General features: G+C 46.8%; 117 protein-coding genes, 3 tRNA genes and 1 pseudogene (2 of these 121 running past the window's edge). 62 read left to right on the plus strand and 59 right to left on the minus strand.

Features of this window, described 5'->3' with window-relative positions; translation table 11 throughout:
• From WC647_03640 to WC647_03655, 4 genes are all read right to left on the minus strand, one after another.
• Nucleotides 1-2,858 carry the 5' portion of an SUMF1/EgtB/PvdO family nonheme iron enzyme gene (locus tag WC647_03640; GenBank protein MFA6221385.1) on the minus strand. It extends 115 nt beyond the left edge of the window, so only the first 2,858 of its 2,973 coding nucleotides appear in the window; the start codon lies at nt 2,856-2,858; the stop codon falls past the left edge of the window.
• A gap of 124 nt (nt 2,859-2,982) precedes the next feature.
• Entirely contained in the window at nt 2,983-3,828 is an 846-nt protein-coding gene (locus WC647_03645; protein MFA6221386.1) for a peptidyl-prolyl cis-trans isomerase, read from the minus strand.
• A gap of 174 nt (nt 3,829-4,002) precedes the next feature.
• Complete coding sequence (locus tag WC647_03650; GenBank protein MFA6221387.1) at nt 4,003-4,233, minus strand: zinc ribbon domain-containing protein; 231 nt, start codon at nt 4,231-4,233, stop codon at nt 4,003-4,005.
• A gap of 36 nt (nt 4,234-4,269) precedes the next feature.
• Nucleotides 4,270-4,638: a hypothetical protein gene (locus WC647_03655; protein MFA6221388.1), complete on the minus strand. Its 369-nt coding sequence runs from the start codon at nt 4,636-4,638 to the stop codon at nt 4,270-4,272.
• 209 nt (nt 4,639-4,847) lie between these two features.
• On the opposite strand from WC647_03655, the gene WC647_03660 reads away from it, so the two are divergent.
• Together WC647_03660 and WC647_03665 are read left to right on the plus strand one after the other, a co-directional pair.
• A complete protein-coding gene (locus tag WC647_03660; GenBank protein ID MFA6221389.1) occupies nt 4,848-5,780 on the plus strand; it encodes a carbohydrate kinase family protein in 933 nt (310 codons plus the stop codon).
• A gap of 29 nt (nt 5,781-5,809) precedes the next feature.
• Nucleotides 5,810-6,124, plus strand: coding sequence for a hypothetical protein (locus WC647_03665; protein MFA6221390.1), 315 nt, complete (start codon nt 5,810-5,812; stop codon nt 6,122-6,124).
• Nucleotides 6,125-6,245: 121 nt separating this feature from the next.
• Here the strand turns inward: WC647_03665 and WC647_03670 are convergent.
• Nucleotides 6,246-6,745: pseudogene (locus tag WC647_03670) on the minus strand (DDE-type integrase/transposase/recombinase).
• Nucleotides 6,746-7,024: 279 nt separating this feature from the next.
• Here WC647_03670 and WC647_03675 point away from each other — a divergent pair.
• Nucleotides 7,025-9,682: a cyclic nucleotide-binding domain-containing protein gene (locus WC647_03675; GenBank protein ID MFA6221391.1), complete on the plus strand. Its 2,658-nt coding sequence runs from the start codon at nt 7,025-7,027 to the stop codon at nt 9,680-9,682.
• A gap of 17 nt (nt 9,683-9,699) precedes the next feature.
• Here WC647_03675 and WC647_03680 read toward each other — a convergent pair whose 3' ends face one another.
• The 17 genes from WC647_03680 to WC647_03760 form a co-directional block, all read right to left on the minus strand.
• Nucleotides 9,700-10,626, minus strand: coding sequence for a 3-keto-5-aminohexanoate cleavage protein (locus WC647_03680; protein ID MFA6221392.1), 927 nt, complete (start codon nt 10,624-10,626; stop codon nt 9,700-9,702).
• A gap of 127 nt (nt 10,627-10,753) precedes the next feature.
• A complete protein-coding gene (locus WC647_03685) occupies nt 10,754-11,566 on the minus strand; it encodes an N-acyl homoserine lactonase family protein (GenBank protein MFA6221393.1) in 813 nt (270 codons plus the stop codon).
• A gap of 130 nt (nt 11,567-11,696) precedes the next feature.
• The gene (locus WC647_03690; GenBank protein MFA6221394.1) at nt 11,697-12,692 is read right to left on the minus strand and encodes a branched-chain amino acid ABC transporter permease; all 996 of its coding nucleotides are present in this window, start codon (nt 12,690-12,692) and stop codon (nt 11,697-11,699) included.
• Nucleotides 12,693-12,699: 7 nt separating this feature from the next.
• Nucleotides 12,700-13,575 carry a branched-chain amino acid ABC transporter permease gene (locus WC647_03695; protein ID MFA6221395.1) on the minus strand — a complete coding sequence of 292 codons (876 nt, stop codon included), beginning with the start codon at nt 13,573-13,575 and terminating at the stop codon, nt 12,700-12,702.
• A gap of 47 nt (nt 13,576-13,622) precedes the next feature.
• Entirely contained in the window at nt 13,623-14,825 is a 1,203-nt protein-coding gene (locus WC647_03700) for an amino acid ABC transporter substrate-binding protein (GenBank protein ID MFA6221396.1), read from the minus strand.
• Between the two features lie 67 nt (nt 14,826-14,892).
• Nucleotides 14,893-15,597 (minus strand): ABC transporter ATP-binding protein, encoded by a 705-nt coding sequence (locus WC647_03705; GenBank protein MFA6221397.1) that lies wholly within the window; start codon nt 15,595-15,597, stop codon nt 14,893-14,895.
• Complete coding sequence (locus WC647_03710) at nt 15,584-16,315, minus strand: ABC transporter ATP-binding protein (protein MFA6221398.1); 732 nt, start codon at nt 16,313-16,315, stop codon at nt 15,584-15,586. Before WC647_03710 ends, WC647_03705 begins: the two co-directional genes overlap by 14 nt.
• 94 nt (nt 16,316-16,409) lie before the next feature.
• The gene (locus WC647_03715) at nt 16,410-17,195 is read right to left on the minus strand and encodes a cyclase family protein (GenBank protein MFA6221399.1); all 786 of its coding nucleotides are present in this window, start codon (nt 17,193-17,195) and stop codon (nt 16,410-16,412) included.
• Nucleotides 17,173-17,811, minus strand: a complete 639-nt coding sequence (locus WC647_03720; GenBank protein ID MFA6221400.1) for a TetR/AcrR family transcriptional regulator — start codon at nt 17,809-17,811, stop codon at nt 17,173-17,175. The genes WC647_03715 and WC647_03720 overlap by 23 nt, the downstream gene beginning before the upstream one ends.
• Nucleotides 17,812-18,062: 251 nt before the next feature.
• Complete coding sequence (locus WC647_03725) at nt 18,063-19,733, minus strand: tRNA-dihydrouridine synthase (protein MFA6221401.1); 1,671 nt, start codon at nt 19,731-19,733, stop codon at nt 18,063-18,065.
• Between the two features lie 23 nt (nt 19,734-19,756).
• Entirely contained in the window at nt 19,757-20,398 is a 642-nt protein-coding gene (locus WC647_03730; protein MFA6221402.1) for a LysM peptidoglycan-binding domain-containing M23 family metallopeptidase, read from the minus strand.
• Nucleotides 20,399-20,683: 285 nt separating this feature from the next.
• On the minus strand, nt 20,684-21,340 hold the full coding sequence (locus tag WC647_03735) for a protein-L-isoaspartate(D-aspartate) O-methyltransferase (GenBank protein ID MFA6221403.1): 657 nt from the start codon (nt 21,338-21,340) through the stop codon (nt 20,684-20,686).
• A gap of 28 nt (nt 21,341-21,368) precedes the next feature.
• Complete coding sequence (locus WC647_03740; GenBank protein ID MFA6221404.1) at nt 21,369-21,872, minus strand: hypothetical protein; 504 nt, start codon at nt 21,870-21,872, stop codon at nt 21,369-21,371.
• Between the two features lie 178 nt (nt 21,873-22,050).
• Nucleotides 22,051-22,797, minus strand: a complete 747-nt coding sequence (locus WC647_03745; GenBank protein ID MFA6221405.1) for a M23 family metallopeptidase — start codon at nt 22,795-22,797, stop codon at nt 22,051-22,053.
• A gap of 136 nt (nt 22,798-22,933) precedes the next feature.
• A complete protein-coding gene (locus tag WC647_03750) occupies nt 22,934-23,296 on the minus strand; it encodes a hypothetical protein (GenBank protein ID MFA6221406.1) in 363 nt (120 codons plus the stop codon).
• A 189-nt stretch (nt 23,297-23,485) separates the two neighbouring features.
• On the minus strand, nt 23,486-24,274 hold the full coding sequence (locus WC647_03755; protein ID MFA6221407.1) for a hypothetical protein: 789 nt from the start codon (nt 24,272-24,274) through the stop codon (nt 23,486-23,488).
• 54 nt (nt 24,275-24,328) lie between these two features.
• Nucleotides 24,329-25,183: a 3-hydroxybutyryl-CoA dehydrogenase gene (locus tag WC647_03760; GenBank protein ID MFA6221408.1), complete on the minus strand. Its 855-nt coding sequence runs from the start codon at nt 25,181-25,183 to the stop codon at nt 24,329-24,331.
• A gap of 62 nt (nt 25,184-25,245) precedes the next feature.
• Here WC647_03760 and WC647_03765 point away from each other — a divergent pair.
• Nucleotides 25,246-25,322, plus strand: a tRNA-Arg gene (locus WC647_03765).
• Nucleotides 25,323-25,612: 290 nt separating this feature from the next.
• Here WC647_03765 and WC647_03770 read toward each other — a convergent pair.
• From WC647_03770 to lsrF, 4 genes are all read right to left on the minus strand, one after another.
• Nucleotides 25,613-27,106, minus strand: a complete 1,494-nt coding sequence (locus tag WC647_03770) for an L-lactate permease (GenBank protein MFA6221409.1) — start codon at nt 27,104-27,106, stop codon at nt 25,613-25,615.
• 80 nt (nt 27,107-27,186) lie between these two features.
• On the minus strand, nt 27,187-28,374 hold the full coding sequence (locus tag WC647_03775; GenBank protein ID MFA6221410.1) for a Xaa-Pro peptidase family protein: 1,188 nt from the start codon (nt 28,372-28,374) through the stop codon (nt 27,187-27,189).
• A gap of 84 nt (nt 28,375-28,458) precedes the next feature.
• The gene (locus WC647_03780) at nt 28,459-29,484 is read right to left on the minus strand and encodes a zinc-dependent dehydrogenase (GenBank protein ID MFA6221411.1); all 1,026 of its coding nucleotides are present in this window, start codon (nt 29,482-29,484) and stop codon (nt 28,459-28,461) included.
• Between the two features lie 115 nt (nt 29,485-29,599).
• Nucleotides 29,600-30,475: a 3-hydroxy-5-phosphonooxypentane-2,4-dione thiolase gene (gene lsrF / locus WC647_03785; GenBank protein ID MFA6221412.1), complete on the minus strand. Its 876-nt coding sequence runs from the start codon at nt 30,473-30,475 to the stop codon at nt 29,600-29,602.
• Nucleotides 30,476-30,662: 187 nt separating this feature from the next.
• Between lsrF and WC647_03790 the strand changes: the two genes are divergently transcribed.
• The 4 genes from WC647_03790 (at nt 30,663) to WC647_03805 (ending at nt 33,702) form a co-directional block, all read left to right on the plus strand.
• Complete coding sequence (locus WC647_03790) at nt 30,663-31,361, plus strand: hypothetical protein (protein MFA6221413.1); 699 nt, start codon at nt 30,663-30,665, stop codon at nt 31,359-31,361.
• Nucleotides 31,362-31,676: 315 nt separating this feature from the next.
• Complete coding sequence (locus WC647_03795; GenBank protein MFA6221414.1) at nt 31,677-32,000, plus strand: RNA-binding protein; 324 nt, start codon at nt 31,677-31,679, stop codon at nt 31,998-32,000.
• A 363-nt stretch (nt 32,001-32,363) separates the two neighbouring features.
• Complete coding sequence (locus WC647_03800) at nt 32,364-32,957, plus strand: ankyrin repeat domain-containing protein (protein ID MFA6221415.1); 594 nt, start codon at nt 32,364-32,366, stop codon at nt 32,955-32,957.
• A 73-nt stretch (nt 32,958-33,030) separates the two neighbouring features.
• Nucleotides 33,031-33,702, plus strand: a complete 672-nt coding sequence (locus WC647_03805; GenBank protein MFA6221416.1) for an ankyrin repeat domain-containing protein — start codon at nt 33,031-33,033, stop codon at nt 33,700-33,702.
• 18 nt (nt 33,703-33,720) lie between these two features.
• Here the strand turns inward: WC647_03805 and WC647_03810 are convergent, their stop codons facing one another.
• Entirely contained in the window at nt 33,721-35,031 is a 1,311-nt protein-coding gene (locus WC647_03810; GenBank protein MFA6221417.1) for a phenylacetate--CoA ligase, read from the minus strand.
• Between the two features lie 204 nt (nt 35,032-35,235).
• On the opposite strand from WC647_03810, the gene WC647_03815 reads away from it, so the two are divergent.
• The 8 genes from WC647_03815 to WC647_03850 all read left to right on the plus strand — a co-directional run bounded on the left by WC647_03815 (nt 35,236) and on the right by WC647_03850 (nt 41,594).
• The gene (locus tag WC647_03815) at nt 35,236-36,579 is read left to right on the plus strand and encodes a metallophosphoesterase (GenBank protein MFA6221418.1); all 1,344 of its coding nucleotides are present in this window, start codon (nt 35,236-35,238) and stop codon (nt 36,577-36,579) included.
• A gap of 19 nt (nt 36,580-36,598) precedes the next feature.
• Nucleotides 36,599-36,868: a hypothetical protein gene (locus WC647_03820; GenBank protein ID MFA6221419.1), complete on the plus strand. Its 270-nt coding sequence runs from the start codon at nt 36,599-36,601 to the stop codon at nt 36,866-36,868.
• A 161-nt stretch (nt 36,869-37,029) separates the two neighbouring features.
• The gene (gene rsmD / locus WC647_03825) at nt 37,030-37,620 is read left to right on the plus strand and encodes a 16S rRNA (guanine(966)-N(2))-methyltransferase RsmD (GenBank protein MFA6221420.1); all 591 of its coding nucleotides are present in this window, start codon (nt 37,030-37,032) and stop codon (nt 37,618-37,620) included.
• Between the two features lie 4 nt (nt 37,621-37,624).
• Complete coding sequence (gene coaD / locus WC647_03830) at nt 37,625-38,149, plus strand: pantetheine-phosphate adenylyltransferase (GenBank protein ID MFA6221421.1); 525 nt, start codon at nt 37,625-37,627, stop codon at nt 38,147-38,149.
• A gap of 1 nt (nt 38,150) precedes the next feature.
• Nucleotides 38,151-39,347, plus strand: a complete 1,197-nt coding sequence (locus tag WC647_03835) for a pyridoxal phosphate-dependent aminotransferase (protein MFA6221422.1) — start codon at nt 38,151-38,153, stop codon at nt 39,345-39,347.
• Nucleotides 39,337-40,110: a 5'/3'-nucleotidase SurE gene (gene surE, locus WC647_03840; GenBank protein ID MFA6221423.1), complete on the plus strand. Its 774-nt coding sequence runs from the start codon at nt 39,337-39,339 to the stop codon at nt 40,108-40,110. Before WC647_03835 ends, surE begins: the two co-directional genes overlap by 11 nt.
• Complete coding sequence (rnc, locus tag WC647_03845) at nt 40,089-40,820, plus strand: ribonuclease III (GenBank protein ID MFA6221424.1); 732 nt, start codon at nt 40,089-40,091, stop codon at nt 40,818-40,820. The genes surE and rnc overlap by 22 nt, the downstream gene beginning before the upstream one ends.
• Before the next feature lie 45 nt (nt 40,821-40,865).
• Nucleotides 40,866-41,594 carry a superoxide dismutase gene (locus WC647_03850; GenBank protein ID MFA6221425.1) on the plus strand — a complete coding sequence of 243 codons (729 nt, stop codon included), beginning with the start codon at nt 40,866-40,868 and terminating at the stop codon, nt 41,592-41,594.
• 95 nt (nt 41,595-41,689) lie between these two features.
• Here WC647_03850 and WC647_03855 read toward each other — a convergent pair whose 3' ends face one another.
• From WC647_03855 to dnaJ, 5 genes are all read right to left on the minus strand, one after another.
• Nucleotides 41,690-42,034 carry a ferredoxin-thioredoxin reductase catalytic domain-containing protein gene (locus tag WC647_03855; GenBank protein MFA6221426.1) on the minus strand — a complete coding sequence of 115 codons (345 nt, stop codon included), beginning with the start codon at nt 42,032-42,034 and terminating at the stop codon, nt 41,690-41,692.
• Between the two features lie 36 nt (nt 42,035-42,070).
• Complete coding sequence (locus WC647_03860) at nt 42,071-42,892, minus strand: HAD-IIA family hydrolase (protein MFA6221427.1); 822 nt, start codon at nt 42,890-42,892, stop codon at nt 42,071-42,073.
• Nucleotides 42,889-44,559 (minus strand): tetratricopeptide repeat protein, encoded by a 1,671-nt coding sequence (locus WC647_03865; GenBank protein ID MFA6221428.1) that lies wholly within the window; start codon nt 44,557-44,559, stop codon nt 42,889-42,891. The genes WC647_03860 and WC647_03865 overlap by 4 nt, the downstream gene beginning before the upstream one ends.
• A 66-nt stretch (nt 44,560-44,625) precedes the next feature.
• On the minus strand, nt 44,626-44,931 hold the full coding sequence (locus WC647_03870) for a chaperone modulator CbpM (protein ID MFA6221429.1): 306 nt from the start codon (nt 44,929-44,931) through the stop codon (nt 44,626-44,628).
• 93 nt (nt 44,932-45,024) lie between these two features.
• On the minus strand, nt 45,025-46,182 hold the full coding sequence (gene dnaJ / locus WC647_03875; GenBank protein MFA6221430.1) for a molecular chaperone DnaJ: 1,158 nt from the start codon (nt 46,180-46,182) through the stop codon (nt 45,025-45,027).
• A gap of 149 nt (nt 46,183-46,331) precedes the next feature.
• On the opposite strand from dnaJ, the gene WC647_03880 reads away from it, so the two are divergent.
• Nucleotides 46,332-47,183 (plus strand): amidohydrolase family protein, encoded by an 852-nt coding sequence (locus WC647_03880; protein MFA6221431.1) that lies wholly within the window; start codon nt 46,332-46,334, stop codon nt 47,181-47,183.
• 59 nt (nt 47,184-47,242) lie between these two features.
• Here the strand turns inward: WC647_03880 and WC647_03885 are convergent, their stop codons facing one another.
• Nucleotides 47,243-48,037: an SAM-dependent chlorinase/fluorinase gene (locus WC647_03885; GenBank protein MFA6221432.1), complete on the minus strand. Its 795-nt coding sequence runs from the start codon at nt 48,035-48,037 to the stop codon at nt 47,243-47,245.
• Between the two features lie 184 nt (nt 48,038-48,221).
• Between WC647_03885 and WC647_03890 the strand changes: the two genes are divergently transcribed.
• The 3 genes from WC647_03890 to WC647_03900 all read left to right on the plus strand — a co-directional run bounded on the left by WC647_03890 (nt 48,222) and on the right by WC647_03900 (nt 52,106).
• Nucleotides 48,222-49,028 carry a ComF family protein gene (locus WC647_03890; protein MFA6221433.1) on the plus strand — a complete coding sequence of 269 codons (807 nt, stop codon included), beginning with the start codon at nt 48,222-48,224 and terminating at the stop codon, nt 49,026-49,028.
• 71 nt (nt 49,029-49,099) lie between these two features.
• On the plus strand, nt 49,100-50,557 hold the full coding sequence (locus tag WC647_03895; GenBank protein MFA6221434.1) for a 4-hydroxyphenylacetate 3-hydroxylase N-terminal domain-containing protein: 1,458 nt from the start codon (nt 49,100-49,102) through the stop codon (nt 50,555-50,557).
• A gap of 439 nt (nt 50,558-50,996) precedes the next feature.
• The gene (locus tag WC647_03900; protein MFA6221435.1) at nt 50,997-52,106 is read left to right on the plus strand and encodes an alkene reductase; all 1,110 of its coding nucleotides are present in this window, start codon (nt 50,997-50,999) and stop codon (nt 52,104-52,106) included.
• Nucleotides 52,107-52,119: 13 nt separating this feature from the next.
• Here the strand turns inward: WC647_03900 and WC647_03905 are convergent, their stop codons facing one another.
• From WC647_03905 to WC647_03915, 3 genes are all read right to left on the minus strand, one after another.
• Nucleotides 52,120-52,404 (minus strand): DUF6868 family protein, encoded by a 285-nt coding sequence (locus tag WC647_03905; protein MFA6221436.1) that lies wholly within the window; start codon nt 52,402-52,404, stop codon nt 52,120-52,122.
• Nucleotides 52,405-52,546: 142 nt separating this feature from the next.
• A complete protein-coding gene (locus WC647_03910) occupies nt 52,547-53,293 on the minus strand; it encodes an ABC transporter permease (GenBank protein MFA6221437.1) in 747 nt (248 codons plus the stop codon).
• Nucleotides 53,290-54,087, minus strand: a complete 798-nt coding sequence (locus tag WC647_03915) for an ATP-binding cassette domain-containing protein (protein MFA6221438.1) — start codon at nt 54,085-54,087, stop codon at nt 53,290-53,292. Before WC647_03915 ends, WC647_03910 begins: the two co-directional genes overlap by 4 nt.
• Nucleotides 54,088-54,721: 634 nt before the next feature.
• Between WC647_03915 and WC647_03920 the strand changes: the two genes are divergently transcribed.
• Complete coding sequence (locus WC647_03920; GenBank protein MFA6221439.1) at nt 54,722-54,976, plus strand: hypothetical protein; 255 nt, start codon at nt 54,722-54,724, stop codon at nt 54,974-54,976.
• A gap of 214 nt (nt 54,977-55,190) precedes the next feature.
• On the plus strand, nt 55,191-55,592 hold the full coding sequence (locus tag WC647_03925) for a transposase (GenBank protein MFA6221440.1): 402 nt from the start codon (nt 55,191-55,193) through the stop codon (nt 55,590-55,592).
• 373 nt (nt 55,593-55,965) lie between these two features.
• Here WC647_03925 and WC647_03930 read toward each other — a convergent pair whose 3' ends face one another.
• The gene (locus tag WC647_03930; GenBank protein ID MFA6221441.1) at nt 55,966-57,303 is read right to left on the minus strand and encodes a DUF262 domain-containing protein; all 1,338 of its coding nucleotides are present in this window, start codon (nt 57,301-57,303) and stop codon (nt 55,966-55,968) included.
• 1,036 nt (nt 57,304-58,339) lie between these two features.
• On the opposite strand from WC647_03930, the gene WC647_03935 reads away from it, so the two are divergent.
• The 8 genes from WC647_03935 (at nt 58,340) to WC647_03970 (ending at nt 61,385) form a co-directional block, all read left to right on the plus strand.
• Entirely contained in the window at nt 58,340-59,041 is a 702-nt protein-coding gene (locus WC647_03935) for a recombinase family protein (protein ID MFA6221442.1), read from the plus strand.
• Complete coding sequence (locus WC647_03940) at nt 59,038-59,196, plus strand: hypothetical protein (GenBank protein MFA6221443.1); 159 nt, start codon at nt 59,038-59,040, stop codon at nt 59,194-59,196. The genes WC647_03935 and WC647_03940 overlap by 4 nt, the downstream gene beginning before the upstream one ends.
• A gap of 109 nt (nt 59,197-59,305) precedes the next feature.
• Entirely contained in the window at nt 59,306-59,641 is a 336-nt protein-coding gene (locus WC647_03945; protein MFA6221444.1) for a hypothetical protein, read from the plus strand.
• Nucleotides 59,631-60,068 (plus strand): hypothetical protein, encoded by a 438-nt coding sequence (locus WC647_03950; GenBank protein ID MFA6221445.1) that lies wholly within the window; start codon nt 59,631-59,633, stop codon nt 60,066-60,068. The genes WC647_03945 and WC647_03950 overlap by 11 nt, the downstream gene beginning before the upstream one ends.
• Entirely contained in the window at nt 60,065-60,397 is a 333-nt protein-coding gene (locus WC647_03955; protein ID MFA6221446.1) for a hypothetical protein, read from the plus strand. Before WC647_03950 ends, WC647_03955 begins: the two co-directional genes overlap by 4 nt.
• A gap of 47 nt (nt 60,398-60,444) precedes the next feature.
• Entirely contained in the window at nt 60,445-60,918 is a 474-nt protein-coding gene (locus tag WC647_03960) for a hypothetical protein (GenBank protein MFA6221447.1), read from the plus strand.
• Nucleotides 60,919-60,973: 55 nt separating this feature from the next.
• On the plus strand, nt 60,974-61,180 hold the full coding sequence (locus WC647_03965) for a hypothetical protein (GenBank protein ID MFA6221448.1): 207 nt from the start codon (nt 60,974-60,976) through the stop codon (nt 61,178-61,180).
• A 7-nt stretch (nt 61,181-61,187) separates the two neighbouring features.
• Nucleotides 61,188-61,385, plus strand: coding sequence for a hypothetical protein (locus WC647_03970; GenBank protein MFA6221449.1), 198 nt, complete (start codon nt 61,188-61,190; stop codon nt 61,383-61,385).
• Nucleotides 61,386-61,469: 84 nt separating this feature from the next.
• Here WC647_03970 and WC647_03975 read toward each other — a convergent pair whose 3' ends face one another.
• Genes WC647_03975 through WC647_03985 form a run of 3 tightly spaced genes read right to left on the minus strand, consistent with a single transcriptional unit; the run spans nt 61,470 to nt 62,859 of the window.
• The gene (locus tag WC647_03975; protein ID MFA6221450.1) at nt 61,470-61,949 is read right to left on the minus strand and encodes a protein-export chaperone SecB; all 480 of its coding nucleotides are present in this window, start codon (nt 61,947-61,949) and stop codon (nt 61,470-61,472) included.
• A 12-nt stretch (nt 61,950-61,961) separates the two neighbouring features.
• Nucleotides 61,962-62,318 (minus strand): hypothetical protein, encoded by a 357-nt coding sequence (locus tag WC647_03980; protein ID MFA6221451.1) that lies wholly within the window; start codon nt 62,316-62,318, stop codon nt 61,962-61,964.
• A 13-nt stretch (nt 62,319-62,331) separates the two neighbouring features.
• Nucleotides 62,332-62,859 carry a hypothetical protein gene (locus tag WC647_03985; GenBank protein ID MFA6221452.1) on the minus strand — a complete coding sequence of 176 codons (528 nt, stop codon included), beginning with the start codon at nt 62,857-62,859 and terminating at the stop codon, nt 62,332-62,334.
• Nucleotides 62,860-63,299: 440 nt separating this feature from the next.
• On the opposite strand from WC647_03985, the gene WC647_03990 reads away from it, so the two are divergent.
• From WC647_03990 to WC647_04060, 15 genes are all read left to right on the plus strand, one after another.
• On the plus strand, nt 63,300-63,524 hold the full coding sequence (locus WC647_03990; protein MFA6221453.1) for a hypothetical protein: 225 nt from the start codon (nt 63,300-63,302) through the stop codon (nt 63,522-63,524).
• Between the two features lie 10 nt (nt 63,525-63,534).
• The gene (locus WC647_03995; protein ID MFA6221454.1) at nt 63,535-64,767 is read left to right on the plus strand and encodes a hypothetical protein; all 1,233 of its coding nucleotides are present in this window, start codon (nt 63,535-63,537) and stop codon (nt 64,765-64,767) included.
• Nucleotides 64,767-65,165, plus strand: coding sequence for a hypothetical protein (locus WC647_04000; protein MFA6221455.1), 399 nt, complete (start codon nt 64,767-64,769; stop codon nt 65,163-65,165). Before WC647_03995 ends, WC647_04000 begins: the two co-directional genes overlap by 1 nt.
• Nucleotides 65,158-65,478 carry a hypothetical protein gene (locus tag WC647_04005; GenBank protein ID MFA6221456.1) on the plus strand — a complete coding sequence of 107 codons (321 nt, stop codon included), beginning with the start codon at nt 65,158-65,160 and terminating at the stop codon, nt 65,476-65,478. The genes WC647_04000 and WC647_04005 overlap by 8 nt, the downstream gene beginning before the upstream one ends.
• A gap of 134 nt (nt 65,479-65,612) precedes the next feature.
• On the plus strand, nt 65,613-65,990 hold the full coding sequence (locus WC647_04010; protein MFA6221457.1) for a hypothetical protein: 378 nt from the start codon (nt 65,613-65,615) through the stop codon (nt 65,988-65,990).
• Between the two features lie 529 nt (nt 65,991-66,519).
• On the plus strand, nt 66,520-66,984 hold the full coding sequence (locus WC647_04015) for a hypothetical protein (GenBank protein MFA6221458.1): 465 nt from the start codon (nt 66,520-66,522) through the stop codon (nt 66,982-66,984).
• Nucleotides 66,985-67,080: 96 nt separating this feature from the next.
• Nucleotides 67,081-67,332 carry a helix-turn-helix transcriptional regulator gene (locus WC647_04020; GenBank protein MFA6221459.1) on the plus strand — a complete coding sequence of 84 codons (252 nt, stop codon included), beginning with the start codon at nt 67,081-67,083 and terminating at the stop codon, nt 67,330-67,332.
• Nucleotides 67,333-67,491: 159 nt separating this feature from the next.
• Complete coding sequence (locus tag WC647_04025) at nt 67,492-67,962, plus strand: ERCC4 domain-containing protein (GenBank protein ID MFA6221460.1); 471 nt, start codon at nt 67,492-67,494, stop codon at nt 67,960-67,962.
• A gap of 32 nt (nt 67,963-67,994) precedes the next feature.
• Entirely contained in the window at nt 67,995-68,390 is a 396-nt protein-coding gene (locus tag WC647_04030) for a hypothetical protein (protein ID MFA6221461.1), read from the plus strand.
• Between the two features lie 83 nt (nt 68,391-68,473).
• On the plus strand, nt 68,474-68,872 hold the full coding sequence (locus WC647_04035) for a hypothetical protein (protein ID MFA6221462.1): 399 nt from the start codon (nt 68,474-68,476) through the stop codon (nt 68,870-68,872).
• Nucleotides 68,873-68,904: 32 nt separating this feature from the next.
• Nucleotides 68,905-69,132: a hypothetical protein gene (locus tag WC647_04040; GenBank protein ID MFA6221463.1), complete on the plus strand. Its 228-nt coding sequence runs from the start codon at nt 68,905-68,907 to the stop codon at nt 69,130-69,132.
• Nucleotides 69,133-69,161: 29 nt separating this feature from the next.
• Nucleotides 69,162-69,566, plus strand: coding sequence for a hypothetical protein (locus tag WC647_04045; GenBank protein ID MFA6221464.1), 405 nt, complete (start codon nt 69,162-69,164; stop codon nt 69,564-69,566).
• A complete protein-coding gene (locus WC647_04050) occupies nt 69,563-70,270 on the plus strand; it encodes a phage Gp37/Gp68 family protein (protein MFA6221465.1) in 708 nt (235 codons plus the stop codon). The genes WC647_04045 and WC647_04050 overlap by 4 nt, the downstream gene beginning before the upstream one ends.
• A gap of 205 nt (nt 70,271-70,475) precedes the next feature.
• The gene (locus WC647_04055; GenBank protein ID MFA6221466.1) at nt 70,476-73,166 is read left to right on the plus strand and encodes a toprim domain-containing protein; all 2,691 of its coding nucleotides are present in this window, start codon (nt 70,476-70,478) and stop codon (nt 73,164-73,166) included.
• Between the two features lie 83 nt (nt 73,167-73,249).
• Entirely contained in the window at nt 73,250-74,356 is a 1,107-nt protein-coding gene (locus WC647_04060; protein ID MFA6221467.1) for a site-specific integrase, read from the plus strand.
• Between the two features lie 272 nt (nt 74,357-74,628).
• Here the strand turns inward: WC647_04060 and WC647_04065 are convergent.
• From WC647_04065 to corA, 15 genes are all read right to left on the minus strand, one after another.
• A tRNA-Gly gene (locus tag WC647_04065) sits at nt 74,629-74,703 on the minus strand.
• Between the two features lie 76 nt (nt 74,704-74,779).
• Nucleotides 74,780-75,256 carry an MOSC domain-containing protein gene (locus tag WC647_04070; protein MFA6221468.1) on the minus strand — a complete coding sequence of 159 codons (477 nt, stop codon included), beginning with the start codon at nt 75,254-75,256 and terminating at the stop codon, nt 74,780-74,782.
• Nucleotides 75,256-77,340 (minus strand): elongation factor G, encoded by a 2,085-nt coding sequence (fusA, locus tag WC647_04075; GenBank protein ID MFA6221469.1) that lies wholly within the window; start codon nt 77,338-77,340, stop codon nt 75,256-75,258. The genes WC647_04070 and fusA overlap by 1 nt, the downstream gene beginning before the upstream one ends.
• A gap of 174 nt (nt 77,341-77,514) precedes the next feature.
• On the minus strand, nt 77,515-78,609 hold the full coding sequence (locus WC647_04080; GenBank protein MFA6221470.1) for a glycosyltransferase family 9 protein: 1,095 nt from the start codon (nt 78,607-78,609) through the stop codon (nt 77,515-77,517).
• Nucleotides 78,593-79,648, minus strand: coding sequence for a tetraacyldisaccharide 4'-kinase (gene lpxK, locus WC647_04085; protein MFA6221471.1), 1,056 nt, complete (start codon nt 79,646-79,648; stop codon nt 78,593-78,595). The genes WC647_04080 and lpxK overlap by 17 nt, the downstream gene beginning before the upstream one ends.
• A 9-nt stretch (nt 79,649-79,657) precedes the next feature.
• Entirely contained in the window at nt 79,658-81,397 is a 1,740-nt protein-coding gene (gene msbA, locus WC647_04090) for a lipid A export permease/ATP-binding protein MsbA (protein ID MFA6221472.1), read from the minus strand.
• 116 nt (nt 81,398-81,513) lie between these two features.
• Nucleotides 81,514-82,344, minus strand: a complete 831-nt coding sequence (gene lpxI, locus WC647_04095; protein MFA6221473.1) for a UDP-2,3-diacylglucosamine diphosphatase LpxI — start codon at nt 82,342-82,344, stop codon at nt 81,514-81,516.
• Complete coding sequence (lpxA, locus tag WC647_04100) at nt 82,344-83,147, minus strand: acyl-ACP--UDP-N-acetylglucosamine O-acyltransferase (GenBank protein ID MFA6221474.1); 804 nt, start codon at nt 83,145-83,147, stop codon at nt 82,344-82,346. Before lpxA ends, lpxI begins: the two co-directional genes overlap by 1 nt.
• The gene (gene lpxD, locus WC647_04105; GenBank protein MFA6221475.1) at nt 83,144-84,193 is read right to left on the minus strand and encodes a UDP-3-O-(3-hydroxymyristoyl)glucosamine N-acyltransferase; all 1,050 of its coding nucleotides are present in this window, start codon (nt 84,191-84,193) and stop codon (nt 83,144-83,146) included. The genes lpxA and lpxD overlap by 4 nt, the downstream gene beginning before the upstream one ends.
• A gap of 17 nt (nt 84,194-84,210) precedes the next feature.
• Nucleotides 84,211-84,804: an OmpH family outer membrane protein gene (locus WC647_04110; GenBank protein ID MFA6221476.1), complete on the minus strand. Its 594-nt coding sequence runs from the start codon at nt 84,802-84,804 to the stop codon at nt 84,211-84,213.
• Nucleotides 84,805-84,898: 94 nt separating this feature from the next.
• The gene (gene bamA, locus WC647_04115) at nt 84,899-87,568 is read right to left on the minus strand and encodes an outer membrane protein assembly factor BamA (GenBank protein MFA6221477.1); all 2,670 of its coding nucleotides are present in this window, start codon (nt 87,566-87,568) and stop codon (nt 84,899-84,901) included.
• The gene (locus tag WC647_04120; GenBank protein ID MFA6221478.1) at nt 87,565-88,251 is read right to left on the minus strand and encodes an ABC transporter ATP-binding protein; all 687 of its coding nucleotides are present in this window, start codon (nt 88,249-88,251) and stop codon (nt 87,565-87,567) included. Before WC647_04120 ends, bamA begins: the two co-directional genes overlap by 4 nt.
• The gene (locus tag WC647_04125) at nt 88,244-89,479 is read right to left on the minus strand and encodes a lipoprotein-releasing ABC transporter permease subunit (protein MFA6221479.1); all 1,236 of its coding nucleotides are present in this window, start codon (nt 89,477-89,479) and stop codon (nt 88,244-88,246) included. The genes WC647_04120 and WC647_04125 overlap by 8 nt, the downstream gene beginning before the upstream one ends.
• Nucleotides 89,476-90,987, minus strand: coding sequence for a lysine--tRNA ligase (lysS, locus tag WC647_04130; protein ID MFA6221480.1), 1,512 nt, complete (start codon nt 90,985-90,987; stop codon nt 89,476-89,478). The genes WC647_04125 and lysS overlap by 4 nt, the downstream gene beginning before the upstream one ends.
• Before the next feature lie 227 nt (nt 90,988-91,214).
• Nucleotides 91,215-92,291: a magnesium/cobalt transporter CorA gene (gene corA, locus WC647_04135; GenBank protein MFA6221481.1), complete on the minus strand. Its 1,077-nt coding sequence runs from the start codon at nt 92,289-92,291 to the stop codon at nt 91,215-91,217.
• A gap of 217 nt (nt 92,292-92,508) precedes the next feature.
• Between corA and WC647_04140 the strand changes: the two genes are divergently transcribed.
• The 3 genes from WC647_04140 (at nt 92,509) to purF (ending at nt 96,328) form a co-directional block, all read left to right on the plus strand.
• Nucleotides 92,509-93,627 carry a DUF362 domain-containing protein gene (locus WC647_04140; protein MFA6221482.1) on the plus strand — a complete coding sequence of 373 codons (1,119 nt, stop codon included), beginning with the start codon at nt 92,509-92,511 and terminating at the stop codon, nt 93,625-93,627.
• 217 nt (nt 93,628-93,844) lie between these two features.
• The gene (locus WC647_04145) at nt 93,845-94,651 is read left to right on the plus strand and encodes a hypothetical protein (GenBank protein ID MFA6221483.1); all 807 of its coding nucleotides are present in this window, start codon (nt 93,845-93,847) and stop codon (nt 94,649-94,651) included.
• Between the two features lie 252 nt (nt 94,652-94,903).
• Nucleotides 94,904-96,328 carry an amidophosphoribosyltransferase gene (purF, locus tag WC647_04150; GenBank protein MFA6221484.1) on the plus strand — a complete coding sequence of 475 codons (1,425 nt, stop codon included), beginning with the start codon at nt 94,904-94,906 and terminating at the stop codon, nt 96,326-96,328.
• A gap of 14 nt (nt 96,329-96,342) precedes the next feature.
• Here purF and ispD read toward each other — a convergent pair whose 3' ends face one another.
• The gene (gene ispD / locus WC647_04155; protein ID MFA6221485.1) at nt 96,343-97,017 is read right to left on the minus strand and encodes a 2-C-methyl-D-erythritol 4-phosphate cytidylyltransferase; all 675 of its coding nucleotides are present in this window, start codon (nt 97,015-97,017) and stop codon (nt 96,343-96,345) included.
• Between the two features lie 237 nt (nt 97,018-97,254).
• Between ispD and WC647_04160 the strand changes: the two genes are divergently transcribed.
• From WC647_04160 to WC647_04210, 11 genes are all read left to right on the plus strand, one after another.
• Nucleotides 97,255-97,548 carry a hypothetical protein gene (locus WC647_04160; protein ID MFA6221486.1) on the plus strand — a complete coding sequence of 98 codons (294 nt, stop codon included), beginning with the start codon at nt 97,255-97,257 and terminating at the stop codon, nt 97,546-97,548.
• Between the two features lie 42 nt (nt 97,549-97,590).
• Complete coding sequence (locus tag WC647_04165) at nt 97,591-98,115, plus strand: phospholipase D family protein (GenBank protein ID MFA6221487.1); 525 nt, start codon at nt 97,591-97,593, stop codon at nt 98,113-98,115.
• A gap of 84 nt (nt 98,116-98,199) precedes the next feature.
• Nucleotides 98,200-100,443, plus strand: a complete 2,244-nt coding sequence (gene priA / locus WC647_04170) for a primosomal protein N' (protein MFA6221488.1) — start codon at nt 98,200-98,202, stop codon at nt 100,441-100,443.
• A gap of 184 nt (nt 100,444-100,627) precedes the next feature.
• Nucleotides 100,628-101,095, plus strand: a complete 468-nt coding sequence (locus WC647_04175) for a thioredoxin domain-containing protein (GenBank protein MFA6221489.1) — start codon at nt 100,628-100,630, stop codon at nt 101,093-101,095.
• Between the two features lie 315 nt (nt 101,096-101,410).
• On the plus strand, nt 101,411-102,643 hold the full coding sequence (locus WC647_04180; GenBank protein ID MFA6221490.1) for a hypothetical protein: 1,233 nt from the start codon (nt 101,411-101,413) through the stop codon (nt 102,641-102,643).
• Nucleotides 102,644-102,649: 6 nt separating this feature from the next.
• The gene (locus WC647_04185) at nt 102,650-103,441 is read left to right on the plus strand and encodes a tetratricopeptide repeat protein (GenBank protein MFA6221491.1); all 792 of its coding nucleotides are present in this window, start codon (nt 102,650-102,652) and stop codon (nt 103,439-103,441) included.
• A 404-nt stretch (nt 103,442-103,845) separates the two neighbouring features.
• Complete coding sequence (locus WC647_04190; GenBank protein ID MFA6221492.1) at nt 103,846-104,625, plus strand: electron transfer flavoprotein subunit beta/FixA family protein; 780 nt, start codon at nt 103,846-103,848, stop codon at nt 104,623-104,625.
• A gap of 52 nt (nt 104,626-104,677) precedes the next feature.
• The gene (locus WC647_04195) at nt 104,678-105,658 is read left to right on the plus strand and encodes an electron transfer flavoprotein subunit alpha/FixB family protein (protein MFA6221493.1); all 981 of its coding nucleotides are present in this window, start codon (nt 104,678-104,680) and stop codon (nt 105,656-105,658) included.
• 175 nt (nt 105,659-105,833) lie between these two features.
• On the plus strand, nt 105,834-106,796 hold the full coding sequence (locus WC647_04200) for a hypothetical protein (GenBank protein ID MFA6221494.1): 963 nt from the start codon (nt 105,834-105,836) through the stop codon (nt 106,794-106,796).
• A 209-nt stretch (nt 106,797-107,005) separates the two neighbouring features.
• Nucleotides 107,006-107,608, plus strand: coding sequence for a rhodanese-like domain-containing protein (locus tag WC647_04205; GenBank protein MFA6221495.1), 603 nt, complete (start codon nt 107,006-107,008; stop codon nt 107,606-107,608).
• Complete coding sequence (locus tag WC647_04210) at nt 107,609-108,388, plus strand: rhodanese-like domain-containing protein (protein ID MFA6221496.1); 780 nt, start codon at nt 107,609-107,611, stop codon at nt 108,386-108,388.
• Between the two features lie 27 nt (nt 108,389-108,415).
• On the opposite strand, the gene WC647_04215 is transcribed toward WC647_04210, so the two are convergent.
• On the minus strand, nt 108,416-109,693 hold the full coding sequence (locus WC647_04215; protein MFA6221497.1) for a competence/damage-inducible protein A: 1,278 nt from the start codon (nt 109,691-109,693) through the stop codon (nt 108,416-108,418).
• An 83-nt stretch (nt 109,694-109,776) separates the two neighbouring features.
• Nucleotides 109,777-112,443, minus strand: coding sequence for a DNA polymerase I (gene polA / locus WC647_04220; protein ID MFA6221498.1), 2,667 nt, complete (start codon nt 112,441-112,443; stop codon nt 109,777-109,779).
• 176 nt (nt 112,444-112,619) lie between these two features.
• Between polA and WC647_04225 the strand changes: the two genes are divergently transcribed.
• Both WC647_04225 and WC647_04230 read left to right on the plus strand, forming a co-directional pair.
• Complete coding sequence (locus tag WC647_04225; GenBank protein MFA6221499.1) at nt 112,620-112,805, plus strand: 4Fe-4S binding protein; 186 nt, start codon at nt 112,620-112,622, stop codon at nt 112,803-112,805.
• A 182-nt stretch (nt 112,806-112,987) separates the two neighbouring features.
• Nucleotides 112,988-113,062 (plus strand) — tRNA-Ala (locus WC647_04230).
• A gap of 522 nt (nt 113,063-113,584) precedes the next feature.
• Here the strand turns inward: WC647_04230 and WC647_04235 are convergent.
• Nucleotides 113,585-113,818, minus strand: coding sequence for a hypothetical protein (locus tag WC647_04235; protein MFA6221500.1), 234 nt, complete (start codon nt 113,816-113,818; stop codon nt 113,585-113,587).
• Between the two features lie 111 nt (nt 113,819-113,929).
• Here WC647_04235 and WC647_04240 point away from each other — a divergent pair, with 111 nt between their 5' ends.
• Nucleotides 113,930-115,343 carry the beginning of an SIR2 family protein gene (locus WC647_04240; protein ID MFA6221501.1) on the plus strand. Its footprint extends 2,501 nt past the window's final position, so 1,414 of the gene's 3,915 nt are visible here — the first part of the coding sequence; the start codon lies at nt 113,930-113,932; its stop codon lies beyond the right edge, outside the window.

The raw sequence follows: 115,343 nt of genomic DNA on the forward strand, positions 1-115,343 counted from the left end.
CCTAGGGATCCTGGTGGAACATGAACAGAATATTCATAGCCATCCCTGACAAACTTTATCACTGGCTTCCTACGCTCTTTCCTCGTCCGGGCAGTTAGACTTATCAGCTTTTCCGAGCTAAGTCCGACGACTCCGTCATATTCAACGATTACGTCTCCTTTTGTCAGGCCGAATCGCTTAGCGTCCGACTTGGGACTAAATTCTATTATCAAGACGCCGTGCGTCAACGGTTCATCGTCTTGAGCGACCGATGTTTTATCAGCACTACCGGAACGTTTAACACTAAGTTCTTCTTCCTTTGCGATAGCCTTTGCGACATCACGTTGAACAGGGCTGGGAACCCACTCCTGGGTCAAGAAATTCTCACTGAAATGAAACGGTCGTTGAGGAGAATCGGTGTCGATCACTACGCGAAAGCCCCCATTATAGAGCGCCAGGTCAGGCCTAGCCCATCCCCGGAAAGCGCATCTCAGACTCACTGCCCCTGAGGTCCAGTCACCACCCCGCATTATGCGGTTTTCACCATGACCCGGGCCTTCCGGGTCAATTTCAGGACTAAACCGATAGTAGTCCTCCCCATAGAAATCTCTCACCCACTGCAGGACATTTCCGGACATATCATAAAGACCGAAACCATTTGGCTCGTAGCTTCCGACTGGAGCCACATTCTTGTACCCATCGTCAATATCTCGGTCTCTCCATTCGAAATCCGTATTCTTGTCGGCATAGTTAGCCCTTCTGCCATCAGGCAGTTGATCTCCCCAAGAAAACTGAGTCATGGGAAGACCTCCGCGCGCCGCGTATTCCCATTGGGCTTCTGTCGGTAATTTGTAAGGCGATCGTTCTTTGGCTGATAACCACTCGCAAAATGCCACAGCGTCATTGTATGAAATCATGGTTACCGGCTGATCGGGTTCCACCGTCCAACCTGGATTTCGCCAGGAACTTCCATCCTTTTTGCTAAAACGATTGTTCTTGACGTCAAAAACCTCGCCGCCTTTGTCCTCTTCCGCGTCGGTAATGTAACCCGTGTCATTCACAAAGGCCTGAAACTGCCCTACTGTCACAGAAGTAGCTGACATAAAAAAAGGTCTGGAGATCCTGATCTTGTGAAAAGGGTATTCATTCTCGAGCGAGATCGGCTGGCCTCTAACCAAAACGTTCATGGCCCAGGCTATGTCAGCTTCCGAACTACCCATGACGAAAGATCCTTCAGGAATTCTCACCATCTTCATGCCTAGGAAATTTCTGAAAGACTCAAATGACTTATCCTTCGTCTGGTCGATGAATGATTTTAAGGTGTTTTTCACAAAACCCGACACATCCTCTACCGCGCCATTTTTCACAGGCTGAACGTCCGGAATCTTGTCTACCAGGCTTGACGCCTTCAGGCGCTTTCCATCCCTCACTAAATCCTTAACACGATTAAAGAGTGCGTTAGCCTGTTCATCAGACATCCCCGTATTTGCCTTTGCTTCTGAGCCCACGGCCCGGAGGGCTTTATCCGTCGAGTCCGGGATTGTTACTACTCGAAAACCACTAACATCAACGCAAAGTCTTGGGTCAACCCCAAAACGAAAGGCATTTCTGGCTTCACAGGCGTCAAAAGCCCAGCTTCCACCTCTAGCGACCCTAGTCTTTCCGGTCTTAGGTCCCTGAGGATCTGCTGTGCCTCCTGCCCCTGTTTTCTTATATTCTTTGGGATCAAAATAGTCGCTGCATAATTCCCACGCATTTCCGGCCATGTCATAAAGCCCAAATCCATTGGGGGCATAGCTTCCGACAGGAGCGAGAAAACCGTACGAATCATTCACTGTTCGATCGGCCCAGGCGACTTCGCAGTTCCTATCAGCGAAATTAAGTTTCTGTCCATCGGGATAATCATTTCCCCAAGAGAACTTCTCTCCATTCTTGCCTCCTCTGGCCGCGAATTCCCACTGGGCCTCAGTAGGCAATCCAAACTTTTTGCCTTCTTTTCCGCTAAGCCATTTACAGAAAGCTTCCGCGTCAACATGACAAATCATGACCACCGGATAATCGTCGTAAATCCGGAATCCGGGGTTTTTCCAGGAAAGACCGCTCTTTTTGGCCCAACGCTTTTCTTCGCTGTTATATCCCCATCCCCAACCCTGTGTCTCCGCAACTGTGTGATACCCCGTTTCAGCTACAAACTGCTTGAATTGCCCTACCGTCACTTCATATTTTCCTATAAGAAACGGTCTGGAGATCTCGACCGTATGTTCCGGGGTTTCAGGCTCGACCAGATTCTCAGGAACATTCCATTCAGCTCTGACGCGCCTTACTTCGGACGGCGAATTCCCCATGGTGAATCCCCCGGAAGACACAGGAACAAGTCTCATCCCTATAGAATTAACAATTTCGGACCCGATCGCTCCCGGAGAAGCGGTTCTGAGTTCAGCGAGGTTTTTTGTTTTCTGAAGTTTGTCCGTTATGGCTTGAACGGTTTCTTTGTCGGTTAGGTCCGCGATCCTCAAAGCCCTGCTTAAGGGCATGGAAGATAATTCCCATTCCCCTCGTTGAATGCGGCGCCGGACAAGACCCAACTCGGAGCCTAAGAGTTGGGAATTGTCTATCCGCTGGGATAAAATCCTCTGGGGATCTCGTTTCTGCTCCGTTCCGTTGTTATTGGATCCGAGAGAATTCTGTGACGCAGGCCTATGAAGGCCCTCAAAGTATCCTGAAACAGCCTCATAAAGCTTCCCAGGGCTTACTTCCAATTTCTTGGACCCTTGGTTCCAGGAAATTTCATTCGTGGAATCCGAGGCGGCCAAATACGCTCCAGGATCGCCAACGACGGAAACAATTATCAGCAGTTGAAGAAACAGTAAAAATGACACGCGGATTCCCCCCGACAGTAATGTCGAAAAAGACTTGCTCACGGATTTTTGAAACCTGGCAAAATCTGTCATTCAGCGATTAAGATATGGGACTGACAAGCTACAGACCTTCATGGGGCGTTCTCTACTTTATCACCACCGGAATCTGCTTTTTCAGTTCTTCCGTTATCTTCTTGTGCAGTTCGGCGTTTCTCTCATTTTCCAGCCTACTCTTGATCATACTTCGAACCTGCACAAAACTAGGTGGCTCCGGTTGTCGACGATCATCAACTTTGAGTATATGCCAACCAAATTGTGACTTGACTGGTCCCCCGATTTCTCCTTTGGGAATCTTGAAAAGGACGTGTTCAAAGGATTTCTCAAATGACCCCTTCGGCAGCCAGTCCTTGCCATCCATTAATTCGAGTTTTCCACCCTTCTGGGCTGCAGGATCTATCGATTTTTTCTTGGCTAGCTCGGCAAAATCGGCCCCCTTTTTTAGTTCTTCCATAATCTTGTTGGCTTCAGCCTCGGTCTTGACAAGAATATGGCGGGCCTGAATTTCCTCGGGGGGGGTAAATTCGCTAATGTGACTCTTGTAATAGGCCTTGAGTTCATCCTCTGAGATAGGCGGCTGCTTCGCCTGCATACGCCTGAAGTATTCCCTGGCCAGGTACTGAGTCTGTTCATAAAGGAGTCTGGTTCTAATTGCAGGCTCCTTGTCTATACCACTGTCCTTTGCAGCCTGGGAAAAGAGTTCAAAATTTACGACCTCATCCAGTATTTTCTTCCGACCGTCCGGCGTTAAAAACGGGGCTCTGTTTTCTTCCGGTATGGTGGCGATTATGTTATCCAACATTTCACGGGTTATCTTCTGATTCCCAACCGTAGCCAGGACATCCCCTCCTCTTTCATCCATTACCGGTTGCGCCTCGACTACTCCTTGTGCAAAACACATTATGAGAGCCAGTATCGAAAAAAACTTTAGCATGTTCTAACCTCACGAACATAAGAGACAAAATATAAGCGGAGTAACCACTCAGCCTTATAGACCGTGATCAAACCGCTCAACCTCTTTAATCATACTAGAAGAAGCACAAAATAAAATCAAGAATGTCGACACTAAAGGCCACATCCAGTCTCACCGAGACTTATCCACGGGCTATCAGGATGAGCTGACCGAAATTCCCATCGGACTGGAGCACGAGTCACAAGTATCGCAAGACGAGCACGAAAGCCTTGTGAACAAACTTGAATCTACCTTGAACGCTTGGCCCTTTTCTTTAATGGCGGACGAATTGCAAACAGGGCACTGTTTCGGCGCATCTTTTGTATCAACAAAAATCTTTGAGAATTCCTTGCCACAACTATCACATTTGTAACTTAATATTGGCATATTGGACCTCCTGAGTAATATCAGCGGTGAGTTGTTTTATTGATGATCCTTTTCACAATTCAAGGGCTCCGATACTTTACACTGTTCCTGACTCATCATCGCCTGCTGAATCTCCACTTCAAACCTTGCGGCCAATTTTAGTCTTTTTTTCCACTTAGGGTCCAGATCGTCTAATTCGAATCCAGCGGCGAAATTCAAAAGATCTTCCTTGGAAGGCTTACCCATTTTCTCCCATAAAGCCACATTTATGAACTCCCAAAGTTTGAGTCCATCATGCGCGGCCATTTCCTCCGCCATTACCATTAGATATGGATTCATGGTTAGTTTCAAAGATATTATGGCTTCAGGCCATTCTTTTGATTCTTGCGTCTTCGTTAACGAGCAGGTCGACATCGTAGACTCCATATTTCACTCTCCTAAATAAATCTTGTCTAAGTAGATTCCACCAATTCGATTTTGATTCATCATACCAGTCGATACGTTACCAATTGGCTCCAATTTTCACTAAAATCGCGTTTTCCGAGCTGGCCCGACCTTGACACATATAGACTCATCGCGTAACCTCTTTATCTAAAGCCCATGAAAATTTAGGGGTTCTTGTCTAGAGGTACACGATGAATATTTTGGTTTTAGGGTCATTGGCTTACGATCGGATCATGGATTTTCCGGACAAATTTTCGAATCATATTTTGCCGGACAAAATTCATATTCTTAACGTATGTTTCATGGTTAACGGACTGAGAGAGCTTTTTGGCGGAACAGCGGGAAACATAGCCTACAATTTGTCACTCCTGGGAGAAAGGCCCATTATAATGGCCAGCGCAGGAAAGGATTTTGATTCATACGAAAAGTGGCTTAGCGAGCTTTCTCTTCCTCTACACGCGGTAAGAAGGATAACCCACGAATTTACCGCTGGAGCTTACATTACCACCGACCTGTCTGACAATCAGATTACCGGGTTTAATCCCGGAGCCATGAAAGAACCATGCTCCCAAAATATTGACGGATATGACCCAAACGATACTCTCGCTATAGTCGCTCCTGGGAATATCGAAGATATGACTACCTATCCGGAGATGTTTCGTCAAAAAAACATTCCGTATATTTTTGACCCCGGCCAATCAATCCCGGCTCTGGGTCCAGAAAAAATACTCAGCGGTCTGACAGGCTCAAGAATGTTTATTTCAAACGATTATGAGCTTGAAATGGTGACCAGATCTACGGGGCTAAGCAAGAGAGACATTCTGGAAAAAACAGGCGCAATAATTACGACACTGGGCGAAAATGGAGCGCTGGTCGCTACTGCGCAAGGGGAAACAAAGATCCAGGCCGCAACCCCAATTAAGGTGAGTGATCCTACCGGCGCTGGTGACGCGTTTAGAGCGGGATTGATTAAGGGCATTGTAATGGGAAAACCCATCGTCGAAGCGGCTCAGATGGGCTCTGTGTCAGCCAGTTTCGGCGTTGAATGTCAGGGTACCCAATGTCATAGATTTTCGATTGAGGAATTCTGGAATCGATACGGGTCTACTTTTGGAAATTCATAACTACATGGCATGATTGAGGCGGGCGCTAAGTGACACCATCTGAAACCCTGGAAAAAATTAGACGGAAATTCGATAGATTGGGAATCAGTCTTCAGGACTTGACAGTAGAGGTCAAAGGAGTTCCTTATCGGATTTCATTGGATTCAGACAGCTTTGTCGTATACAGGGTCAATCATTGCAGGGGCCATAAACATCATGTGCCCGGCTGGCCAGTTTGTCTCGTCACAAGAGAAGCTATTTTTCAGGAATGCTCCGACGAAGCATTGGGAGTTGACCATTGTTCTTGCAGCGTAAGCATAGAACAGTGGATGGAAATTGTGCAAAGGAATTGTACAAAATTGTAAACCGCCTATTCTGATATCCATATATTTCTTATTGACTGGCGCTAAAACAGAAAAGCAAGGGGTGCGGTGGTCTTGGTTCTTTAGACAACTGCACGAGATTTATAAGTGGGAAGCTGCTTGTTCATGCCACTACCAGCGATGGTGAGGTACTGAAGTAGACCTCATCCGGGGTCCTTCCGTCAAGTCCTTGGCGCCTTCTCCTGTAGTTGTAAAAGTCAAAGTACGCCTTTAGTCCTACACGAGCTTCCCCCAAGGAGTCGTAGGCTTTGAGATATACTTTTTCATACTTGACGCTTTTCCAGAGACGCTCCACGAAAACGTTGTCCACCCAACGACCTTTTCCGTCCATACTGATTCGGATCCCTCTGGAAATCAGAGCCCCGGTAAACTCCTCTGACGTGAATTGACTACCTGGGTCCGTGTTAAAATTTCGGGAGTCCCGTAAACTGCCAAGGCTTCTTCAAGCGCCTCAAGAAAGAATGAGACATCCATTGTATTAATCAGCCTCCAGGCTAATACCCGGCGACTCGACCAGTTCATGATCGCAACCAGAAAACAGAAGCCCTTCGCCATTGGTATATACATTATGTCCGTCGCCCACATCTGGTTCCATCTGGTGATTAAATTGGCACCCTATTTTTGCGCAACATCCAGGTTTTTCTTAACATTTTAAACCATCAGTTATTAAAAGCTCCCTACAATTTGTCGGGATCACGTTCCTGTTATCGGAACATGACGATATTGGGCGACAATAAGATCGGCTCTCAGGCAAAATTTCTGACGTGCCCTCAGCAATAGTTTATAATTGTAAGGTTTACGCTTTTTGTTTATAACGAGTTAAACCTCTTTTCCCAAAATTTGATTCTGGCAGAGCCAACGTCACATGTATTTGCAGGGCAAATGAACAAATTCCTAGAAAAATACCTTAAAATTTATCCGCACGAGGCTCCTAAGTTCGTGTGGATATCGGGAATATTCTTCGCCATCTTCCTCGGCTTCGCATTTTTCCGCAACTACGTAGACGCTTCATTTTTAAAGAGGTATGGGCCCCAGTATATTCCTTACATGTTAGTCATCAACGCGTTGCTGACTTTTGTTGTTTTTGCTCTCGCCAATCGTCTCAACCGGCTTTTCCTCGATCACACCATTCTGGCCTGGCTCCTCAATTCATGCGGCGTAGCTGTTATCATCCTTTTCTTCATGGTCAAGGCTGATATCACTATTGCTTACCCTATCCTCTATCAGATTCTGAATCTTCTCGATTCTATTCTCCTTGTATATCTCTGGAATGTCGCAGGAGATCTCTTTGACGCTAGGCAAGGCAAACGACTATTTCCATACGTCACCGCTGCGCAGGTTCTAGCGAGCACCTTAGGGAGTTTTGGCACCAAACCATTCACTGCTTTTGTTGGGGAAGACCCTACACTAATTCTTTTTGGGGTCATGTCTCTCTGTGTCGGTGTCTATTTGATAGCTACGGGAGGCAAGTTTCTCGGTAACCTAAAACCAAAAACTTCATCGCAAAAAGCCCAGACCAAGAAAATCACCGAGGTTCCCGGCCTGATAGTTCGCTACCCCATAGTTCGGTATCTGATTATCACTGGACTGATTCCCAACATATTGTTGCCAATATTTTCCTATCAGTTCAGCGTCATAGCCAACCACACATTCGCGTCAGAACAAACTCTCATCACGTTCCTTAGCGTCTTTCGAGGACTTACTACATCTGTTTCATTCATACTGTTGTTTTTTATGGGCCGCGTCTATCAGTCCATGGGCCTTACAAACGCCTCGCTGGTTCAACCAATCAATTTTGCCGCCCTGTTTGGATCACTGATGTTTTTCTTTAATATATACGTGGCGGCTTACGGTCAATTCACTTCTCTGCTCATACAAAGAGCGGTCGCCGGACCAATAAACAAGGTATTCTTTAATGTAATACCTTCTGAACTGGCGTCCTGGGCTAGGACATTTATACGGGGAACAGTACTGAAAGTCGGCATGCTTGCGGGCTCACTGAGCATGATCATACTAAAGCCGGTAATGGACGCTGAACAGTTTTCGATCATCGCGTTCATATTGGCGGTCTACTGGTTTTATGAGACTCTGCTTTTCCGCAAACATTACAAGAAGACGCTCAAGCAGGTTATAGTTGAAAAGGAAATCGACTTTGATCAGATCGAGTCGGTGCGAGCCATGGATAGCGGCACAGCTACCGTACAATTTGGGCCATTATCTGTAGAAGAGCGACCCGCCAGACTGGAAGGGGACATCTTTCAAACCACAGCCCCCGTAATTGATCCGGATACCGCTTTACGACTTCTTTATGATGAAAGCTCAGGGACAAGGGCGGAAGCGGCTCTTTCTTTCCTATGTTCTCTTGATGTCCGGGCTGTAGGCAGGCTCGTGGAATTGCTGGACGACATGGAGGAGGAGCCCAGAAAGGCCGCAATCGAGGCCCTAATGGGATATAAAGGAGAAATCCTGCCATTTCTGGAAATTTCACTGCTTAACGCTCCAATCAGGACCAAGCAGGGAATCCTTGAAGTCATTCGTCTATGCGGTCTCAAGAACTTTGAAATGCTTCCGTTTCTGGGGCAGGAGCTTGCACTCGCGTATTCGAATCTGGTCGCCATCCATGTCCTGAATGCAATGCCGGATTCTGAAAGCGTAGGTATGCTGAAAGAATACCTTGAAGAGCTTAATGACGAGACACTCAGCCTTATTTTTTACGCTCTCTGGGTTTATCACGCGGACATGAGACTAATGTATCAGGCTCTTCAGTCGGAGACTGCGTCCATAGCGGTTGAACTGGTTGAAAATTCGATCGAACGTGAGATAGTCCCGTACCTCATACCTTTAATTGAGGATATACCGCTATACGAAAAAATCGAACGTGGGAGAAAGTTGTTCCCTCTAATAAGGAATGAAAGTCCTGAGAGAATTCTTACCTTTCTTGCAAATTCAGATGACGCCCTCACCAAGATACTCGCTCTATACGTAATAGGTGAATGCAAACCGGAGAAGCTGTTCATCCCGGCTATAGAATCCCTTAGGAACGACATCAATGCGGATGTCCGACAGGTTGTAGATTTCGCTTTGCAGAAAGTAAACAAAGAGGTGGCTGAGATGCCGGACGTTATCCAAAGAATAAATCAGTTGAAGCAGTTCAGCATTTTTGACGGTATGGGGGTCAGGGAGCTTCACGCGATAGCGTCCGTCGTAAATGTAGAACGCTTTGATTCTGGTGATATAATGATCAGGGAAAATGACGAAAACTCGTCCATTTACATGGTGGTATCGGGGAAAATTGGTATTTACAACAATTACGGAAAACCTGAACAGGTTGAGAAAGTCATTTTGGGTCCCGGGTCTTTCATTGGTGAGCTAAGTCTTTTCACGAAACAAACGGCTAGCGCCACATGCGTAGCCGTTGAGCCTACAGAGTCATATGTCCTGAGACACAGTCAATTTCAGGGAATCATGCGAATTTACCCGCAGATCGGAATTAATCTGTGTCAGTTCTTTACACTCAAATTGAGACAGATGTCGTATTGAGAGTTATCACACAGCTCTCAGTAATTTACATTTTCACGGCCCTTGAGGTTAAGGATGCGTCTAGCGTCGGTCGGCGTAGCAATATCCCTGTGTAGTAAGTCAGCGATCTTAATGACTTTTTCAACCAATTCAGCGTTGCTCTTCGCTAGAACACCTTTCTTTATGTAAATATTATCTTCTAGACCCACCCTGACATGACCACCCATATGAATGGCCATCGTGGAAAGATTTATCTCGGAAGCCCCTACTCCTATCACAGACCATGTAAAATTGTCTTTGCCAAACAAAACCTTAGCCTTCGTGACCAGATACGTCAGATCTTCCGCTGTTCCCCTTATGGCGCCTAGAACACCCATTACGAACTGCAGGTGCATTGGCGGCTCCATCATCTTTTCACTTACCAGGTGGTCCAAATTGTAAAGGTGCCCGACATCGTATATTTCAAGCTCGGGCTTCGTGTTGTTCTCTGTGGTAACCTGACACAAGTATTCGAAATCCTTAAATGTGTTCTTGAAAATAAAATCTTTACTCATTTCAAGATATTGCTTTTCCCACGGGTATTTGAACTCTTTGACAGCCTTGAGAGCCGTATGTAAGGCGAAATTTATAGATCCCATGTTAAATGAACACATTTCAGGCTTGAAAAGTGGGACGGAAGCCGCTCTTTCTGCTACGGTCATGAGAACCGAACCGCCAGTAGTAATGCAGATTACAACATCGCTCTTTTCTTTGATTCTCGTGAGAATTTCCCTGAAATGTTCGGGAGCTGATGAAGGGAACCCATCTTCAGGACGCCGCGCGTGTATGTGAACGATAGCTGCGCCTGCCTTGGCAGCCTCAATCGCTGACTCAGCAATTTGTTGGGGGGTCAAAGGAAGATAAGGGGTAAGGGATGGCACAGTCGCCGCTCCGGTAATCGCCGCGGTAATAATAAGTTTTTCCATATATTGCGCTCCACAAAAATAATTTGGTCTAACACCCGCTTTCGGGATGGATTCAATTCTCGCTCAAATCTCTAGCGCTCGGGATTCCATTTTCAACAAAGTCATCCGTAGCGCTATTCAGAAACAATCAACCAAAAACCCTGCCTATCAATGAAGGTTCATGACCTGGCAACAGGAACTCTGGACTCGTCAAGGCAGCCTTAATACGATAAATGGATCTAAACCAAGAATAATGATCGTAAACGAGACATGATGGAACCGCAGGACCCCAGTTTTTGGGCGCAGGTGTGATCGGAAGAGTCGAACCGTCCATCAGAATCATTCTGCTCATACTGGGGAATGCTATGGGAAGAATGTGAACAGTGTCACCAGCAAGGTTATAGACGCCCTCGGATGTATTCACCAGAACGCACTGGCTGCCGGCCGTATGACCCGGAGTTTGAATCAACTTTATGCCGTCAAAAAGTTCGGTGTCTCCAACAACCTTGACACAATCAAGTCTCTCAAGCTCAGGAATAAGACTCTGGTCATAATCACCCCTAATCCTCATAGAGGGCAGAGGATCCAGGAGTTCCTTCCACTCAGCCTCTTGGAATACATGTGAAGCGTTAGGGAAAAGATGACAGTTGCCAGCGTGGTCATTATGAAGGTGAGTATAGATAACGGTTTCTATTTGACCCGGTTCTATCCCGACGCGAGCCAAAGCCCCTATAACATGGTCCTGACCTCCCATTGCCGGACTACCCGCCCAAGCCTTTCCATCGACTATGTATTTCGAGTTAATCCCGTTATCGACCAACAAACGTTTTCTGCCATCAGTCATGTAAAAGCCAAGATACGGGACAGTTAGCGGGAGCCCTACATCTAATCCGGTGGTCAACTGATCTTTCTTGACTTCAATGGTCCCGAAAAGCAATGTCTTGATCTTCCAGTTGGACATATCCTTAACTTCCTCCGTATTCGGGACAAAGCGTTGTGCCCGCTAATTTAAGTTATGACTAAACCATGAAGTAACCCCAAAACGTTCGAAATGCCGCTAAACAACTTCAATTCCTGGAACCATTTAAAGATCAAGGGAGATTCAACTCATTGACCGATTTTGATTTTATCCGTAATTTTTCAAGCCAGTCCTTCAAAAACTCCAACACGCCGTTTGGCATAAAAATTATCACCACAATAAACAGGCAACCGTAAATTATTCTGGCAAATTCTGCCTTAACAAAGGTCGAAAGCCCTTCATTTACAAATGTAAGAATGGTTGCGCCGACCAGTGGTCCAACCCAGAACGAGCCACCACCAAATAACGCCATTAGGACGACAAGGATCGAAACATTGACGTCAAAAACAATATCCGGATGAATGTAGGTAAGGTAACAAGCGTAAAGTCCGCCCGCCACGCCCGGGAAAAAAGCCGATATCCCAAAAGCCATGACTTTTAGTTTGGGAGTGTTAATAGCCATGGTCTGGGCAACTTCTTCGTCTTCTTTTATCGCTCTAAGCCCAGCTCCGAATTTGGACTTCTCAATCCTCCGAGCCACAAGGAGACTTACAATAGTCAACACCAACATAAGTTCGTAAAAGATGGACCTGCTGACTTCAATAGGCAAAGCAAGGCTCTTCAGCCACAGACCATCAGCTCCGCCTAAAAAATCAAGGTTTCGTACCGTCAGTTCTGTAACAAAGGCGAAGCAAAGCGTAATTACGGCAAAATAAGGGCCTCTGAGCCTCAAGCAAGGAAAACCGATGATGACAGCGACGACTGTCGCCACAACCCCTGCCGGGATAGAGGCGACTATCGTGAGAGCAGGACTCAGGTCAAGCCCTTGCCCTAATACAGCGGTAGCGTATGCGCCTATTCCGAAAAAAGCCACGTGACCAAACGACAAATATCCTGTGTAACCGCCTAGAATATTCCAGGAAGTCGCCAATGTAATATAGAGAAAAACATTGAACGCGAAAGAAATAAAATATACCGGGGGAGCGAAACAAGGAAAAGAAGCTATTAATAGAATAAGCCCCGAGACTAGTAAAAGAAGTCTTTTCGAACCTACGGGGGCTTCTTTCATTTGGATCTCAAACCTCACTCTGAAAAAGGCCCTGAGGTTTAAAGATGAGGATTAGCATCAGGAGACCAAAAGTTAGAAGATTGACCCATTGATAGGGAAGAAACGCCATTGACAGGCCCGTGATAATCCCTATCAACAGACCAGCAAAAGCCGCGCCGAGAATGTTCCCTACTCCACCGACAATTACGACCAGGAACAGATAAATCAGCCAAAGATTGTGGGAATGGGGCTCAAAGGAATATAGCATAGCCATCCCTACCCCACCTGCGCCTGATGACGCTACGGCGATACCAAAAGTGATCATGCTGATCCTTTTCAGGTTGATCCCGCACAACTGAGAGGCCTCGGGCTGTTGCCAGGCAGCTCTGACTGCTTTTCCCGTAAGAGTTTTCTTGAGGAAAAACTGGATCGCCGTCACACCGACCACAGCCATACCAAATCCGACGAGCCGCGGATATTGAAAATACAAGGGACCGATTGAGAAAACCTTGTTGGTATAGGAAGTAGTGAGTAATCTCGGGTCCGCTCCCCACACCAACAGTATAAGGTTCTCAATTATTATGGCGATGCCAAACGTAAGGATCATTGACGACACAATGACGGCTTTGGCCCTTGATATCGGATCAATCAAAAACCGATACACAAGCAGAGCGACACCGAACAGAGCAGGTATAGTAATAAACATGGATGCGACGGGATCAATCCCCAAGGCAGTGAAAAGTGAGTATGAAACAAACGCGGCCAACAATCCAAACGTCGCGTGTGAAACGTTAATGACGTTCATAACGCCCCATGTCAGGGAAAAACCTATCCCGAGAAGAGCGTAAACCGCGCCCATCATGATCCCACTAATCAGAGACTGGAGAGTCAACACAAGGTTCATGAATCAATTCCCCACGATCCCGTCGCTAGAAATCGCAATTCCTGCCCCTATTTCCATGCAGGCTTAGGATATACGGGTTTCGCTGTTCTAACTTCCGGCGGCCATACCAATTCTGCTTTGCCATTGATTACCTGAGTGCAAAAATTGATGGGGTCAGGCAGCCCTTTGGTGTCAAATTTCATCGGACCGGCTATGGTGTTGACCTTATTGGCTTTCAGCCAATCACGGATCTTGGTCTGCTCAAGAGTCTTGGCTCCTTCCACAGCCTGCGCCAATGTTTCCATCCACGCATATCCAAATCCAAAATAAAGAGGATATCCGTCGATCTGATATTCCTTTTTTACAAATTCATTGAGTTTTTCGTTTCCGGGGAAATTTAATTTATTATGCAGTGACGTACCGGAAAAAACGTAATCACCGTCAGAACCGAGTTCCTTGCTCCACGCTGGCAAGACTGATCCTATACCCTGTACTATGGCTTTAGGATTGTATTCCATGGCTTTGGCCGCTCTAACGGTCATGACTCCATCCGGGAAAACTCCGTTTGAGAAAAGCAGATCACAATCCATCTGTTTGGCCTTTACAATTAGCGGTGTGGCGTCAGGCAGAGGCAGGTTGTATTTTTCATCTACGACGATCTTGATTCCCAGTTTGTTGGTCCATTTGGTTATTGACTCCATCAAAGCAGCGCCAATCGGATTATTCATGGTGTAAACGGCGGCTTTCTTCGGTCGTTGATCTGCCGGTACCGTTTCCAACCATTGGAAAAAGCCTTCGTACCACCATTCCCCCATCAGAGGCGGTCCGCCGAAAGAATACGAATAGCCCTGTTCAAAACTTTTCATATGTCCGCCCATCGAGACATAGACAAACTTGTGTTTTTCAGCCACAGGCATGACAGCTCTCGCAGCGGTTCCAGGATAACCGCCAAAAAGCAGATCGACTTTATCGACTGTGATGGCCTTTTCGGCAAATGTGACAGCTTTGTTAACATTCGACTCATCGTCGTATATCTTGAACTCTACGGGACGACCTAACAATCCCCCTTTCTCGTTGATCTCTTTGGCCCAAAATTTCATGCCTCGTTCTATCCATTGTCCGGTCTCGGCATATTGGCCAGTGAGAGGCAGTGATCCGCCTATCAGTATCGGTTTCTCAGCGGCATCAGAAACAGAGAAGGCCATGAGTAACATCAGGACGGTTCCCAGCAGCTTTCCCACTACCTTGATTAAACGTCTTGAATCCAGCATTTTGTCCTCCCTTCAATTTTCACGGATTTGTTTGACTAAACCCCAATTATCAGTCCGCCTGGGATGCTCAAATTCCCAGGTATGACTCTTTCACTCTAGAGTCCCCCGCTATCTGAGCCGCCGGGCCGTACAGCAAAACCCTACCGTTCTCTAAAAGATAAGCCGTACTCGATATGGACAATGTCTTGAGCGCCTCCTGGGAAACAACCAGAAATGTCAGGCCTTCCATATTCAACTCGGAGATAATCCTGAAAATCTCATTGGTCACGATCGGAGCCAACCCAAGGGAAGGCTCATCCAGCATTAGGAGCTTCGGAAGGCTCATGAGCGCTCTTCCTATAGCCACCATTTGCTGTTCACCGCCCGAGAGGCTTCCGGCATGCTGCTTCTTGCGCTCTTCAAGTCTCGGAAAAAGATCAAAAACCTTACGCATGGTTTGTAATGCCTGCTTGCGCGGATTTGGAAGAAAGGCTCCTATCTGAAGATTCTCTTCCACAGTCATTCTCGGAAATAGTTTGCGACCCTCTGGGACCTGAATAACCCCAAGAGCGGCTACCTCGTCAGGAGAGAGGCTCGATATGAGGCTATTCTCCCAGGAAATAATCCCGGCTGACAATGGCCGAAGGCCAGAGACCGCATTCAGCAGAGTAGTCTTTCCGGCTCCGTTGGAGCCAATGAGCGCCGTAATCTTACCCTCTTCAATATCGAGAGAGACATCGGATAAAGCAGTGAGATCTTGATATTTAACCGTTATTTGATCAATTTTTAACATAGTTTTCGCCGAGGTAGGCCCGAATCACCTCTGGATTGTTGGCGACGGACTCCGGTGAACCATCAGCTATTTTTACCCCGTGCCGTAGAGCAATTACTCTGTCGCATGTGGTCATGATGGCTTTCATGACATGTTCAACCATGAAAACGGTTATTCCAAATTCGTCCCGGATCCTGAAGGTCAGCTCGATTGCTCCCTCGATCTCTTTTGGATTCATCCCCGCAAACACTTCATCGAGAAGCAGCACCTTTGGTTTTGAACCAAGGGATCGAGCTATTTCCAACCTCTTACGTCCCTCCAACCCAAGTTGTCCCGGTAGTTTGTCGGATCTCGGAGACAAACCGGTGAATTCCAGAATGTCCATGGCTATGTCTTGAGCCTTCTCAACCCGACGAACGTTGGATCTGCCATATAGCACAGCGGTTGTGACATTCTCCAAAAGGGTAAGATCCATTAACGGCCTTACAATCTGAAAGGTTCGCCCTATGCCCTTAGCGGCGATTTTGTAGGGGGGCAAACCAGAAATTCTGGACCCTTCGAAAGATATGTGGCCCCTATCAGGTTTGAACAGGCCCGATATAAGGTTGAAGAGCGTGGTTTTTCCAGACCCATTGGGGCCTATCATCCCGACTATTTCGCCTGAGAATAATTCAAAATCAAGATTCGTGAGAGCCTTTACCCCACCAAAGTATTTATCTATTCCTGTTCCCTTTAGCATAGGATTCACAAACCTCGATTAATATTCCTGGCGCATGTGATACTTTGAAATCACGTGGATTCCTTGTGGTGTCGGGTCATATTCAAAACGAAACTCAGTCTTCATCCACAATAGCTACAGGACGCGTCCAGCCTGCGCTGGCTCCTTTAATTTTCACTGGAAAACAACAAACGGTAAATCCGGTAGATCGTCCAATTGATGAAAGATTGGCCAACTTCTCCATGTGGCAATAACCGATTTCTATTCCCGAGAAATGGGCTTCCCAGATAACTTTTGGATCTCCGGTCTCTTTGAATTCTTTGGCGAGATACGGTAGGGGCCTGTCCCAACTCCAGGCGTCAATGCCAACAACCCTTACCCCTTTTTCAGTCAAATAAAGAGTGCTGTCTCTATCCATGCCCGCGCCCGCCAGAAGGTATTCCGGTGTTCCCCATTTCTGGTCGGCCCCAGTTTGAATCAACACTATGTCAAGTGGTTTGATTTGATAATCGATCCTATTCAGCTCATTCTTGACATCTGTTTCGGTGATTCTGTCCCCATCAGCTTTATGCCTGAAATCCAACAGAACCCCGTCGTTGAAACACCAGTCCAAAGGGACCTCGTCTATCGTAAGCGCCTTCTTGCCCTTGTCCATGGTGGGATGATAATGAAAGGGAGCATCAAGATGTGTGCCACTATGGGTGGTCAGAGTCAGAAATTCCATGGCCCAGCCCATCCCCTCAGGTAATTGATCTTTCCTAAGTCCAGGAAAAAATTCGGTCATCTGATCTGCGCCTTGAGCGTGATCCACATAGTCGATACGAGGTATCATAAGTGGTGGATCAGAAGGCAAACCAGCTTCTATAGAAACACTCAAATCAACCAGACGCCTGTGAGCCATCAGTTTCCTTTCCAGTCAGAACACCCTGGAGAAATATTCGGGCGCATTCTTCACTCAGGGCATCTACAGTGACAAATTCCATTCTCTTCATGACATTCTTGTAAATGGCCAAGTTTGAAATCATGGCCTGGTAACAGAATATGATAGTCCGGGGATCCATTTTCCTGAATACGCCTTCATCAACCCGATTGGCGACATATTCGGCCAATCGACTAATCATTAGGGCGTCTTTGGCGTGAAAATGTTTTTGATGGAAACTATCTTCTCTGAGTCTCGCATACATCAGGATTTTAAAAATTTCCCGATCTTCGCGGTTCACAGTGTGTTTAAGTATGTGATAAGCAAAAGCCTTAAACACAGCAAAATCGTCCTTGCGCTCCATCGGCCCGGTAAGATCCCGATCCATGGGATGAGATCGATAGGCAGTTTCAGCTATAGCTTCGTAGATGTTTCTTTTGGACCCAAATAGCTGAATAACGCGCGGTCGACTAATACCCACCATTGCGGCTATGTCGTCCAAAGTCACTTCAGCGAACCCGCCTCGGGCAAAAAGGGATCTTGCGGCGGCGAGGACTTGGATCTTGCGGTCTTCCGACGAAAGTTTTTTCTGTCTCATGGTTCTAAATGCTAGGTCCTTTCGATATTTCGTGTCAATGATTATTATAACTGACACGTTAGTTAGGTATAAGTTTACTTTGTCAGTATGCTCATACTGACATTAATCCTGTCAACAATCAAAAACCATTGATCACGACCAAAAAAGTGATCAATGGAGAAACTTACCAGCTTATGTTATCGTAAGTAATTAATTTTAAGTAACAGAAATAGGTACAATGAAACGTTTGTTCCAATTGATTTTACAGGCTATTAATTAAAAGAAAAGACGGGACCATCAACACAGGATCTGAGGCCTTGCTCGGTTCCACAACTGCCGCAAAGGCCTATTCCACACTTCATTACATCCTCTCTAGCTATATATATATTCTTTTTGTCTATAAATCTCGAAAAAAGTTCTCCCGCTTTTTTCATCATCATCGTTGGACCGCATATATAAGCCTTTAGATCAGGTGGAAACTCAGTCAGCGAGTTAAAGTAGCTCTCAATAACTGTTAATATAGCTCCCACCTCACAGGGCCCGTCGACCGCCACTTCAACATTCGCCCCAAACAATTTGGCCTCATCCAAAAACCATTGGGCAGCGGGATGCGAAAAACCCATGAAGGTTTTGTAAACGTTTTGTGACCATTTGTTCGCAGCCATCAAAATCGGAGCAACTCCCGTGCCGCCACCAACGACAACAATCCGTTCGCCATTTGAAGGAGACTTGAAGCCAATCCCATATGGTCCGCGAAGACAAATTGAATCCCCTTCACGGAGAGTTGAGAGCCCGTTAGTGAATGGGCCTACAGTTCTAACCAAGTAAACAGGCCTAACGTCGCTCATCGGGGAAAACGGTTTCTCCCCTAAACCGGGGATCCTGAGAAAGAAAAATTGTCCGGGATCGCAATTCGGGCCTTCTTCCAATTCCAGCCTAAACATGTCCAAAGAAATAGGTTTACAACTTGTTACCTTTGTTTTCACATATCTGGTATGTACCGCACAGGATATCCCTTTTCGACTTCGTCTGTTAATTTGTCCGACGTCTACGGGACCAGAGAGCCATTGAAAAAATTTCCTCACCTGGGGCGTCGTCATGCCCGCTAATCCCGATCCCACAGCGAAATAAGTCGCTCCAGCCTTGCGATAAGCCTCAACATCCTCAGGTGAGTTTATACCGCCCGAAGCTATTATAGGTAGTTTGACAATACCAGAGACTTCTCGAACTATCTTTAGGCCTATTGGCCTGATGGAGGCCCCCGAAATGCCACCTACTATGTTGGAAAGAACAGGATCTCCATCATTATCTACGGCGGTTCCCGGCCCCACCGTGTTTATTAGGGACAGGCCCGCAGCCCCGGCTCCAGCGCATAGCTTAGCCATATCCACTATATTCTCAAGGTTGGGAGAAAGTTTTGGAATTATGGGTTTATTCAAACATTGACAAAGCTTTCTAACGACGCTTTCTACCATGACCGGATCCGACCCTACACTTTGCCCTGCCGACTTAACATGAGGACAAGACAAATTAAGTTCAAAAGCGTCAGCTATTTCATCGAGAATTAGCGCGCATTCAAGAAACTCGTCAGGGTCACTGCCCATAATCGAAACTAGCAGAGGTTTTCGACCATAAAGCGGAAGTAAAGGTTTCATGGCGTCGGCGAAGTTTGCGGCTCCGGGGTTGGCAAGCCCCACCGCGTTGACAAAACATCCCGGATAATATTCATGAATTATCGGCTCACGGTATCCGTCACGAGGTACCATACTGAGGGTTTTGGTAGTCAGGAATCCAATTTCCGGAATTTCCCGAGCTATCCTGGATATTACAGTGGGGCCGGTCGTTAAAACTCCGGAGGGGATTGTAAACCTTGTAAGAGTCTTGAATAGACCTTGGGATGTATCTGATTTGTCACTGGAAGGTAGTGTTGACATGGGTTTCATAGTTTGTGGCGCTTTTCTTGCCCCTATTGCAGCTTTGAATTCAATAATTTCAGAGGATTAACTGGTTTGGCGTGCAGTCTGACTTCAAAATAAAGCGTGGGTTTTTCGGCTTTGCCTGAGCCGGCAAGTGAGCCTATTGTCTGATTCCTGGAAACTTTTTCCCCTGCTGATACTTTCGTCTTATGGAGGTGAGCATAAACAGAAACCAGCCTTTCAGAATGATCTATCAGAACGACTTTCCCCAGTCCTGGAATTTCTCCAACATGACCTACTCTTCCAGCTTCCGAGGCCCTTACATCAAGATTCTTTCCAGCTTCTAAAGTTATTCCATTACGATGCAACTGGTCACCCGATCCAAACTGCTGGATTACCTTTCCATCCAAGGGCCATGAGAACTTTGAATCCGCCGGATCTTCCTTGTCCTGTTCCTGTTTGAGACTTTGAATCGGTTCAGTCTCCGGCGCCCGGAATTCCTTAGGAATAATCAAAAGCGACCCTTCTCTTATAGTATATGGCGCCGCAAGTTTATTTACGGCCGCAAGCTCTCCGACATCCACCCCATAGTGGGTAGCGATACCGGAAAGGGTTTCATCTTTGGACACTACATGATGGATGGAATTGGATGCAAGAGCTGAACGCGCCGACTCAGAGGGAAGCGTTGTCACCGGCCAATCGGCTCCTCTGCGGACGCATCCATTTTGAATAGCGAAAAAAACCGCAATCAAAAGAGTGTAAATCAGCGGGTGTAAAAACGCCGCTCTTTTGCGGTCGCAGATTGGACACCACTCTTTGGCCTTAGCATTTTCCTTGATTGGACGGCCTCCTCGCAAAAAGCTAAACACCCAGGATGTATCGAGAAAGCCCGACAACTTTCATGAGTCGCCCTGTCCACCTGACTGCCGGTCATATCAAACAAACAGACGAGATACCAACCTCCCTAGAGAGGCTAGTCAGCCGTCCGGCCAACCATATTTGCCAATCAGGTCAACAAACCTGCAGTCAAAATAGTTTTTGGTAATTCTTCGATCCCGTGTTTTTTCCACAACTTGCAAGGTTTGGGAAAATCTATCACCGACAGGGATGACCAATCTTCCACCTTCAGCCAGTTGATCGAAAAGTGGATCGGGAACACCGGGGGCTCCCGCTGTAACAACTATACCATCGTAAGGGGCTTCTTCAGGCCATCCTCCAGTTCCATCCGCCACTATGAAATTCACATTCGAAATCCCTATGGACGCAGTGGTTGAGGCTGCTAATTCAGAGAGTTCAGAGATGCGCTCTATTGTATAGACCCGCTTGGCGAGCCTAGCCAAAATGGCTGCTTGATAACCTGATCCGGTTCCAAGCTCAAGAACTTTTTCGGAACCGTTTAATTCAAGAAGCTGGGTCATTATCGCGACCATATAAGGCTGACTTATCGTCTGGCCATAGCCAATCGGCAAGGGGCCATCTTCATAAGCTCTGTTCCGCAAGGATTGCATGACAAACATGTGCCTGGGGATTTCACCCATTGCGGAAAGGACGCGTGGATCAGAAACACCTCGGGCTTCAATCTGGCTACGAACCATGCGTTCACGAGCTTGATCAAAATCAAGGTCTCGATTCACGTCACAAACTCCGGAGAAACAAGAATGATCAGTGACTGCTGGGATTGTACGAGTTAGCCTGAGGCAGGCTCTGCGGCTGCTGAGCCGCTGCTCCGGGCGCCACTGTCTGGACCTGTGGAGCGCCACCATAGGTAGCCGCCGCTCGCGGAAACACTTTGTTGTCCAGAAACTCTGAAAGTTTATCCCAGGCGCTGGATGGAAAGCTCAAGGCCCAATCGATGGCCCCGGAAACCATGTTTCCCGGTGATCCTCCATCATAGTACGGGTTGTTATACTGTGGATATGGATAATTGGGCCAAGCCCCTGCGTTCTGCGACGGTTCAGATTGGGATGCGCCCACGGTGTTTGGAGCCGCAGAGCTAAGAGGTGGGAAACTCCCAGGACCTGGAGCGAAGTTCGGCTGCTGGGTTCCGCTGGGAGAATAGCTCCCCACTCCTATTGGAGACCCGGTCTGTTGCGCAAATGTATCTAAGCCGCTTAGACCGACTATTATTATCGTTCCTACAACAACCACGCTCTTCCACGCGATCATGGCGTCTCCTCCGCAAAAGATTCTTTAAGACAGACAAATAGAATGAGCTATTCATAATTTCAAGCTTTTTAAACATTATTTACAGATATAGAAAAGTACATGCTTCATGTCTATTATTATAGCATGTTAACTTCATATAATTATAATGAAGATGAGCTTATAAAATCAAGGTATTGATTTAATAGCGAGCGTGTGCGATTCGCTGTCTGAATCTCGGTAGGCGTTCCCTTACAGGCGTCAGAAAGGTCTCAGCCACTCCCAGACCCGAAAGCTCGGACTGATTAAAAAAAATCATAGGATCATAAAACTGGACGCCGTTCCTGACCTGCAAATGTAGATGCGGGCACGAGGCTCTCCCCGTACTGCCAACCAGACCTATCTTCTGGCCCTGGCGCACCTTTTGACCCGGCCTGACTAGAACTCTGCTTAAATGCGCATAATCAGTCGATATACCCTTCCCATGATCCAGCGTCACAAAAATCCCCATTCCCCGGTGGCGCTTTTGGGTTCCTGCCTCTACCACGACGCCGTCCGCGCACGCAAACACGGGATCCCCTCTATTGGCGGTTATATCAACACCGGCATGGTATGAGCCCCGTCTGAATCCAAAAGGGGATGAAAGGACCCCACACGATAGAGGAAACTTGAGTTCCCTAGTGGGCAGATTGGAATTCACCTTACCGGCCAGCCTAGCCTGAGAATTAAAGAAGCCGGCCAGAGCGCCCTCCTCACAGGACTCTGAGATCATACTAGCTAAGCAGACAGGAGGTTTACTTGCTTTCTGCCCTCCAGGCAGGAATTGAGCAAGGCGCTGCGGATCAAATCCACACGATGAAACGGCTGTCTTGTTGACTACTGATGAAGACGAACAGGAAACCGACAGAAAAGCGCAGAAATATATTAGAAGGTAAACTTTACCTTTCATCCGACCCCCAGGCCAGGATTCTCAATAACAATGTTTCCCGTTTAACTAATTGATCGCTTGGTGTCAACCCAAAACTGTCTAGGTTGAGGATAAATCATTAAACAAGATCAATTGGAGCCGGGTGGAAAATGTAAACTTATCGAACAAAGCCAAGAGGCCCCTGGCCGCATTGAGGAGCAGCGCATGGGGGCGGAGGGCACGCCGGTGGAGGACAAATCCTGTAGGTTGCAGGACATGGCTCTGGTGGGCACTTGCAAATCGTAACAGGAGGCGGTGGAGGCCCAACCAATTTCATTGGGTAACATTTAACAGGAAGACAAGGCGCGCATGGTGGAATTGTTGGCGGACCAGCGCATGTCGGGGGAGCGGGCGGACCATAAATCATTGGAACCATCTCGCAAGGATCCGGAGGAGGCATGTAGCCGTCCGACATGATCGGAGCGCTTAACAAAAGCGCAATGGCCATTCCTAATAATATCAGTTCACGATTTTTAGCCACAACAACGCCTGCTCATCCGAGAGAGAAGCTAACACACGAACCCGGACATTCTAAAAAGCTGAAGTTATTTTCAGACAAAGGGTAGCACAAGGATACAAAATGAAGGCGGGTTAGTCAACAAATTTTAGAGCACAGACTACTTTTTATGTAAAATATTACCATGATATAGTAAATATTCAAAATAATGGGTTAATCATGTGAAACATGAGTCCGTTTATATGCTTTTACAAAATCTCGTATCTCTAGTCTGACAAAATCCTCGCTTTCCCTTGAAACTGCCGAAATGTCAAAATTGAATGATAAACTATCTACAATTGAGCGGGCGAGAGCAGCTTCATCACACAGCAATTCTTCTCGTTTAAAATAATAGGCGCTACGCCTTTTTGTCGAACCTTTCGAATACAGCCAGGAGTTCTTCCATGCAAAAAATCCAAGCAATTTTTCACTCAAAATAGGGTCAAGCAGAATATCAGACTCAAGATGATGACCGAGTTGCAATTCTATTAGTTGGAACAGAGCTGAAACATAGTTGATGTCCGTCGCCACCAGTCCATAGAGATGCCAGTCATTGACCAGAGTTCCAATAATATCTACCGACTTATCTTCCAGATCTTCGAAAGCAGGGCAGTAAAAAGATTTACAGGCCATACTCCCGTAATGACACAACCCTCTGAAATCAATACCATCGTTATTGGGAGCGTTGGGATGAAGCATGCAACCAACAGTCCTAAAGGAGTGATCCACAAAACCTGTATATTCACATACATGAATAACCGGGTCTACAATTGAGGCCTCGGTTTCTAAACTGATCCGGTCAGCGTAAGCAACTAGGGCTTCCACTGAATGAGGAATGCTTCTGATGGCTCGCGTTCTATCAACCAGAACCCTGTTGAGCGCAAATGAGCGACCATCCTTAACGTTATAGAGCCCGCAACAAGCGGCGCAGGATTTGGACGAATCAGGGCGACACAAATTCATTTCTGGTCGGACCCTGACCGCCCAAGCGCATCTAATGCGGGAGCCGACAGAGTGTTAAAGAGAGTAATTGTAAAAACCTCTACCACTTTTCTTTCCTAGGAACCCAGCGTCGACATATTTCCTTAGCAATGGGCAGGGCCGGTACTTGGGATCGCCAAGCCCCTCGAGCAACACATTCAGAATGGCCAGACAAGTGTCAAGACCAATAAAATCAGCCAGTGTCAGAGGACCCATGGGATGATTCATGCCGAGCTTCATCACCTCATCAATGGCTTCAACGGTTCCAACGCCTTCATAAAGCGCGTATATCGCTTCATTTATCATTGGCATGAGAACGCGGTTAGCGATAAAACCGGGGAAATCCTGCGCTTCCACAGGGATTTTCCCAAACTTTTTAGATAGCTCTACAGTTAATGATGTAGTCTCCTCATCGGTGGCGAGTCCGTTTATAACTTCAACCAGCTTCATGACAGGGACTGGGTTCATAAAATGCATCCCTATGAATTTCTTGGGTCGCTTGGTGCAGGCAGCCAGCTTCGTGATTGAGATCGAGGAGGTATTGCTGGCCAATACCTTACCGGGAGCCAGAATTTCATCGAGTCTTTGAAAAACCTGCTTCTTCAGATCCAGGCTTTCGATAATCGCTTCAACAACAAAATCGGCGTTTCTAAAATCTTCGAGATCTATACTCGGTTTGATTCTTCCCATGATCGCAGATTTTTCATCCACGCTCATCTTCCCTTTTGAGACGGCTCGATCCAGATTCTTTTCGATTGTCTTGAGCCCTTTGTCTACAAACTCCTGCTTCACATCATTCATAATGACTTCCAGGCCAGAGGCCGCAGCCACATGAGCTATTCCGTTTCCCATCTGACCGGCGCCGACCACGCCAAAAATTTTCACTTCCATGAAATTCCTCCTAATAACAAAGCATTTGACACAAATCTTCCCATAAACTACATTCTAACGGTGCGCCCGTAGCTCAGGTGGATAGAGCGCAACACTCCGGATGTTGAGGCCGGACGTTCGAGTCGTCTCGGGCGCACCAAAATAGTCGTCGAATTTCTGTTGACAGTGTGAACCCAAAATACTGTAAACGCCCCCTTCAATTCACGGGCGGTTTCACGCCCACTCTCAAATGTCCCCAATCATAATTCGCTCATTCAATGTGAGTGTAATTTACAACTTTATGCTTTGAAACTCAACCTGAGATTGGCTTTGGCTCGATAGAGAGCTTGGGAGTCGCGCCTCACCTACCATTGGCAAAAAACAATTGTATGACAGTGCTTAGGAGGCTGTCAGATGAAACGCCGGCCTTCAAGTAGCCTTTACAGAAGCTCAGATAAACACCCAAAGTACGATCCCGACAAACAATGAGGCTGAAATCCCCAAAGGGATGGTCCACCTCAGGATATCACCCTCTTTTCCAATCGCCCCGCACATGGGTGTCGCAAGAGCTATTTTGAAAGGCGACGAGATCGAGCCTATTGAAGATCCGACGGCTAAAGCGGCGGCGAGCCATACAGGTCCTACGCCGAGGAGAGTAGCCGCCTGCACCTGAAGCTGACCAAAGAGCATCAATGACGCTACGCCATAACCTGTAAGGAAAGTTCCCACCCATCCCAAAACCGGAACAAAGATCGGATAATAGTTCCCGGTATAAATCGACAACCCTTTAGAAATGATCGAAGGGATATTGTGAAATGCGTCAACGTGAGAAAAGTCCGAATTGTATCCGGTGTAAGAAATCATTTGGCCCATAGCTCCGAAAAGCCCCATAGCCACAAACACTCGCCAGCCTTTTTTAATGCCGGAATTAGCCACACTCTTGAGTTGCGACCACGAGACTCTCTGCAGCCTGGCCGATATCAGGAACGCCAGAAAAAGGTACACATATGCTGAGAAAAGTGGACTAAAGGTAACCGTACGGCCAGGGACTACACTTACTAAAAAAATTAGCTTTTTACTCGTCAGTTCATGCAGATAAGGAACCATGTTCACGCAAAGCAGACACACCAGCATGAACAAAAAAGGCGCCAGGTCAACAAGAATTTCCCTGTTTATTTGAAGGCCCCCGGCTCCAATGGCAATAAACGCGAATATCACAGCAAGACCCCCCAGGGTGCCAGAAACGGGGATGCCCACCAAAACGGCGGCCACAAGCGCAACCAAACCCAACATCAGCCCAGTCAACAGGACCTCGACAAGATTCCTGGCCCCCCATCCCTTTTCTGGAAGAAAAACAGGAGCGCAAAGCGCCATGGCTAAGGTGGCGGGAACCGAAAGCCAGGCCGAGGCTATCCCGAGTTCCCTGATGGGCAACCCTGTAACCAAAGAAAGCACCGTTACGATTATGCCCGCTAATTCAAGAGTCATGAGTCCTGAGTAGCCTATGATTGAGAGCGCCGCCGACCCGGTTGGAGACACTCCCGCTGCATGAAGCATCGGAGCGACCACCGGCTCGGCAATCACCCCCGATCCCTCCATGAAGTTACCTACACCGAATGTAATGAGCAGGTTTCGGGAGAACGAGTCACCTGCTCCGCTCTCAAACCATTCCACTATCCGTTTTATCGAACCCGTGGTCATCAATAGGCTGGACAAAAGAATCCCCGCCAGGATCACAAAAAGAAGGGGCAGCGTAGTCAAGACTCCATCCAAAGAAGCCATGATTGCTACGAGTGGAGCCATCTCGAAAAACCAAAGCGCCAGCGCCAGTGAAAAGACATAACCGTACACCGACAGATCGAGAGCGGACCTGCGAAGTATGACGGCCAAAACCGTCAATACCAATACAGGAGACCAACTCAACAGAAAAAGATAAATGTCCACGTCGGAACTACCTCCTTCAGCAAGCCCGTATATGGCGCACGAAGAGAACCACTCCCCCGCCCCGTTACCCCATATGGTTTTCAGTTAACTATATGAATCTCATCTCCAAAATTGGTTAACTTTTCTAACCCACTGTCACTAACCGCAAATGTGTTCTCAATGCCGGCCAAACCTTTCCCCGGCAAAATGAATTTCGGTTCCAACGCAATTACCATTCCTTCTTCTAAAATGGCATTTGATTTCCTGCCTAGCACCGGAAGCTCATCAAGTTCGAGACCCACTCCGTGACCTACGAATGGCACCGGCGTAGGATAACCCATGAAACTTGCCGCAGTCCCAACCGAGGACGCCATCTCTACAGCCATGTCGTAAAGAGCCTCTGCCGAAGAACCGGGTTTCCCTTCGCCAACAATAGCCTCCTGAATCTGCAACGCCAAAGAGTGAACCTGCAAGTATTCATCAGGGACCGACCCAATAAAAAACGTTCGAGCCTGATCCACCATATAACCTTCGACTATCCCAACGTAATCGATCTGAATAGGTTCTTCTGCTTTGATTTTTTTTAACCCAACGCCTTGAGGCATTGAAGCGTTTGGTCCAGGTCCTCCGGTGGGACCTACGGAACAACTAGGCACGGCCAAATTTTCTCCTGACATTATGTGACCGTAAAATACTTCGTTGTTGAAGCTTCTGACTCGAACCAGTCCCTGATGTCCATGGCGTCGATAAAAACTCTCGAGTTCCGCAGCGAGTTCAATTTCCCGCATTCCTTCTTTCAAAACTTGCGAAACACTCTTGAACATCGAATCGTTCATCGCTGCCGCGCGTCTTATAAGACCCAGCTCGTATTCCGATTTAATCATTCTGGTTTGACGAATCAAAGGGGAAACGTCCTGAATCTGAACATCTGGGAATAATGACTCATATTGACGATAAACGTTCACAGGTATGACATCAAGTTCCATACCCAATTCGGATAACTTTTCCCGTCTCGATGATATTATCGTCTGTCTCAATTCATGGAGACTACTCACTGGAACGACACGTTCAATTGGGGAATCCTCTCTGGCCCTTTCAAAGCTTCTACGAGCCAGGAGAACAGGTAGACCTTCGGCCGGCACAAAAAGAGTGGCGTCCTGGGCTGTCCCGGAAAAATAATACAGGTCAGCCCGCTGGACTATGAGAGCGGCGTCAATACGATTTTTTCTGAGCGCACATTGCAGAAGATTGATACGACGCTCAATTTCAAAACTAGGCGTAGAAGGCATGAGTCTCAAGAACCTCGAGAATGTGGGTATGTGTTGGGTGGAAAAACGGCGAAAATCATTCCACTAGGGTTGCTGCGCAACAAACTATGCTTGAGGCTCGATGATCACTTTTAGCGACGAGCCCGCTTCAGCGACAAGAGAGAAGCCTTCCTGAGTCCGTTCAAGCGGCAACCTGTGTGTTATCATATCGGACACGACAATTTTCCCAGCGGCTATAAGTTCGATCGAAGCCAGAATATCCCTTGGACTGCCGGCGTACGATGAAGCCATTCTGATCTCTTTACGCCAGAGATCATTAAATGGCATCGGAACTTCTAGACCGGGGTCAGTGGGAGCGAAAAACAGTAAGGTTCCACCCCTATCGACCAGTTTGAAAGCCTGTGCAATCGCTGAAGTAGCCCCGGTTGCCACGATCACCACTTCCGCGACGCGGTCATCGTTGATTTCTTTGACTCTCTCAAGAAGATCTTCCCCGGCAAGGATAGCTCCATCGGCTCCGCATTTTAATGCAAGATCCAATCTCTCATGATTTATGTCTACAGCCAGTACGCGACTCGCCCCGACCCTCTGGGCCAGCTTAATGTGAAGGAGCCCCGTAATTCCGGCGCCCATCACGAGGAAACGCTTTCCAGGACTCCAACCGGCCTGAAGTTGCCCCCTGAAAACACAAGCTAACGGTTCGACAAACACCGCCTCTTCGTATGACATTGTGTCAGGCAACTTAAAAACCCCGTGACGGACATTTATCGAAGGAACTCTCAGATACTCAGAGAAACCACCTGGATCAAAGTTGGTCCTGGCAAGCGTATCACATACAGAGTGATGATTTGACAGGCAATATCTGCATGTGTTGCAAGGCACGTGATGAGAAACAAACACGCGATCGCCGACTTTCCAGTTTTCCACTCTGGAGCCTACTTCGACAATCTCCCCCGCTATTTCATGGCCCAACACCAGCGGCGCTTTGGGGACCCGATACCATTCCAACACGTCACTGCCACACACTCCGCTCGACCAGACTTTAACAAGCAGTTCATCATGGCTGATCTTGGGGACGGTTAATTCTTCAATCCTTATGTCATTATTATTGTAATACATGGCAACGCGCATATCGTGACCCCTTGGAACGTGTACGACGGAAAGGACAGGTAGTGGGGGAAAGAACCCTATCTGTGTTAAGAAATTAACTCTAAAAACCCGTTAGTGGGTCTTCACGAGCAGCCGTCTACTTTTTCCGTTCGTCTAAGTATATTTTGAAAGCTTTCTCTGGCTTCTCGTTGTAATGAACGACCGCTCTCACAGCTTTGATCATTCCTACAGGGCAATCAGACTGAAATATGTTTCTACCCATGTCAACACCGACAGCCCCTCTGGTGACAGCATTGTAGGCCATTGTAAGAGCCTCCATTTCGGGCAGTTTTTTACCGCCCGCCATTACTATTGGAACTGGACAGGTTTGAATCACTCTTTCAAAGTTTTCACAATAGTAAGTCTTCACGATGTTAGCCCCCATTTCAGCAGCAATCCTTGAAGAAAGGGCTAGATATCGCGCGTCACGGGCCATGTCGCGTCCAACCGCTGTTACCGCCAGAACAGGTATACCCGCAGAGTATCCGGCGTCTATCAATTTGGCGAAGGCGACCATGGTTTGATGTTCGTGCTGGGCCCCGACATACATTGAAAGCGCCATCCCTGAAACGTTCAACCTGACGCAATCGTCTATTGCCACATTCATCGTCTCATTGGACAATTCAGTGAGGACACTCTGGCCACCCGAAACTCGTAGCACTATAGGGGCCTGAACGCCGGGGGAAACTGACGTCCTCAGAATTCCTCGAGTCAACATCAGGCAGTCGGCATAACCGGCCAGCGGCGCCAGGGTTTCTTCCATTATCTCCAAACCTGATGTAGGTCCCTGAAAATAACCGTGGTCGACCGCAAGCATTACCGTACGACCCGTGTCAGGTTTGATTATTCGTGAGAGACGGTTTTTCATCCCCCAGTCCAGATGTGAACTTCCTTTGATGTGGAAAGCGCCGGAACTGCAACCGGATGTAATGTCAATGTCTCTCGCTTCCTTAAAACCTTCAAGATCCGCCATTTCTGCACCCCAAGCTTTATTAATTCAGAAAATAGAAATGTAACAAAGGGCCACCAATGAGTCAACTTAAGCGTCGGACCGCCATCGAAGACAGATATGCCACATTATTCTTAGACGTGTTAATATGTTTGCGGCGTTTCTTAACCGATCAAGCTGTTTAACTGGATTCCACCTTCTGGAGATTGGAATGATGAACATTTGCTCTGCTCTCAAGGTCTCATTACCGCTTTTCTTGGCTGGGATTTTGGCGTTGTTTCTATGCTTCCCACATGTTTCCGATGCGCATAAAATTAATGTTTTCGCTTGGTTTGAGGGCGATCAGGTTCATGTTGACGCGTACTTCACTAAATCTTCAAAGGTCTTATATGCGCCGGTAAAGGTTCTTGATCTTCGAGGAAATCTTTTGCTCAGTGGAAACACTGATGAGCACGGTCAGTGGAGCTTTTACTTAAAAGATCTTGGCCAGTTACCTCCTGATGGTCTCGAGGTGGTAGTTGAAGAGGGCTCAGGACACAGAGTTGAATACACGTTGTCCGGACAGGACTTGGCTGAAGCGCACAAGCTCAAACCATCCAGAGAACCACACCCCAAGGCGCTAGCTGAAAACAGTGAGACACGGTCTAGAATGGCGCCTTCCCCTACTGTTGTTGATCGGTCAGGCTCCATTCAAATCTCTGATATAGATCAAATCAAGGCTATTTTCGCTGAAGTCCTCGATTCACGGCTCCAACCAATTTCCAATGCATTGGTCGCTCAACAAAAGTTATTAATTGAGGAGCACGACAGAGGGCCATCCGTCTCCGAGATTGTCGGTGGCGTTGGTTGGATCGTGGGACTGTTCGGAATACTGGGCTATTTTCTAAATCGCCGGGCCGGGCAAAAATGACTCGCTCTTGAAACAAGTTTAATCCTTAAATTCCGGACACATCACCTTAGGTTTGAAACCTTATACCTTCAGGATTTATCTTGACAAGGACTCACGTCTTATCTATAAAATATGTTTAAATGAAGCTTGTCTTTCCCTCCCGGGCTCAATAGGGACTACGGGCGCGAAGCAGGGAATTATTTTTAGGATCTAATGCTCGTGGTTCCTGCCAATATTTATTCCAGTGTAATCCCATCGTGGACAACGGGCGCCAAGTGTGTGAACCAGCTCTCATGGTTTGACTGAGGGCGATTTTGTATTAAAGGAGAAGAAAAAGTGGCCGCTATTAACATTTATGTCGGGAACCTGTCTTTTAACACCACAGAAGATCAGCTCAGAGAGCTTTTCGAAAGCTTTGGACAGGTAGAGTCCGCAACTATAATTTCCGACAAATTCACCGGACGCCCGCGAGGCTTTGGCTTCGTAAAGATGCCTGAACGAGAAGAGGGCCTGAAGGCCATTCAGGAGCTGGATTCCAAGGATTTTATGGGTCGCAACATCAAAGTTAACGAGGCTCGTCCCAGAACCGATGGAGACAGAGGTGATCGACAAGGCGGAGGAGGAGGAGGTCGAGGTAAGGGGTCTGGTTGGCGTCAGTAGCGTGACATTCATGAATTTGGGACTTTCCGGGGCTATTGGGCCTGTTCTTTAAATAGATTACCCGGAAAGTTCTAGACCTAACTTTTCCACAAGATTTATTTACCTGCCATATAATTTCTTCTGCGCTGAACGTTGCGACTCAATCATGAGAACTTCCCAATGGGAATTTTCTCGACGTGACGACGATATTTTGATAGCTTTCCATCATATGACATAATCGTCGATTTTGGGGGACCTTCGATAAATAGTTGGATTGGTCCATGGTAGAATATGGCGCTGCGAAAATAATGCCAATTTCATGGGTTTCTAATCAAATTCTTTGAAGTCTCGCTCTAGCGAGGACCCCATAAAGGAGAACTTGGAATGAGTGACAAATTACTGAGCGCTGCAACGTCGGGAAACCTGTCAGAACTCCGCGGTCTATTGGCTTCTGGGGCTGACGCCAATGTTCGGGACGCCTTCGGGTGGACTCCACTTATGTGGGCTGCTTCCATGGGATTTCACGAAGCGGTCAGGATGCTCATCCAAAATGGGGCGGACATGGACGCTGTGGATCAGTACGGCGCTACAGCTCTTATGAAGTCTGCAAGACGCGGTTTTTATGATGTAGCTCGCGTACTCCTCGAGGAAGGAGCTTCAGTAAACGCTGAAGATGAATTCGGTTGGACAGCTCTGATGCGGGCCGCCAGACGCGCTTACACTGATGTAGTCACGTTGCTGATTGATTTCGGCGCCAATATTGAAGAAGCTGACCAGTACGGGGCCACTGCTCTGATCATGGCCGCCTCCGAGGGTCACTTGGAAACGGTGAAGGTCTTGCTTGAAAAAGGGGCGGATCCTCATGCTCGGGACCGTAACAGTTGGACGGCGCTCATGTGGGCCCAGTCCATGAGGCACAATGATGTCGTAGCGATCCTCACTGATTATGAGAAGAAGGGCCGGAAAAAATCCCAATAGCCTGTTGACTCTTCTTCTCTTTAGCTATTGCCATGTATGACTCCGACCCAACGATTTTGGGAGGCGACCTCTAATGGATGACAAGTTGTTGCGATTTTCCGCTGAGGGTGATCAGGAAAAGGTCGCCGCGCTCCTTGAGAAGGGAGCGAATCCTAACATTGGGGATGAATATGGCTACACCCCGCTGCTTCTGGCTGCGTCTGAAGGAAAAATCGAACTTGCGAGACTTCTCCTCACAAAAGGAGCGGACGTAAACGCAAGAGCCAGTTCAGGGTGGACCGCTGTCTTGTGGGCCTCTTCCATGGGCTACGCGGAAATGGTGCAATTGCTTGCGGAAAATGGAGCTGACTTGGAAGCTCGGGATCAATACGGGGCGACGGCGTTAATGAAAGCCTGCCGTCGTGGCCACTTGGATGTGGTCAAAGTATTGGTTGAAAAAGGAGCGAGCGTAAACTCAAAGGACGACTATGCGTGGACTCCGTTAATGAGGGCTTGCAGGAAAGGTTATTTCGAAATAATTAACGCATTGCTCGATCATGGGGCGGACCTGGAATCTCATGATCAGTATGGAGCGACTGCGTTAATAATCTCTGCTTCGGAATTTAACGTTAAAGCGGTCAAGATTCTTCTCGAAAGGGGCGCAGATCCAAACGCAGTAGACAGAAATGGCTGGACCGCTTTACGATGGGCAACGTCCATGGGATATGAGCCAATAGTAAAATTGTTCAGTCCTTGCGCTCACTGAAAAACAGAAGACCTTCACTTAAACTTCGGTTTGTCGTTCGTCCATTACTCTTCTGGCCTTTCCAGCGCTACGCGGTATGGAACCTCTCGGAAGAATCGACACAGGAGACTTGATCCCCACTATTTGCCGTATCTTTTCAGCGATCTTTCGCGCAAAGTCTTCAATCTTGTCTGCCCCACTTTCATAAAACTCCGCCTTAAGTTCGGTTTCAACAACAATTGAATCAGCATATCCTTTTTTTCGCAATCGGATCTGGTATATGGGCTCTACAAAATCAAACGTCATTAGAGCAGTTTCGATCTGCGATGGAAAAACATTGACCCCGCTAATTATCATGACATCGTCGGTGCGACCCATTACCTTGTCCATTGTGACAAGAGTTCTCCCACATCCACACTTGATTCTTTTTAGCGAGCAAATATCACGAGTTCTGTACCGGACAAGAGGCATAGCTTGCCGCTTCAAAGCCGTCAAGACCAGCTCTCCTCTTTTGCCGTCTTCCAATACTTCCAAAGATACCGGATCCACTATTTCAGGATATATGTGATCTTCATTTATATGCAACTTTTGATATTCACAATTGAACGCTACTCCAGGCCCCATCATCTCGGTCAACCCGTAATGTTCATAAGCTCTGAACCCACCTCTTTCCTGAATTTCAGATCTCATTTGCTCAGTCCATGGTTCCGCTCCAAAGTGGCCGGTCTTTAACTTCAGTTTCTTTAAATCAATCCCCATTGAATCGGCACGTTCAAATATGGTCTGCACATAGGAGGCCGTACATGTGAGAGCGGTTGTTCCAAGATCACGCATCAGCGTTATCTGGCGCTCAGTCATACCAACTCCAGATGGAATTATCACACATCCTATTCTCGTGGCTCCTTGGAGAAATCCCATGCCACCGGTGAAAAGTCCCATGCCATTGGCGTTTTGGAAAACACTGTCCGGCCGTACTTCCTGAGCCCATAATCCTCGAGCCATGCATTCGGTCCATTGATCCAGGTCGTGCTCAGTATAGAATCCCAGCCCAGGCTTTCCCGTGGTACCTGAAGACGCATGGATTCTAACCAGGTGGCCTTTTTCAACGGCGCTCATTCCGAATGGATAATTGTCACTCAGATCCTTTTTGAGAGTAAAAGGAAATTTCATAATATCCTTGAGAGCCTTAAGATCTGTAGGTTTTATCCGGAATTTGTCGAAAAGTTGCCGGTAAAATGGAATCCTGTCGTAAACATACTGTATCTGCCGTTTCATTCTTTCAAATTGCAGAGCCTTCTTGTCAACGTCTGTCATGGATTCATGTTGTTCATCCCAATATTTTCCAGCCATTGCTGCTCCTCGCTTTTCTGTCCATCAAAAGCGTTGAACTTACAATCTGAGTTCCCATGTGTCAATCCGCCGGTTTCACATGGTGATGAAGAATGCTTATCACGGGCCGTTGTCGCAAGAGATTGTCCGATTTTTCAAGATATTCCATTAATGTCTGTCGAGGGCTATTATATTTTATAGGCCTTCTCTTTATGGGGATTTCGCATGTTAAGCTTCTACTGGATGGTGTTTGCCTTGTTCGTGATTCTTCTGGTAGCCCAGTGGACCGTATTCTTCTGCGTGAGAAATTATATATTGGCTCGTCCAAGTTTTAGGATCCGTCCAAGACATTTAGCCTATTTCGTATTCTCGGTCGCAGCAAATCTCTTAATGGCAATATTGTCCATTAACGCCTCATGGTCTGCTCCGGACTCCATGTTAAGACAGTCATTGAGCGTGAGCTATTTTTTTTATCTAGGCTTGTGCCTTTGTCTTTTCCTTTTTTTCGTGGCCTTAGCCGGATTTTACTCGATTTTTCACGTAGTAAGAGTAGGGCATCGGGCGGCAAAATCTATGATCGACGGAAACCTCACGGAGTTGCGGGCGGAAACCAAAACAGACCATTCTGTTACTCAGGTTTCCAGCCTATCCGATCCTACTGGGGATCAAACGCAGATCAAGTTGTCTCGTCGCGCCTTCATGAGATACACCGCTTCCACAGGAGCGCTCGCGATCGTGTCCTCCGGGTCTTATGGCTTGATAGAAGCGTTTGAGACCCCAAGAGTAAATATCCTTAAATTTTCGGATCCTTCTCTTGACGGACTTTCAAGATCGGTGAACATTATCCAAATTACGGATCTCCATTTTGGAATGTTTTATTCAGAGTCAGCTCTCAGAGATCTCATCAGAAGACTTAATTCCATCGAAGCTGACGCTGTCGTCGTGACCGGGGATATTTTTCATTCCCCTATGACCCCGGTTGAACCGGTCGGCCCAATGTTACGCAATCTAAGAAAACGGCCATGGGGAAATTTCGCAGTAATGGGAAACCATGATTTCTACGCGGGGGTTCATCGTTCTGTAAAGACAATTCAAGACGGTGGGATCAGGCTTCTTAGAAATGAATGGATGACGTTTGATGAGGGAGAAACGAAAATTCATCTGGGCGGTATTGATGATCCCAGGGTAAACTGGCTCACGGGTAAAGAAATTCCGAATTTCCATGAGTTCATAAGAAAGAAACCTCGGGCGCCCGGCTTCTATATATTGCTGAGCCATCGTCCTGTTGTTTTTCCTCTGGCGGTTAAATCCGGCATCAACTTGACATTAGCTGGACACACGCACGGTGGGCAGTTCACAATCCCAGCGCCCGGGTCAGATAGACCGTGGAGCCTTGCAGGGCTGGTATCTCCCTACACTTTGGGCTTGTATGAATCAGGACAGTCCCGCATGTATCTCAATAGGGGGGTTGGGCTCACATTTGTACCGGCCAGGATCAATTGTCCTCCGGAAATAGCGTTAATACGACTCGAACCGCCGGGGAAGTCCGTTGCTAATACGATGGGTTAGATGATGGGAGAAAGTGTAATTGGGTACACAATCACATAATTCAAGGCATTTAGAATTGATTTCCGATGGTTGGGAAAGGCGGTTTACAGCGGAAGATCCACGTTTCACCGAGATGAAAGATTACTACGAATCCCTTGGGTTCGAAACATTAGTGGCGGACGGGGCAATAGGCGAAGAAACCGAATGCAGGAGTTGCTTGGATGAGCAGGGTATTGAAGGCAGGTACATGACTCTTTACACCAGAGGAGATAAATCTGACCGAGTCTCGGGTGATGATGACATGTTCTGATCATGATGGGGTTGGTAAAACCTTGAGCGCTTCATCCACTTCTAGGATTTACCACTTGCGTTCATTTCATAGCGAAAAAGAGTGTCCAAAGGAAATTTGGTAATTTTTTCCCTTGAACTTGAACGAATTTTATAAGAGGTATATTAATTAGGGTTGGTCAAATGAGAATTATTTCCGGAAGTCTTAAAGGCCTACGGTTACCTCTCCACGCGCGAGCCCAAACAAGGCCGACATCAGAAAGGGTCCGGGAAGCTCTTTTCAGTGTTCTCGGTAACCATGTGAGGGGCATTCGAGCGCTGGATTTGTTCGCTGGTTCTGGTTCTTTGGGATTGGAAGCCCTTAGTCGCGGAGCAAAGAGCATAGTTTTTGTGGAAAAGGACAAGCGATTGGTCAAGAACCTGGTTGAATTCTCTCGACACAACAAGCTGATCGATGAGGTAGAAGTTCTGAATATGGACGCCGATCAAGCATTGAGTGTTCTTGCTTCTCGTAAAGACCAGTTTGACGCAATTTTCCTGGATCCTCCTTATGATAGCGATTGGATTGTGAGGTTGTTCTCAAACAGTTCGTTTATCAAACTATTGTCTCCCAACGGATTGCTGATAATAGAGAGATTCAAGATCAACGGCGAGGTGGAGAATTTTCAGGAGGTCGGTCTGGAAAAGACATTTTTTAGGAATTATGGTTCGTCCGTAGTTGAAATATTCGCATCAATAAGATCGGAGTCGAAATCAAATTTGGAGTCCAACTGAAGTTATGAGGAAAAAAACAGCAATATATCCGGGTACGTTTGATCCTTTTCACAATGGGCATTTGGAAATCATTCACCGGGCGCTGGGCGCATTTGATCAGATCATAGTCGCTCTGGGGCTAAACCCTGAAAAGGAGACACTCTTTTCGCTGGAAGAACGACTAGACATGATTCGCAACAGTGTGAATGGTGATCCCCGCATTCAGATCGATTGTTTTGAAGGATTGCTGGTCAGGTACGCTGAAAAAAAGAAAGCTTGTGCAATAATTCGAGGATTAAGAGCGGTTTCAGACTTTGAATACGAATTCCAACTCGCTCTGATGAATAGAAAGCTGAGTCGAAAGATTGAAACCTACTTTCTCATGACCGCCCACAGGTATCTATATGTAAGTTCTAGGATAATAAAGGCCACCGTATATGCGGGCGGTTCCCCGGAGGGCCTGGTCCCGGAGTATGTATTGAAAATTCTTAAAGAAAAGTTTCCTATTGGTCGAAGCAGCCATGGGACAAGAAATAAGAGCAGGAGTTAAGATGAACAAAATACTATCCGAGAGAGCCGCTGAACTTAAACCTTCAGCTACTCTAGCAATATCCGCCAAGGAAAAGGAATTGAAGAGTCAAGGCGTTGATGTAATTGGATTCGGAGCTGGTGAACCGGACTTTCCCACTCCCTTGAGAATTCGTGAAGCCGCCAAGAGATCTCTTGATAGAGGCGAGACCTTCTACACGCCGGTTCCCGGAACCTTGGAACTGCGAAAGGCCGTGGTCCGGAGGTTCCAGGAAGATTATGAACTTGGCTACAAGCCGGAAAATATTGTCGTTTCCTGTGGCGCGAAACATAGCCTGTATAACATATTCCAGGCGATTGTAAATCCAGGGGACGAGATTATATGCCCTTCCCCTTACTGGGTTTCGTACCCGGAAATGATATCGCTCGCTGGTGGCAGACCAATAATAGTGGAAGCCTTTGAAGAAAACATGTTTGAGCCCAATCTGGAGACGATTCGATCTCGAATCACTCCTTCTACCAAAGCCATTATTCTTAATTATCCATCAAATCCGACCGGTGTCATGTATTCAAAGGAATTTCTTGAACAACTCGCCACCATCATAGCCGAAAAAAATATCCTCGTAATTTCGGACGAGATATATGACAAGCTCCTTTTCGACGGAAAGAAATATACGCCATTCGCTACTCTGCCTGGGATGAAATCTCGAACTATCACCGTCAACGGGGTATCGAAAACTTATGCGATGACAGGCCTCCGCATTGGATATCTGGGGACAGACATCATGGATGTTGTAAAGGCCGTTACTAACATTCAAAGCCAGTCTACCTCCAATCCCAGCAATACTGCCCAGGCGGCGGCAGTTGAAGCCCTTACAGGCCCACAGTTGGAAGTTTCTGAAATGCGCTCGATTTTTGAGCGTCGCAGAGACTTGATGGTAAAGCTTGTGAACCAGATCCCAGGGCTTTCTGTGCCAAAACCTGACGGAGCGTTCTACGCTTTTGTCAACATCTCCAAGCTGCTTGGAAAAACCGGGATTTCCAATTCAAGCGATTTTGCGGGGTACCTCCTGGAAAAACACCATGTGGCGTGCGTCCCAGGCGGCCCTTTTGGTTCTGATAACCATGTTCGGCTATCTTTCGCTACAAAGGAAGAAACTATAGTAGAAGGCATGAAGAGGATAGGATTGGCATGCGCCGAGATAACTAATGGTAGATAAACGGCCCTTAATTCTTTTAACAAACGACGACGGTATTCATGCTGAAGGATTGCGTCGACTCAAGGAGGTTTCAGAGACGCTGGGAGAGGTAATCATAGTCGCTCCTAACACCGAACAAAGCGCTGTTGGACACTCCATAACTTTGTATGATCCAATAAAGGCGCATGAAGTTTACAAGCACGGGGCTTTTTACGGCTACGCGATCGGAGGAACCCCCGCCGATTCCGTAAAGTTAGCCATGCATTACCTTCTACCTCGTAAACCTGATCTGGTCATATCCGGGATAAACAACGGGGCGAATCTTGGAATAAACGTTTTGTATTCCGGCACAGTATCCGCGGCTACAGAGGCCGCCATCCTGGGCGCTCCAGCCTTGGCCGTGTCAGTAGCAGCAAAGAAAAATCCTCCATTTAATTCGGTATTTCCTTTTGTGAAGAAAATAGCGTCATGGGTTCTTGCGAATCGTCTTCCGCAAGGCGTCGCGCTAAATGTTAACGTGCCTGCTTTACCCCACGACAAAATTAAAGGAATCAGGATAACCCGACAGTCATTATTAAGATTTCATGAAACCTTTGAGAGGAGAGAAGACCCCAGAGGGGATTTCTATTACTGGCTATCCGGAGAATCAACCCCTGATGTAGCGGACGATGGAGTCGACATTGTCTGTTTAAGACAAGGATACGTTTCCGTGACACCGCTCTTTTACGATTTAACCGCTCACAAGCATACAGAAAATTTAGCATGTCTATTCAAAAAGATTTAGATTCGTCATTGTCTCCCGAAGAATTAGTGGAGATTGAGTCAGCCTTAGGGTACAAATTTAAAGATCCGGCTCTATTGCTCAACGCTTTAATCCGTAGAAGCTTCTGGCACGAAAACCGTTCAACGTGCGCTGATAATAACGAAAGAATGGAATTTCTGGGCGATTCTGTCCTGAATCTGGTAATAGCTCATATCCTCTATACAGATTTCCCTGACGCTCCGGAAGGACAACTCCAGAAAAAAAGAGCCAGCCTTGTGAGGCAAAACGCATTGGCCAGAATTATGCGACAGATCGGTTTGGCCAAACACATCCGAATGGGTAAAGGCGATGAGATTTCGGGTTGTAGAGAGAGAAATTCAATATTAGCCGACACCGTTGAAGCCATCATCGCTGCAGTTTTCCTGGATGGCGGCTATCACTGCGGTGAAGAATTCATCACTACCCACTTCCGGTTGATGTTAGAAAACCTTCGAGATTCCAGAAACTTCGACGATCCAAAAAGTCTGTTGCAGGAGAAATCACAGGCTAAGCTTGGAATGACACCGTCCTACGTCCTATTGGAAGAAACGGGCGAGGAGCATGCCCGGACATTTAGAATGGGGGTCGTCCTAGGTGAAAATGTAGTCGCTGAAGGACAGGGTCCCAATAAAAAAGAAGCGGCGCAAGTCGCCGCTAATCGCGCTCTTTCCGATCTCCAATGGCCTTCCTAACGCGGCTGTGGTAATCCCACAGCTCAAAACAGAAAGGATTAAGTCATGGTAGATGAGATGACAAGACGAAATGTGATTGGGAGCCTTGGCGCTTTAGGCGCTCTGGGTATCATTTCAAAGGGGTTTGTGTCCGAGGCGGCGGCGGCTTCAGCGTCCGGACCTAGACCTTTCAACATGTTGGAATTGCCTCCTCTTCCTTACCCAGACGATGCGTTGGAACCGATAATCGACAAAGAAACCGTAAAGATCCATCACGGAAAACACTTTGCCGCTTACGTGGCCGGACTGGCCAAGGACTTAAAAACCCTGGAAAAGGCCAGACAAAACGATTCTTTCGAAAACATTAAACCCTTGAGCCGGGATATTGCATTTAACGCTTCGGGAGTAATTTTACACTGGATTTACTTCAGTACAATCGGACCCGGAGGCGGAGGAATCCCCAAAGGGAAGCTTGGGGAACTTATCAAGCGGGACTTCGGGTCATTTGAAACATTCTGGAAACAGTTTTCAGCCGCTTCCAAAATGGTTGAGGCATCAGGATGGGGTGCGCTGGTTTGGGATCCCATCAGTCAAAAATTGATGGTCCTTCAGGTGGAAAAACACCAGAACCTCACGAGTTGGGGTTGTATGCCTTTATTGGTTTGTGACGTATGGGAACACGCCTATTATCTAAAATATCAAAATCGTAGGGCGGAATATGTTGACAACTTTGCCAAGATAATTGATTGGCCGAAAGTTGAAGCTCGTTTCAAATCTTATTGCGAGCCGGAATAGATTATATAATTCAGCAACATCAAAGCCGAATTTTGGACATTAAGGGCTCAGTCTCTTATACGAGTCAGCTCGTTCTCTCGAACTATTCGCATTTCCTAGGAAAAGAACATTTCGATCGGTCGCCTCTCAGGGACATATTTCTTGGGCCCCTTTCTATCGTTCCATTCCTTGGACACGTATAAGGCGCAATAACAACTCCCGTATTCTTCTACATCCTCTTCTCTGTAAGCGCACGGGCATATAATGTCCTTGTCCTTTTCACGATTTCCCGAAGAGAGCCTGCATGGACACGACATATATCCATACCTGCTTTTGTTTTTCAGCAACGATTCCAACAGGTCCGTCACCTTCGCTTTGTCCAGATTAAAGTAGTAACCTTTGGGTTCCTGGATTTTCTTCAGCATCTCGTAAAGGTTTTCAATTTCAGATTTCTCCGGCAATTCCCGTTCTCCTCTCTACTTAGGAAAATGGTTGATTCAAGATTCTGAATTGCTAGCTCGCTCGCCACAAGAGTCATTCAGACACATTAAAGACCTAAGATCCGAAACGCTTTCCAGAACATGGTCGGGAGAAAACGAATATTTCGGCAGGTCCTCTAAAGACGTAGCGCCGGTTAATACCAGAGCGGAGCGCATGCCCGAATTCTTTGCAAATCGAATATCCGTGTCCATTCGGTCTCCAACCACAAGACAATCGGATTCATCTAACCCCAGTTTCTCCAGCGCTATTTCGGCCATGCCAGGATAAGGTTTACCAAAAATCCTGTCCGGCGCTTTTTCCACTGCAGTAGCAATTGCCGCCACGACACTGCCCGCCCCAGGGCTGAAGCCATCAGACTCAGGATAGGTCGGATCAAGATTTGTCGCCCAGAACAGAGCCCCTCTTTGGATAGCCCTATAAGCCAGTTTCATTTTCTCATAAGTAAACTGGGTGTCAAGCGCCACGACGACTATATCGGCAGCCGAAGGATCTCCCGAGATGACCGCTCCTGACGCGACCAAGCCTTGCTTCAGTCGCTCGTGACCTACCACCATGATTTTGGCGCCCAAGAAATTCCTTTGGACCTCTCTTAAAAGAGCGGACGCTGAATTTATAACCTGATCTTCAGAAACGGGGAGGCCCAGTTTGGAAATTTTCAGGGCCAAGTCTGCCGCCAAGGCGGTGGCGCCATTTGACAGGAACAGCCATCTAATTCCAAGATCAGATAAGTCTCTGTAAACCCTATCGGCCCCAGGTATCAAAACGTTTCCCAAGTTTATCGTGCCGTCAAGATCGACCAGCAATGCCCGATACTTCATTGGCCCCACGTTGAGTCGGCGCCCTGAGCCGACAATGTGTCTTGACGCTCTCTGGATTCAACAAGCTTCAGGTTTTGTCTTGCGTCCTCGAAAGAGGGGTCAATTGTAAGAACCTTTTCAAAGTCGGATTTAGCCGCAGGATAGTTCCCCAATTTCAGATAAAAAAATCCACGGTTATTAAGCACAAGCGGGTCCTTAGAATCCAACGCGCATGACTTCTCCAGATCTGAAATGGCAAGTTCATGGTCTCCCAAGAAAAATCTAGTGACCCCGCGCATGCTTAAAGCTCTTCCAGAATCCGGCCTGAGTCGACAGACCAAATCAAGATCCTGGAGGGCGCCGTGAAAATCTTCTTTCTTCAATTGAACCAGTGAGCGATCATAAAGGATCCTTGGGTCGTTACCCAATGTTTCTACGGCTCTTGAAAAATCGCTTTTCGCTGCGTCGTACATTTTCCGTAGATACTGGGTTTCTCCTCTCAAAGCAAAGATTTCGCCATCAGCGGGGTCTACCTCAGCGGCCGATGTCAGATCATTGACGGCTCTCACAGGCTCGTTTAACGCAACAAACACTTTGGCCCTTTCTTTGTAGGCCTCCACTAGCTTGGGATCAAGTTCGAGAGCAGAGTTAAGGCCGGCCAAAGCCTTATCGAATTCTGATCTTCTACTATTGATGACTCCATGGAGCAGTTTGCCCTCAGCGTTATTCGGCCATCCAATCTCGACCTGATCTAAAATCGCCTCAGCTTTCTTAAAATCTCTCGAAAGAATGTAAGAGCGAGCAGTCAAGACCAGCGACTCGACGTCATCGGATCTGCCTTGATAGCGCGATAGGATTTCCAGCGCTTTTTGCGGCTTGCCTAATTTTATATAGATCAGGACTCTTTCCCTTCTAATCCAGTGATCATTGGGTCTGAGGGTGTCGGCTTTGGCATAATCAGCCAACGAGGCCGGGAACTCACTCAGTTTACAATGGACCCCAGCCCTGGCGATCAGAGCATCCGAATTATCAGGGTATAGTTTAACGAGCGTGTCAAAATCATCCAAGGCTTTTCGCGGTTTACCCTCTTTCAAATATACGTTGGCTCTCTCTTTTATTGCTGGGGCATATTCGGGATCATAACGTAGGGCTCTGGTGTACTCATCTTCCGCTTTTAACAGAGACCCTTCCTTTTCATAAATTATCCCTTTGAGAGTGTAAGCTCGCGCCGTCCCGGGTCTTGTGAGCAGGAAATTCTCCAACGCCAGGGAAGCCTGATCTAATTGATCTACCATTATCAGACATTCGGCTTTCTCAAGCATAATTCCAGGCATGCGCTTGAATTGACTAATTGCCGCGTCCAGGTCCTCTAAGGCCCTGAAGTAATCTTTCAATTCCTTGAGAGCCAGCGCCCTTTGAAAATATAGAGACGCCATTGTTTTTCCGGTTAAACCCTCTGTTTGAAGCGCCTCATCAAGCAGCTCCATTTTTTTTGATGGGTCTTTAGTTTCTATCACGGTTTTTAATATTCCCGTCGATGAATCGGCGGCAAAGGATCTTGCGACAAGTAGGCCGTTAAGAGAGGCCCACAAAAAAATCAGCGCCAACATGCAGCGCACGCTTTGACGCTCAAAAGAGCTTTGAAAAAATGTCTTGAGACAGTTCGTAATGAAGAGGGAGGTTATCATGTTGTTCTTGTGGTCATGGCAAGGATTGTCATCGAAGCAGCCTAATTATAAGTCCAGAATGACATGTTAGGGTAATTTGAGCTTAATCTCCTTAACTAACGCATCGAGAATCTGGTCAAACTGACGGCGCATCACTATCATATTTTCCCTCATTTGAAGGATGACTTCAACTCCCGGAAGATTCACTTCAAGATCGTGAGTCAGATTACAAATTATCCTGATCCGCTCAACTTGGTCCACTGGATAAACCTTGTCTTCTGGGCGATCCAGAATAGAACATCTTATCAGATCCTCACTTTCCAGTTCATCCAGGAAACTCTCTTGAAGGTCAAATATTTCCAACACCTGTTCGCGACGATAATAGTTGTCCATGATTTGGTTTCTAACTCCCTACATGATGGCCAGTCCTTGAAGTAGCCTGAGAGGCCCCTTTGGTCTTGGAGTCGCTTGGCTAGAGCCTGATTCCTACAGCCTTATGGATTGGCGAATGTCGCCCTTGTAAAAACGATCCAGGGTTTTTGAGGCGCTTAGCGCTTCTTCATCGTCAGTTTCAGGGACTTGCACACGAATGGTTACGTAAAGATCTCCGGGAACCTTGGTTTTTAAATTAGGAGCCCCTTTTCCCTTGAGCCGAAAACGCTGCCCGGAGCGTGTCCCCTTAGGAATCTTGAGTTGAACCACTCCGGTTGGAGTGTATACCGGAATTTCAGCGCCATTCATCGCTTCGCCTACAGTGACCGGAATTTCTACTCTTAGCGAATCGCCATCCCTCTTATAAAACGGATGAGACGCTACACGTGTTATTATGTATAGATCTCCTGCGGGCCCTCCGTTTCTGCCGGGAGCCCCTTTGCCGACTAGTCGTATCTTTGATCCATCCTTTACCCCTGGAGGGATAGTCACATCAATTGTCTCCACAGAGGGTTTGACTCCAGCTCCTCCACAGTCCGGGCAAATCTCTCCTGCCCGACCGGAACCTCCGCAATCCGGGCAAGGTCTGCTAAAATTCAGCGGCCCCTGGGCCACATTTACCTGTCCAGTCCCGTTACAGGTTTTACAAACACCATCGCCGGCGGCGCTGATCCTACCGCTTCCCGAACATTTCGGGCATGCTTTTGAGGTTTGAAGGCTAACCCTGGTTGAACCACCGTTTATTGCTGTATTGAAATTAAGTTCAAGCTCGGACTCAATGTCCTGCCCTCGTGTAGGGCCTTTCGGCGCCTGGGAAGCCCCTCCAAACAAGTCGGAGAAAACATCTTCAAAACCTGAATATTTAAAACCACTAGGATCAAACGAAGCGCCCTGACCAAATCCTGAAAAGCCTCGCCTGCCATGACTGCGGGCGGACTGTTCATTCCATTGCTTATATTGTCTGGCCTGCTCAGGATCGAAACCACTCCTCAAGCCATCTTCTCCGAATTCGTCATAGATCTTCCTCTTTTCCGGGTCAGACAATGCGTCATAAGCTTCGGATATGGATTTGAATGTTTCCTCAGCTTGTTTGTCGCCTGGATTAACGTCTGGATGATATTTTCGCGCCAGCTTTCGGTAAGCTTTCTTTATCTCTGACGCCGCAGCGTCCTTTTTTACGCCTAATATCGAGTAATAGTCTTTACCCGCCATTTTGATTTTTCCTGTTGGTTAAGAATAACTTCAAAATAATTAATTACAGACGTTATTTTGTCAAGCGGAGACAGGTAATTCGGCTTGCCAAAAATGGATTCAAGTCCTAGTATCGTCAGTAAACGGGTCTAAATCAAGTTAAAGAAATTATGATCATAGATTGCCATACCCATTTATTACCTAAGCTTGCTAAAGAAGACAGGGGCGAGCTTATCAAGAAGGATAAGGCCTTTGCCTCATTATACTCTTCATCTAAAGCCAAGATAGCTTCAACAAATGATATCCTGCGCTATTTGGATGATTCAGGAATAGACAAGGCTGTCGTTTTCGGGTTCCCATGGGAAGACTACGACATCGCCAAACGGAATAACGACGAGATTTGGGATTTCCACGAACGCTATCCTGACAGAGTAATCCCGTTCGCCACCTTTTCCCTGATTCACAGCGATTCGACTTTCAGGGAGAGTGAACGAACTTTAGCAGGCGGTTTTGCAGGGATTGGCGAACTTGCTATGTATAATTGGGGGTGGAGCCTCTCCGATTTCGAGGCGCTGAAACCTTGTCTGGTCATGGCCGCCTATCGGCAAGTTCCCGTGATGATACATGTAAATGAACCGGTTGGGCACAACTACCCTGGAAAGATTTCAGTCGATATTCGGGCTCTGTTCAAAACTATCAAGGCATCTCCTGATGTGGATCTTATTTTAGCCCATTTCGGCGCCGGTTTTTTTGTTTATTCTATGATGCCGGAAATAGCTCCCACGATGAAACGCGTTTATGTTGATTCGGCTGCTGCCCCATTTATCTATGACTACAGAATATTCCCGGCTGCGGTTCATGCTCTTGGGGAAGATAATGTCCTGTTGGGAACCGATTTTCCACTTTTGGGCCTTGGAAGATACCGGAAGCAAATGGACGAAGCGGGCGTCGAAGAAAATCTAAGAGCGAAAATAATGGGAGAAAACTTTATGAAAATATTGAACCGGCGATTGATTCGATAACAGGGGAACGATTCTCAATACGCTCGAATTTCCGCTTGAGAACATTACACTCTTAAAGATTATAGTGAACTAGTCTCGTCCTGCCAGGTTACTCTCACTCGGGCTCCCACTCCCATGCCTAAACTGTCAGCGGCCGATGCCTTATTTATGGCAATTTCGAGCAGCCCGAAGCTGTTGATCAGCGCGACAGGCTCATAGTCTGGAACTTCATTGAAGGTTCGACTAAGTGCCCCTATTTTCAGAGATCCCAAAATTATCTCGCTCACGGGCCTTTCCAACATTTCAGTGTGGATGTTCACCGATAGATTCCCGAATCGGTCGATGTGAATGACCTTCCCTTCAATGCCCCGTTCCATTTTCATAACTGGAGGCAGATCAAAACGTTCAGGATCTGAAATCACGCCTCCAATTTCATTAAATCTTACTCCTTGGGAAAGATGGGCAGCTAATGGAGCAAAAATGTCTCTTCCATGAAAGGTGGGATGAGGACAAACAGCTACGAAATCCGGGTTTTCGATCTCACGAATTTCACATGAAGCGTCGTTTGAATATATAAAGGAAAACACCCCATTGTCAGGTCCGACAAAAAACTCCTCCTGACTTTTTACGGCAATTGCGCGCCTTGCCGATCCAACTCCGGGGTCTACTACAACCACGTGAATGGAGCTGGAAGGAAAACTGCGATAAAATCCGTTAAGTACGAGGGCCGCCTCGAATGGCGCAAACGGTTCTATGTCGTGAGTGGTGTCAACAATCAGGACATCACCGTTAATTCCAAGAATGACACCTTTCATTTGAGCCACAAATCCGTCTCGAGTCCCGAAATCCGTGGTTAGTGTTATGATATTCTTCATGTCGCGCCTCGGATACAGATTTTCGTGATCCTTTGAACAACGTCTTAACAGAATTCTGCTCAAAAATACCGAGCAATTTATTGACACTGGTTGAACCAACTGATTTACTTATTGTCCGCCAAGGCTGCGGTATCTCGAGTGACGAGAAGGCTCAAGATAGTTGGGCAACGGTCCCGATAACCAGATGAATAGACAGAATGTTTTTTCCAGAGTTATCGACTCCCTTTCCTGTGTATTATTTCCTGAGGTCTGCTATTTTTGCGGTTCCTTGAATGATACAAAAGGATCTGTAATTTGTTCCAAATGTAGAAGTTCTATCAGATCAATTCTAATGCCTTTCTGCGAGATCTGTGGACTTCCTCTTTCGAAGTTTGACCATTGTTCCGATGAGTTATTTTGTGGTTCTTGCATATCAAGGGCGCCGGCTTATGACAGAGCCCGATATGGTGTTTATTATGAGAATGATATCCGTTCGGCCATTACCAAATTCAAATTTCATGCTTCTCTTTTCAATGTTCGACCAATTGCCGAGTGCCTCATAGAGGCTTTTAACAGACATTACGCTGATGAAAGTATTGATGTGATTCTCCCTATTCCTGTTCATAGAAAACGCCTGATAGAAAGAGGATTCAACCAGGTAATAACGCTCTCCCAAAAACTTTCCAATGCGACAGGAATACCAATTGAAAGGACAAGCCTGATCAAGAGGAAGCATACTAAACCCCAGGTGGGTTTGCCGCGTTCTAAAAGAATATTGAATCTCAAGAATGCCTTTATGGTTTCCAAGCCCGAGAAAATCTCCGGTAAACGCGTTTTGATAATCGATGATGTCTCAACTACCGGGGCTACGGTCTCCGAAGCCGCAAAGGCTGTGAGAAAAGCCGGAGCGGCTTACATAGCCGTTCTGGTACTCGCTCTGAGAACCAGGTCAGAAGTGAATGGGGCTCAATCATCAGGTATCGATGCTCTTAAACTTGAAAGAGGTTTGTAGATATCTGACATTCAATTTCCATCAACAATAATTTTTTCAGGCTTTTCAGCCTGCGCCAGGAGACATTACACATGGCTCTAAAAACCCCCGAAGAGTTCGAAGCCCGTGTTCAGGGCCGACATCCCAAAGTATTTATGAACGGTAAAAAAGTTGAGAATATTCTCGAGAACCCAAACACAAGAACCGTGGTGGAATCGAATAAGGCGATCTACAGATGGGCTTTGGATCCAGAGAGCGCCGGCATAATGACGTGTTATTCACCGCTGACACATGCCACTATTAACCGCTACACCCATGTAAGCTCGAGCGTAGAGGATTTGACGGCCAAAGCCCAGGCGGGAACTTTTACAGCCGAAAACCTCGGCACGTGCATTTACAGATGCGCAGGATATGACGCGTTCCACGCTTTGGCCTCTACCACCTGGGAAATGGATCGCGATCTAGGATCCCAGTATTATTCCAGGTTCATTGACTACCTAAAGATGGTTCAGACGGAAGACCTGGCAGTGGCCGGGGCGTTGACCGAACCTCGCGGCCATAGAATGAAAAGGGCCATTGATTGGCCTGACCCCTACCTGGCCCTCAAAGTTGTTGATAAAAATTCGGACGGTATTGTTGTAAGAGGCGCAAAAATCAACATTAGCGGAGCTTACGCGTGTGATGAATTAGTAGTGCTGCCCCAGGGAGCCAGAGATAAAAATGAGGTTGATTATGCTGTGGCTTTCGCTGTGCCAACCGACGCTGAAGGCATCACTTATGTTTGTCAGTATTCGCCCTACTCTGCTGAGAGAGAGTTGGCCGACGATATTCATGAACTTGGCAATCCGGTGTTTGGCCAGAGAGAAACTGCCATGGTGGTCTTCGACAACGTTTTTGTACCATGGGACCGTGTATTCCACTGTGGGGAAACAGAATATTCAGCGAAGATAGTTACCCGGTTTGCTCGTACCCATCGTATGACTTGCGGAGGCACATGTAAAGTAGGGTTCATGAATCAAATCATCGGCGCATGCAGGCTTATCCAGGAGTATAAGGGCCTTGTAGAAGTTCCTCACATAAATGAAGAATTGACAGAAATGGTGGTGCTGCGTGAAACCGGACGGGCCTGTGGTTTAGCTGCCGCACGACTGGGGGCTGAAGATCCGGTGGGGTCTGGTGTGTTTCTCCCGGATGAACTAATGGGCAACGTCTCAAAATTGAACATCTGTAACGCCTTTTGGCGTGTAATGGCGCTAGCTGGTGACATAGGCGGTGGATTGATTGTTACCATGCCATCCCTGAAAGAACTCAACAATCCTGCAACAAAGCAATACGTCGAGGAGTTTTTTAGCTTTGGGTCGGATCAGCCAACGGAAGACATTCTCAAGGCTCACAAATTGCTCCAGCACTGGACTGCCGGACAACACGGAGTTGGCACGTGGCACGGGGCTGGACCTGTGATGGCTCAGAAAATCATGATCCAAAGGATTGCGAATTTTGATCACGAAAAGACACTGGTCAAGAAACTCCTTAATTTGAAGGGCGATTAATACAGCGCCATTACGTTAAGAAATTTAAATGATGACAGCAATTTAAAAGAGTTAACTCAGAGTAAGTCTGTCTTTTTGATCCAAATCAAGATGAAAAACAGCTTTGTGCGATATGTTCACAGGGACGCCTCCAGTTTGTTTCAATTGTGGTCTCATTGATTCAACACCTTCTGTGCAGCATCCGATAAACGATATTAGCTCAAACAGTTTTTTTCACCGTTCCACACTCCCAACCCTCGCTGCGATAGGTTCGCTCTGGTCCTTGACTGTGACACCTGCGGTTAATATGTTCAGGGACAGGATAAAGCACAGTTTTTCAGCAACCTGAAGACGGTTTTGCCCTCGTCGGGTATTCGGGGAGTAATCCATTGAACCCCGCTGTCATCAAGACGCCCGAAATAGCAGGACCGCCGCATCATCACGGAGGATGGGGACAAACATGAGTAAAGGTATAAATAGTGGCGCACTGTTCACACCATTTGATTTACGTGGGCTCAAATTAAAAAACAGGGTAGTGATGTCGCCTCTGACCCGGTCACGGGCTGGCGAGCAGCGACTGCCCAATGCGTTGATGGCAGAGTACTATGCTCAAAGAAGCTCCGCTGGGCTGATCATTAGCGAGGCCACGGTTGTGTCGAAACAGGGTATTGGCTGGCTAAACAGTCCGGGAATCTATTCGGACGAGCAGGCCGAAGCCTGGAAGCAAGTGGTGGATGTGGTTCACAGCAAGGGAACACCTATGTTTCTCCAGCTTTGGCATTGCGGACGGGCTTCCCACAAAGCTTTTCACGAGAACGGGGAACTTCCGGTAGCGCCCTCGGCCATCAAGATTAATGATGACTATAGTCACACGCCTAATGGCAAGCAGCCGTATGAAACACCTAGAGCGCTGGAAACGGATGAGATACCGGCCATTGTGGAGGACTATCGACGAGCAGCCGAGCGCGCGAAGGCAGCGGGGTTTGACGGGGTGGAATTGCACTCGGCCAATGGATACCTCATTGATCAGTTCTTGCAATCCAAGACCAATCATCGAACAGACCGCTATGGCGGCAGCATTGAAAACCGCTACCGATTTTTGGATGAAATCTTGAACGCGACTCTGACTGTCTGGCCATCCAATCGAGTCGGAGTGCATCTGGCGCCGAACGGCAGTTTCAATGACATGGGCTCACCGGATTATCGTGAGACTTTTCTGTATGTTGCGAGACAACTTGCCCGGTATAACCTCGGATACCTTCATGTGGTAGACGGCCTGGCGTTTGGGTTCCATAAATTGGGTGAGCCCATGAAGCTGGCGGAATTCCGGGACGTATACAAGGGACCGATCATGGGGAACTGCGGTTACACGCAAGAAACAGCGGAAGCTGCGATTCACAACGGACATGCGGATCTGATCGCCTTTGGACGACCTTTTCTCAGCAATCCCGACCTTGTGGAACGTTTCGTGAATGGCTGGCCGTTGAATCCGCCGGCAGATATGAAGGTCTGGTATTCGTTTGACGCTGTTGGGTATACGGATTTCCCCAAGTACAAGAATTCCCGATAGAGCTTATCCAATATTACCTGTTCATTTTGTTCCTTCTCAAAAGCAGTCGGATCGAGAGATAGGGGAAAAGGAAAAACAGAATATTGCAGATCTTGATAAAAGCTATTCCGCAGTAGCTCATCAAATCATAGTCATGCCTACTCACTTCGAACCATTTTGAGGTCATCTTGTAACCCCAGTCTCCCCCGACCAAATAGGAAAAGAACCAGAAAAGCGTAAAGGCGAAAGTCATGAGGAAACAGGCGCCAAAGAAAGCTGACAGACTTTCCAGCGGATCATCACGTTCAGCTATAGGCATGACTGACCTCCTCCCAGTTTCGTATAATGAAGCGTAGCGTTTATCAAAACAGAAATCTATCCTTCGAGCCGTTTGCAAAAGTATTTCTTGGGTGTTTAAGCGCTACGGGAGTAAAAGACATCCTTATCCCTGTTTCAGCCAATTAAAGTTGTATCCTGGAGAATAGATAACTCCCAATAGCGAGCAAAATTACAGTAAGAATTCCGAGTATCAGAAGATCCATTCCAATTCCGAATCGTGACACTTCGCCCAATGCCCCTCTCAAGCCATCTACTCCGTAAGTCAGCGGATCGAGACGAATGGCTATTTGTAAAGGTCTTGGCAAGCCATCGACAGGAAAAAGAGCGCCGGAGAAAAAAAAGAGCGGCATCACGATAAAATTCATAATTAGCGGAAAAGCCTGCATGTCCTCAAGGACAGATCCAATGGCTGTGCCCAGCGCTGTGACCATTATGGCGCAGAGGAACATAAAAAGCAGCGCAATCGGGAAAAGCGCAAGGTTCTCAATATGGAATCCCGCTGCCAGACAAATTGCTGTGACGATCAAACCCTGAATAATGGCTACGGTTGCGCCGCCCAGAGTTCGCCCCAGCACAATCTGAAACCGGGATACAGGCGCTACCAGCGTCTCCTTAAGAAAGCCGAACTGCCGGTCCCATATGATTTCAATTCCTGAAAATACTCCTGTGAATAGTATTCCCATCAAAATGATTCCTGGGGCTAGAAACTGAATGTAATTACCGCCACCGGCCTTTTGAAAGGTTGGTCCAAAGCCAAACCCAATAGCCAGCAAGAAAAGAAGCGGCTGTCCGAGCGACCCAATTATTCTGGCTCGTGCGCGAAAATAACGCTTCAATTGCCTCAAACAAAGGATGTAGACTACATTCATCTTCGTCCCCAAACTTTTCGAAACGTCCTCATCCGATCAGACGCAGAAGCCGCCTCAGGGCGAATCGCATAACCTGTCAATAATATGAAAGCGTCCTCAAGTGATTCGGAATGAGTCAGCTCTTTTAAGGTGTCAGGCGCTCCATACGCGATTATTTTGCCTTGATCTATTATTGCTATTTCATCCGCGACACGATCAGCTTCATCCATATAGTGAGTTGTAAAAAATACAGTGACGTTTTTCTCTTTGTTCAAGGTTCGGATATAATTCCAGATAAGGTTTCTAGTTTGAGGATCGAGACCGAGAGTAGGTTCATCGAGAAAAATTACCTTCGGTTCATGTAACAGAGCGCGAGCGATTTCTAGCCTGCGCTTCATTCCTCCCGAAAAATTCTTTACAAAATCCTTCCTGCGATCCCAAAGCTGGACGAGCCTGAGAAGTTTTTCCGTCCTATCCTTTCTATCCTCTGCGGAAACCCCGTAAAGCACACCATGCAACTGCAGATTTTCCAAAGCTGTCATGTCGCCATCCAAAGTCGGGTCTTGGAATACTATACCAATAGAACTCCGGACTTGACGTTGATCCCGTACAGGGTCGTGTCCATCCACGAGAATGGACCCACTGGTAGGTTTCAAAATAGTGGTGAGCATGTTGATTATCGTTGTCTTCCCAGCTCCATTTGGACCGAGAAAGCCAAATATCTCGCCGGCCGAAACCTTGAATGAAACCTGGTCTACAGCGCAGAAGGTCCCAAACTTCTTGACAAGGTCGTGTACTTCGATCATTTCAGTCATATGTTTTGATACGCTTTTTGCCCGTTTGGGCCGCACCCGATTTCTTGGACATTACTTAAGCCTCAAGCTGATTGTCTTGTCAATTGATGATGTCGTATTCCGCAGGGCTCATGAATCCCAGCCTTTCCAGTCGCCAATAATTGTTGGAGGTTTCGATAAACCCTGCCTCGGCCTCCCTGACCTGATTGATGTCGGTGTGTGTTGGGTAGTCACGTGCGGATCTGTGTGGAGGTTTTGAAAATAGTTTGCGGTGACAGGATTTTATAATGGTTCAGTTCCAGTCGGGTGATGGGAAGACCTTTTCTCCACAGGGAATGTCTGGAACAGTCGAAATAAAAAACCCTCCGGTGTGGGAGAGTCTCATGAAATGGTCTAGCAGGCTGAGAAGCGAGTTTTATGCTTCTACTATTAGCCAAATGATTCAATTACAAAGGCGTGCTGAAATCTAAAGTGAGTAGCCCCCCAATTGTCCATGCGTTTGCGTTGCGGGACAATAGTTGTTAACGGGCTTGCAAAACACCAAATATCGGTGCTGTGTCTGCTCTTTCCGCGCCTTAATGATAGTATGGAATGCTTTTATTGATCCTCGCACAGCAAACCAGATCGCCCTACACACAGGCGTGTCGTATCTACAGTGCATAATGTCGTTTCGAGCTATAACAGGTGCGGTCCAGAAGCTGTGGATGGCTCCAAAGAGAGCAAACGACGACGCTGTTATTTGAGTAAAACGGAAGAGGCGGAATTCCTTGCGACGTTTCTTGATCAGGCCGGCGCAGGTCAGATCTGCGTAGCGGGTCGAATAAAGATGCATTGGAAGATTATTTGGGCCATGAGGTTCATCATTCTACGGTTTACAGGATGCTTGACAGGAACGGTTGGCGGAAGGTAACGCCTCGTTCGGTTCATCCACAATCCAAGGAGCAGATCCAGGAGGATTTTAAAAAAAACTTCTCCAAATTAGTAGTTGAGGTCTTGGACGAAAGAGATCCGACCGACACAAGGCCATCTGTGATAATGACTCAAGACGAGAGAAGATTTGGTAGGACAAGCGATCTTCGGGCCTGCTGGGCCCCAAAGGCTGCAGACAAATTGTAAGGACATTCATTTACGTCTATGCGGCAGAGTGCATGGCGCTCGGGAAAATAACATCCCTGATGCTTCCCTATGCAAATACAGAGATGATGAATTTATTCCTGGAAGAAGTATTAGGGGACTTCAAAGACTATTTCTTCATCATGCTGGTAGATGGCGCGGGTTGGCATAGATCGGGCAATCTCAAAATCCCTGAGAATATAAGGCTGATATATCAACCTTCACACAGCCCTGAGATAAATCCGGTAGAGCATGTTTGGGACGAATTGAGAGAAAAGCATCTTCCAAACAAGGCCTTTCGATCTCTTGACGCAGTAGAGCGGGCCCTTTGCGAAGGGTTGCTCCAGCTACAACAAGACCCGGAAAGACTTCGCTCAATGACCGACTTTGAATACCTGAAAGTGATAAATTAAGTGGCGAATTGGTATTACATGGGCATGAGCGCATTTTGACACATATATATTTCTCCGCTGTTGAGCGTACCTTCTAATTGTGGTGCGCTCTTTTTTCCAATTCGACAATTTTTGTCTATTCTTATAAGGGGTAAACTGAATTTTGGGGAATCGTAAGTATGCTAGGCCTTGATTGAAAATGAACGTTAAAATTGACCCCACGAACAGCCATATCGAAGCGAATATAATGTTCGACGAAGTAAAAACATATTCCCTGAGCCAGGTGACCGCCGAGTCCACACGCACCCCTTGTGACATTCGTTGTATGTAATTGAGCACAAAAATATGGTCGGTTAAGTGTCATCCAAGTTCCGACAACGGGAACCAATGTAATTCATTCAAATTTCCTGGGCCTTTCCAAGTTGCAGTGGCGATGAGCTAGTCTAGCATTGTCAGGAACAGTTTGTCCTCCTTGCCAATATTGTTGCACGTGGTCAAGTACTGCATCATCTATCAAATTAATTGCTTGGCCGCAAATGCTGCAAGTTGAGTCCTGATCAAAAAGTTGCGCTTTCAGCGCCCTACTAAACAGTCGGGTAGAGTCATTTGGTGGTGTGGAGTCCATTATGGACTTTAAGCGATTTGCCCAAGTATTGAACGCATACTGAATTCGTCGATAATCACCAGTGGATGTTGAAACGGCATCAACCCAAGTTTCGTCGGAGCTAATAAGGTCAACATAAGCTTCGTATATCGAATCACTAGCCCGTGTAAGTGCCCCGCGGTCATAGTGTGCAAAGGATGTGGCGACAGCTGAAAATATACTGGCGTTTATGACACTAACCCAGTCGCCTGCTTTTCTGTTATCTGGGCGAGTTCTAAGGCGAAATCCCTTATTTCCGAACACAGTGAGACATACCTGCATACATTTTTTAAAAACTTGTCGGTATTCCTTGATGTCTGCGTCGTCAGCATGCTGGTATTTTTTTAAAAATTGGTTAATAAATTGTTTGAGCCCCTTTTTTGCATGGTTGTGAGTGTATTGATAAAAGGCCAAAAATCTCATAACTAAAGCTCTATCTTGCATCCGTTTCTCAAGTCCCTTTTGGCCGGCACAAGCACGAAAATCAGGATCCAAAGCGAGTTCTTTTATCAAGTCGTTGAGGCTACCAGGAAAAATACAATTACGAATTTCTGTTTCATTCAGCGCCACGCCCCCCGTATTTAGACGTTTGAAAATAACAAACATCAACTCTTTGGGAACCGATTGGTCTAATTCAAAAGTGCGTAGTGTGGAGTTTTCAAGTTTGTCTTGAGTCTCAACGTCTAAATCTTTAAACTTTTTGTTATTGAGGCCTTTTAGAAGTTCAAGTTTCGATAGTTCAAATTCATTGGCAAAAAACCTAAAAACTGTTTTTAGGCGCTGAAGTCCATCTATGACCTCGTGTTTCCCCTCATCATTAGTAGCCAAGTAAATCACTGGCACAGGCAGATCGATCAAGAATGATTCAATTAGGAGTGAGGCTCGTTTATGATCCCAAACATATCCCCTTTGCCATTCGGGACTTATTATAAGCCGCCCCTTTTCATAACGTCGGTTTAACTCGAACAGGCTCCTATCGAATTTTTCCAACGCCACAGTTTGCGTTTTTGACTCAATTACCAAATCGCCTTCATCATCACCTTCAAGGTGCACTAAATCATCCTGTGCTTCATCAAAAGTGTCATCCATAGATTACGCCCTCATTTTTAACGGTGTTTAAAATTACTCAAAAATATCATCGCGAGAGAGTCAAACGGAACTTAAAAGGGTAGCATATCACCATTTCTAATATGCTGAATCCAACAAATCAACTTTTTAATGGAAAACGGATAATCTGTTCATCCCGGCCAGCACTTTGTTCCCAAACCAAGTTGGCCATTTTTCGTTTACGCTTCGCTCACTGCACACACGCACACTGTGATTATGCCGCTCGGCCCCGGCGCGGCTACATCCAGTGATATTATGTCGATCCAGTTGTGATTGATCCAATGAACAAGAGTATTAGTCGATCCAATCGAACGCGTCCAACCTGAATACAAAAGTATTGCAGTTGTAACCTTCCCCCTCTCGGTCAAATTCTAAATTGATTTAAATGTCAACGCGACTTTTGATTTTAAATTACGAATAAAGGTTAAAGTAAATTCGAGGCCCAATTTGCACAAGAGATGCACAACTAATTTTGGGCCTCTACTTCTAATGATATTAACTAGTTAGTGGAGCGGGAAACGGGATTTGAACCCTGTGCATGGCTTATAACATGTTAATATCATTGGTGTTATTTTTTACCATTTACCGTTTGCACACGGTTTGCACACAACCAAAACCCTTCCTAAGATATAAAAGATACTGTATCAAAATCATATAGTATATATATTACTGTCTTTACTGTCTTACTGTCTTTATAAGCTGATTTCAATATGTTATCCTAGACAGTAGAATCTACCCTACTGTCTTACTGTCTTTATTTCTTGGCCTGATTAAAATCAACGAAACGTTACATCGGGGAAAAAGAACACTTTTCGCTCAAACCTCAAAAACGCTCGTACGCTCTTCTTTCTTCCAATCCGATATTGTGTTTCGGCTGTTTTTGCTATCAAACAAGCGCCAGCACTGGTTTTAAAATGTTACCAACCCTTCCCTTGGTTAACAAAACAAGCGCGACATGCGCGATATTATTATCTTGACAAAGAAACTAATGGCTCTATAATCGCGATAGAGCCAGACAATGTTGTCGCGTGAGGTTATAGCGATGAAAAAAGCCGCAATATATGCCAGGGTTTCCACCGATGAGCAAAAGAAACACGGCATTAGTCTTGACGCCCAGGTGGCCCGGTGTGAGCAGTATGCCAAAGATAACGGTTATGAGGTTGTTCATACCGGAATCGAGAGCATCTCTGGGAAAGACACTGAACATCGGCCAATCCTTCAAAACATCTTGGAAATGGCAAACAAGAGACGCATCAATCATTTGTTGGTGGTTAAACTGGATCGCCTCAGCCGTGACACAGAGGATTCCCTTAGAATAGGAAAGATGCTGGCAAAGAAACATGTTGGTCTACATCTGGTAACCGAAGGCGGAGAGGTTGATCTGAGTGATCCGAATCAAGAGGCCATGTTCACCATGCGAGCCATGATGGGTCGGTTTGAGAGAAGGCGAATCAGTCTCAACACAAAGTTCGCCCTGGCCCGTAAGCGTGACCTGGGACAGAGGATCAGCCGCCACGCTCCTTATGGTTACCGATTTAAGGGCGACAAACTTGTTATAAACAGCCATGAACAGGGCGTTATTAAGCGCATCCAAGAGCTGAACGCAGATGGTTATTCGCTGCGATCAATCGAGCAAACACTATATCAAGAGGGGTTATTAAACCGATGCAACAAAAGGATAGCGGCAACTCAAATTTGGAGAGTGTTAAGGGCCGCATGAGAAAATCTATTAAGAGTATGAGCTTCCAGGAGCAGCTTGTTTCTTTGTCGAAAGATCCAAGATTCAAGGATCTCGTGACGGACATTCGGAAAGACTCAACGGATCGACAAGAGGCATTGCAAAAGCAAATTGACTCGATGGCTTCGGGTGAGTAGGCCGGACCCCCTAAAGCCGAATTAGCCCCTCCAGGGGGTCTGGCAACGGGGCAGAATCTTCGACAACCTTGTAATTTCGGCCTGTAAAATTCGGCCGTTTGGAGGCTATATGACCGAAAAATTTGTGACACATGAGGAGCTGGACAGATTCCGGCAGGAGGTTAACGCCTGCATGGCCGAAATGTTGAAGCTGGTCACCGAAAAAACGGCCACGGATTATGGGATAGATGAGCCGGAAATCGCGCCTCGCAAGGTTAAATCGAAGGCATTACAGGGAGCGAAGTTTGATTTGCGGGTCCGAGTGGACAAAAACCTGGCCGATATGCTGTTTGAACACGCGAAGCGGGACTACGGCGGGAACATAAGCCGGACCCTCGACGTGGTTTTGTGGAGATTCTATGGTCGGCCTCAGTTGTCGTGGGAAGGAAAACAGAATGAGGAATAAATTTGATCCTAAGGTTGAAGAGCGCCTCAAATCGCTTCAAATACGTTTAGGTTCGGGTGTCTTTAGGACAGCGGCCCAGGAGCGCATGGATGAGACCGTGGAACAGCTTCAGGGTGTATTAGATTCGTTGATTCGCCGGATTGATCCTGACCGGATCGAATGCGAGAATGTATCTGACGTCCATAAATTATCGATCGCCGTTTCTGGGCTGTCTCGGGCCTCCACAGAGGCATCGAAGTTGAAATTGGAATCTCAAAATCAATATCACCGGGCCATGCGGGAGTGGATTGAGCAGATGCGAGACGATCTTCGTGATGAACACCCCGAATTGGTCCTGAGGCTGCAAGAGATCGCCGCTGGAGCCGCTGAGAAGGTATCAAAGAAAAAACGGGTCGGAAGGCCCACAAAAAAAGGAGAGTCAAAATGAGCAACAGTGAAAACAGACCATTTTCGGTAAACATCAGCATAACGACAGACAAGGACGACTACAAAAAAAATACCTATAAGCTTCAATTCCCGAGCCGGGATCACCAGTTAATCCTAGACCTGCCTTTCAGTGAGGATGAATTTGAAGATGGCATGAAAGCCGCCCACGATATTACCTATTGTCTGTCTCACAACAAGGAACCAAACCCTGAGATGTCGCCTCTAACCCGCGCTTGCTTTGAGTCGGCTAATGTTATTGCCGAGGAAATTGAGCGGCGCTGTATACGAGATGGGGCCGCACGGGCGAAAAAACCAAGCGACAATGCTTGATCTGGCTTAAATAAGGCTGTTTGGTTTGTTTGGATCAGGAGGAGAAGATGCAGTTTTCAGAGTTCATAGAGATGCGAGAGGATTTTTGGAACGATCCCGCCAATATTGAGATATTCGAGCGGTACAAGGAATTGTATGCGCTAACCGACTTTTTCATCATGTTCCACGCTACGCCGCACATGCAGGAGCATTATGGCGGGAAGCTGGAATCATTGGGCCGATCCGTGGGCCTGGATTGGGTATTCGATCACGCCAAGACGCCACCGCAGTTCGTTCAATATCTGGATCTGCTTATAGACGGCGAGGGAGTGTTTTTGACGATGATCCCAGAAGGCGCTTTCAGCTTTCATCCTGACATTGCCAATGGTTCGTGGGGACTGGTTCATAACACCTGGGAGGAGGTTTTGGACGTTATCATAAACGATTATAAATCGTCCACCATGGAAGGCGGGCTACCATCGCTGCACTACAAACGCTTGATAAAGCTGTTACGGGCTATGGCCGAGAACGACACGGTTTGACTCACCCCGTTTTTTGGGTATTATAAGTTTTACTTATACTTGTGGAGGGTGAGATTTGAGTAATATTCAGGGCTATGTGGTGGAAATACAGCACGCCGAAAACTATTCAAAGTTGTCTGCGAAGACATTTTCGGATGTTCGGAAGATTCTCAAAAATCCGAGTTACCAGGGCGACGGACGATTGAGCGTTGTCCGGGCCCGGGACCAATTCGAGATATTCAGCGGGTCCGTCCAAAAGGCCCGAGTTCAGTTCGGGTTATAAGGAGGCCATGATTAGCACACTAGATTGCTTCTATTATGTTGTTGTCTTCCTGATCGTTATCAATATCGCATACGCTATCTGGAAGGATTACATGCACCGGGAATGTCCGTTTTGCAAGGCGAAGATTCCCAAGGCGGCTAGTGTTTGCTCTCATTGTTCACGGGATGTTCCAGTGATAGAAACCGGCTGGCTAGGACGTCCCTAGCGCCGACACAGCGAAGATAATGGATTCAACGTGGTTTACATCGCTTCGGGATAAAATCTCTCAAATCGCGCGAGAGGAGATATCTTATTTCGGCTGTGCTTTCTTTCTCTTTGGCTTCTCCTCAATTTTAAACGTCGGGACTTCTAAAAGAGGGAGCAACAAAGGTTTGAATCCGCACCTAGAGGAAAGACCAAACGCGTGCTCTCTAAGATACGGAAATAAAATCAAAGGAGCCCCCTTCTTTGCCCAATCAGGAACGTGCTCAGGAGAAAATCGAGATTCATCAACTTCGAAGATCCCTATCAGCTCGATCCTCATGGTATAAGGAACCTCTGATTTGTCTTTCTCGACTCCCAATTTAAGACCTATTGAGACCATGATCCTTTTTGTTTTGCTATCATATGGTGAGCTAGAGGTTCTTATGTCGCAACTATCTGGATCTGCCGTGACATTGACGTCTGGCGGTATATTGGATTGTATAAAGAGTTCTCTTACCCCAAATTTGATTAGTTGAATGGGGTGAGACTTAAATTTTGCACTGTTTTGTGAGGTCTTGGATTTCATTTTTATCCACATTTAAGCGGCAAGTTTATACTGAATTTGGCCATCTTCGGTGATAAGTTTCCTGACATCAGAGCAAACCACAACTGAAGGAATCTCGTCAACACGGCCATAGAATTTTGCGTCGTCGAAAGTAATAAGCCGTGTAGAAATAGGGACATTCTCCGTCGAGTCAGCCGCTGAGACCAAAAGCCACGCTGAGGATTCATCTAATGATTCATCCTCGATATCGAGGTAATCAAAAACTGGGTCTTCAATACTATTATAGAATTCAAATTTAGTTCTGTCTAGGAAGCGTTGAAACTCATCTTCGTTCATGTTGTTGATATAGTCTCTTACGTTTTTTTCCCATTCAGGGTCCAGATTACTCATATCGTTACTCCTGCTATATTATCCCGCTTTCAGCTAGGGAGATTCTCAATATATTTTCGGCATTCCTCACACAGATCACCAAACGAACCTTTTCATAGATTCCCGAACCCTCCTCCACAACTTGCGGATCAGGAGGTACATAAATGCATCGTACTGTATCTGCCCCAAATTCCTCGGCGTACGAATTGATTACCCAACGGAGTTTGATTTTTTTGTCTTTAAATCGTTCCACTAAGACACTTCTCCAAAATTTTATTTTGTCACGATTTTCCTGGGCAATAAGATCCAAACATCTACCAAGTTGGACTGTCGCCTGTAAGACCCCATATCTACCAGACCCCTTAGATTTTTTTTTTGCCCACCATACGGCTAGGTCTATAGCGGTTTCATAAAAATAAACACCAGTTCCTAAATGCGTATCAAGGTCATCGCTGGGCACGAACTTGTTGTTAGAAATGATTTTCTGAGCATTGTGGAATACGGTCCCATGATAGGCATCCGGGATTACCTTGTCGATATGCTCTATTCTGTTTTTAACCATTTGCCCAACGTCAAGCGGTGATTGCCGTTTTAGATGCTTCTGCCATGATTGGCATCCCTATCTTCCGTAAGGGATACATCGTGCCAAACGAAATTGCAACCCAAAACGCAAGTGAATATAAACAAATAACCATAAAACCGCGTCCTGTTCCTGAGAACTCGGCTTACGGCGAAACCTAAATGTCTAGTTGTTTATCAACTGTACCCGCAGTATAGAGGCATGTCTACAAGCATGTCAATCTATTGATTTAGGGAAGTGTTCCAGCACACTCAAGCATCTGGCAATGTTTCCCCACACCCGATTGCCTCTAGTCCTAGAAACTATAACTTACATCTTTGTCAAATTTCGCTTGACAGATTATTTCGTGATTGCGCTAGTTTAGGCTTGACAAACTATTTTTTCGAGGTAAGTAGGTATACCAGAATACAGGAGGTTCGCGAATGAGCCGGTCGAAAACGATAACGAAATTTGGAATACCCCAGGTTAACGCCAAGGAGAGGGTTTTGATACCATTTCATACGGATCGCTCATTGCGGGATCGAATCAGACAGGCGGCCCTTGAGAGCGGATTGACGCAGCGGGAAATCATTGAAACTGGCTGTAAGAAACAACTGCAAGAACTCGAAGAACAGATCAAGTCAGGCAAACAGCCTGATTATATATAGGAATATGAACATGAGCATGAAAAGCGAAATGTCGATGTTTGGCGTGCCTCACAAACGAGGATACGGAAGTCTATTGACCAATTCCAAGGACTATAAGGTTCGCTATGCAGGAAAGATCAGTAACGCCGAACTTAAAACCCGGGTCAAGACGGACTTAATAACCCCCTACCACAATGTCGTTCAGCCCGACAATGGCATTGGGTCCATGACCATGTTTGAAGAATTCATCCAAACGAGACCAGACGGCGGCCAGATTTTCCTTTCTCAAAAGGGCGAGCCGTTGACCTGGGCGGATCTGCTTGAAGCGGCGGGTATTGATCCCATTCGAGAGTCGTTTAATAGCCTTGCGGCGCTTTCTGATGATTTCAGGTATCTGTTCGGGCCGCTGGTTTCGGATATTTTTACAAAGGGTTTCAGCCAGACGCCAGCCGGATCGCCTCCTCTTTGGCAACAGTTGTGTTTCCAAGTAGGAGTTCCGAGCCAGTTTCCCGCTATCCGCAAAGCATGGTTCACATTCCAAGGTCAACCGATAGCGACTGCCGAGGGTGAAAACTTTCCCGAATCTCGAATAAGCCAAGGGACTGAGGAGATCCGATTCAGCAAATTCGGGACTTTAGTCAGGTTGACCGAAGAATATATCAAGGCTAACCCATTGGCGATCACCGAAAGCTGGCTTACTGAAATGGGCCGTGTTTATCAGGCGCTTGAAGATGGTCGTGCGGTTGACTGCCTCGCTGCTGGCGATCTTTCGACCGGAGCGAACGCTGCGCCAGTTATCGGTGTTTCGGACCCGACAGTTGGTATTGATTATGTGGATCTGGTTCGCTGTTGGATTAAAGGGCAAGCGATCGGAGAGCGTTACTTCACTATCGTGGCTGGCGAAGAAATGAGCAACAAATTGGCGGCTATTGATGAGTTTAAGGAACGTCAGGTCGGAACTTCCCAGGTTGCGTTAGTGAATCGACCGGAGCCGAGTCAAGTCGAACGCTACGTCAGCCCACACGTTCCAGACAACCAGCTTATAGTGGTTGACACGAGCCATGCGTTGAGACAGAGGAATTTTATTCCAATTACGGTTGATCGGACGTTCAGACCCGAATCCTGGGAAAGAGGCATTGTTATTGGATACCAGAGCGGGTATGAGCGAGTCGCAGACAAGGCCGTTGTCATTATAGACGAAACGAAAGCATACGCTGATTATCAGTTTCCAAGCTGGTTTGTCGTTGGCGGATATAGGCAATAATGGCTTCTGACGTAAAAACGCTACTGGAAATTACGAAACAGCTTCGAGCCTTCAAGCACAAAGCAGCCGTTAGCATGAACGCCGCATGGCGTACGACCAGAAATTGCCAGGTTTCGTTGAAAGGCATAGAAGCGACAGGTCAATCAAGCCCGCAGGAAATGGAGATTTTGGAAAAGGCGATTCTGGCCCAGGTTTGTCAGTTTCTAAACGTCAATTACCGCCTATCCCGGCGGCTTAAAGCGTTAACCAGAGATCCTATGTTTCTGAAACTGGCGGCAAAGCATGGACTCGGAAAAGTTGATCGAGGGAATCTCCGCTGGTTTGATACGCCGCTTGATTTGATCGACGCCGCTGACAATTTTGTCACCGATAACCAAAAGGAACATGAGAATGAATAAAACCGATGAATTTATAGAGTGCTGCCGTGAACTACAAGTTCAGGTTGAATCACTCAGAAATATAATCGCCTCCCGATCGCAAGAACTGCAAAAATTAAACGCTCAAGCCATAAGCGACGACAAACTTGTAATAGAGGGCGCCCAGGCGCTCTCTAACTTGATTGGAAAATCTGAAAAGCAAAATCTAGCGAAATTCTCGCAACACCAAATGAGTGTAATGAAACGTTTTTTAGAATTGGCGTCTCGGCCATCGTTTTCGTCCCTACGGGCTGTTCCGCCCCTTTCCGGCCAGGAACAATCGGCCGCGGGATAGCGGCTTGAAAGACCGAAAGCCGAAACGTAAATGTATCATTTCGCAGATTATAATGAGCGCCCCAAATACGGTTTGGTATGGGAAGGGCATTATTCGCATAATAGCGCAGCAGAAGGTGGTTGAAGAGCAGGAAAATGGCTAAACATAGGCCAAAAAAATTCGGGCAGCGGATACTACCCCACCAGCCCCCATCGGCTGAAGAGGCGATTTCCTTGATGAAACAAGCGTTCCAGGCGGGCTCAAAGGCGCTGTTGGAGATCACCGAGGCTCTGGATAACCCCGAACCTGGGGCCGAGATCGACGAACTAAGGCGCATGTACCGCCGCACGGTGGCCGAACTCCAGCTTGAAATTGACGATTTTCAGGTGTTTTGGGAACAGCTAAGGGCTCATGCCCCGGACATGCAGGCAGATCCGGCTCTACTCGAATTGCACAAGCTCGTCGAACAACAGCGCAGTATAATCGCGGAACAGGAATTTGCTCTGGATCGCTGTCTTGGCGGAATTTGTTGAGGAAATGGAATAGAAGCGAATTTATCAGCTCCATAACGGAGCGTGTTTTAGTCCTAGTGCCAGGCGCTGGTCGGTACCTCTTAGCCATAGCCAGCGCCACAAAAAGTCTCTGAGGGGAACAGTCCTAATGTTCCTTCTGACAAGCGCCGATTTTGTGGCCCTTCTCCTGGCCCGTCGTAGATCGGCGCTATTTTTTTGCCTGAAATCCGAACGTACGCGTACTCCCTCCCCTAGTAATTTCAAGACGATACGCACAATCGGCGAAAAACAGGCACGAAATAATATTAGGTAGTTAAATTAGCAGGTTAATTAATATTGAACACAATAGAAAGAAAAAGTATTAAACATATTGATTATAGTATTGACAAACACATAGCATGTGATAGCATGAGTTATGCGAGACACTATGCACATCTACCAAACTAAACACGTGCGACAATGCTTCAGCACGCTGTCTGATTCTCAAATATCGGCATTCCAAGCGAGAGGATTGGTTGCTTTTGAAGCATTACAGAAGAGCATCAGAAAGATGTTTAGATACAGCGCATTACAAATTGTCCACCTGGGTGTCTTGTCACAACTAAGTTTGTGGGGAATCCTGTCAAGGGCCGAGGCTACAAACGTGTCAGGCATGGGTAGTCGTTGGTTTGGCCTGAAAGAAGCCTATAAACTTGTGGATTTATATTATGAAGCTGGCCCCGACGTGATGTTAACAGTTACACTCACAGAAATGCCAGTCCAAAACGAAGACCAACGATTGCGGACCTCGCGCACAGAACCACTGATTCGCGTTATAAAATCAAATGACCTGGGACTTTGGATAAAAACTTACATGACCAACCCCGTCGATTCGAAAAACGCCCGGGATTTTTTCGATATTGATGACGCCGCTCCTGCGGAGTGGTTTAAAACTTTTGGATTCCTGGTTATAGATGTGGGACATATTATCCGGCACGTTTACGAGACGCTTGAGATTACCCGTTTTCTCAAGTGAATCTGTTTTAAAACGGCACCTATTAACATATGCCAACTGCATATGTAAGTGGACACAAAGTGGTTACAAACTGGATACCCATGAGGAGAAGAGAAGATGAAAATTACGAAGTTAAAAATGATTCGGTTAAGTGCCGGATTGACTTGTGAAGAGATGGGCCGGTTCATCGGCCTGCATCCAACGCTGTATTCAAAGTTGGAAAACAACTGGGACCGGAGGGTCAATTCGGTCACTAACGACAAACTTGTCGCAGCCCTCGGAGAAGGTTTCGACTTTCTAATGCAGCCAGTGGAGGTCGGGGAATTAGAGCCAATGGTTCGGAAAGCTGAGAAATCAGTCGCGGCCTAGAACGATGAAAGCCCTGGGGCGGTGGGCCTCGCAGGGCAGAAGGGTATAACTCAATAATGCCTACTTATCACCACAAACTCATTTTGTCAAGGAAACTGGCTAGATACGAATATCGAGGCGCTGGATACCCTCAAAAGGTAAGTCTCGCGGCGCTTCGCCATGGGAATGAATGACGAACAAATCACTTTAATCAAGGATACAAGGGAGCCGGACACGGCCTGGGATATGTATTTCAGCGCCCCAACTGTAACGGCGTGCCTCAGAACTGGTGACTATTCGGTTTCGGGTTATGAGGATCAAGTGGCTATCGAGCGCAAAACTATCGACGATTTAGTCGGATGCCTCGGCAAGCAGAGGGACAGGTTTGAGCGCGAACTGGAGAGATCGAGAGGCTTCGAATATTTCGCCGTCCTGGTCGAAAGCAGTTACTTCGAACTTGAGAACGGTCTTTACCGCAGTCGTTTACACCCACGATCCGGCGTGGAATCAGTGTCGGCTTTTGAGGTTCGCTACAAGGTTCCGTTTCTGTTTTGCGGATCTGCAGAACTGGCAGCAAAGAAATGCGAGAGTTTGCTGCGGAAATATCATCGGGAGCAAATGAAACAAATTGAGACTGAACTCCCCTTTTAAGGGGCTAAAAACGACGAACAGGAGAAAATCAAATGAATCAGACAACAGAAGCAAGACAGGTTTTTACTGAGGAGACCGTAACAGACCCACAAATGGACGCCATTGTCGAGCGTCTATACAAAGAGCGTGACGAGGCTTATGAGGGATATTTGAAGAACGGCAGAAAATGGGGCGTCGCTTGGGCAAAACAGGCCCAATACGTAGCACTTAAATTAGCTGTTCAGAACGACTATTACCTCAACAATGACACCGTATTTTTTGACGAATACGACGAAACATGGAGCGACTGGGTTCCAAATATTTTTGAGGCTGATCCGCTACTAGGGAGGGGGGAAGGCAATTATTTTAATCCGTTAACCCAGGCATGGATTGATGGATGGTTCGCCGGCATATCCGATTTCTGGGATCAGGTTAGCAGCAAACTTTAGGTGCGAGTTGGGGGGGGACGCACAATACTGAACAATTCAATCCCGTTTTAGGGGCAAAAATGACGAAAAAGGAGACATGAAAAATGAAGAGAGAAACAGTAAGCGCCACGTCGGATTACACCCGGCAAGACGCAGTAGAGGATGGTTTCCTGATTGATATATCAGCGAGATACCCGAAAGAAGCCGCGGTCCTTTCTTGTAAGGAATTGTATGTGACAGACCGGGTATGGAAAATTGTAGAGCAGTCTGCGGATAATCCCAATACTGGTAGTTCACGGGAAGGTATTCTCTGGGACATTATGTGGGTAGGTCTATGCAGCCTGAACCAAGAAATAGATACGTTTAACGTGGGAATTAACGGCATAGAAGGCCAAGAGGTGTTTCCCTTTAGGTTCCGCCTAATTTGGGATGAAAACAACAATCCCGGCGGAATAATCATGCTGCCAGCGGAGGACACCCACGACCGACCGATATTGTTTTAAATTGGCTAACACGGCCAATAAGGAGACGTGAGATGGCAAGAAAGAAAATTACATTCGAAGTGGTTGGAGTTCGTAATAGCGATATGCGAGACACCAAGGGGAATGTTGCGCCAGGAGCATATCAGCCATTAGTGAATAAGTTTTTAGACCTTTTTCCCGGGGTGCTTTGTTCCATGACGCACGCTGAAATTGCGCTGAAGTTAATGGAATTACAGAAAAGTGATGCGGCAAAATCAGTGCAGTTTGAGTTTCAGTTTTAAGGGCAAATCCGACGAATAAGGAGAATAAAATGAATCAAAAGACAAAGGCATGCAGAGAGATTTATCCGAACGGGACACTTACCTTTTCTGAAGATGAGACAGACAACCAAGGGCTCATCAACCCCCTAGTCCATGACCACAAAATTGACCACATAAAGGAACAGATTTTGTCGTTAGCACATGAATTACTCAGAGAACAGCTTCTGCTTCGCAATTTGCGGCCACGGCGTTTATCGATTCACATGGATGCGTTTGGAAGATCGGGTCTAACTGTTACCCTTCAGGGGAGCCATGATATATGGGGAACCGATTATTGGGACTTCCTGGCGGCCTTAGAAGGCCCATGCAAAAAAGGGAAGAACACCCTTGTTTACGACCTGATTACGGCCAGCAACCTGCGAACTCAGCTTCTTAGAGAGACGGTGACGTTGTGAGTACAAACATTTCATGGACTGATGAGACGCTAAACCTACTTACCGGATGCACAAAAGTATCTGATGGTTGTGTGAATTGCTATGCAGAGCCCACCTGTAATCGAATGAGGCTGAATCCTAATGCGAAGGTGGCCCACAAGTTCAGGAATGGATTCAAACTCACAGAACATCCGCAACACTTGAGCGATCCTGTCTTGCGAGGGAAGCCGAAGCGGATATTTCTCAACAGCCTGTCAGATACGTTCCACAAAGACGTGTCAGATGGCTTCCTTGACGCCACATTCGACATGATAACCCAATATCCACAACACATATTCCAGGTCTTGACGAAGCGCCCAGAGGGATTTTCCAGGATTCAGACTTGGCCCAGGAACGTCTGGCTCGGCGTGACAATGGAATCCGAGAAGTATCTATCACGGCTGGAGATCCTAAAGAAACAGGACGCGGCGGTCAGGTTTGCATCTCTTGAGCCTTTGCTCGGCCCTATTCCAGTGGATGCAATTAAAGGGCTTGATTGGCTGATTGTCGGTGGAGAGAGCGGACCTAAAGCCCGACCAATGGATCTAAAGTGGGCGATAGAGATACGGGAGGCGTGTCGGCGCTACGGCGTGCCGCTATGGTTTAAACAGGTTGGCGGCAAGGATCGACAGAAGGGCGGCAGTTTACTTGAAGGGAAAGAGCATCATGAATACCCAATTCTATAACCTCCGAGGGCTCTGGAAGCCGTTTAACGGCGTTTTCGACAGGTTAACACCCGCTCAATTTTACGAATTGCTTCGGCTCGTGAAGCTGGCGGAGAGGATGCGGAGGGCCGCTCAGAGAATGGATTGGCCAAGAACCAAGAAAGCCAGGTCTGACACACCCGGCCTCCTCCTGAAACCAAAATTCAACTAACTAGGTGACAATATTATGACTAGCTACAACGATGAAATCAAGGAAAAAATCAAAGACAGCATCGACTTTGAGGATTTATTCCGAGAATTATTTCCTGACAAGCATAGGTCAAGAGACAAGAGTTTTTCGCCTGCACGAGATGAAACCAATCCGTCTTTCCGATGTAATAAGGATTACGGGTACGATTACGGCGTCCAAATAGCCTATGACCATTTCGCTCTATACCAGCTCAGGTATGGATGTGATTTCCCAACAGCGTTCAACGATCTCAAAGCCAGGGCGGGGATAACGGACCCGCCCAAGAGATCGCAGACCAAGGAAACCGATAAGAAGGTTTTTGATCCCCGCAAGGACGGCAAAATTGTAGCGATTTTCGATTATGAGGACAAAAACAACAAGTATATCTATTCAAACGTAAAATTTAAACCAAAAGATCCTTCTAAGTTCCCTCCGGGAACAAAGACTTTTCTACAAGGAATACGCAACCCAAACAACCTCGAGGATATTAAATGGGGGCTAGGCGGCATTACGCCAGTTCCATTCATGCTGCCCAAACTCCTAGCGGCTCCTAAAGATCAACCAGTTTTCGTGTGCGAAGGCGAAAAAGACGCCCTGGCCATGACAAGTCAGGGGTTTACGGCAACATCAGTTGGTAGCGCTTCGACTGGATGTGGAAATTTAGAACAGCACGGAGTGGTAGATTATTTCAGGGATCGGGACGTAATTATCACCGCCGACAAAGATAAAATTGGTCGCAACTATGCCAAGAAAGCCGCCGCGATCTACGCGAAAGTAGCCAAGTCGGTCAAGATTGTCGAGATGCCGGGTGACAAAATAAAAGACCCGGCGGATCTGATTGAGCAACGCCCTACCGCCGCCAAGGACATTATAATGGCAGCCGTTAAGTTGGCGAAACCGTATTCGGCACAGACGGCCAAAGCAGAAACCAAAAAGAAACCGCCTGCCAAGGGCGCATCCGATAAATCTGAAAAACTCACCAAGTTTCAAAAGCTAGATATTTGTCTCCAATGTTTGGATTGGCAGTTTTTCTTCGATCAAAACGGATTTCCCTGGGCCAATATCCCAATTAACGGACATTCAGAAAATATTCAGGTTGATAGCGAACAGTTCAATAGGTTGTTTCAAAAAGAGTTTAAGGCTCAATATTATGACGGGGTAGGCCCAAAACAGATCGAACAAGTAACTGGCGCTGTGTTGGGGGGAATTGAGAAATTTCGAAAACCACGCCATCTTTATGTGCGGATGTGTTGGAACGCCACGAAAGATAAAATCCTTATTGATTCAGGCCGACCGGATTGGGCGGTTTACGAGATCAGTCCCGATGGCTGGCGCATGATTCAAACAGAAGGAAACCCATTCAAGCGAGCACACAAAACCGCCGCTTACGACTGCACACCGGATACCCCCAGGGCGACATGGGATAACCTATTTGAGTTCCTTCGGGTCACTAATGATAACCAAAAGACCATTATCAAGATGTGGTTGTGTTTGGCGCTGTTCCCCGGGACGCCTAGACCTGGTCTGGTAATTAACGGACCGGCGGGATCGGCAAAAACTACAACGGCTATGAAATTAAAGAAGTTAGTCGATCCAACAACAAGCCACGGCCCAAATCGTTTTCGAAAAAACGAGGACGACATGATCGCCCCGTTGGCAAATTACGCAGTTTCGGTCCTGGACAACGCTAATCAAATGACACCGGAACAAAGTGATCTGCTCTGCCAGACCATTACAGCGTTAGACGATGACAAGCGGAAATACTTCACGCAGGGGGATACTCATAGCATAGATTGTATGTGTACCTGGATTATAACAGGTGTTAGCAACCCCGGGAAAAAGTCTGACTTCTTGAGGCGCGTGTTTCTTCTCGAAACCGAACTTATTCCAGACAATGAAAGAATACCCGATAGCAAAATTGACGAACTAGCCCATAAATATACGGCAGGCATCCAGGCGCGAATTTTCGACTGTATGTCCCAAGCTCTCAAAAACGCCCCCTCTATAAAAAATGATTTACACAGCTTGGCCGAGGCGAACAAGTATTCTTTAGCAATGGCCGCAGCATTAGATTTGACCCAGGAACAGATCATGGCGGTCTGGAAAGCCAACAAGGAAGAACAACAGGCTGAAGTCAGTTCCGGGGAAATATTGACTGAACTAATTCCCGAGTTTTTGGCGATGATTGGTGGAAAATGGGAAGGGACTGCGACTGAATTAATGGAAGAAATGTCTTCCAGGTTAGAAATCGACAAACGGGCTGATAAAAAGAGCTTTCCAATCAACTCGGTGAAACTGGGGACAAGACTGAACACAATCATTGAGAATCTCTCAGGACGCGGCATAAAAATAGTTTACAAAAAGGAGGGATCGAATCGGATCAGACGGATTTACGATACACGGGTATACAAGGAAAATCCGTTTGAAAAAGAAATACCTTCTGATCCAAACAAAGTTGTCCCAATGTACCGGGACACTCAAACTCAACTTCCCTTGTCTCGGCAGACACAAAAGGACGGGGGTTCTCCCAAGAACAAGGACTTAACATTTCCATGTAACCAATGTGGGCATTACCAGGGAAACGATCTTTGCGGTCAGACAGACGGGCTTGCAGATCCCGAAAATTGTCCCTTCTCGGACATGGAACTTAAACAGGTTGGCCACAACGAGACACTAACCACCTGTTGATGATGGCCATCGAGACTGCAAAACAGTTGACACGGCGAGTCGGTAAGGCCAATATGCCGCCCCAGGAGGAGGGGCACTGGCTCATGCCTAAAATCGGAAAGATATATAAGCAACGCGGCAACCGCTGGCGGATTCGCATATCCGGCGGAATGGATATCCACTGCGACAAAAATCATCTTTCCTTTCATTCCAAGGATCACGCACAGTCCACACTAATAAAAATCGCAGCGGAGATTGAAAACGGCACATTCGATGCGAACTTCTACGCCAAGAGCAAAAAAAGCCTACTGTCGTTCAGCGTATATGCGCTGGAATGGCTGGCTGGATGTGAAAAGCGAGAACAGCGCGATGAATTAAGCCCTACCTATCTTAAAGATTTGCGGCGTTTCGTCCACAAGACATTCATTCCACATTTCCAAGACAAAAACATGCTGGACATCAAGGGGCGGGAATTGAAAGCGTTTTATTTATCCCTGAATCATCACGCTAAGACCGTCTATAATATCATGGCGGCGCTACACAAGATTTTCAAGGACGCCGTATTTGAGGAGGTTATTCCGGTCATGCCTAACTTTCCCAAGCAGGGCCCAATACCGGAACCGGATTGGCAATGGGCCCATGAGGACGTTCAGGATCACATATTGGAATACCTAGAAGAAGATGATCTGTATGCAATCTTCTTTCTCATGACGCACGGATGTCGCCCAGGGGAACTACGGGCACTCAAACACAAAGACCTCGACTTCAGAATTGATAAAGTCACTATTCGTCGGAGCTATTCAGGAACGAAACTGCGGGAGACAACAAAAGGTAAACGCCGTCGAGTTATTGACCTGGATGCGGACTGGAAAGAAATGTATCTAGCCAGGCCAAGGGTTATTGACCCGGAAGCATTCGTGTTCAACAAAGAGGGTAAACCATTATCGGCGACGTGGTTGACTAAACAGTGGCGCAAGGCATGTGACAAGGCCGGCGTTACCGATATAGGTCTTTATGGCGCCACGCGACACAGCCTGGCAAGTCAACTGGCAAACCGCGGCGTCAGCCTATACAAAATCAAACAACTTCTCGGCCACTCAACCACGAAAATGACCGAGCGTTACAGCCACCTCGAATCGAGCAATTCAAAAGAACTCGCCCGCATAAACAAGCCTATTCCAATTCGCAGCCTCAATAAATCAGGACAGTAGGACGGTAGCCGTTTTTACTGTCAAATTGTAACTTATGATTATTGTTACCGAAAGACGGTAGGACGGTAAGACAGTAGCTTCCTACCTATATATATACAAAATTCATATCCCCTATAATTTTTTTTTAATTGTATTGCGATGTCAAAAATCAGGTACGCGTACTTATGAAATTATACTTAGCTCAAAACCCTAAATATAATTCGAGGCCCAATTTGCACACGGTTTGCACACGGTTTTTTGGGCCTCTACTCTTAATGATTTCAATGGGTTAGTGGAGCGGGAAACGGGATTTGAACCCGCGACTTCAACCTTGGCAAGGTTGCACTCTACCACTGAGTTATTCCCGCAAGAATCTTCAATATACAAATATTCGGGATCTTCTGTCAACAGAAAATCCGAGGAAAGCAGCCCAGGCTATTTTTTCTATTGCGTCAATTCAATGGTGTCACCACTGTTTATGACGCCTCCTTCAATAACTTTTGCGAAGACACCCTGCTCCGGCATAATGCACTCACCAATCTTGTTGTAGATGGCGCAATGGGTGTGACATTCCTTGCCAATCTGGGTAACTTCTATAATAGCGGTTTCTCCAACTTTCAGCCTCATGCCGATCTTAACCGAACCAAGATTAAAACCCTGTGTGCAAATATTTTCCGCAAAACTTCCGGGCTGGACATCGTAACCCTTGTTTTTCATGGTTTCGATCTGCTCAATGGAAAGTAGAGACACCTGTCGATGCCAGTCACCGCCATGAGCGTCACCCTTTAGACCAAATCCTACTTCCAGGACACCTTTGCACACGTCGGCTTTGGGTGTTCCCTTTTTTTCGCTTGAACAAACAGCGATGACCCGCCCGCTGACCAGGGACAGTGGCGGCTTGTTTCGAACATCATCGGTCACTAGTCTTCTTCCTCTGTAGTCTTAGCCGAAGCCTCTACAATCTTTTCCGCTATGCTGGCCGGAACTTCTTCGTAGTGAGAAAATTCCATGGAGAAAATTCCTCGCCCTGATGTCATGGAAGTCAGGTCTGAGGCGTATTTGAGAACTTCAGCCATGGGAACCAGGGCCTTTACAACCTGGTTGCCGCCTTTGGCGTCCATACCGCTAATTCTACCACGACGCGAGTTGAGATCGCCCATCACATCGCCCATGCAATCTTCAGGGACTACGATCTCCATATTCATGATAGGTTCCAGCAATACAGGATTAGCCTGGAGCACGCCCTTTTTGAAACCCTTAGAGGCGGCTATTTTAAAAGCCTGTTCCGAAGAATCCACGTCATGGTATTTCCCATCGAACACCTTAACACGAACGTCAATGACCGGGTGGCCGGCAAGAGCGCCTGCCGCCATGGCTTCGATAACGCCCTTTTCAACCGCCGGTATATACTGCCTGGGAATAACACCACCAACGATCTTGTCCACGAATTCAAAGCCTTTTCCTCTTTCCATCGGCTCCAGTTCGAGCCAGGCTACAGCGAACTGTCCTCGTCCTCCAGTCTGCTTCTTGAGTTTTCCTTCGACTTTCGCTTTGCCTTTGATGGTCTCCTTGTAAGGAATCTTCGGGGTTTTGAGGTTTACATCAACCCCAAATTTCCTCTTCAGTTTTTCGACCACAACTTCTATGTGGACCTGCCCCATGCCGGAAATGAGAAATTCATTGGTCCGGGCGTCTCTATTGACCGACAGCGTGGGATCTTCCTCTCCCAATCGTGCTAGACTCTGCGTGATCTTCTCTTCATCGCCTTTGGCTTTAGGTTCAATTGCGAATGAAATTACCGCATGAGGAAGCTCCGGTTTGGGAAGTATTATTTGCGCCCTTTCGTCACAGAGAGTGTCACCAGTAAGTGTTTCCTTGAGTTTGGCTACGGCGACGATATCACCTGCCTGGGCGCCTTCAATCGATTTTTGAGATTTCCCCCGCATAATGAAAAGCTGACCAAACCTCTCCTTGGATTGTCCGGAAGAGTTATAGAAGTTCGAATCGGGGACAAGCTTACCCGAGAAAATTCTAAAAACACTGAGTCTTCCTGCGTATGGGTCCGCCAAAGTCTTGAACACAAAGGCGCAAAATGGTTCGTCAGCCGATGGAGTTCTCGATATCTCGTCTCCGGATGGCGTCGAACCAACTACTGGTTTCATGTCCGCAGGAGAAGGACATGCATCGACAATCAGATCAAGAATCGGTTGAATACCTTTGTTTGTAAAACCTGAGGAGATGACCACCGGCATGAAAACTCGATTCAAGATTCCGCCGCGCAATGCGTTAAACAAATCGTCAGCTCCTAGTTCCTCACCTTCAAGATATCTCTCCATTAAACCATCATCGACTTCCGCCAGGTCCTCAATCAAGACATCCCTTCGAGAAGAGGCTTCCTCTTTGAGATCATCCGGTATGTCGGCTTTCGTAGGGTTCTTACCGTCCCCCTCAAATATGAAGGCCTTCATGGTAAGTAAATCAACGACTCCCTTGAAGTTCGCTTCCTTGCCTATCGGTATTTGTAACAGTACAGGCTTGACTTTCAGGGCCTGTTTGACATCTGCGACGACCTTCTCAAAATCAGCCCTTTCTCGGTCCATTTTTGTCACTGCAAGCACTCTTGGTAATTCTGCGCCTTCTATGGCCGACCACACCTTTTCTGTCAACGGCTTGACAGAATCGACGGCGTCGACAACCAGAGCGGCCATGTCAACAGCTTTGAGGGCGAATATGACTTCCGCTCCAAAATTCGGGTCCCCAGGAGTATCAATTATGTTTATTTTCTTTTTCTTCCATTCCACCGAATAGAGAGCCGAACCAATTGAAATACCCCGTTTGACTTCCTCGGGCTCAAAGTCAAAATTGGAAGAGCCATCGGTTACTTTCCCCAGGCGATCGACCGCTCCTGAGTCCAGAAGCATGGCTTCACATAACGTCGTCTTTCCTGAACCAGCGTGAGAGACGATTGCTACATTTCGAATGTCTTCAGTTTTGAATTGCTTCATGGGCGCCCCTTCGGAAGTGAGCTACCGTAAAATTAATTCGGCGCTCGAACTTAAATGTAAAACCTCAATAAACCATAACAAAGGACCTCCAGTCAAGGAATGGATAGCCCTCTCAGAAAATTTCCCAGTAGTCGCAGAACGAAAGGTTACTCTCTGTTTAGAACAAACCAACGATTAATAATGTCCATTGACTTTCGAGGTCCATTCTGTCAACTGCCTGATCTCTTCAAACACTCGGTCACTGGAGATACCGTCCAGGCATTTCTTGTCGTTACACACTGATTTGCGACATCCCAGGCATGGTAGATTTTCAACTCTCACAACTCTGTGCCCCTCTCCGTACGGACCTACTTTCTCGGGGTCAGTTGGTCCAAAGAGAGCGACAACGTGTGTACCAAGAATTGCGGCCAGATGCATGGGGCCTGAATCCACCCCCACGTAGATCTGCGACGCTTTGATTAACGACGCGGCGCCTACCGGACTAAGACAACCTGCGGCGACCACTGGTCTGAGCTTCATCAGATTGACTATTTCCTCGACATAAGCTCGTTCTGAAGGCCCACCCCCAAAAATAACACTGCATTGTAGTTCTACAATTAATCTGTCCGCTAAATCAGCCCATGCGCGTTTGTTCCAAAATTTGGTGGCCCAGCGTGTTCCGGGGTTGGCGTAAACGATACGATCAGACATGCCGAGCCCGCTTGAATCCATAAATGACTTGGCTTCTTGTTCTGCCCTATCTCCCAGAAAAAGTCGAAAATCGTCCGGATTGACCGATATTTTCAGAAAATCAGCGAAACAAAGCAACTGGTCCACAGCGTGGGGTTTATCGGAAGGCACCCTTACGTGATCCGACTGGAAAAATGTGTTCAGTTCTTTAGCCTCGGCGAAACCCAGTCTGAAAGATTTTGGATTCATGACACTGATTAACCCACTTCTGAAAGAAGCGTGAAGATCCAGGATCAGATCGTAAGGTTTGGCGACAAATTTCCTTCTCAGGATCTTAAGCGAGCGAACAGTAGCTACAAAGGCGTGAAAATAGGCGCTTGTTCTCGCCGAAGGTTCGGATGTTGAGGGAATATCTATGGTTATAATTTCATCTATGAATGGATCAGGCTCCAGCAGGCCGGCAAGGCCCTTTTGAACAACCCATCCTATATAGCTGGTGGGATACCGGCGTTTTATCGCGTGAATCAATGGAAGAGCGTGAATCACGTCGCCCATAGAACTGGGCTTAATTATAAGAACCTTTTTATGATTCAGTTCCATGGCTTCGCAGGACTTTGAGAATTTGGTTCATGAAAATTTCATCGTTCTCTAGCTGAATTCCTATTCTTAGAAATAAAACATCTTTCCTTGCCTGAAACTCAGGTCGCAGTTTTACCCAATCTTTCTCGGTAAATACCATCCATGCGCCTTTTGCAGCCTTGACTATTCGATCAAGATCTCTTGGATCAAAATTGTGATGATCCCGGTAAACAAGGTGATCCATAATGGACCATTCGAGTGATTGGGCCATTTTAATGAAGCGTTCCGGCGCGGCTATTCCCGACACCAACAATACGTTTTCGTTTTTTAAACTTTCAGGGACCATGCTACGACTAGAGTCTGCGCCATTGAGAGAAAGGGGAACGCTCTTGAATTTAAAGTGCTCTCTATGTGACAGAAAATTATGAATTCTCGGACAAACAACGTCCTGGTTCTGATTGACGACTATCAGATCCGCCCGACTAAGGGCCGAAAACGGCTCACGAAGAATACCTAGAGGAAACATGTGATCTTCTTGCCCTGACAAAAGGACTATGTCGAGATCTCGTTTGAGTCTCAGATGCTGGAACCCGTCATCAAGAACCGCTACATCGCATTCCATATGTTCGGCGGCGAAAGTTACACACTGCAGCCTGTCGTGTCCGACCATTACAGCGGCTTTTTGATCAACGCCACTGGCGATTAAAAAGGGCTCGTCTCCGACGAGAGTGGCGTTCACTTTTGGCCCCGAACTCCCAACATCCTTAACTATAATATAATCGGTGGTGTACGAACCCTTATAGCCTCTGCTCACTACGCAGGGTCTGAACCCTTTCTCAACAAGTAGTTCAGTCACATACATTACAAACGGGGTCTTCCCGGTTCCCCCCATAGCTATGTTACCTATGGAAATCACAGGGATTGGAGCTTTGTAACTTCGTTTCCATTCAAGTTCATGAACTCGCCGCCACGCATACTGGATGATAAGATACATTCCTGCAGGGGCAGCGAGAAAAGGCGACGACGGCAGTCCTCGAAACCATCTTGAATGATCGGTCATTGTGTTATTCTAGTTGGGCATCTCTCTGTGCGAGCTAGCAAACTGCAGGTGATAGAGTCTTGCGAATTCTCCATTCAGGGCGAGCAATTCATCATGGGAACCCTGCTCAACTATCGTTCCGTGGGACATGACATAGATTCGATCCACATTCTTAATTGTAGACAACCGATGGGCTACCACAAGTGTGGCTCTACCTTTCATGAGCCCTTCCAATGCGGCCTGTACGGATTTTTCGGAGTCCGAATCCAGGTTTGATGTAGCTTCGTCGAGAATCAGAATAGGCGGGTTCTTCAATAGGGCCCTGGCTATAGCTACTCTTTGACGTTCACCACCTGAGAGCTTAATACCGTTTTCCCCTATGAGACTATCATAGCCTTCCGGTTGCGCCATGATAAAGTCATGGGCATGCGCGGCTTTGGCCGCTTCTATGACCATGTCCAAAGGCAAATCCGGTCTCCCGTAGGCTATGTTATTACGAATGGTGTCATCGAAAAGAATAGTCTGCTGAGTTACTATACCTATTTTCTCACGCAAAGATTTTTGGGTAATCCGCCGGACGTCTGTCCCGTCAACAAGAACACACCCGGACGTTGGGTCATAAAACCGTGGCGCAAGATCCAGTAATGTACTCTTGCCTACCCCGCTTTCACCCACTATCGCTATCGCTTCACCAGGGTTCACTACGAAATTGATGTCTTTGAGCACCTGGGTAGAATCATAAGAGAAACTGACATCTTTAAATTCGACCTTGCCCGATATTTCACCTAGATGAACAGCGTCGGGAGCATCCTGAACTTCAGGCGCCGTATCCAGCAGACTGAAAATCCTCTCTCCGGCGGTTAGGCCTTCCTGCAAAGTGTTGTTAACTTCGCTGACACGTTTGATGGGTTCATACAGCATTACAAGAGCCGCCATAAAAGAAAAAAAGGTCCCCTGCGTGGATTCCCCGTTGATGACTTGATATCCTCCGTAGGTGACGATAGCGCAAACCCCGAAACCACCGAGCGCTTCCATCACGGGATTTGACATGGCTCGAACCTTGAACCTGCGCATGAATGCGTTAAACAGCGTGTCATTCACCTCAGCAAACCGTTTGCGTTCATAATCCTCCATTGCGAAGGCCTTAACAATCCTGATGCCTGTGATGGTCTCATTGAGTCTTTCCGTAATATCCTCAAGAGACACCAACATCCGTCTGGAATATCGCTTCATTCGGCGGCCGAAATTCAATAGAGGGTAGATGGCCAGTGGAAAAATCACCATCGCGATAAGCGCCAGTTTAAGGTCCCGGAAAAATACCACCGCCACGAGACAGATCACCGTCAAGGTGTCACGGGCTATACCGGTAATTGCGCTGGTAAGCGCTCCCTGAACCATTGTGACGTCATTGTTCATTCTGGAGAGCAACTCTCCTGTAGAATGCCTGACAAAAAAGCCGACGGACATGTTTTCAAGTTTACAGAACATTTCTTGCCGAAGATCACGGATAACGCTTTGACCTATAAACGCCATGAGGTAATACTGACCGAAATCGCAAAAGCCTTTGATAATATAGACCGAAGCCACTACTATCGGGATTAGCATCAGCATCCGCATATTTTTCTCGAAGAAGATGTCGTCTAAGGCAGGTTTTACCAGGTAAGCGAGAGAAGCGGTAAGGACAGCCACACCTAGCATACAGAGACTAGCCAGGCACAACTTGGCGACGTATGGGGTCAAATATTTCAGTAGTCTTTTGTAAACCGCCACTTTATAAGCCTCGTCACAATGAAACTGTTCTGAAAATGACTTGAATATCTAACCTAGTCAGGGATAAAGAGGCAAGTAATCATTATGGGGACAACAAATGTCGGGAGAGCAGTTCTCTACGTTATGGGTCCCGAGGGAGGAATTCCCATGATGCAAATTCTGGCCTCATCGGCCATACGAATCGTATCTTCCGGATCCGCTATCATGGTCTTGCCAACTTCGACCGCCAACAATTTGGCGCCCGCAGTAATCATATTTCTAACAGTTGAAGGGCCTATCCCTGGAACGTCAAAGCGCATGTCCTGATTGGGTTTAGCCATCTTGACAACTATCGAGTTTGGTATATTGAGCGCTCCCGCCCTCAATATGGCTTTGTCAGTGCCTTCTATAGCTTCCACAACGATCACGGCTCTATTCTTGACGACAACCGTCTGACCGATGTCAAGCGCGCCGATAGCCAGCGCCATGTCACGACCGAAAAGAACGTCTTCCATTTGATGCTTGGAAGGTTTTTTTCGTGTAAGGACGCCTTCGGCAGCCATAAGATTAGAAGCCCACAGAGTAATACTGTCAATGGTTATATCTTCTCTCCCAAGCTCATCAGCTATAGCTGCAAGTACGGTGTCGTCCCGCCAGTCAGTCAGGGAACGAATCACCCGGATTGCTCTGCGATCCGGACGAAGGTTCCACAAACGCAGCAAATTGCTCTTGTCTATTTTACCGGCCATTACCACTCGATTGATCGAGCTTTGCTTAAGGAGCTTGATGGCCTTATCAAGTTGTCCCAATTTCAACCAATGGACCTTGATCGCAATCTGTTCAATTTCCCGATTCGTAAATCCATCAAACGCTAGAACTACTGGATCAAAACCTCTTTCACAGGCTTCTTTAGTGATACGTAACGGAAGATCCCCGGCTCCGGCGATAACGCCGATGTTCGAAGGCATCAGTTTTTCCTGAACGCATGACGACTAAGGGAAACCCTGGCTGGTCCTCTCTTGGAGGTGGCCAGGAAATCAGCAAAATGCAGAGCCTCCGGAGTATCTGACATTTCTTCACGAATTCTTCTGACCGCCTCGTCGAGTCTCAATGATGAGCGCAACGCAATCTTGAAAGCTCTCTTCAGAGTCCTGATCGTCTGAGGAGAAAACCCATTTCTCCGCAAACCGACTTCGTTCAAACCATATACATAGATTCGCGACCCTGAGGCCAAAGTGTAGGGTGGGACATCCTTCGCAACTCCTGAAACTCCTCCTACAAGGGCGAATTCTCCAATTCTGACAAACTGATGAACCGCTACTATGCCGCCAAGAATCGCCTTCCTGCCTATTTCAATATGGCCTCCCAAATGAGCGGAGTTAGCCATTATCACGCCTTCACCCAAGATGCAGTCGTGCGCCACATGACAGTAGGCCATCAAATAACATCCATCACCGATTCTCGTGACTCCTTTTCCCCTAATTGTGCCTCTATGTATAGTCACAAACTCACGGATGAGACAACCTTTACCGATTTCGACACGAGTATCTTCACCACTATAAGAGAGATCCTGAGGCGGAGCGCCGATTGACGCAAACTGGTATATCTGGGTTTTTACGTCAATCGTGGTGTTGCCTTCTATCACTACGTGCGGGCCTATTTGGACTTCGGCGCCGATTTTGGTCTTCGCCCCGATAATCGAAAAGGCGCCAATAGACGCTGTGGGATCAACAACAGCCCCGGGATCAATTATAGCTGTAGGGTGAATCATTCTTTTTCCTTAGGATTCTGTGACACAATACGTTCCAGATTTCTTATTCTTTCAAGCAGTTCCGGCAAACGTTTAAAAAGCGACTGGACCCGCAAGAATATTTTGTGAGGCATCGCAGGAATAGAGCCAGCCATTACCGACCCATTCGGAACATTTCTGTAGATTCCCACGCGCGTCGCCAGAATCACTCCATCGCCCACTCTGACATGGTCTCTGACACCAACCTGCCCACCTACCATTCCAAAAGATCCAATTGAGGAGCTTCCAGCTACCCCTACCTGAGAAGCGATAACCGTTCCTTCCCCTATGCTGACGTTGTGCGCTATTTGAACAAGGTTGTCGATTTTTGCGCCCTTGCATATAGTGGTGACCCCGGCAAGGCCTCTGTCAATCGCCGTCAATGCCCCTATTTCCACATCGTCCTGAATTTCCACTGACCCGCTATGAAACTTCTTAATGTTTATCGGACGACCGTTTGCATCCAGATCACGAGCAAAACCAAAGCCATCCGATCCGATGACCGCTCCAGCATGGATGATAACGCGAGAACCGATTTTGACATCGCGATAAATGGTTACATTGGGAAATATTACCGTGTCCCTACCAATTGTGACTCCCTCACCGACCACGGAGTTAGAACCGATAGTTGAACCTTCACCGATCACAGAGTTGGCTCCGATCACAGCGAAAGGATCCACGGAAACGCCTTCCGAGATAACCGCAGACTGATGCACCGACGCGTCGCCAGAAATTGAGACGTCTTTTCTCCGCACATAGCTGTAGAACAGAGCTGTAAGTCTTGCAAAGTCAGCTTCCGGGTTTCTGGATCTTATAAAAGGTCGCCCCGGAGGTCCAAGGTTATGAGGAACCAAAACGGCTCCAGCCTTGCTGGCTTCAAGCGCTGCCAGAAACTTGGCGTCCGCCACGTAAGAAACGTCGTTCTCTGAGGCGAACTCCAAAGGTTTGGCCCCAGAGATCTCCGGCCCTGTAACCTCAGATGACTCACAGCCAAGAAAATCCGCTATTTCTCTTAAAGTGAGCGTCATCGAAGATATTTCCAACCCTATTTGGGAGCTTTCGGTTTAGGGCCCGCTGCCGGCTTGCTTTTGTCTGCCGCTGCCGGTTTCGTTGGAGCGCTGGCGTCATAAATTTTTACGACTTCATCCGTGATGTCCAAGGAATCATCCGCTGCGAGAATTGCGCTAGTAGAATTAAGAATCAGCGAAAGCTTTTTTTGTTTACGCACATCGCCAATTATTTTTACAAGATCGCGCATCATCGTCTCATCCAAAGCTCGAGCCTCATTTTGCAGCTCAGTCTCGGCCTGCTTCTGAGCTAGTTTCAATTCCATCTCTTTCATGCCGATTTCTTTTATCTTCTCGTTACGGGTATCTTCCTTCAACATCGGTCCCTGCTTTTGAAGTTGCTCGGTAAGAGCTTTAAGCTCATTTTGCTTTTTTTCAAGGCCGGTCCGTTTGATGTTGTTCAGTTCAGAGAAGTGTTTTTGCATTTCCTGAATACGTTTGGACTTCGCCTGGAACTGCTGCAAGTCCACAAAAGCGATAGTAAGTGGCGCCTGAGCCAAGCATGTTCCAAAGGCCAAAGAAAGAATTAGCATAGCGATCGACAAACTGATCAAGGTCCTGTGACGGGTCATGGATTAGACTCCTTTCGAGTTTCTATTCTTGTATTTAGATCAAGGGTTAATAAACGAATCAATAGACCGGTTTCAATCTAGGTGTGATTCTTTATCAGAATAGTTGGCCCATAGCAAAAGCAAATGCGCCAGGATCTTCACCTTTTTGGGGATTAATTTTCCACCCATATTCTATTCTAAGCGGCCCCATGGGGGATACCCATCTTATACCTACGCCGACTCCGGCTTTAACATCCGTCATAAATGGACTATTGCAGACATTCCAGGCGTTTCCTATGTCGAAGAATGTCACGCCATTAAGTTTTAGCCTTTCTACCAAAGGAAACAAGCACTCTACGTTTGAAAACATAGCCCTGTCTCCGCCCATTATATTTCCATAACGATCCCGGGGACCAATTTCCCCGGCCTTGTACCCCCTAATGCTCTGAATACCTCCGAGTAGTATTCGTCGATCAAAAGGTATCGGATCGTTGCCAGATTCCATTAACATCGAGGCGTTGGCCCGGAACTTCAGCACTGCCTTCCAAAATAGTGACTTGTAGTAGATACCCTCAGAGTAATAACTGGAAAACGCAACGTCTCCGCCAAATCCTGACAATCGCGCCCCGAGAGTAAGTTTTGTGCCTGCCGTAGGAATAACCGAATTGTTTCTGGTGTCCCTACCAATGTTGAAAGAAAGGGAGTTCTCAGAGATATTAAGGTATTTCGCCGCGTTAGCATGGTAGCTCGCGTAATATGCTACTATAGACTGTGCGAACATCCCTTGAAAGCCTGACAGTTTGCTTGAATCTCTGGCAATCCCCGTGGACATCGACCACAGGCCGTATAGAGGATAAGACAGGAATAAACTTCCTCCATTACTGTCGCGGACATAGTTCTGCTCACCCTGGACAGCTTGATAACCCTTGATACTACCTGTTACAGGATAGTCAAAAATCCATGGATATGTGAGCGAACCCTCGTAGTTACTTCTACGGGCCGAGAGATTTGCCTTGGCGTTGGCGACTATGCCCATACCAAAGAGATTCCTCTCCTTGAGATCAACATTTCCCATGGCTCCGTCCTGTGACGAATATCCTAGACCCGCAGCGAGAGATCCGGTCTTTTTCTCTATTACTTCAACGGTTACGTTCATCGTATCGGGCCGAGACCCTGGCGCCGTTTTCAACTTTACGGCTTCAAAGAAATCCATTCCCTCAAGATTGCTCTTCGTCGCTTCGAAGTTGTCAGCGTTGTAAACATCTCCCTCTGCTATCATCAACGCTCGTCTGATTATTTTGTCCCTGGTTCTGTCATTACCGACAATATCGACCCTTTCAATGGTTATTTTTTCACCTTTAGTGATCTTGAAAGTCAGGTCGATAAAATCGTGCTTGTCGTTAATCTTCTGAAGAGGCTCGACATCAGCGTAAGCATAGCCAAGGTTATTGTATAATTTCGTTATTGTTTTGATATCGTCTGCGAGAGCGGACCTTTTGAACCATGTATGCGGTTTGCACTGCAGCATATCTTTTAGCTGTTCGGCCGGTACTATCAGATCACCTTCTACTTCGACTTTTCTAATCTGGAAACGGTTTCCTTCTCTAATAGGGTAAGTAACTTTAACTCTGCCGTCCTTTATTTCTATTTTTGGAGCGCCAACCTGGACGTTGATAAAACCATTTTCCAAATAATAGGCGATAATTCGCATACGGTTTTCTTCAAGTTTTTCCCTCGTAAATGAACCGGATTCATCCAGAAACCAGAACCAGCTTTTCTCCTTGATGTTCATAATCTTCTTGATGTCTTTGTCCGTCAATTTGGAGCGACCTTCCAAATCTATATCAGTCAGATAACTTTTGGTCCCCTCATCAATCTTGAAGGTCAGGCTTGCCTCATTAGGAGAGAGTTCTTTTATTTCATAATCAATTTTTGGCTGGTAATAACCCTCCTTCTCGTACATCTGTTTGATTTTCGCCACGTCATCTCTGATTTTCTGAACACTCTCAACTGTAAACGATTTGGTCGTCAGGGCGTCAAGGATTTCGTCTTTGGTAAAAACCTTGTTCCCTTCAATATTGATGGTCTTGATGGAAGGCCTTTCTTTTACCGTCACATAAAGGTCCATCTCGCCTTTAGGATTTTCTTCCGCTTTAATCTGGACATCATCAAAATAACCCATAGAGTATATTTCTCTGATATCATCGCTCAATCGGCTCTTAGCAAAAGGGGACCCTGTTTTCATTTCCATTTTATTGAGAATGGCTTCCCGCTGGATCCTCTTGTTACCCTCAATCTTGATTTCTCCAACCTTGGGTCTATTTAAGACAGTGCCACCGATTTCATTGGAAATTTCCTTCATTTTGCCGGCTAGATCGTGGAAATCCCGACCGGTAGCGGAGAAAAACCTCGGTTTAGCCCCTGATTCGGCCATAACCACATAGACTTCAAGCGACAGTCCATCTTCAAGCTGAGAAACCGTCCCCCAAATAGCGGCCTGCGCTCCGGCTTTTTCTGATATCCTTATAAGGCGTTGCGGGTCGACTTTCTTTTCTTGAATTGCGGAAATAAACGGCGTCCCCGAGATTACTTCAATATCTCCATCCCTGGTTAACTCAGCGGCTAACGCGCCGGCTAATTCATTATTGAAATCTTGCGCCTTGATTCCTTTCGTCACCATCTTGAAAGGAAAGACAAGGATCTTGTCTACTTTTTTTGCTTGGGAATCAGTTGAGACAATTACAAAAGAAATAATGATAGCAAAAAATAGAAAAGCCCTCTTCATTGAAGCTCCTCTATTTTGCCGGCGCTGAGGGCTACCCGTCTGTCCATAACCCTTGCGAGTGATTCTTTATGTGTGACCACAATCAAGGACGTTTTTCTCTCAAAGTTGAGGTTCCTTAATAAACTTTCAATTTCCGCTCCGGTTTCCAAGTCAAGGTTTCCGGTTGGTTCATCGGCGAGTATGACGTCAGGATTCATCACTAAAGCTCTAGCGATAGCTACGCGTTGCTGTTCGCCACCCGAAAGTTCACCTGGTCGGTGACTGAATCTATCGCCGAGGCCTACCTCATTGAGGAGCCTTTCCGACTTCCGACGTAACTCCTTCATATCCTCACCGGCTATCAGCCCTGGCATCAACACATTTTCCAAAGCCGTAAACTCTGGTAACAACTGGAAAAATTGAAAAACGAAACCAATGCGCTTATTCCTGATCTTCGCCCTCTCCACTTCCCCCAGTTCCCGAACATTTACACCATCGAGGAAAATTGTTCCCGAGGTAGGTTCATCAAGCAAACCAAGGACGTGTAATAACGTGCTTTTCCCGACCCCTGAAGGACCTGTTACAGCTACACTTTCTCCATGACGGACTAATAAAGTGACACCCCTTAGGACTTCCAGTTCCCTTACAGGGTGATAATAAGTCTTTCGTAGATCTGAAACCTGGTAGATGTACTCGTCATTCATACCTGAGCGCCTCCGCCGGTTCCAGACGAGCCGCTCTGTATGATGGGTATAACGTAGCAAGAAAGCAAATCGTCAAGGCTACGATGCAAATGGTTAGGACATCCGAGGTTGATATTGCTATGGGAAGCGTGGAGATAGTGTAAATTTCCTCAGGTAGTTCGATAAATGGATATTTTGCCAGCAAAGCCCCGCCGCCGAGTCCGGCGATTGCTCCCAGAAATGTTCCAGTAGCGCCTACTATCATGCCCTGAACGACAAATATACGCATGATGCGATCTGACGTAGCTCCGAGTGATTTTAATACGGCTATATCTCGACTCTTTTCCATCACCAACATTATAAGGGAAATAATGATATTGAATGCTGCGACCAGAACAATAAAGGTAAGAATAATAAACATGGCGATTTTTTCCAGCTTCAAGGCGCTGAATAAATTCCTGTACATGTCTCTCCAAGTTCTGGTCCAGTAAGGAGCCCCGAGGACAGACTCAATCCTGGAGGCTATTTTCGGAGCGTCATAAATGTTTTTGAGATTGACCTCAATTCCAGTAACGCCTGAACCCATTTCGAAAAATTTTTGAGCTTCAGCAAGGTCCATATAGACCAGGTTGGAATCAAACTCGTACATTCCTGACTTGAAAATTCCGACGACTCTAAAGTTTTGCACTCTGGGGATGGCGCCTATCGGGGTCCTTTTCCCCTGTGGTGATATTAGTTGAACGGAATCTCCAACCCTGAGGGAATTCGAAGTTGCAAGCTCTTTACCAATTATCACTCCGTTGATGTCTCCATCCGCAAGCCCTAGCCCTTTGAGCGAACCCTTTTCCATATACTTCGAGATCGAAATGACCTGCGGGGCCGATTTTGGATCAATTCCCCTGACAATGACTCCTCTTACCCTTCCTCTTGATGAAAGCATTGCCTGACCATAAATATACGGAGTCACTGCGTTAATTCCATCTATGAGTTTGATTCTATCCATCACCTGAACCCAGTCCGTGATGGAGCGGGTTGAATTGTTCATAACAACTATATGGGAAACAGTACCAAGAATTTTATCTTTTAGATCCCGTTCAAATCCATTCATTACACCCAGAACTATTATAAGGGTCATGACACCCAACATGACCCCAAGCACGCCAAATGCGCTGATAACTGAGACGAAAGCTTGTTTGCGTTTGGCCCTTAAGTAACGAAGGCCTACCCTCAGCTCTAGTGGCAGCTTCATTCAAGCCCTTTTTCAGGTCTCATGTGGGGAAACAGTATAACCTCTCTAATAGACTGAGCGTTAGTCAACAACATCACCAGACGGTCAATCCCCAGACCTTCACCTGCCGCAGGCGGCATGCCGTATTCCAGAGCGCGCAGAAAATCTTCATCAAGAAAGTGGGCTTCTTCATCACCCGCCTGGCGTGCTCTGACCTGTTCTTCGAACCGGTTTCTCTGGTCGACCGGATCAGTCAACTCAGTGAATGCGTTAGCCATTTCTCGGCCACATATATAGAGTTCAAACCTGTCAGTTACAGTAGGATCTTCTTCATTTCGCCTGGCAAGAGGCGAAACGTCCACCGGGTATCGATTCACAAATACCGGTCCCCAGAGTGTAGATTCAACAACTTCGTCAAAAATGGCCATGAGGAGCTTTCCATAAGAATCCTCTTTGTTTACCGATATTCCCATCTCAACAGCCTTGATGAAAACCGTATTACGGTCCTCAATCTCATCGGGACTCAGCACGCCGTTTTTAATCAGAGACTCTTTGACAGTAACCCGAGGCCAAGGGGGAGTCAGGTCAACCTCGCGTTCTCCATAGTTGAACTTGTAAGAACCGACTGTGTCCAGCGCTAAATTAGCAAGCATTTCTTCGGTCAGGTTCATGAGATCTTCGTAAGTCTTGTAAGCAAGATAAAATTCCAGCATTGTAAATTCCGGGTTGTGCTGGGTTGAAATTCCCTCATTCCGGAAATTCCTGTTGATTTCAAACACCTTATCAAAACCGCCCACAAGAAGCCTCTTCAAATAGAGTTCAGGGGCTATTCTCAGATAAAGTCGACGATTTAGCGCATGATGAAACGTTTCAAATGGACGCGCGGTCGCCCCTCCTGGAATTGTCTGCATCATAGGGGTTTCAACTTCGAGAAACCCTCGTTTAGTCAAGAAGTTCCTAAGATAGGAAATCACCCGACTACGTGTAAAAACTATGTCTCGGGATGACTTGTTTACCATCAGGTCGAGATATCGTTGCCTGTATCTGGTCTCCACATCAGACAGACCGTGCCATTTTTCCGGAAGCGGCCTGAGTGACTTGGTCAAAAGAATTAACCGTTTTACCACCAGGCTTAGTTCGCCGGTCTTGGTTTTGAAAGGCGAACCTGTGACACCTATAATGTCTCCTATGTCAAGTTTCTTTGCCTGCTTATATTCCTCAACCCCTATGATATCCCTGCCTAAATAGATCTGGAAATCACCTGTCACATCTTGAATGCGCATAAATGCGGCTTTTCCTAAATTGCGAATGGCCATGATGCGTCCGGCCAAGCCCAAGGTATCACTGATCTCTTCGGATTCATCAATTTCCGAGTATTTTGCCCTGAGTTCAGATGAATACACATCAGGGGTAAATCCAATGGCGTAAGGTTGGATACCAGATTCTTCCAGTTCTTCAAGTTTTTTGAGGCGAACATCTATTAAAGAAGAGGGAGAGAGTTTTTCTGACTTCGACGAAGGTTCCGACACCTGGAAGTTTCTCCTGGGGGCTTTCGTGATATTTGACCGGCGTTGTATACTTTTGTTAGGAAAATGTCAAGATTAGGCGTTCTTAGCCTAACGAATCCCCAATCCAATAAACTGATTTTATGACGCTTTTGCTCGCATCGACTTGATCGAGTTATGACGCGACAAAGACGCTTAAATTCTCATCAGTTTCAGAACAGCCAGATATTTTTCAGATCATTTGTCAAATCTCAAATCCACTTTTTGCGTCTAAAAGCAATTAGCATGGTGATTGCAGTAAAAGAGGCTATGGCAATTACCATTGGATATCCATACGTCCAATCGAGTTCCGGCATATACTTGAAATTCATGCCATACCAACCGCAGAGGAACGTGAGAGGAATAAATATGGTAGCGATGATAGTCAGGACCTTCATCGTCTCATTCAGTCGATTACTTACGGCCGACAAATAGATGTCCAGCATTCCGGATATGATGTCTCTGAAAGTCTCTACGGTGTCTACCGCATGAATGGCGTGATCCAGAACGTCCCTGAGATAGGGCTTGGTTGAATCTTTGACATAAGACAAGTCACCGGCGATCATTCGATTTGATATTTCTCTTAACGGCCAAACGGATTTTCTAAGAAACAGCAAATCCGTTTTCAACTGGTGGATGGATTCAAGAGTCGAGGTCGAGGGCCCTTTCACAACCACATGCTCGATAATCTCCATTCTCTCAGCAATATTTTCCAGGATATCGAAGTAGTTGTCTACGATCAAATCGACCACGCTATACAACAGATAATCCACTCCGCTGTTTCTTATCCGGCTTGTGGAGAGTTCCATCCTTTTTTTGATCGGTTGGAACAAGAGATCGCTCCGCTCCCGGAATGTGATTAAAAAATTAGCGCCCAGCACAAGTGAGATTTGCTCGGGAAAAAGTCGCATAGTGGTCTGGTGTATACCCAGCGCTCGAATTATTATAAATATGTGGTCGGAAAATTCCTCCAGTTTGGGTCTGTGACTGGTATCAACTATGTCTTCTAGAGCCAGGTTACTGATGCCGAACACCGAACCGATGCTATTTATCATTTCAACATCATGGAGGCCTTCTACATTCAACCACATCGAGGAAGAAGCGCCCGGTGGATGGGAGGCAAAAAAACTCCTAATATCACCTTGAACTTCGACTTGCTGAATTTCTGTCGGAGAATAAATTACACATTCGATTCTGGTCTTTTGTGAGTGGACGTCTCCAACATGAACCAGAGTTCCGGGGGCTTTGCCGCTTTTTTGCGACCTCTTTTTTGTCCATACTGAAGTCATTTGAGGCGCTCCGATTGGTTTTTTCCGGGTGACAATCGTAAACTTGCAATTATCTTTAGTCGTCAGGCGACCAAAGGTTACTGACGTAAATATTACCGCGACCGCTACTTTCGCTTTTACTATGTGCTATCATTTCGTTGATCGGTCCAAAATAATTAACGATTCTTATCCATGAAGAATCTCTGAAATCAAGTTTATTCTTTTAAGGAGACTGGAAATGACTTCACAAGTTTACATGATAGATCTGTCAGCGTCATGGAAGAAAAGTATGCCGGCCAAAGTCACAGATCTGTTCAACTCCCTGGCTCCAGGCGAAATCTTCAAATCCAGGGACCTTGTAGCCATTAAGATTCATTTTGGAGAGGCTGGAAATACGGCTCATATCAGGCCTCAGTTTGTGCGTCGTGTAGTTGACACGCTGAAGGATTTAGGGGCCAAGCCTTTCTTAACCGATACAAACACACTGTACGTCGGATCTCGTATTGAAGCGTGGTCTCACCTCTGTACCGCGTATGACAATGGTTTCACACGGGAGGTGACAGGAGCGCCAGTGATCATAGCCGATGGGCTTCGTGGAAATAGCGACGTTACCGTTGATCTTGGAGGCGCTCACATTGAACATGCGCATGTAGGAGCCGACATTCACTATGCCGACGGATTGGTTGTAATGACTCACTTCAAGGGCCATGAACTTTCAGGTTTCGGTGGAACGATTAAGAACGTCGGGATGGGTTGCGCATCGAGAAAAGGTAAATTGGATCAACATTCAAATATTTCCCCGAAAGTGAATGCAAAAAAGTGTGTTGGTTGCGGCGAATGTGAGGTCTGGTGCCGTGGACGGGCGATAACCCTGTCTGGAGAAAAAGGAACTCGCAAGGCGCATATTGACCCCGAGCGATGCGTAGGATGCGCAGAATGCATTTTAACCTGCCGTCAAGGCGCTATTTCAATCCAGTGGAACGAATCCATCCCGATTTTTATGGAAAAAATGGTCGAGTACGCCAAAGCTGTTTTAAGTCAAAAACAGGGGAAAGCCATTTTTATCTCCTTTGTAACTGATGTCTCCCCTTTGTGTGATTGCACACCTTTTTCCGACAGGGCAATCGTGCCTGGAATCGGAATTCTCGCATCGTTGGATTCGGTCGCGATTGACCAGGCGGCAGCGGATCTGGTTAACCAAGCCCCAGGTAATCCTTTGTCAGCATTGGAAAAGGCCTTGGAACCTGGAGCAGACAAGTTTAGAGCCCTATTCCCGGACATCGACTGGGGCCACCAACTGGAATATGCGGAGAAGATTGGTCTCGGGTCCAGAAAATATGAGCTGATCAAACTTTAATAGAATAGCTGACAGAAGCGCACAATTAATTATTTGTTGTGAGCTGTTGAACTCGACTTTTTGCCGGTGATAGCCTGGAGTTGCAACCCGAACCTAACAAGCCACGTTGACAGAGTGGTTGTAATATTGTAAAATATTTATATTGATGGATAAGTGTATAATCTTGAATATCGGGATAACATTATTGAACCGTTGACATAGCGTCAGGAGAAATGAAATGCCAAAAATAGCGTTGATCCTAACATTTGTATTGCTAACGCCAGTCTTGTGCTTTGCTCAAGGAGTTCTGGATTCGGTGTTGGGGCCTGGAGGTCTTGGTGTTTGGGGTGGAGGCGGTTCGAATCAATTTAACTATCAGCAATTTCAGGGCCAAACGGCAAGCCCGGAGTCTCAACCGGGATATCAACAGGGAGCTAATCCTTACTCTCAACCGGCCCCAGGTTACGGAGCGCCCCAAGGGTATGCGGCCCCTGGCTACGCCGGCCCTCCGCCGGCTAACCCAAATTATAGTCAACAAGGCGTATATTCTGACTGGCAAAATTATCAGCAGCCCCAATCTGCCCCACAGGGACCACCTCCTGTCAGTTATGCCGCTCCTCCCTCGCAGCAGGCGCCTCAACCAGCTCAGGCTCCTTTGGCCCAAGCCGGTCAGGGCCAATTGCGTCCGGGTCAGTATTCACAATCCCAGCAGCCTCCTTTGTTCGATGACAATTTGCCCTCGGGAGCAGTGAGGATTACGACTCAAACCCCTGATGGCACAACGGTTCAGTATTACCCTCCCCAAGGAGAAAACCTGGACGAACAGGCTGTATCGGGTAGACAGACCAGGGTTCGTCGCGGCCAATCCCAGCCTAAACAGGCCGGAACCAAGAAGCAGATTCAAGCTCCACAATCCGCGGCTACACAAGGCTCAGGGACCTCTATAGCGATGCCACGTCCCGTGGAGATTCCGCAGGGACAAGATCCTCGTTCCGGCTGGAATTCATTCAAAGGTGGCGCTCCTGTAGCTCCGCCGGCTCAATGAGCGGAATTTTGGCAAAGAAACTATTGAATTTCGTGACCGAATTTCCAAATCAAAAATATTGTTAGGTTTTCCCTAAGAAAATTGCTGTGATGCCGAAGAGAGGCCTTATGACCAACTAAGGCCTCTCTTTGCGCGCAGTGAGTTCAATTGGCGTTGAACGAAATGTAGCCACGGTTGACGGTTACTCGAAGCTGCTGTAACTTTACGCGTGGAACGTTTGGATATGGTTATGATCTCTTGGGAGTTTTATTCATGTTTGATACGCCCTCCAAAAAAGAGGCCTGCGGTATATTTGGTATATATGGGGTTGATGATCCCGCCAAACACATTTATCTCGGTTTGTACGCATTACAACACAGAGGTCAGGAATCCGCCGGAATTATAGTTTCGGACGGTATCACGGTTTCTTCGCAAAAAGGAATGGGATTGGTCCCAGATGTTTTTAAGGATGGTACCCTTGAAGACATGAAGGGGCACATGGGCATCGGACATGTCCGATACTCTACTACCGGCAGTTCCATGTTGAGAAACGCACAACCTTTTCTGGTTGAGCAGATCGACCGATTCTTTGCGCTTGGACACAATGGAAATATTGTAAACATAGCCAAGTTGAGACGTAAACTGGAATCCGCCGGCGCAATATTTCAGACCTCGACAGATTCAGAATTGATAGCCCACCTCATTTTGCACAAGAAGGGATCCCTGGAAGAAAGACTTCTGAAGGTTTTCCAGGAACTCAAGGGAGCATGGTCACTGGTTTTCCTGAGTTCTGAGGGTATATACGCCGCCCGTGATCCTTATGGCTTTAGACCGCTTTGCATTGGCCGTAAAGGTGACGCTATCGTCTTTGCGTCAGAAACGTGCGCTCTGGATATCATTGAAGCTGACTACGTCAGGGATGTAGAACCGGGTGAAATAGTTATAGCCGACAAGAATGGGTTACGCTCGTTGAGGGTACCGCAACGAAAAAACCTTGCGATGTGTATCTTTGAATACATCTATTTTTCCAGGCCCGACTCCTCGATTTTTGGACATGGCGTCTATCAAATCAGAAAATCTCTTGGTGTTCAGGTAGCTCTTGAGAGCCCCGTTCCGCAAGCGGACTTTGTTGCCCCCATGCCAGCTTCAGGCAATTACGCGGCCCTCGGTTATTCTCAGGGGAGTGGTCTGCCGTTCGAATATGGCGTCATCCGAAACCATTATGTCGGACGTACTTTCATCCAACCCTCACCCGCTATTAGGAATCTTGGGGTGAGGCTAAAATTAAACCCTGTACGTGAAATACTTAAAGATAAGAGTGTAGTTGTGGTTGATGATTCAATTGTACGTGGCACCACCAGTAAACTGCGCACAAGGGCTCTGAGGGAAGCCGGAGCCAAGGAAATCCACATGAGAATCAGTTGTCCTCCGATCCGTTTCCCCTGTTTTTTCGGTATTGATTTTTCGAGCAAAGGAGAACTCATTGCTTGTTCAAAATCGGTTCAGCAGATTTGCGACTTTATAGAAGCGGATTCTTTGGCTTATCTGAGCCTTGAAGGTATGTTACGAGCCATGCCAATCCAGGCTAAAGATTTCTGCACTGCCTGTTTTACGGGAAAATACCCTATCCAAATCACCGATGACTCAACCAAGCATTGTCTCGAAACTAATATTGGGACGCCAAATGTTTGGCCATAGTTGAATCAAGCTTTTTAAAGACCAAGAAGTCTTTCGGCAACCACAAGGTCCTGGGGACTGGTTATTTTAATATTATATTTGCTGTCGGGCACAATCGCGACCTTGAATCCCATACGTTCAACCAACGATGAGTCGTCAGTGCCGATGAACCCTTCGGAAAGGGCTTTCTCGTGAGCCTCAATTATCAGTGACGTCCGAAACGTCTGGGGAGTATGGGCAAGCCACAAATTTTCTCTCGGCATTGTTCCTACTATAAAATCGTCTGCTGTTTTAACGGTATCCGTAACTTCGCAAGCTGCTATCGCAGCGCCATAAGAATCCGCTTTCTCAAAGGATTCGGAAATTATGTCCGGATTCACTAAAGGTCGAACAGCGTCGTGTATTAGCGCCAGATCGCTATGTGAAGCGATTCTCAAACCGTTTAGCACTGACTCTTGTCTCGTGCGCCCCCCTCGAGTGATTTCACTGACCTTGGAAAAATTGTTCGCCTCAACTATTTCTGACTGACAGAATTCAATTTGGTCCGCCGGAGTGGTTAGGATTATGAAGTCTACATCGCGATGTTCTTGAAAAATTCTCAAAGTTCTTACAAGAATAGGCAGTCCGCCGAGAAGAAGATATTGTTTCGGGATCTCGGATCCCATTCTCGCTCCAATTCCTCCAGATGTGATCACAGCAGCGCGTAACATTGTGACCTTAGGGCTTCATGTAATGTTTATTGTGATTAGACTTATTTTATACAGCCGAATTAGGCTCAGGGTCAATCAATGTCTTCAAAAGCCGACTCTGTTACGCTGCGGCGCTAAAAAGGAGCCGGACATTGCGTAAAAACTATAAGCTGGATTTTGGTGAGTCATGCTATAGATTCGAACCGGCGAACGTTTCTTCCATGGAATCATATAGCGGAAGCGCCGAGAGGAGACCAAGTGGAATCAGAAATTGAAAGGAAAATACTTGATCGGATTAACAACCCAGGATGGGTGACTATTAGAGGAATTCTGGTCGACCCGTCAAGCCAGTCGGATTCGGAAGAGTACCTCATGATTCAGCAGGCTATGCGCTCTCTGTCTGAACGGGGTCTGGTCACTTTGTGGCGACTGGTCCTCGAAGCGGATGGATCTGAATTGATGGCCGTAGCGAGACCTGATCTCGAGCTTGACAAAGACCTCGAGGTTAGAGGCGCCTGGGCCAAAGCGTTTCGTCACGACGTGAGCCAGTAGTCATGTTTGTCGATAATCTTGACTGAGGTCTCTGCGACAAGGATGAAAACCTTATGGGATAGGGACATTTTTGAAAAGTTCTCTCAGACCCACCTTTGTAACGCGGAGCATTTCGTATGGATAGCCACAGCAAACATCAAAACGACCTTCCTGAGATACAAGGGGCGATTTATCACCTTTCCGGACTTGATGGCCTCACTCATAAATCGAGGTGTGTCTATTAGAATCATACACGCCGAGTCACCATCCAGGCCTTTCAGGGATCGTTACGAAAGGATTGACACAAAAGGCGGGCTCAGCGCAGGAGTGGAATTTCTTCAGTGTCCCCGGATGCATGCCAAAATTTTCATCGTGGATGGTGTGGTGACTCTCGCAGGAAGCCCAAATTTGACAGGCGCGGGTATTGGAGCTAAAAGCGCTTCCAAGAGAAATTTTGAAGTAGGGTTCCTTTTTGAAAACCAGGAGTCTACCAAACCTTTTGTAGACTATTTCGATTATATATGGATGGGAGGTCAATGCCCAAACTGTGGACGCAGGGAAATATGTCCCTGCCCAGCGGACTCATGACAACGCAAACAACAAACCATTCCCGGCGCATAACCCCACCGGTCGGCAGACAAGACACCTTCATGCCGAAAGACAGTCTTTAGCATGCAACCATCTGAAAAGACGCTTGTAAATGTATCGTTCCCTCTGCCTCTTGAAGGTCCCTATACTTACATTGTTCCAGATAGCATGTTGGCAATGGTAGGGTTTGGAAGACGCGTTCTTGCGCCTTTTGGAAAAAAGATTCGAGCAGGCTTCATTGTCGGGATCAATCCCGGGAGCCCAATCGATATAGAGCTGAAAGAACTTCATGACATCCCTAATGAAGAACCTTGTTTTGATGAGGATTGGTGGGATTTCATTACATGGGTTTCCCGATATTATATGACTCCCACCGGCCTGGTATTAAAAACAGCCATTCCAGTGGGTTTTGAAAGACGTTCCGAACCGTGGGTCAAGTTTTCCAAAGAGGGCAAAGAGTGGCTAAAAGATTTGACACTCCCGGACGGTCAACTGGCTCTTCCCAAGCCATTTAGGCCGGACTCGATTTCGTACAAAAAACTTGTCTCAAAAATCGGGAAACGAAACGTTCTCGAAGCGCTCAGATTGGGTTTGGCGGAGAAGCAAGAACACATCGCTACGATAAAGCTGAACAAGCTCCCTGCAGGATTAGCCCAAACCGGTCCTGACAGTAATGCCGATTTGTCAGCAAACTACCCGGGTGAACTTACATCAGATCAGGCGCTGGCTTGCGACTCGATAATTGAATCCATAAATACTGGAGGATATTCGCCACATTTGCTATTCGGCGTTACCGGTTCCGGAAAAACAGAAGTTTATCTCAGGAGTATTGAACAAACGCTTAACAAAGGCATGAGGGCCCTGACCCTGGTACCGGAAATCGCCCTCACCCCACAGTCGGCAGAGCGAATCGTGGAAAGGTTCGGACGGAACATATCCCTGTTTCATAGTGGAATTACAGACGCTCAAAGAGCCTTGGAGTGGCGACGAATAATGAGTGGAGAGGCGAGAGTGGTGGTGGCGACTCGCTCGGGAATTTTCACTCCAATTCCGAATCTTGGAATAATTATTGTGGATGAAGAGCATGACACTTCTTATAAACAGGAGGAGAGTTGCCCATATAACGCGAGGGATTTAGCCCTGGTTCGAGCCAAGCTGCAAGGAATTTGCGTTGTGTTGGGAAGCGCCACGCCGTCATTTGAAACCTTTGAGAACGCAACAAGAGGTAAGATTAGAAGACTAGACCTGCCGTCACGATATCATGGAGGCCCTCTACCGTCAGTGCAAGTCGTAGATCTCAAGGTCAGCGGCAAAGGTGGGCAAACATCCAGGAACTTTCTCACCGAGCCGCTCTTGACGGAAATTAGAGACTCTTTGGAGAGAAAATCTCAAGTAGTTCTTTTTCTTAATCGGCGTGGGTTTGACACATTTGCCCAGTGTCAGGAATGTGGGCATCTTTTTAGATGTCCGAACTGTGACATCAGCCTGATTCACCATAAGAAAGCGCAGGACCTTCGCTGCCATCTGTGTGGTTTTTCCCAAACCGCACCCCCCTTGTGCCCCAAGTGTTCCGGTTCAAAGCTTTATTTCTCGGGAATCGGAACTCAAAAAGTAGAAGAAGAGTTGATCAGGCTTTTCCCTGATGTACGAATAGAAAGGTTTGACAAAGATTCAACAGGCAAGAAGAACCAGTTAGAAGACATCCTTAAACGTTTTAGGAACCGAGAAATTGATGTGCTTGTCGGCACTCAGATGATTGTGAAAGGACATGACTTTCCCGGAATATCTCTTGTTGGTATACTTTTTGGCGACGCTTCTCTTAATTTTCCAGATTTTAGGGCGTCAGAAAAGACTTTTCAGCTTCTAACCCAGGTTGCGGGAAGAACGGGGCGTGATCTTGACCCAGGTAAGGTCATTCTTCAGACTTTTGTGACCGATCACGAAGTTATACGGTTGTCGGCCCGACACGCTTATGAAGAATTTTTCCAACAGGAATCTGAATTACGCAGGGAGTTATGCTATCCACCCTACGGGTATTTAATACTGATCAAGGCTCAAAGTTCAAACGAAAGCCGAACTCAGGACAAAGCCTTTAAAATTGCGCAAATGGCAAGGACCCTCAAATCTGATATCCCTCATGTCATGATACTGGGTCCTGCACCCTGCCCTCGGCGTAAAATGATTGGGAAATTCAGATGGCAAATCATTCTCAAGAGCCCCGACAGATCGGCTGTGCGTAAGATGGCCGAGTCGCTCATTGATCAAGGGGTGTTAGACGGGAGTGGCGTCCAGGTTTTCCTGGATGTTGACCCCATAGAATTAATGTAATAACAACCGCTTTACGGGAAACTGGAAATGTTATGGCAATGCTATAACATTTCAGAGAAATTGTATTACAATTTAGGTTATGATATCTCGCCTGCTCTGAAGTTACCTGTCTAAAGGTTCTTGAGGATCGGTCGAGTCAAAAACAGAATTAATTCAGGTCTGGAACTAGCAGACCGGAGGCCTAATGAACAAGACTCGAGTAATTATTATCTCCTTTGTCATCTTTCTGTTTATAGGAGGAGGAATTCTGATATGGTCAGCGCGTCAAACAGGATACTCTGTCGCTAATGTCCTGCAAGGGCAAGATAAAGCAAAAGTCGAAAACTCAGACGTTAGACACTTTACCGATGACAATTTCGAAGTGGAAGTGGTGCAAGCGTCAAAGAGTAGACCCATTCTAATAGATTTTTACGCTGACTGGTGCTTCCCCTGTCGCATGCTTGATCCCATCCTTCAGGAACTCGCCAAGGATATGCGGGGAAAAGCCATAATCGGAAGAGTCAATACCGACAAGAATCTTATCGCCAGAAGATTTGGTATAACCAAAATACCGGCTGTCTTCATAATTAGAGACGGAGAAATTAAAGGATCGTTCTTTGGAGTTGTTCCAAAAGAAACAATGGCCAAAGCCTTAAATGAATATGGATCCTGATCAAGGAGTTCGGTCCAGGAAAAACCTGACAAGTCTCAGAATTCCGGCTCGGGGGGCCGGATAAATGACGACTGGATTTGGGAGTAGAGTTTAAAGGTCAAACTTCCGGAGAATTCTTATGACTGATATCCAGGAACTACTGGCGGTGAGAAGATCCTACCCCAGTTTGTGCTTATTCAGCCCCCCTTCTTCTCATTAAATAGATAGTTATACCGCTTTAATATTGAATTTTTTTGCAATTTAGGTTATCATCATAACAAATAATTATAAATGAGAATTTAAAATTTAACAGATTAAATCAAGAGGGTTTACGAATTGCCAAAAGCATTTACGGCATTAATACTCATGCTTATTTGTTTTGTTTCAGCTTCATTCTCCTCCGCTGAAATTGGCTTTAAAAACGGACACACCCTGTTCGCGAAAAAAAGTTCCCACGGACCAATGGCGTCATCGGGGCAGACAAAAGCGAAACAATCTCAGGATCAGGCTGTAGATGACAGGTCGGTTAACGACCTTAAGAATGAGAATGTCGCCGACGATACTGTAACCTTGCCGGAACGCGGGGAATTTAAATTGCTGGCTCGGGATCCACTGGATATGCTGAAGCTGGACAATATCAAGCCATTGTACACATCTCCTGCCTTGCAGGGTGAAGGTGTCTGGGAATCGTCCGGGTCTCCTCGCGATGGTCGTGGTAGACCACTGGTCTACAAGACCTTTTACCGGCCAAGCGTCGACTTCCCAAACGCTGTCGTGTACATGATGGTTATAGACATGAGCATGACCACCATGCGTTACTATGTGGGCTCCCAGGAACCGGCCGCTTCGAAGGGTAATTCCGAAGTTGAGCAGGATATGCGGTCTAAAATACTGGCTGTGACGAACGCCATGTGGATGCAAAGGCATTCCAAGGGGGCGGGCGCGATATTCAGGGGCAAACCGATGTATCCAATGTTATCAGGTATGGCCTCTTTAATTGTCTATAAGGATGGATCCGTAGATATAAGGGAATGGACTCCGGACATTCCGGTTGAACTGGTTCAGGACGCCCGCCAACTTAGACATCTTATCGTTAAAGATGGAATGGTTGTTCAGTCCGTCCTCCGCAAAGGGAAACTCGAAGATTCCGAGATAGGTTTAGGATTCCTACTGGGAGGCGGCGGAAAAGACCTGGATGGTAAACACGCATGGTTCGTAGCTCATCGTAGCGCCTTTGGAATCAGGAATGACGGCAATCTTGTCTTTGCCATCGGACATCACATAGGGAGCAAAGACATGGCCAAAGCCCTTGTTTTGGCCGGATGTGAAAGGGGAATTCACGGTGACGCCAATCCCGACAACATCGTGGCCAACCTTTATATAAGAGACATTTTCGGGAACATGGTCAGAAAGGCAAAGCTGTCCCCTGAACAAGCTAATTATACGTTGAACAGATATGATGACAGTTATGCCAAGGATTTCTTCGCATTCTTTCTGAAAGAAGGGTCTTCACCCCCCGCTTCGGCCCTGACCAGGAACTCAGGCTTAACTACCAGAACAAATCAGTGAAAAATCATGAAATATTTTAAATTCCTTTTTTCGTGTTTGATCGCCTTCGCCCTTGTTACAGGGTCCGCTCACGCGGCGAAGAAAAATCAGGGTCCTTCCGGCGCCGCCGATGAGGCGAAATCCTCGGAATTAACTCGACAGGCTATAATCAAGGCTAATTCAGGCGCATATGATCAGTCTTTGACTCTGTTTGACGCTGCGGTTAAAGCCTGGAATAGGAACCCCGCCGCTTTTTACAACCGCGGCAAGGTGTGGATGATACAGGGCAAATACGATCGGGCCATAGGGGATTTCGACAAGGCGCTGAAACTTAATCCGGAACTTGCTAGTGGATACCTGGCCCGGGGAATGGCTTTCAGACTGGCTGGAGACTTTTCCCGCTCTGTAAAGGACTTTACCAAAGTGTTGACAGTAGATCCAAAAAACACTAATGCGCTTATTCACCGGGCGGCCATATATTTTGACATGGGCGAACATGAAAGCGCTTTACAGGATCTTGACAGGATTCTCTCCCTGAATCCCAAGATGGTCGACGCATTGGGAAATCGAGCGTACATTCTCGAGCAAATGGGCAGATATGACGAAGCCGTAAATGACCTGGGAGCGATGATTGCGACGGATTCCAATAACGTAATGGCGCTTAAACACCTTGGCCACATATCGAGACAAAAAGGCGAATTTGACAAGGCGCTTCGCTGGTATCAGATGGCGTTGAAGGTAGAACCTTCCCCAAATGTCCGAACACGGATCCAGGATGAAATTTCGGAACTTCAAAAGAAGGTTGGTTCGTCCAAGTAGGCCTATTAAGCCTTCTGTTCCTGTGTCAGACCAGGATGGTGTATCCAACCCCTTGAAACGGGACAGCGACTGAACTGGTTCAATCGAGCGCGTCCGAATTCTGAGATGGTCTGCAATCGGGAATCCTCATACAATATTCATCATCTTAACGGGCTAAGACACCAAAGAATTGACTCCTGAATCAATTCTTTGATCTATTTCTCTTGACTCATCTGGCCATTCTTCTCTAATATTATTAGTTCCATAGGTCCAAGGAAGTTTGACTCGCCCGAAGCCTGACAACCTAATTAATACGTTTTTTTGTCCTATGGATTTTCAGAAGCCCTGAGGCTAATAGCCTCTGTAATACCCTGAAATCAGAACAACTTTGTCTGATCCGAGTCGATTTGAAAGGAGAGCAACAAGTGAAATCTCTGGTATGTCTTAAACAGGTCCCTGATACAGAAACACAGATAAAGGTTAACGCTGACGGATCGGGGATTGTGACGGACGGCATCAAATATGTCATCAATCCTTATGATGAGTTCAGCGTTGAAGAGGCTTTGCGTCTCAAAGAAAAATTCAAAGCTGGAGAGGTAGTAATCCTCAGCGTCGGGCCTGATAGACTTGTCGAAGCCATTCGTACCGCGCTGGCTATGGGAGCTGACCGTGGAGTCCACGTCTGCGACGACGCCGTCAACAACGCCGATCCTTTTGTAATGGCCCAAACCCTTGCAGCAGCAGCGGCCAATATTGATTGTGACATAATATTCTGCGGTCATCGGGCTATAGATGACGACTTTGCCGAAACAGGAGCTATGCTTGCTGAATTACTAAAGATCCCCCAGATTACATTAGTAACAAAAATTGAAGTTTCCGCTGATAAAAAGTCCGTCATTTGTGAAAGAGACATTGAAGGCGGCAAGGAAACCGTCGAATCTCCCCTGCCTTGTGTTGTCACTTCCCAAAAAGGACTCAATGAGCCTAGATACGCGTCCTTGCCCGGCATCATGAAGGCCAAGAAAAAACCAGTCGAAAAGAAAACTCTTTCTGATCTCGGCATTTCCACTGAAGCAAAACTTGCGACCACAAATTTTTCAATGCCCGCAGCTCGCCAGGCCGGAAAGAAATATGAAGGCATGGAACCGCAAGACGTGGCCAAGACGGTGGTCCAGGCCCTGAGGTCCGAGGCCAAGGTAATATAACCACCACTAACAAGTCATCTATTGGCTTACATAATATGGAGGCTTTAATACAATGTCTAAAGTTTTGATATATGCGGAAATTAAAGCGGGCAAGATTAAGAAATCAGCGTTCGAGCTTGCAAGTGAGGGCAGGAAACTGGCCGACGCGTTGGGAGGCGATCTGGGAGCGGCGCTTATAGGGCCCGGCCTGGAGTCCTTCGCCGCCGATCTGGCCAAGTATGGTGTGGACACTGTTTACACTATCGAAGCCCCTGAACTGGAAACCTATAATTCAGAATATTTTGCCCAGGCTCTAGCCCATCTGGTGAATGAAACAAAACCTGAAATAGTCTTGATGAGCCACACTATGCAAGGCAAAGACCTCGCCCCAAGGACAGCCGCAAAACTAGGCATGGCAGTAATGGCGGACTGTATTTCTTTCAGGCTCGAAGGTACCACCCTGATTGGCAAACGTCCGATGTACGCAGGCAAGTGTTTCGCTGAATGTTCAGCGACTGGGTCCCCTCAAATTGCAACGGCCAGACCAAATGTACTGGAAACCGCGGAAAATCCAAAAGCCGGTAGTCTGTCCAAGATCGCCTTTAGTGTGGACACAAGCCGCTCTACATACGTAACAAAAGACCTTAACCTTGACACAAGCGGCAAGGTTGACCTTACAGAAGCTGAGATAATAGTTTCCGGCGGTAGAGGCATGGGTGGATCAGACTACACATTGCTTGAAGAAATGGCCTCTATTTTCGGATCAAGAGCTACCATCGGCGCGTCTAGAGCCGCGGTGGACGCCGGCTGGCGGAAGCATTCCGATCAGGTGGGACAAACAGGAAAAACTGTTACTCCCAACCTATATATTGCTTGTGGAATTTCAGGTTCGATACAGCACCTGGCAGGTATGGGATCATCAAAAGTCATAGTTGCCATAAACAAGGACACGGAAGCTCCAATCTTTACAAAGGCTGACTTCGGAATAGTTGGAGACCTTTTCAAGGTAGTTCCCGAGTTCAACAAAGAGCTGAAAGCCATACTGGCCGAATAATTCATCCGCTTGATAATTTGGGAGTGGGATAACTATATGTCCCACTTCCAGTCCCCTTCCCTTCCATATCAATTCCTCAACAAAAATCTAAGTTGATTTCTGGTCCATGATAACCATATTTTATCTGTTTGAAGTTGTTGAATTTTAGACTTTTCCTGAAGCCTGGATTGAGAATATGAATGAACCTGTTGACTGGTGTAAAGTAGCGACCGAATATCTCCCCGAAAACTCTTCCTGCCGTGTATTTCGCATACTCGAAGATACCACCGATTTCTATGACGTGAATTACGGGGATGTCTTACTCCTTGACGACGTTGGGTACCTCGTGAGGGGAACAGAAACAGAAAAGAAGTTTGGACTTGAAGGAGAACCGAAACCTTGGGTGAAAAGCGGCATAGACCTAAGAACCGGCGAGAAAAAAATCATAAAGTTGACATTTCTGGAAGAGTTCGAATGCCGAATCTACGGCCTGAAGTTTTCTTGCCTGAGAAATCCTGAAAAAGAAGCTCGAATCTTGGACAAAGTCAGGGGAAACCCTGATTTTATGCAAGGGATTCACTGTGTGGACGGGGCGGGCAACAACGTACGGATTATAGACAGAATATCTGGAATAAGCCTTGATAATGTAATCAGATCTATGTCAATTCAGCATTATGATTACTACAACACCGTTTTAGAAGAAATTCTTCTTGGATTGGCCTACGCCTTCAAAGCAATAGGCGACCTCCATAGAATGGGCGAAATTCATGGTGACATAACGCCGGATCATATATTTGTGGAAAGAGACACAGGCCGTTACCGATGGATCGATTTTGACTATGACTATAAAGAACGAGACAATCTTATATCGCGTGACATCTTCGAAATGGGAACCGTCCTGGCGTTCGTCGTGGGTAAAGATTATCTCTCCTACAGTCAATTGCACAAAACTGCGCCTGAAAAGGCGTCAACTCTGAAACCTTCCGACATGCTGGCTATTTTTCCTAATCAGATCGCAAATCTTAAGTTGGTTTATCCTCACATTCATGAATCAATCAGCGAAATCCTCTTACGATTCTCTCTAGGCGCCCAACACCCATACCAGGACGCCGAGACGCTGGCTGCCGATATTGCCAGGGTATCGGACTTGTTGAGCTGAGTTCCAACAATTTCCAAGCATGAATTAAACCCGGTTATTTTTTCAAATGGGCGTATTTTGGGTTGACAGTTCAACAACAACAACTTAGAATTTAATTATATAAATATCCCGATTAAATCTTATAACCCATGGGCCTCCGCTAAAATTGAAATGAAAACTAAAACTGAGATTTTCTCAGCATTCTATCACTATCCAGAAAGGAGAGCATGATGCCCAGGAGATTTATTCTCCCTACGTGTCTTGCGGCCTTCGTCGCTTTTCTTGTTGCAGGGATTGCGCTGCCGACCGCTAACGCCGAAGAAAAGCTTCCTTCAAAATCGGACCAGAGTTGCCTGAAATGCCATAACTATGACAAGCAGGCCGATGTTCTGGCTGGAAAGCTCAAAGATGTTTCTGTCAAGGCAAACGCTATCCAGATTCAAATTGACAAGGGTATGGATGTCGTTCTTTTTGACGACTCAACAGTTTTGAAAAATGCGCCGTCTATGGCTGAAATCCCCAAAGGGGAATCTATCAAGATCACCTATTTTAAGAAAAATGGCAAAACCTTTGCCAAAGAGGTTGAAGTCAAAAAAGGGATCAATGTCCCAGAGAATCAACTTTTGTCAACCGAGGAAGTTGAAAAGTTGGTGGCAAAAGGCCCTAAAGAGGGAAACTACATCCTCCTCGATAGTAGACCCCCCAACATGTACAATGACGGGCATATTCCTACGGCTGTTTCCATGCCGTTTGGCGCTTTTGACAAACTTGCGGACAAGCTCCTGAAGGATAAGGAAACCACGCAAATCTATTATTGCGCCGGACTCTCTTGAGTGCTCAGTCCTTTAGCCGCTAGGAAGGCGGAAAAACTCGGTTTCAAGAATGTAAAAGTTTATCACGCGGGACTTCCCGCATGGAAAAAAGCCGGTAACTATGTTGTGTCAAACATCGCCGGGATTGACGAACTCGACAAAATGGCCATGCCATATATCTTGTTGGATCTGAGATCACCGGACGCCATTTCTAAAGGTCATATTCCCAAAGCCGTAGCGGTTCCAAAAGACGGGTTGGATTCAATCAAGAGCCAATTCCCTACTTTTAAGGCAGCGCCCATAATAATTTACGATCAGATGGGGACGGACGAGGCCGCTAAAGCTGCGTACAAAACCGTCGCAGGATGGGGCTACACACAGGTAAGCATCCTGTCGGAAGGGTTTAACGGATGGCAAGCCGCCGGAAAAACATTAGCGACAGGTCCTGCGGACACGAAAATAGCCTATGTGCGTAAACTGTTCCCAGGCGAAGTTGAATTGGCGGTTTTTACCCGTGAACTTAAAAAACCCTCCCCCAACGTTATTATCCTGGACGTCCGTGGAGCTGGAGAAATTAAAGAGGGGGTCCTACCCAATACAAAAAATATTCCTCTTGATGACCTTGAAGCCAGGCTGTCGGAACTCCCGAAAGACAAGGAAATCTTGCTGCATTGTGGTACCGGCGCTCGGGCTGAAATGGCCTACACTGTGCTCAAGAACGCGGGGTATAACGCAAAATACCTCCGTGCCAAGCTTGAGTTTGACAAGGACAACAAGAGCGTTTACAAATTCGAAGAATAGTCTTTTCTAAAAGTAACCAAACGCTTGTCAGGCTTCATTACCATGGAGCCTGACGCCACTTAACCACCTTCTGAGCATGTCTAGAGCCTGTGTGGCTGCAAGCGTCTTTACCCACTCACGATGCCCCGGGAGCAAAAAACCCCTGCTGATAACAGAATCTCCGGAAGCAAGGCCCACATAACATGTGCCTACCGGTTTTTGAGCAGTTCCTCCGTCCGGGCCTGCAATACCTGTCACAGAGAGTCCAATATCTGCGCCGGCCGCCCTTTGCGCTCCAACAGCCATTTCCTGGGCGCATTGATGTGAAACGGCCCCGTAATTCATAAGTGTTTCTTTCTTCACTTTGAGCAGGTTTTCTTTCATTTCGTTGGAATAACTTACCACAGCGCCCATGAATACCTTTGAGGACCCGGGAACACGCGTGATCAATTCCCCAATCATCCCCCCAGTGATAGACTCCCCTAACCCGATCGTCCTATTACGTTTTCCCAACAAATCCAGAGTAACCTGTTCAATGCTCTCTCCTTTTGTTGAAATGACGTTCTCGCTGATCCTGCCGCATATAGTTTCCAGTTTCTTCGCTATCGTGTCTTCCACAGCCTCGGTTGATTCTCCCGAAGCGTCCAGCCTCAATCTTATGAATGGAAATCTTGGTAAAAACGCCAAATGAAAACCTGGCTCATCAATCGCCACATCCTGTAATATTTCACCTAGCCTCGATTCAGATAGCCCATACACCATGACTGTTTGCGAACGAAAAACACTTTGTGGCTGACCGAATTTCCTGAATATGCGAGGCATACCTTGTTCTCGCAGCATTTTCATTAGTTCGCGCGGAACTCCTGGAAAAAACATCGCTATTGAATTGTATCGCTCGATCATAAATCCTGGCGCAGTTCCATGATCATTGGGTATAGGTTCCGAGCCTTCCGGGAAAAACGCCTGCTTCCTGTTACTATCGGACATCAGGCGGCCCCATTGCTGAAAACGCGCTTTGATTCTATCAAGTTGAGTCACGTCAAGAATCAACTCAACTCCAAGAAATTTGGCTATGGCTTCTGACGTCTTGTCGTCTTCGGTTGGCCCCAACCCGCCGGAAACTATAACCACTTTTGCAGTTTTCATAGCCCGGTCAATTTCATCAATCATTGACGGAATGTGATCTCCAACGGAAGACATCCCCCTCACGGAGATACCTACTGACCTTAGTTCCCTGGATATGGTTTCCCGGTTTGTGTCGGCTATCACACCGTTAATTATTTCGTTTCCTATTGTTAGTATCCACGCGTCCATAGTGGTGTCCATAATGTCCCCTGACGTTTACACTCGAAGTAATAGATCATTTATTAGTTATTCAGGATGCGCCTTATCCTCAATATGCCAAGAAACTAGTGGGCTTCATCCCAATTCTTACCTGTAGCGACATCTACAAGGAGAGGCACGGAGAGTTTGAAAGCGTTTTCCATCTCATCCCTGAGTAGTTCTTCGGCAGATTCCACGTTGTCCTTCCGGACCTCCAAAACCAATTCGTCATGAACCTGAAGAATAAGTTTAGCCGGTAGTTTCTCTTGTTCCAGCTTCTTGTGAACATTTATCATCGCCACTTTCATCAAGTCCGCGGCGCTGCCTTGCATAGTAGAGTTTATAGCTATACGTCTAGCGGCCTGCTGAGCCATCTTGTTTGGATTTGTCAGATCGGGTAAGTATCTTTTCCTTCCGAGGATGGTGGTCACATATCCAACCTTCGCCGCCTGGTCTGGAATTTCGTCCATATATTTTTTAACGCCGGCATAGGTCTTGTAGTAATCTTCGAGATATTGTTTCGCCATCTTCATGCTTACGCCAATCTGGTTGGATAACTTGAACGCCCCCATGCCATAGATAATCCCAAAATTGATCGCTTTAGCTTTCCGCCGCATTTCAGGTGTCACAAATGAGGGATGAAGACCAAACACACTTGCAGCGGTTATTGAGTGGATATCCTCTCCTGACGAGAATGCTTCCAGTAACCTGGGGTCCTGGGATAGATGGGCCATTATGCGCAATTCAATCTGGGAATAATCAGCAGCGACGAAAAGGTGATTTTCTTCGGGAACAAAAGCCCTGCGGATTTTTCGCCCTTCTGCGGTTCGAATGGGGATATTCTGCAAGTTCGGATCCGAGGAGGAAAGCCTTCCTGTCGCTGCGACTGCCTGATTGTAGGAAGTATGTATACGGCCTGTTTCGGGATTGACGAGGTTTACAAGGGAATCCGCATAAGTAGACTTGAGTTTAAAAACGGAACGGTATTCTAGTATTCTTCTTGGTAAATCGTGCTCTAGGGCCAACTCCTCAAGCACAGCCAGCGATGTTGACAGGCCTGTCTTGGTTTTCTTGGTCCCCTTAAGGCCCAGTTTGTTGAAAAGGATCTCTCCAACCTGCTGGGTCGAATTGATGTTGAATTCCTCGCCTGCCAGTTCATATATTTGGGATTCTAAGGCTTTGAGACTTTCTCCGAATTCAACAGACAATTGCCTCAAATACGCCGAATCTATCTTCACTCCAGCTATTTCCATATCTGCTAGAACTGAAATTAAAGGTAACTCTACATTTCTGAACAGATCATCTAGTCCCACTTCCTTGAGCCTCGGGATCATTAGCGACGCCACCCTGAACGTAACATCAGCGTCTTCGCAGGAATATTCCCCAGCCTCTGGAATCTCAACCTCGGCAAATGACGTCTGTTTCTTGCCGGACCCGATCAGGGAGGTGATCGGAATCATCTTGTGTTCAAGGTAAATTTCAGCAAGATCATCAAGCGAGTGGCCGCGTCTCGAGGGATCCAGCAAATACGAGGCCAGCATTGTGTCACAAGCTATCCCGTTGATGTCTACCCCTTCCCTCTTGAACACTATCAAATCGTATTTGATGTTCTGTCCTATCTTTTTTACATCCGGGTTTTCCAAAATTGACTTTAGTCGAAGCAACACTTCCTTCTTAGACAGTTGTGGTCCGTGGATATGCCCAACCGGGATGTAAACCGCTTCACCTTCTTTGGAGCAAACAGAAATCCCCACAAGCTCGGCTCTCACGGCAGACAGAGAAGTGGTCTCAACATCAACAGCGAAATAACCTTTGGCCACAAGATCTGTCGTAACCATTTCCAGTTCGTCCAGGGACTGGACAACCCTGTATTTGGAGAAATCGAGATTTTTCACAGCCGGCAGATCATCCAGCAAACGCTTAAACTCATATTCGCGAAATATCTGCCTCAGTTTCTCATTGTCCGGTTCTCGAATTTCAAAATCGGTTATGTCAAGGTCCAAAGGGACGTCGGAGGACAGAGTCGCCAGTTCTCTGCTCAGGAAGGCGTTTTCGCGGTTCAGTTCAAGCGAATCACGAAGTTTGGGCTTGGTTATATTGGCCAGGTTATCGTAGATCTTCTGGAGTGATCCAAACTGTTCAATTAGACTCGTAGCCGTTTTGGGACCGATACCTCTAACACCGGGAATGTTATCCGAAGAATCGCCTACTAAAGAGAGGTAATCGAGCATTTGTTCGGGTAGAACGCCGAATTTATCTTTAACTCCATTGGAGTCGTATAGGGCGTCTTTCTGTGGGTCCCACATCGTAACATCGTCGCAGACCAACTGAGTCAGATCTTTATCAGCCGAGACTATTATCACCCTCAAGTTGGACGAAACAGCCTGTTTGGCTAGAGTAGCTATAATGTCATCGGCTTCAAATCCGACAACGCTCAACAGGGGCAATCTGTACGCTTCCACAAGCTCTATTATCTTGGGGATTTGAAGAACCAAATCCTGGGGGGCTTCCGGTCTGTTGGCCTTGTACAGGGGGTATCTGTCATGCCTAAAGGTGGGGCCAGGCGCATCGAATATGACTGCGATCCTGTTTGGACTCTTGTCTTTTAGAGTCTTCATGATCATGTTCGTGAAACCGAAAATAGCCCCAGTGGGAAATCCTTTTGAATTCGAAAGACCGCCCATTGCGTGGTAAGCCCTGAAGATGTATGCGCTTCCATCAATTAAATAGAGTTCGTCTTTTGTCTGTCCCATTGTCGGCCTCTTGATCGGATTGAGGGATAGCGGTTTCACTGCAAATCTGTACAAGACCTTGAATTGACCATATTAACACAGTGTGTTAATTACTTATAGTTGAAGTTGGGTTTCGCTGGATTACTATCCGGTGAAACTGAATCGATAAAATAATTTTTCAACCCGGAAGGTGTTTTATGTTCCTACCTAAGATCAGTGATGAGAAATGCAAGCAGTGCGGTGAGTGTGTCGATGTGTGCCCAGCAGACGTTTTGGCGGTAAACGATTCAAAGACAACCGTTGTCAACCCTGATGAATGCCTGGGATGTGAATCCTGCGTTTCCGTCTGCCCGGAAGAAGCGATACAGGTTGAAGAGGTTTAACGCTCGACAAAAACCAACAATCTCCCGTCTGTTAATCTGACGGGAGATTTTCCTTCCGAAATCGCTCCTAAAGAAGAAAACTCGTTTTCGCTTAATTCATCCACCCCGATTCATGAGGGCGACAATTTGTCGGACCGGCAGTTGACAGATTCACGCTAAAATGTTATTCAGAAGGGATACATGGGGATGTAGCTCAGCGGGAGAGCATCGCGTTCGCAACGCGGGGGTCGAGGGTTCAAATCCCTTCATCTCCACCATTAAATCAACGATTTACGGTCACCTGGTTTCTTACGGCGGCCGTTTTTTTTCGCCAATGCTAACATTTTGCTAACACTGGTCCGTCGCAGAGTAAAGTATCAAAGGAAGAAGCTGATCCTTAATGCCAGATCATGTCTGGCGGTTGGAATAACGAAAAAAATCCCAGCATAGAGCAAAACAACGATCTTCCCCGGTGAATGTTTTCAAACTGTCAAGGTGGGGAAAGATTTCAGCGGCGTCAAGAGTTCCCTATATTACATTTCAACAAAGGCGCCAGAATCCACAATTTGTGAATATATGGTTGTTCTCATTTATTAATCCAACGATAGATTATCGTTAATTTTGAATTAAGGTTTTTCGTTTGCAAAGTCCGACTGATTCTGATACTGACTTGATACAAGTGAGGGTTATATAATTCTAACAAATTAAATTTTATTAATTTCCTCCGCATGATTTTTTATCATCCTTAAACTCGGAATTTTAGTTCGAGGCGATCCGAGAACATAAAAGACTATTCCGCTTTAGGAATTGAAAAATGCGTTCTCATCCGTTGTTCGTTCTATACAAGCGTCTTCCGGTATGGCTTCAATCGAGGGCATGCTGGTTTTATGGGTGCAATTTTTCCCGTCGTCTATACGATCAACGCTACTTCCAAAGCAGATTGAGTGGCAATCATTTCGGCCCAGGTTGAAGGTTGTGCATAAGGCATCTTCGAGATGCGCTAGGGAGAAATCGTAGATCCTGACATGATCCATTAGGAACCTTGTCGCCGAGTGATTTCACGGACGAGTGTGGTAAGTAGACTCTTGGTGCCAAGTACAAATTGAGAGTTATTTGTCGGCTAACTTTGGGGAAAGGTTCATAGAATGAACGAATCGTCAGCATTCCAGAGTTATGAACACCTGGAGAAAATCAAGAAAGACCTTTGGTCAGGAAAGCAGTACGGCAGAGCAGCCGTAATGATTGGAGCAGGATTCAGTCGGAATGCCGATCCAACCAAGGTTAACGCGAAAAAGTTCCCGAACTGGAAAGAATTGGCTGGTGCGATGTACGATGAACTTCATCCTTCGATAGGACCACGCGGCGACGTTAAACAACAAGAGAAGAAAAATTTGGCCATATCGAACCCTATAAAAGTGGCGTCGGAATATTGCAATTTTTTTGGGCGAAAGATGCTCGACGAATTTCTGTCGACCTCAATTCCCTATGATTCGTACTGCCCCGGAAAGCTTCATGAGACGCTATTATCACTCCCTTGGTCGGATGTCTTCACCACTAATTACGATCTGTTGCTCGAAAGTACGAGATCGCTTGTCCTCGATAGAAATTACGAGGTTGTCTTGACCGTCAAGGACATATCACGGAGTTCAAAGCCTAGGATTACCAAATTGCACGGGAGTTTTGAGTCTAATTGTGTCTTAATCGCAACTGAAGAAGATTACGAAACGTATCCAATGAAATTTGCTGGCTTCGTTAACCACGTTCAGCAGCAACTCGTGGAGAACAGTTTCTGTTTGATCGGTTTCTCAGGAGATGATCCCAATTTTTTGAAATGGCTAGGCTGGGTGCGTGACAATTTAAGAGAGCACACGCCTCTCATGTACCTGTGTGGGGTGCTAAGTTTGTCTGGATCGGAAAGCAAGTTACTCGAGTATCCGAACGTAATCCCCATCGATCTTTCTCCAATTGTGCCGGAAGACAAGTTCCCCGACTCTGGTGAGAGAAACAAGAAAGCTCTTAGATGGTTCTTGAATGAATTGCTGTCAGGTGAACCTCCAAAGTTGATTAATTGGCCAAGACCGGCCCGCCGACGCTCAGTGCAGGATGGTGACAGCGATTCCCAAAACCTCTCAACCGACGGGGTGGAGACCGATGAACTTGAGCAGAGCGCACAGCAACGCCAGGTAGATGGAGAAGTTTTGAAGCAACTGACGAGCGTCTGGAAAAAACAACGGTTGGTTTATCCCGGCTGGCTCGTGTGTCCGAGAAAGAATCGCGATCTTCTATGGTCCTCCACTCGTGATTGGATATCTGATACAGTTAAATTTCTCGACCTGTTGTTACCTCCGGATAATTTATTCTTGCTGCGAGAATTGAACTGGCGTCTCGAAAGGGCACTGGTGCCGTTGCCAGGACTTTCTGGGAAGTTGGAATCTGTTATCAACGCCTTCAATCCGTTTCCCGGGCTCGTCACGATAGATGGATCGCCCCTTACCCGGGAAGACCCGTCTTATGGGAGAGAAAATTGGGAGGAGATCGGCGAAGCCTGGCTGGAATTGG

Source organism: Desulfomonilaceae bacterium (assembly GCA_041662605.1).
In the GTDB taxonomy this organism is placed as follows: Bacteria; Desulfobacterota; Desulfomonilia; order Desulfomonilales; family Desulfomonilaceae; genus CAJBEZ01.

What these genes read in the sequence shown, in the direction of transcription:
- WC647_03645 (MFA6221386.1), bottom strand. Translation starts at nt 3,828, where the DNA reads ATGCTAAAGTTTTTTTCGATACTGGCTCTCATAATGTGTTTTGCACAA.
- WC647_03650 (MFA6221387.1), bottom strand. Translation starts at nt 4,233, where the DNA reads ATGCCAATATTAAGTTACAAATGTGATAGTTGTGGCAAGGAATTCTCA.
- WC647_03655 (MFA6221388.1), bottom strand. Translation starts at nt 4,638, where the DNA reads ATGGAGTCTACGATGTCGACCTGCTCGTTAACGAAGACGCAAGAATCA.
- WC647_03660 (MFA6221389.1), top strand. Translation starts at nt 4,848, where the DNA reads ATGAATATTTTGGTTTTAGGGTCATTGGCTTACGATCGGATCATGGAT.
- WC647_03675 (MFA6221391.1), top strand. Translation starts at nt 7,025, where the DNA reads ATGAACAAATTCCTAGAAAAATACCTTAAAATTTATCCGCACGAGGCT.
- WC647_03680 (MFA6221392.1), bottom strand. Translation starts at nt 10,626, where the DNA reads ATGGAAAAACTTATTATTACCGCGGCGATTACCGGAGCGGCGACTGTG.
- WC647_03685 (MFA6221393.1), bottom strand. Translation starts at nt 11,566, where the DNA reads ATGTCCAACTGGAAGATCAAGACATTGCTTTTCGGGACCATTGAAGTC.
- WC647_03690 (MFA6221394.1), bottom strand. Translation starts at nt 12,692, where the DNA reads ATGAAAGAAGCCCCCGTAGGTTCGAAAAGACTTCTTTTACTAGTCTCG.
- WC647_03695 (MFA6221395.1), bottom strand. Translation starts at nt 13,575, where the DNA reads ATGAACCTTGTGTTGACTCTCCAGTCTCTGATTAGTGGGATCATGATG.
- WC647_03700 (MFA6221396.1), bottom strand. Translation starts at nt 14,825, where the DNA reads ATGCTGGATTCAAGACGTTTAATCAAGGTAGTGGGAAAGCTGCTGGGA.
- WC647_03705 (MFA6221397.1), bottom strand. Translation starts at nt 15,597, where the DNA reads ATGTTAAAAATTGATCAAATAACGGTTAAATATCAAGATCTCACTGCT.
- WC647_03710 (MFA6221398.1), bottom strand. Translation starts at nt 16,315, where the DNA reads ATGCTAAAGGGAACAGGAATAGATAAATACTTTGGTGGGGTAAAGGCT.
- WC647_03715 (MFA6221399.1), bottom strand. Translation starts at nt 17,195, where the DNA reads ATGGCTCACAGGCGTCTGGTTGATTTGAGTGTTTCTATAGAAGCTGGT.
- WC647_03720 (MFA6221400.1), bottom strand. Translation starts at nt 17,811, where the DNA reads ATGAGACAGAAAAAACTTTCGTCGGAAGACCGCAAGATCCAAGTCCTC.
- WC647_03725 (MFA6221401.1), bottom strand. Translation starts at nt 19,733, where the DNA reads ATGAAACCCATGTCAACACTACCTTCCAGTGACAAATCAGATACATCC.
- WC647_03740 (MFA6221404.1), bottom strand. Translation starts at nt 21,872, where the DNA reads ATGATCGCGTGGAAGAGCGTGGTTGTTGTAGGAACGATAATAATAGTC.
- WC647_03745 (MFA6221405.1), bottom strand. Translation starts at nt 22,797, where the DNA reads ATGAAAGGTAAAGTTTACCTTCTAATATATTTCTGCGCTTTTCTGTCG.
- WC647_03755 (MFA6221407.1), bottom strand. Translation starts at nt 24,274, where the DNA reads ATGAATTTGTGTCGCCCTGATTCGTCCAAATCCTGCGCCGCTTGTTGC.
- WC647_03760 (MFA6221408.1), bottom strand. Translation starts at nt 25,183, where the DNA reads ATGGAAGTGAAAATTTTTGGCGTGGTCGGCGCCGGTCAGATGGGAAAC.
- WC647_03775 (MFA6221410.1), bottom strand. Translation starts at nt 28,374, where the DNA reads ATGCCTTCTACGCCTAGTTTTGAAATTGAGCGTCGTATCAATCTTCTG.
- WC647_03780 (MFA6221411.1), bottom strand. Translation starts at nt 29,484, where the DNA reads ATGCGCGTTGCCATGTATTACAATAATAATGACATAAGGATTGAAGAA.
- lsrF (MFA6221412.1), bottom strand. Translation starts at nt 30,475, where the DNA reads ATGGCGGATCTTGAAGGTTTTAAGGAAGCGAGAGACATTGACATTACA.
- WC647_03790 (MFA6221413.1), top strand. Translation starts at nt 30,663, where the DNA reads ATGATGAACATTTGCTCTGCTCTCAAGGTCTCATTACCGCTTTTCTTG.
- WC647_03800 (MFA6221415.1), top strand. Translation starts at nt 32,364, where the DNA reads ATGAGTGACAAATTACTGAGCGCTGCAACGTCGGGAAACCTGTCAGAA.
- WC647_03805 (MFA6221416.1), top strand. Translation starts at nt 33,031, where the DNA reads ATGGATGACAAGTTGTTGCGATTTTCCGCTGAGGGTGATCAGGAAAAG.
- WC647_03810 (MFA6221417.1), bottom strand. Translation starts at nt 35,031, where the DNA reads ATGGCTGGAAAATATTGGGATGAACAACATGAATCCATGACAGACGTT.
- WC647_03815 (MFA6221418.1), top strand. Translation starts at nt 35,236, where the DNA reads ATGTTAAGCTTCTACTGGATGGTGTTTGCCTTGTTCGTGATTCTTCTG.
- rsmD (MFA6221420.1), top strand. Translation starts at nt 37,030, where the DNA reads ATGAGAATTATTTCCGGAAGTCTTAAAGGCCTACGGTTACCTCTCCAC.
- coaD (MFA6221421.1), top strand. Translation starts at nt 37,625, where the DNA reads ATGAGGAAAAAAACAGCAATATATCCGGGTACGTTTGATCCTTTTCAC.
- WC647_03835 (MFA6221422.1), top strand. Translation starts at nt 38,151, where the DNA reads ATGAACAAAATACTATCCGAGAGAGCCGCTGAACTTAAACCTTCAGCT.
- surE (MFA6221423.1), top strand. Translation starts at nt 39,337, where the DNA reads ATGGTAGATAAACGGCCCTTAATTCTTTTAACAAACGACGACGGTATT.
- rnc (MFA6221424.1), top strand. Translation starts at nt 40,089, where the DNA reads ATGTCTATTCAAAAAGATTTAGATTCGTCATTGTCTCCCGAAGAATTA.
- WC647_03850 (MFA6221425.1), top strand. Translation starts at nt 40,866, where the DNA reads ATGGTAGATGAGATGACAAGACGAAATGTGATTGGGAGCCTTGGCGCT.
- WC647_03860 (MFA6221427.1), bottom strand. Translation starts at nt 42,892, where the DNA reads ATGAAGTATCGGGCATTGCTGGTCGATCTTGACGGCACGATAAACTTG.
- WC647_03865 (MFA6221428.1), bottom strand. Translation starts at nt 44,559, where the DNA reads ATGATAACCTCCCTCTTCATTACGAACTGTCTCAAGACATTTTTTCAA.
- WC647_03870 (MFA6221429.1), bottom strand. Translation starts at nt 44,931, where the DNA reads ATGGACAACTATTATCGTCGCGAACAGGTGTTGGAAATATTTGACCTT.
- dnaJ (MFA6221430.1), bottom strand. Translation starts at nt 46,182, where the DNA reads ATGGCGGGTAAAGACTATTACTCGATATTAGGCGTAAAAAAGGACGCT.
- WC647_03880 (MFA6221431.1), top strand. Translation starts at nt 46,332, where the DNA reads ATGATCATAGATTGCCATACCCATTTATTACCTAAGCTTGCTAAAGAA.
- WC647_03885 (MFA6221432.1), bottom strand. Translation starts at nt 48,037, where the DNA reads ATGAAGAATATCATAACACTAACCACGGATTTCGGGACTCGAGACGGA.
- WC647_03890 (MFA6221433.1), top strand. Translation starts at nt 48,222, where the DNA reads ATGAATAGACAGAATGTTTTTTCCAGAGTTATCGACTCCCTTTCCTGT.
- WC647_03895 (MFA6221434.1), top strand. Translation starts at nt 49,100, where the DNA reads ATGGCTCTAAAAACCCCCGAAGAGTTCGAAGCCCGTGTTCAGGGCCGA.
- WC647_03900 (MFA6221435.1), top strand. Translation starts at nt 50,997, where the DNA reads ATGAGTAAAGGTATAAATAGTGGCGCACTGTTCACACCATTTGATTTA.
- WC647_03905 (MFA6221436.1), bottom strand. Translation starts at nt 52,404, where the DNA reads ATGCCTATAGCTGAACGTGATGATCCGCTGGAAAGTCTGTCAGCTTTC.
- WC647_03910 (MFA6221437.1), bottom strand. Translation starts at nt 53,293, where the DNA reads ATGAATGTAGTCTACATCCTTTGTTTGAGGCAATTGAAGCGTTATTTT.
- WC647_03915 (MFA6221438.1), bottom strand. Translation starts at nt 54,087, where the DNA reads ATGACTGAAATGATCGAAGTACACGACCTTGTCAAGAAGTTTGGGACC.
- WC647_03930 (MFA6221441.1), bottom strand. Translation starts at nt 57,303, where the DNA reads ATGGATGACACTTTTGATGAAGCACAGGATGATTTAGTGCACCTTGAA.
- WC647_03935 (MFA6221442.1), top strand. Translation starts at nt 58,340, where the DNA reads ATGTTGTCGCGTGAGGTTATAGCGATGAAAAAAGCCGCAATATATGCC.
- WC647_03940 (MFA6221443.1), top strand. Translation starts at nt 59,038, where the DNA reads ATGAGAAAATCTATTAAGAGTATGAGCTTCCAGGAGCAGCTTGTTTCT.
- WC647_03945 (MFA6221444.1), top strand. Translation starts at nt 59,306, where the DNA reads ATGACCGAAAAATTTGTGACACATGAGGAGCTGGACAGATTCCGGCAG.
- WC647_03950 (MFA6221445.1), top strand. Translation starts at nt 59,631, where the DNA reads ATGAGGAATAAATTTGATCCTAAGGTTGAAGAGCGCCTCAAATCGCTT.
- WC647_03955 (MFA6221446.1), top strand. Translation starts at nt 60,065, where the DNA reads ATGAGCAACAGTGAAAACAGACCATTTTCGGTAAACATCAGCATAACG.
- WC647_03960 (MFA6221447.1), top strand. Translation starts at nt 60,445, where the DNA reads ATGCAGTTTTCAGAGTTCATAGAGATGCGAGAGGATTTTTGGAACGAT.
- WC647_03970 (MFA6221449.1), top strand. Translation starts at nt 61,188, where the DNA reads ATGATTAGCACACTAGATTGCTTCTATTATGTTGTTGTCTTCCTGATC.
- WC647_03975 (MFA6221450.1), bottom strand. Translation starts at nt 61,949, where the DNA reads ATGAAATCCAAGACCTCACAAAACAGTGCAAAATTTAAGTCTCACCCC.
- WC647_03980 (MFA6221451.1), bottom strand. Translation starts at nt 62,318, where the DNA reads ATGAGTAATCTGGACCCTGAATGGGAAAAAAACGTAAGAGACTATATC.
- WC647_03985 (MFA6221452.1), bottom strand. Translation starts at nt 62,859, where the DNA reads ATGGTTAAAAACAGAATAGAGCATATCGACAAGGTAATCCCGGATGCC.
- WC647_03990 (MFA6221453.1), top strand. Translation starts at nt 63,300, where the DNA reads ATGAGCCGGTCGAAAACGATAACGAAATTTGGAATACCCCAGGTTAAC.
- WC647_03995 (MFA6221454.1), top strand. Translation starts at nt 63,535, where the DNA reads ATGAGCATGAAAAGCGAAATGTCGATGTTTGGCGTGCCTCACAAACGA.
- WC647_04000 (MFA6221455.1), top strand. Translation starts at nt 64,767, where the DNA reads ATGGCTTCTGACGTAAAAACGCTACTGGAAATTACGAAACAGCTTCGA.
- WC647_04005 (MFA6221456.1), top strand. Translation starts at nt 65,158, where the DNA reads ATGAATAAAACCGATGAATTTATAGAGTGCTGCCGTGAACTACAAGTT.
- WC647_04010 (MFA6221457.1), top strand. Translation starts at nt 65,613, where the DNA reads ATGGCTAAACATAGGCCAAAAAAATTCGGGCAGCGGATACTACCCCAC.
- WC647_04015 (MFA6221458.1), top strand. Translation starts at nt 66,520, where the DNA reads ATGTTTAGATACAGCGCATTACAAATTGTCCACCTGGGTGTCTTGTCA.
- WC647_04020 (MFA6221459.1), top strand. Translation starts at nt 67,081, where the DNA reads ATGAAAATTACGAAGTTAAAAATGATTCGGTTAAGTGCCGGATTGACT.
- WC647_04025 (MFA6221460.1), top strand. Translation starts at nt 67,492, where the DNA reads ATGGGAATGAATGACGAACAAATCACTTTAATCAAGGATACAAGGGAG.
- WC647_04030 (MFA6221461.1), top strand. Translation starts at nt 67,995, where the DNA reads ATGAATCAGACAACAGAAGCAAGACAGGTTTTTACTGAGGAGACCGTA.
- WC647_04035 (MFA6221462.1), top strand. Translation starts at nt 68,474, where the DNA reads ATGAAGAGAGAAACAGTAAGCGCCACGTCGGATTACACCCGGCAAGAC.
- WC647_04040 (MFA6221463.1), top strand. Translation starts at nt 68,905, where the DNA reads ATGGCAAGAAAGAAAATTACATTCGAAGTGGTTGGAGTTCGTAATAGC.
- WC647_04045 (MFA6221464.1), top strand. Translation starts at nt 69,162, where the DNA reads ATGAATCAAAAGACAAAGGCATGCAGAGAGATTTATCCGAACGGGACA.
- WC647_04055 (MFA6221466.1), top strand. Translation starts at nt 70,476, where the DNA reads ATGACTAGCTACAACGATGAAATCAAGGAAAAAATCAAAGACAGCATC.
- WC647_04060 (MFA6221467.1), top strand. Translation starts at nt 73,250, where the DNA reads ATGCCTAAAATCGGAAAGATATATAAGCAACGCGGCAACCGCTGGCGG.
- fusA (MFA6221469.1), bottom strand. Translation starts at nt 77,340, where the DNA reads ATGAAGCAATTCAAAACTGAAGACATTCGAAATGTAGCAATCGTCTCT.
- WC647_04080 (MFA6221470.1), bottom strand. Translation starts at nt 78,609, where the DNA reads ATGGAACTGAATCATAAAAAGGTTCTTATAATTAAGCCCAGTTCTATG.
- lpxK (MFA6221471.1), bottom strand. Translation starts at nt 79,648, where the DNA reads ATGACCGATCATTCAAGATGGTTTCGAGGACTGCCGTCGTCGCCTTTT.
- lpxI (MFA6221473.1), bottom strand. Translation starts at nt 82,344, where the DNA reads ATGCCTTCGAACATCGGCGTTATCGCCGGAGCCGGGGATCTTCCGTTA.
- lpxA (MFA6221474.1), bottom strand. Translation starts at nt 83,147, where the DNA reads ATGATTCACCCTACAGCTATAATTGATCCCGGGGCTGTTGTTGATCCC.
- lpxD (MFA6221475.1), bottom strand. Translation starts at nt 84,193, where the DNA reads ATGACGCTCACTTTAAGAGAAATAGCGGATTTTCTTGGCTGTGAGTCA.
- WC647_04110 (MFA6221476.1), bottom strand. Translation starts at nt 84,804, where the DNA reads ATGACCCGTCACAGGACCTTGATCAGTTTGTCGATCGCTATGCTAATT.
- bamA (MFA6221477.1), bottom strand. Translation starts at nt 87,568, where the DNA reads ATGAAGAGGGCTTTTCTATTTTTTGCTATCATTATTTCTTTTGTAATT.
- WC647_04120 (MFA6221478.1), bottom strand. Translation starts at nt 88,251, where the DNA reads ATGAATGACGAGTACATCTACCAGGTTTCAGATCTACGAAAGACTTAT.
- WC647_04125 (MFA6221479.1), bottom strand. Translation starts at nt 89,479, where the DNA reads ATGAAGCTGCCACTAGAGCTGAGGGTAGGCCTTCGTTACTTAAGGGCC.
- corA (MFA6221481.1), bottom strand. Translation starts at nt 92,291, where the DNA reads ATGACTTCAGTATGGACAAAAAAGAGGTCGCAAAAAAGCGGCAAAGCC.
- WC647_04140 (MFA6221482.1), top strand. Translation starts at nt 92,509, where the DNA reads ATGACTTCACAAGTTTACATGATAGATCTGTCAGCGTCATGGAAGAAA.
- WC647_04145 (MFA6221483.1), top strand. Translation starts at nt 93,845, where the DNA reads ATGCCAAAAATAGCGTTGATCCTAACATTTGTATTGCTAACGCCAGTC.
- purF (MFA6221484.1), top strand. Translation starts at nt 94,904, where the DNA reads ATGTTTGATACGCCCTCCAAAAAAGAGGCCTGCGGTATATTTGGTATA.
- ispD (MFA6221485.1), bottom strand. Translation starts at nt 97,017, where the DNA reads ATGTTACGCGCTGCTGTGATCACATCTGGAGGAATTGGAGCGAGAATG.
- WC647_04165 (MFA6221487.1), top strand. Translation starts at nt 97,591, where the DNA reads ATGAAAACCTTATGGGATAGGGACATTTTTGAAAAGTTCTCTCAGACC.
- priA (MFA6221488.1), top strand. Translation starts at nt 98,200, where the DNA reads ATGCAACCATCTGAAAAGACGCTTGTAAATGTATCGTTCCCTCTGCCT.
- WC647_04175 (MFA6221489.1), top strand. Translation starts at nt 100,628, where the DNA reads ATGAACAAGACTCGAGTAATTATTATCTCCTTTGTCATCTTTCTGTTT.
- WC647_04185 (MFA6221491.1), top strand. Translation starts at nt 102,650, where the DNA reads ATGAAATATTTTAAATTCCTTTTTTCGTGTTTGATCGCCTTCGCCCTT.
- WC647_04195 (MFA6221493.1), top strand. Translation starts at nt 104,678, where the DNA reads ATGTCTAAAGTTTTGATATATGCGGAAATTAAAGCGGGCAAGATTAAG.
- WC647_04200 (MFA6221494.1), top strand. Translation starts at nt 105,834, where the DNA reads ATGAATGAACCTGTTGACTGGTGTAAAGTAGCGACCGAATATCTCCCC.
- WC647_04205 (MFA6221495.1), top strand. Translation starts at nt 107,006, where the DNA reads ATGCCCAGGAGATTTATTCTCCCTACGTGTCTTGCGGCCTTCGTCGCT.
- WC647_04215 (MFA6221497.1), bottom strand. Translation starts at nt 109,693, where the DNA reads ATGGACACCACTATGGACGCGTGGATACTAACAATAGGAAACGAAATA.
- polA (MFA6221498.1), bottom strand. Translation starts at nt 112,443, where the DNA reads ATGGGACAGACAAAAGACGAACTCTATTTAATTGATGGAAGCGCATAC.
- WC647_04225 (MFA6221499.1), top strand. Translation starts at nt 112,620, where the DNA reads ATGTTCCTACCTAAGATCAGTGATGAGAAATGCAAGCAGTGCGGTGAG.
- WC647_04235 (MFA6221500.1), bottom strand. Translation starts at nt 113,818, where the DNA reads ATGGATCATGTCAGGATCTACGATTTCTCCCTAGCGCATCTCGAAGAT.